Genomic DNA, 115,343 nt, shown 5'->3' on the forward strand with positions numbered 1-115,343 from the left:
CAACGAATGTACGCCCGTAGGAGTATGTTTCGTCATAGTCGATCAGACTGAGGCCAATCCCGAAGCCAGCCGGTTGATCAAGGAACGCGAAACCGGTCGCGATACCGCGTGATTCCAGGTTGTGTAAGGTATTACTGATAATGGTGTAGAAAAAAAGGACCAGCACGGACACAGCAAGAATCTGAAACACGACCGAGCGGAAAGTGGGATTGTAGAGTAAGCTTGTGCTCTTAGCCGCAGCAGGGGCCGCTGACTTCGGCACAGAAGTATTCGTAGGTTTCATACAGCGATAACCTCATATCCATTTTTGACTGAGGGCGGCGCTTTACACCGCCCATAGGTTGTCAATGTCTATTTACGGACACTCTGTATTAACGGATAGGTGGCGCGTACATAAAGCCGCCAGCATTCCACAGTGCGTTGACACCACGGGAGATCTGCAGAGGCGAACCTTTACCTACTGTGCGCTCAAAGCTTTCACCGTAGTTACCGACTTGTTTAACGATCTGGTAGCCCCAGTCGTCACGAATACCCAGGCCTGAACCTTTTGGACCATCTACACCCAGAATACGTTTGATTTCAGGGTTATCTGATTTCAGCATTGCATCAGCGTTTTGCGAAGTGATGCCGTATTCTTCTGCGTTAACCATAGCAAACAGTGTCCACTTGGCTACGTTGAACCATTTGTCATCGTCCTGACGCACAACCGGACCCAGAGGTTCTTTAGAGATGATCTCTGGCAGTACCATGGCTGCATCTGGAGATTGCAGGTTCAGACGTAGTGCGTACAGACCGGATTGGTCGGTGGTCAGCACGTCACAGCGACCGGCATCGAAACCTTTCGATGTTTGCGCTGCAGTATCAAATACCACTGGCTTGTAGCTCATACCCTGGTTACGGAAGTAGTCAGCCAGGTTTCAGCTCAGTAGTCGTGCCTGACTGAACACAAACTGATGCACCGTCGAGTTCCTTAGCACTGCTGATGCCCAGCTCTTTCTTAACCATAAAACCTTGGCCGTCGTAGTAGTTGACGCCAACAAAGTTAAGACCCAAGGCGCTGTCGCGATGCAGAGTCCAGGTCGTATTGCGGGACAGCACGTCGATTTCGCCTGACTGCAGAGCAGTGAAGCGTTCTTTTGCGGTCAGAGGTACGTATTTAACTTTAGTTTTGTCACCTAGCACAGCAGCGGCCAAAGCCTGACAATATTCAACATCGATCCCTTCCCATTCACCTTTGGAGTTAGGGTTTGAGAAGCCCGGTAGACCAGTACTTACACCACAAGTCAGGACGCCTTGCTCTAAGACCTTATCCAGGGTGCTTTCAGCAGCTGATGCGGTGTTCGCCATCATGGCAGTAGATGCCGCTACGACGGAAGCGAGAAGTGTTAGTTTATTTGCCATTTGTATCCTTCCTGTATGATCCATATTTGACCAAGTGAGCCCGCAAGTTGGGTTCACAAAATGTAGTGTTTTTTATTAGATTTCGGTTGTATTCTGGCGATGATCGCCTGTTTAAAAATCAACCGTTTATAAGCGTAGGTAAGGAATTGAATTTTCTCAAATGTATAATTTAGAAAAGAATTTGGTTTGAGAGTGCTTACCGAGCTGTAGTTAGAATGGCTAAATGTTGCACGGTTGTAAATAGTGCAACCGAGCACACTGATAGTGCATCAGGATGGTTATATGTTATTGACTGTTAACTTAATATTAACACACATAAATGGTAGGTTAATTTGGAGTTAAACACTGGTTTTGTTAGAAAATTTGGTTATAAATTTTTTCATCTCCTGATGGTAGTGATTTTTTTGCACCGTTTTTGGTAGCATAAAACGAATAGTTATTTAGATTGTGGTCAAAATAAAATGCGATATTTTCCTCTTTTTCTGGACTTAGCAAATAAACCGGTACTTGTGGTGGGCGGAGGGGAAGTTGCGTGCCGCAAGATTGATGCCCTGGTACGTGCCGGAGCCAAAGTGACCATTGTATCCCCGCAAATTGCCCCGACTCTGCAGTCCTTAGTCGATGAGGGGAAATGCCAATGGATTCAAAACTTCTATACCTCGAAAATACTCACTCAAGAGTACATTCAGGTATGGGCAACGACCGATAATCCTGACCTTAACCATCAAGTGCATAAAGATGCCAAATCGATCGGTGTTTTAGTCAACGTTGTTGACGATCAGCCATATTGCGATTTCATCACGCCATCGATGATTGAGAGAGGGCGAATTCAACTGGCCATTTCCAGTGGTGGTGCCTCGCCGGTGCTGATTCGCAACGTGCGTGAAACATTGGAAGCCGTACTGCCGCAAAATCTGAGCCTGCTGGCAGACTTCGGTGCCTCTAAACGCAACTCGATCAAAAGTGCGTTACCGACGGTTGATGAACGACGCAAGTTCTGGGAGCAATTTTTTGCGCTGCCAGAGGTAAAAAATGCCAAGAGTCGTGAAGCTCTGGAAAGTGCCTATACCCAACTGATCAGACAGCCAATGCCACAGCAAGGCGAAGTGACCTGGATTGAATGCGGGTCTGATGTAGAACTATTGCCGCTGAAAGCTTTACGTTATATGCAACAAGCTGAATTGGTACTGCATACGCCAAGCTGTGCTTTTGAGTTCATCGATTTGTGTCGTCGTGATGCGGAGAGGGAAGCATTTGCCAGTGCGGCGCAACTCGGAGAGCGTCTGCAACAAGCACATCAGCAACAGCTACGGGTCTGTGTACTGATTCCTAAGGGGACGCAGCAATACTCTTTACTGCAAGGGCAGCAGCGCGTCCTTGGTGAAGGTAGCGAGAAAAGTTAACAGCACAGGCTGAAGGCCGAATAAAAAGGCGGGGAATCACCCCGCCTTAATTTTTCTGGTTTTGAGACAGCCGTTGATAGCCTTATGCTTCGCAGACTTCTTTGTTAAGCGCAAACTTCTCAATCGCTGCTGCAACACCATCTTCATCGTTGCTCAGAGTGATATAGTCGGCGATTTTTTTGGTCTCTTCCATTGCGTTAGCCATCGCGATTCCCAGGCCGGCATATTTAAGCATATGGTGATCATTTTCTGCATCACCCATACAAATCACCTGTTCTGCAGGGATGCCAATATGGTCGGCAATCGCTTTCACGCCCACGCCTTTGTTGCTGGCGGTGTTGAGGAAACTCCAGGAAGTAGGCTGCGCTCTGCACGACAGTATACTGCTCGCGCATTTGCGGCGGCAGATTCGCAATGGTTTTGTTGAGCAGCTCAGGCTCAGCGACGATCATGGTTTTGATGATCGGGTGATCATCTTCCAGTAGTTCGAAATCCATCTCAGTGATAGTGACACCATTAATTTCGGCTTCCACTTCAGTGAATTTGCTGTTCTTCGGCGTAATAAGGCCATGTACCTTACTGAATGCATGCGTGTTTACGCCCATTTCTTTAGCCAGGCGAGCAACCGCTTTAGCGTCTTTTCCAGTCAGGATTTGCTGATAAATAACCTCACCAGTCGCCACGTTTTCAACGATCGAGCCGTTATAATGCAGGACATAGTCGTCCTCGGAACGGATGTCCAGCTCTTCAAGTTTGCTACGGATACCATCAATTGGACGGCCTGACGCCAGCACAACACGAATGCCTTGCTCACGAGCCTGAGTGATCACCTGTTTGGTACGTGGGGAAATTTGCTTCTGGCTGTTAAGAAGGGTGCCATCCATATCGAGCGCAATCAGTTTATACATGTCTTACCTAAATTCTTTACCTGTCCAAACGCCAGATTATACCTAAAATATGACATAATGCGCGTTTTGAATGAAAATGAACCGCGAAACTCAGTCTGTTTTTTGAACCCTTGATATGGATTGCTGAGCATAAACCACTCCAGTTAATCCCATGATTTTTGTGATCGCAGCAGTGTTTTGAATTGACCTTCATCGACGCATACTTTAAGGTCAGCGACCTGCAATTTTTAGTTAGCAAGTTTAGGCAAAATTACCTTGTATAAAGTGAATGAAATGTTTGAGACGATCCAGGGCGAAGGTGTATTCACCGGCGTTCCTGCAGTATTTGTTCGTCTGCAAGAATGTCCTGTGGGTTGTGCTTGGTGTGATACCAAACAGACTTGGGATGCAACGCCTGTCGAAGAGCGTTCCTTTGATGAAATTTTGGTAAAAACCGAAGACAATCCTACCTGGTGCAGCGCATCAGCTCAGCAGATCATCGAGCGTTATCGTTCACAGGGGTACTCGGCTAAACATATCGTTATCACCGGCGGCGAGCCTTGCATTTACGATCTGGTGCCTTTAACACAGGCGTTTGAGCAGATTGGTTGTCGTTGCCAGATTGAAACCAGCGGTACGTTTGAAGTCCAAGCTAGTGCTGATACCTGGGTGACAGTGTCACCTAAAGTAGCGATGAAAGGTAAACTTCCGGTCGTGGATTCGGCGCTGCTGCGTGCCAATGAAATTAAGCATCCGGTGGCGACTGAAAAAGACATCACCAATCTCGAAGAGCTGCTTGCACGTGCTGACGTTTCCGTCATCAACAGTGATTGCACTGCAGCCGATCAGCCAGAAACCACGCGCAACCCAACTGTGTATCGACGCCTGTATTGCGCGGAACTGGCGGTTATCTGTTCAAACTCACAAATATCTCAGCATTGCATAAGGTGAATTTCATGAAAAAAGCAGTTGTCGTCTTTAGTGGTGGTCAGGATTCAACGACTTGTCTGGTCCAGGCACTTAAGGAATTCGATGAAGTCCATGCGATTACCTTTGATTATGGTCAGCGCCATAAGCTGGAGATTGAAGTTGCTCAGGCACTGGCAAAGAAACTGGGTGTCGCCGCACATAAAGTCATGGATGTGGGTTTGCTCAATGAACTGGCGATCAGCTCCCTGACCCGCGATGATATTCCGGTGTCCCATGAATTGCAGGAAAATGGTCTGCCAAACTCGTTTGTGCCAGGTCGCAACATCCTGTTTCTCACTTTAGCGGGCATCTATGCTTATCAAATCGGCGCACAAACCGTGATCACCGGCGTGTGTGAGACTGATTTTTCTGGTTACCCTGATTGCCGTAACGATTTCGTTAAAGCGATGAACAGCGCATTAGTGCAGGGCATGGATCGTGAGCTGGAGATCCGCACGCCTCTGATGTGGCTAAATAAGGCGGAAACCTGGGCGATGGCCGACCAGAATGACGCGCTGGAACTGGTACGCAATGAAACACTGACGTGCTACAACGGTATTATCGGTGACGGCTGTGGTGATTGCCCGTCTTGTCATCTGCGTAAAGCGGGACTGAATGATTACCTTGAAAATCGTAACGCGGTCATGGCGGCTCTGGTCAGTAAACAGAAGACTAAGTAAACAGGATCAGTAAGCAGAAGCAGCAGGTAAACTGCGTCGGCAAGTCGCAAGACAATTTAAACACAGTAACGGGCTGATATCTTTGCAGGCAAGGTATCGGCCCGTTGTTTTTGGTTTGAATTTTTTGCATGGTTTGTTGATAGAAGATGTGACTTTGTTTCCAATATGAGAATGTGAAAGAGTTGGCAAAATTAGCATCATTCAGCACAGCATTCGTATGAGTTTTACAGGTTTCTACACTACTATAGATAAAAGTAACAATAAGTGGCTAAGTAGGAACCTTGCTGTGAAAGGAACAATAACGCTGCTGTTCACTTGGACGGGAGATTTGCTGAGTTTTTCTCCCAACGAATTTGGCTCATGCGGGCCTTTGTCCCAACTCAATCTCACTGCCACTGGTAGTGAAGAGCCGTTGGCTATTGAAGAGATACAGGCTTATTTTCCTTCTGTTGAACCCTTGCAGGTGACATCAGTGATTGATGGCATTTTCTATACCGGGATCATTTCAACTCTTAAAAGCACAGAGTTTCAAAGTCATCCTCAATTTCTGCTTCAGTTTCGAAGATACGGCACACCCCTCTGTTTTGCGTATCCAGCGCATGAAACACGTGCTGGATTGTGCCCAGATAGCCAGTTGGGAGTGGAATGTACAAACCGGTGAGACCCGGTTTAATGACCGCTGGGCGGAAATTGTTGGTTATCACCTTCCTGAGCTTGAACCGACAGATATCGATACCTGGACCAAACTGGCTCACTCTGATGACCTTAAATTGTCTCAACAGGCACTTGAGGCGCATTTTAACGGCGAGATTCCTTTTTATGAATGCGAAGTCCGCATGCGTCACAAAGACGGTCACTGGGTCTGGGTACGCGATTACGGGCGAATCGTTTCTTTCACGACGCAAGGTGAACCTGAATGGATACTTGGCGCACACATAGATATCACCGGTTATAAATTGATTCAGACTCAGAATGAACTGCTCAGTCATGATCTCAACATGATCATGGACTTGTGTCCGGCAGTTATTTACAAGATGTCTGCAGATGATGATGAACAGGTTCAGTTCATCACCCAGGGCGTCGAGGGGTTACTGAACTACCGCCATGAGGAGATTATGAACCGGGCGTATTGGTGGCGTAATCATATTCACCCTGAAGATGTTTCTGACTATAATCAAAGAGTTGCAGAATGGCGTTCCCGGGGTGATGATTCGATTCTGGAATGTGAGTATCGTTTCCGTTGTGCTGATGGTCGCTACATCTGGCTTGCCGATCGCGCGCGAATCATGAACTCTCATTATAGTCGCGGTCCGTCCGTATTGGGGTCAATCATTGATATCACGGACTTTGTATCATTAAACAACCATCTTCAGTCGTTAGCGAAAGTATCACCTGCTGTCTTATACCAATTTGAATACTTGCCGGATGGAAACCAGTCGTTTTCCATATGCCAGCCAGAAATTGAAGGATATGTTTGGCGTTACTCCAGAGGAAGCTGCGGTTGATTCTACCGCTGTTTTTGATGCTATTTATCCGGAAGATGTAGAGAGGGTGCGTGCCAGTGCTTTGCAATCTAAAGAGACTCTGGAAGATTGGAAATGCGAATTCAGGGTAGAGATTGACGGTAAATTGCATTGGTTGTATGGCCATTCTATTCCGACACCCTCCAGTGAAGGTAAAGTGATTTGGTCTGGCCAAATTATCGATATTTCTGAGAAAAAGGAGCTCGAGCTACAGCTTAAAAAAGAATCGACGACTGATGCATTGACCGGGGCGTACAATCGGCGTTATTTCATTCAAGAATTACATGATGAACTGCAACGTAGTGTGCGCGAGAAGCAACCTGTTTCGATTTTGGCTGTCGACTTTGATTTCTTTAAACAGGTTAATGATAAATATGGTCATGATGCCGGGGATGCTGTGTTGCAACAGGTCACTGGGCACCTGAGACAGCACATTCGCCCTTATGACACTCTGGCCAGAATGGGTGGGGAAGAGTTCAATATTATGTTGCCTAACACTGATTATGCGTCTGCGCTGTCGATAGCCAACAAGTTAAGGAAGCTGGTGCAAGGCTTTACGGTACGTTATCACGGGCAAGAAATTAAAATTACCATCACACTGGGTGTCGCGACCAGTAGCAGCGGCGTTCAGGATTCGTTTGAGTTGTTGAAAGAGGCGGATCGTGCGCTGTATCGTGGCAAAGCCAGCGGTCGTAATTGTGTTCATTAGGCAATTATGTTTATTAGGTAATTATGTCCACTAGATAAATGTGCACAGTAGGTTATGGTGTGAGTAGATAGTTAGTCGAGTCTGTGCTGTCTTCAATTTTTGCGAAAATTTACAGTTTTTGTCTTTTGTATTGAAAACCTTACAGCTGCATCACTGTTTAAATGAACAGTGCTTCTTGACTTCCCATACTGCTTTACTAGTCTGTATGTATACACAGTGGTAAAGGAGGTGTTTATGTTTTGGGATACACTCGAACGCGTCAACCGCCTGCGCCAAAAGGCGATGTCCGATCCTGAATTTATTGAGTCAGCAAAAGAGCATGAACAAACGCTCAAACAGGTTGAACAGGAGTTTGAGCCGCAACGACGTCGTAAACATGTCTCATCAAGCTCGAAAACGTTCGCAGATATTTATCAACAGGTTGAATTTGGTAATCACTCAAATGACGTACAGCATTAATGATTGATACCTGTATGATGAAGTATTTTGTTAATTTGATAAATAAATCATCTATTTAAGATGATGAAAATTAAAGATATATAGAGCGCCATACTATAAGTGGCGCTTTTTTTTATCTATTTTTCAATAACCTGAATAAACATTATTGACGTTATATTAATGCGACAAAAAACTGCAAATGTTTGTGAAGATTATTGCTCACAGTTCACAAATAACCAGCTACACTGCTACTTAGGGCCAACATAACTAAAAACAAAATTTGTCAGAGGCAGGGTTGGATGAGTAGTAAATTTTCAGGCTTAAAGTCGCTTATTTTAGTCTGCACATGCGCGTCGTTTATCATCGTTGGGTTTGCCTATTTCTTTTGGCGTGATGGCAAAGTCTCGTCATCTGCTCAGATGCCGACTATAACCATTGCGGTTTCTCAAACACCTCTGTCTGCACCATTTTTTATCGCCGACCAGTTGAACTTATTTGAGCAACAGGGGCTGAATGTTGTGCTGGTACCCTGCAGTGGCGGCGTGCAATGTGCTGAGGCACTGTTTTCCGGAGCAGTCGATTATGCGACAGCATCAGAATCGGTTGCTATGTTCAAAAGCTTTGAACGCAGTGACTTTGTTTTGCTGGCCAGTTTCGTCAGCTCCGATAACGATTTAAAGTTGCTGACGGTTCCCAACCGTGGAGTGTCCAAGCTCAGTGATTTAGCCGGTAAAAGGGTTGGTTTGGTAAAGGCCAGCGCGAGCGAGTTTTATTTTGACTCCATCCTGATTGCTAATAATCTTAAAGAAATGCCGCTGGAAAAAGTGTATTTGAGCCCCGATCAACTGAATCAGGCTCTGTTTGGTTTTAATGTCGATGCCATCTCGGTTTGGGAAACCGTGGGGTTATCGCACAGAAATGACCTCTGCTTCTGACTTAATAAATTTAGGTGTTGTAGGAATTTATAACCTTTCTTTTAACCTGATGGCGATGAAGGAGAGTGCTCAACACTCAGCGGCGCATTCAGTCGCTTTGCTGCAAGCGCTTAAACAAGCGATAGCCTGGATACATGACAATCCAGCCGAATCAAGGCAGTGGGTGGCTAAAGATTTGAATGTGCCCATTCACCAGCTTGAATGGTCATGGCAGGATTATGCGTTCCGACTTTCTTTAGGGAACGCGCTATTGTCTAATATTCAGCTTCAGGCTCGATGGGCGATTGAAAATAAGCTGGTCAAAGGGACCCTTCCCGATTACCGGAAATATTTTTCATCTGAACCACTTGAGCGGGTGTTGCAGACAGAGGTGTCTTTTAAATGATTAATTCTGTCTCGCGTAAACTGACTTTATTATTTTGTGCCACGGCCATGCTGGTGGTTTTAATTGCAGTTTCACTCGACAATCTGCATCAGGAGCAAGATAACACCCATGAAGAACTGAAACAGATAATGCGGATCCAACGCAGCGTAGACATGCTTCGCAGCCAGTTATGGATATTTCTGCAGTACGATGACGCAAACAGTCTGGAGCAAGTTTACATTGCTCAGCAAAATCTGGCGCAAAAATTAGCCAGTCAGTCCGGGCTCTCCACTAACATCAATAATCTGACGCGCATGAATGACAGCCTGGCGGCGTTACTGGAGAAAGAACGCGCTCTGGGCCTGGGTCTTAGTGAACAGCACAGGAGTAGTGCATCTTTTATTGGTTCCAGTGAGCTTCTTCATTCCAGGTACAACATGTTGGTGCAGGATATGACGGAAGAGCTGCTTTACTTGCAAAAGGTCGTGCTTACTCAAAGTGCCGATAATCAACATTCATCATTAATGCTCAGTGCGATTCATTTATTGGTGTTTGGCATCGTGGTCTGTGTCGTTGCATTTTTAATTCTCAAACGGGTGAAAGCGGGTTTTGCAGCGTTTAAAGAGGGCATTACTGAGCTGGCGCAAGGGGATTTGTCCAGTCAACTGGTGTTAAAACAGCAAGATTCTGAGTTTGTTGCCCTGGCGCATTTCTTTAACAGAATGAAAGAATCTTTGCGAAATTCGATTGTCACGCGTGAGGAGTTGCAGCAAGAGGTCGCCAGACAGACAGCTAAGCTTGAACAACAAAAAGAGCAGCTGCGATTCCTTTCGGAAAAAGATCCGCTGACCGGTATGTTGAACCGCAGAGCGTTCAAGGAGCATCTGCACGAGGCCATCGTGCATGCCCAGCGTACACAAGTTAAACTGGCGGTGCTGTTTATCGATCTGGATAAATTTAAAGAGATTAATGACAGCAAAGGGCATGATGTCGGTGACGAAGTACTGACGCAAATCGCGACCAGGTTGGAAGCGAATATTCGTGAGTCTGATTTTAGTGGCAGACTGGGCGGTGATGAATTCGTGGTTTGTCTGAATTTAATCAAAGACTTTGAGGGTGTTGCGGAAAAAACACAACGGCTGATTAAGCAGTTGAGTGCGCCTATGGATATCGGCGGAGAAAGCCTATCGGTTGGTGTGAGTATCGGTATCAGCCTCTATCCTGACCAAAGCCAGGATATCGCTGACCTGTTACGTTTAGCCGATGAAGCTATGTATCAGGCGAAATTAACCAGCGGAAGCCATTTTTTTTGTCCGCAACTGAAGTGCGACCGTAATTTCGATGGCTCTCAACTCGGATGATCAAAAATCTGCTTTAACAACATAATAAGGATTAGAGAATTTTTTCTCCGGTCCGAGCTCAGATATCACCAACCGATTCCACAAGTTACGGTCAAATTCTCCCTTCGGCAAAGAGGGGTAGAGTGTTTCCACTTCCTCGCGTGCAAATTGGAGAAATTCTTTCTTTTTAATCTGGTTGTATTTTTTCAAAACACGATTGTATTTGTGCATCCATTCCAGCTTAAATGCACGCAGTGCAGGTTCAGCTTGTTCAAGTGGCATACGTGATAAATAGACTCGCTTATAGGCCACTTTTCGATCCAGCATAGTCAATATGGTGGTTTGAATATAACTACCGTGATGGGTAATTGAAATGTCGTCTTCAGAAAACGGAGACAAACACCATCCCCGGGGCAGAAAGCCCGGTTTTTGATACTGCTTATTACGCTCAATCAGCGCATGATGCAGAAACGATGTCTGATGTTCCTCTAAACGTCGCTTGCCACTTGGCAATCCGGATTTGCAACGATCCGGGCAGACGATAGATATGAGTAAATTTATCTTGATTCATTGACTGTACAATAATCTAACGAGTGAAGAGATAACTGTGGCATATCTGCCGCGGTTGTGACGTCAGATAACATCACACCGTATTTCTGATAGGCCATAATTTAAATTAAAACGTTTTCAGCTCGGGTAACTTGAGCCAGGACAAAGCCTTGATTATTTTTCCTGCCAAGACGAAATAACTGTTATACCGCTTCATATACTGTATGTAAATCGTCGACTTTTTGTACTGTGTGATGAAGCGAGGGCGCATATTCTACAACGCTTTGTACCAGGATTGCGAGGCTTAATTGCACAAAAAACAGACTTGTTGAATAAAATATTACTATCAATACATATTAAATGGGTTAATATTAGCGGGCAATCTTAACGTCGGTACTTTGTTACCAAAGTCAGCTTTTGTGCGGTTCCAACGATTAAAACAACGCTAAAACTGATGACTGCGAGCCTGGTCTCGTAAAAAATGGAAGTGAATAACTTTGCTCGATATTGACGTGCTAAAACTGGCGAGCATTTTAAATAATACCATTTGCAGTGTTATTGCTTGTCTGTTTCTTTTGTTATCAAGACGAAAGCTCAATAATCATAAAGTGTCGACGGCAGGGTGGTTTGCCGCCTATTTTTTATGTTTTTCAATTGCTTTCGGTACCACCATAATGCGAGGCTGGGTCTCGATTGAACTGGTTGTATTAAGCAACAACTTTCTTTACCAGGCCGTCACTTATATGCTGCTGTTTGGTGTAATGAGTTGGTTTAAGTACCCGGCTAACCGCAAATGGTTTGTATTTGCCGCGTTGCATACTTTCGTGTACACCGCATTTCAGTTCTGGCTGCTGAAGAATTTCCCGCAACATTTTGAGTGGCGGGTCAATCTTGCAGCTGCCAGTTATTCTGTGGTCCATCTCTACAGTGCCTGGTTTGCATTTCGCCATATGAACAAAAAGAGTGGTGGTGAAAAGCTGCTGACTTTTTGTTTGGTTCTTTCCAGTTTATTTGTCTTTTTGCCGGCGACACTGTATCAACTGTTTGATTCGACAATTCATTTTCTAAGTGGTGTTCTGGTCGGCCAAAATTTGCTGACCATTGTCAGCCTCGGTTCTATTTTATCTCTTTTCTTTTATGACGAAATTGAGTGGCACCATTATCGCGCAGTGCATGATGAGCTTACCGGTTTGTATAACCGGCGCTATTTCATGGAGCAGGCGACCAGTGAGCTGGATAATTGTACAAGTAACCTGGACTATCGCCCTGGTTGATGTCGATCACTTTAAACAAGTTAATGACAGCTATGGTCATGATGCCGGTGACCTGGCCCTGAGCCACATTGCCGACATTCTGTCGCGCGAGTTTAAAGGTGATTTAGTCGCACGCTATGGCGGCGAGGAATTCATTATTATGTTGTCGGGTCGTCAGGCAACCAATCAGTTTCGGCTGGAGCATTTCCACCGAGAAGTGAGCTGGAATCATCTGATTGCGGGTGATCTGGATATCGCGATGACGGTCAGTATCGGGATTGCGGAAGTCAGCCGTTCGAGTGAGTTACAACGTGCATTGAAGATGGCGGATATTGCGCTGTATGATGCTAAAGAAACCGGACGTAACCGATTGGTTTCTTTGGTTTAGTGCTTAAAACTCGCATTGCCCGGATGAGATAGATAACTCCTGGGGATCAATAAAGCCGGAACGGGTTATACCGCTCCGGCTTTATTGTATTTGCACCGGTGTTTAACCGTTGCAGATTCTACCTGTTGCTGGTCAGTGCGGCAGCAGGGTCAGACCGCTTGGCAGCGCATCGCCAAAGACCCGTTTGGATTCATTTTCATCCAACTCGGTCACTTCCTCTACCAGATGTATCCAGGAGTCTGGCACTTTGCTTTGCTTGAGTTTATCCAGTACCTGATGACGTAAATCATCGGCAATATCCAGTGTCCGGTCTCCGGTCTTGCGGCACATCATCACCGCGGCAAACGCTATCATCGGTTCTTTCAGCCAGTTTTCAGCCAGAAGTTTTGGCAACCATTGCTGGGCCTGCTCACGGGAAACAACGTTATGCGCACTGCCGTACAACAAAGTACGCGCAGCAAGACGACCCACGGCCCACCAGTGGGCAGAGACAAACTGGGTCTGATTCAGCGCTTTGTTGATAAACCAGGTACACAACAGCACCTTGTCCTCAACATCCAGATGTTCCAGTGACGCAGCCAGACGCACCATGGCTTCATAGCCTTTATCCTGTGCTTCTTTTGCGGATTTCGGATTGCGGGCTGCACCAGGATGGAGGTATTTGGCGATATCCGCCAATATTGTTTCCTGTTGTTCTTGATTGAGCCCGCCGGCGATACGGCGCCAGAATACCCACCAGTCGGTCCAACCCTGGTGGTTGGCGAACTGAATACCTTGTTGGTACAGGTTCCAGATTTGATCAACGCGCCAGCTGTCGGTCACGTCACCAAATCCCGGGCGCAGCGTATATCCGGCCAGGCGCAGCCAGTTTTTCTCATGTTGCTCTGAACGGCGGCGACGTTTACGGCCCTGTGCCAGGGTATCAAACACACTGCGCAGTGTGTAAAAATCCCACTCATCACGTTTGCCGAGCAACTTATCGAGATCTTTGCTCAGGGTTTTAATCGCGTTGCCATCGGCACTGCTCTTATTACCGCTGTAGGTCTTTGTGATCAACTGCTGTGCCTGCTCGAGGCGTGGGTTAGTTTTCGGTGTATTATCGTCGCCGTCATGGTTACTGTGGCGAACTTCAAACTCCATCAGCCAGCGCTGCTGTTCGTCTTCGACCGAAACACATTCTATTTTCAGTGTCCCGACCTCTGTCAGCTGACAGGCTAACTGAACTTCCACCCGCTGTTTCTGGTTCGCGTGCAATTGAATGCTTTCGTCACCCTGTAACGTAGTAATGTACGGGGGCAGTGGCTGGAATTTATCCGGATTCACTGCCACCAAAACCCCGTTCTGTACCGCCACGCTGTCCGTCAGCGCATCATGGGTTGAGGTCAGCAGATTAAAACGCACCGGTTTCTCCCAGTGTGAGGGAAAAACGGCGGCTGGTCAGGCGGATTTCCTGACCTTCTTCCGTCCCTTTGGCAAGCAGACAAAGTGCTTTACCCATGTTGTTCTTTTCTTGCAAGTGCAGGAAATAGGAGCGGGCAGAACCGCCGCCGATCTTAAGCTGGGCTCCGCGTCGCGCCTTACCGAAGGCAACGGCTCCCAGCGCGACAGACCAGTCGGGGTGCGGGTTATCCAGTTGAGTTACGACTTCACCACGCCAGTGCTCCAACAGCTGCAACATACGCCCGGTAATCAGCTCGCTGTTAAACACACCACCGTTAAGCAGCACGCCAACCGGGATTGCGGGTGAATGGGTATCGGCCTCACCCAGAGCAGCATAAGAGACGGCCTGATGCTGAGTCAGGAATTCCGCGACATGTTTGCTTATCGCCGGATCGGAAACGTAAGGTAGTCCGAACTCGACTACCGCGCTGCGGCGCTTATCCGGCAACTCGGCAAAATCGGAAATCGGAAAAAATCCGTCCAGAGCAATCTGATGCACTTCTTGCTTGCTTAACGCAATGCTTTTCGTGCCGCCGAGCAGTTTAGAGCCACTGCCCAGCATTGTGATTTTAACTGTTTCCGGTGCGCGGGAGGACAGCAGGTTTTCTTTGGCCTGGCGGGTCTGCTGAATCAATTTAGTCAGTGCAGAAGCCGTCAGTTTTTTGCCCTGATTAAAGCGTGATTCTGCCAGATGGGCCAAAGCCAGATCGAGGTTGTCACCACCAAGCATCAGGTGCTCACCAACACCGATACGATTGAGTGCTAGCTCGCCCTCGACAAATTTGGCTTCAATCAGGCTGAGATCGGTGGTCCCCCCACCGACATCGCATACCAGGATCAGCGGCAGATTGGCCAGCTGCTGTGCGGCAGTTGCTTTGTGGCGCGCGTACCAGTCGTAACAGACCGCCTGAGGCTCCTCAAGCAGGACGATATTATGCAGGCCGGCGAGTTTTGCTGCTTGCAGAGTCAGGTTACGCGCGGTTTCATCAAACGAGGCCGGTACGGTCACGACGACGTCCTGATGCTCGAGGCGGTTACTGGGGTGACGATAATTCCAGGCTTGGCGAATATGATTAAGATAGCTGGCACTGGCAACGACAGGCGATACCTTATCGACATCGCTGGCACCAGCCCATGGCAGGATCTCCTGCTCACGGTCGACAGCCTGATGTGACAGCCAGCTTTTGGCACTGGAAACCTGACGGCCTTCGACTTTAGCACCCAGATCGCGTGCCCATTCGCCGACAATCACGTTGTTGAAATCACCGGCGACCGGTTCGTGTTCCCATGGCAGAGTTTGATCGCTGCCGGCTACCTGGCCCGGTGCCGGATGATAGCGGAAAGAGGGTAACAGCGGTTTACGAACGACTTCACCCGGGCCGATCAGCTGATCAATCGGAAACAGTTCGACTGGCGCATTTTCGAGATCGTCGCTAAGTTCACAAAAAGCCACGACCGTATTGGTGGTGCCTAAATCGATCCCGACAAGAAAACTTGGAGTTGTCATGATTAACCTCGTGTAGACCCGGCACGGTGAAGGCGGACACTCAAGGCAGCCGGCGGGAATACGCTTAACGGCTGACCACTTTCAAGGGCGGGTATGAGATAGATGAACGGCACCCGCAAAGGTGCCGTTTGTCATTATTGCTGCTGAGCGTCGCTACTCTGCGCGTTGCTCTCTTGCGCGTCGTTTCCTTCACGCACATCAAATTCAACGTGCCATTTCTGACCATTGTCAGAGGCGATGGCTTCCAGATACAAGGTACCCAGTTCGGTGACGCGTGATGCCAGAGTTACCGGCACAACTTCGCCTTCGCGGCGTCCTTCGGAAACTGGCAGAGTGACCTGAATTTCAGGCAGCTCTTCAAGCTCTTCCGGTGCCCAGTAATCGAGGTGAGTCCCGGCCACATCTTCGCGACGAGTGGTGGAACCAAAGAACTGGAAGTGGACCGGCTGACCGATCACCAGTCCAAATTCCTGACCTGGTACAGCGGCGCCGGACCCTTCTTCCATCCCGAACGGTGCCACACACAGTGCTTCCATCGGAGGCGCCATGCCCGGAATCGCCGGCATCGCGCTTTCAATACCTACGTAATAAGCCGAGGCAATACCGCCGCGGATACGTACGCCCTGGCCACGACGCACTGCGCCGTAGTACGCCGCGCCACTGGCAACCGCCAAATCAAGGTCCAGACCGGTCAGGCGTTTAGCGTCTGCAGTGCCCGCATCGGCCAGCCATTGGTTGATGGTGCCGAGCAGACGTTGTGCCAGCAGGTCAGATTTCAATACCCCGCCGTTGAACAGAATGGCAGTCGGTTTGATAAACTCGACACTGGCACTGGCTGCCGGCATACCCGGAATACCTGCCATGTTAAACGGTGCGGCTTCTGAATTTGCCTGACCTTGCGCATTGGCTTGTTTGGCCAGGAAACGCGGCGATGTGACGGGTAATACCGGCATCTTGCGCGTACGGCAGACCCATCTGGGTCAGAGCGCCGCGAGAGCGTTGTACCGGATGGTCGGCAACGCTGACCTGAGGGAAGAAGCCGTCAACCAGAGTCTGCTGCACTTCTTGTTTAGTCAGTTCCGTTTTCAGGGTCGACCCCATCAGTTTTGAGCCACGGCTAGGTACCACAATCGGTACAGCCTGCAATTCAGCATCGTTGAGCAGAGCTTCTTTGGCATCACGACACGCGTGTGTCATTGCCTGCACCTGCCACGGTTGCAGCTCTTTGCCTTCCTGAGCCAGTTTCATCTTCAGACGATAGGCCAGCGCCAGATCCATGTTGTCACCGCCAAGCAGGATGTGCTCACCGACCGCGATACGGTTCAGGGTCAGGTTGCCTTCGTCTTCTGTGACTTCGACCAGCGAAAGGTCAGTGGTACCGCCGCCGATATCGACCACCAGTACGACGTCGCCGACATTGACTTGATCACGCCATTTGTCCTGGCTGTTATCAATCCAACTGTACAGCGCCGCTTGCGGCTCTTCCAGCAGGGTCAGATGGGCGAGGCCGATATTGCGTGCTGCCTCAGCAGTTAAATCTCGCGCCGCCGGGTCAAAAGAGGCCGGTACGGTGATGGTGACGTCCTGGTCAGACAGGTCATGTTGCGGATGCAGGTGATTCCACGCATCTTTCAGATGGGCAAGATACAGCTCTGTTGCGCGTAGCGGCGAAACCTTGGCCACATCTTCCGGGCTCCCCTGTGGCAGGAATGCGTCACGGCGGTTTACTCCGCCATGGCACAACCAGGATTTTGCGCTGGAAACCAGGCGAATCGGTGTTTTGGCACCCAGGTTGCGGGCAATCGCACCGACCAGAGCTTTTGGCTCTTCTGTCCACGGCAGACGGCGGGCATTAGGCGCCATTTCATGCTCATGCGGCTGGTACAAAAATGAACCGAGCTGCATGCGGTTTTCTACTGTGCCTGGTGCGGTCATTTGCGGAATCGCCATCACTTCAACGCGGGCGTCTTCGTTTTGGGTATCGACATAAGACAACACGCAGTGCGTGGTCCCCAGGTCAATACCAACACTGTATTTTGGTGCTTGTGAGGCTTGATTATGTTCCATTACAGCTCCACCTCTGCCGGTGCAATGATTGAAGCATCGTAGTTTTGCGCCAGTTTTGGCAGGCTCATCGCGTCGGCTTTCCAGCCTTTGTGAACCAGAGTACCGGTAAATGGTGCATTGCCGGTAACATTGCCGGTCAGACGAACTTCTTGTGGGTTGAAGCCTTCAGCGATAGTTATGCGTGACTCTTCTTCTTCACTACGAACAGGTGACAAGGTCACGTATTCTTTCAGTACTTTTTGGCCGCCAGAGTGGATCACGCGAGCTGCAGCGCCCACTTCTTCATCAGAGAAGCTGGTAACGTCTTCTTGAAGGAAATCGATCAGGCGAGCTTCCTGCTGGAACAGAGAGAGCAGCTGCATGGCCGAATCGGTAGACGCAGTAGCCAGTTTGGACTCGACCTCAACCACTTTCTCAACCACTTTTTCAACTTCAACCACTTTCTCTACTTCGACAATCTTTTCGACTGGTTTCTCGACTTCAACGATCTTCTCAACCGGTTTTTCAACCACTTTTTCAATCACTTTAGACTTGCGTGCTACCGCCACAATTAACAGCAAAACGCTTGTGGCAGTTAAACCAGCATGAAGCATATCGAAGGTCGTTGGAATCATATTTAAATCGAAGTTCATGATGAAATCTCTGTAGATGTGTATAGGCAATGAACGATTGCAATATTCATTGCACAGAATAGTCAGAATTTAGTAAAAAATAAGGGCGGATATTACCATATTCAAGGGATAAGGCTTGCACAAAAGCCGGAATCTCCGTTTCCTCCCGGTTTGATGGCTTAAATTTTAACCAAAACTTATGCTCAAAGCGATGCTAATTGCGACACGCTAAGGCTTGGATGTTCCTCCATAGCTTTAACGCAACGTTGTGATGACCCATTTTAGGTCACTGTGCGGGAGCGTATCGACCGGAAAGATGATCTATTGGCCACCAAGTTGGTATAAAAACTCGCCATGAGCGGCTGCCGGGCTCTCAATTGCAGATTAAATTGCCGATTGAGCGTCGAGTTTTACCTCAGACTTGGGTAACATAGCGCGCTTTGAATTTTCGACTGGGGACTAGATGTGGCAATGAACTATAACCGTGTAGTGTGCTTCGATTTGGAAATGTGCTGTTGGAATGAAAACGGAGTCGGTACAACGGGTGAGATCATTGAAGTCGGTTTGGCTGAAATCGATTTGACTGCCGGTGAAATTGTGAAACGCGCGCAGTATTACGTCAAACCTGAGCACGACGAAGTGTCGTTATTTTGTGTCGAACTGACCGGAATTACCCCGCGTAAAATTGAAAAGCAGGGACGTCCTCTGGCGGCTGTAATCCAGTCGATGGTGAAAAATTTCGGCGGCACCAACAAGATCTATGCTTCCTGGGGCCGGGATGATCAGATTTTGATCAACGAGTGCCGTGCAAAAGGCATTGAAGTTCCGTTTAAGGAATTTGTCAATCTGGCAACCTTGTACCGGATGCAGAATCGTCTTAAAGACAAACGCATTGGTCACCGCGCTGCGCAGGAAGCGAAAGGCATTGAATGGGAAGGGCGCCAGCACTCCGGTTACGTTGATGCTTATAATCTGGCCAAGCTGGCCTTAGTCATGCTGTAACCCGTTTCTTGGCCATGCTTGTTCCTGTGTAACCAGGCTTTCATGCATTTGTCATTGCATTGTCATAGCTGGCCGCTAAGGTGATTACAGTTAGTTCAGGCTGACAACGTTATTTGGTTTGATGGGCATCAACCGATACACAAAATAGAAAGCTCAAAAGCGCAGTGCTTCGGCACTGCGCTTTTTTATCAGGGCTGAGTCATCCGCTTACTCGCCGGTTACTATCAGCTTGGCTCGAATAAACTGGCTGTGATCAACGTACAGCAGTTCAGCCGCTTTGCGAATGACCGCATCTTCTAACGGGTCGATTTCTCCATCGGCATGCGCCACTTCCCACATCGCTTTGATCAATTCAAAACGCGTATCCTGAGTCAGTTCACGTAATTGAGAGGTAAAGTCATACAGCGATGCCGAGTGGCTAATCTGCTCGTCCGCACGGGTCAAAAGTTGCTGTGCTTCTTCCTGATCTAAATCGAGTAAACGTTTTAACAACGTCAGTTTGGCTTGCTGCTCTTGTTCGTCAATTTGATGATCGGCACCGGCCACTTCACTCAGCAGGCAGGCAATCGCCAGATTCGGGCTGGTTTTCTGCTGGCTGAGATCCTGCCCTTCGAGCAGTTGTTTGAACATGGATGTGATCGCATTAAACATAGTGAAGCCTTTTATCTTGCTGTGATTTGATGATGGTGGTTCGAGTCTGACTATCTGAGTCTTGATGATTTGACCATAAAACACCTGATTTTCTTTCTCAACCTTCAACATTGAGTACGTACTTCAACATTGGGTTCGTACATTTTTTGTCCGTAAACCTTTCTCCATAAACTTTTGTACGTAAACCGTCGTGCCTGGAGATGGGTTGATGAGCACATAAGTTATTTTTGACGGCCTTTGGTCGGTACAAACTCAATTGATTCGCCGCTGCTGGTCAGGATAGAGACCAAACTCGGTTTGCCACTTTCATCTAGTTTGAGTTCCCCGAGGGCTGCTGAGTTCACTAATCGTTTGATTTTTTCTGTACTTGGCGCTCGCTTCCTGATTTTGAGACGTTTACGTTTGGTGAGCCAGTTCAGCGGTGAGCGCGGACTGTACAGTACGCGGTCCATCGTGTCACAAAACGACAGTAAGGGTTCCGGGAATTGGTTTTTAATACCGCTGCAGGTGATTTGGAAAATATTCGGGCTCGATTTGCGTGAGCGCAGCTGGATATCATACGCAAACGAATAGTGCACATCACCGGACAAAATGACGTAATTGGATGGTGTTTTGGTGTGGGTAAAAATACTCACCAGTGTATTGGCACTGCCCGGGTGCGCCATCCAGTTTTCGGCGTCAATCACCAATGGTTTACCCAGCCAGGTCATCAGCCTTTGCAGCGCCTCGATGAATTTCACCCCGAACATGGGGGCGGCGGAGACAATAATCACTTTTTCTTCATCGAGCAGCGCCTGCTGAAATTCCATCATGGCTTCCCAGTCCATTAGGCCGGAAGGCTTGTTCATGCGCGACTCCGAGCGCCAGCGACGGGTGCGGGTATCCAGCACCACCATTTTGGGTGTGGTGTCGGTGGTGTAGTGCCATTTTTCGAACGGATAGAGATGATCAATCCACTCATCCTGATGCCGGCTGTCCGGCTGGGCACAATACTTCTGTGCCAGTTGACGGAATTCGTCATTAAAATTATCCGGTTCGTTGCCCCAGCCCTGGAACAGCCAGTAACTGATCAGCGCGTTACCGATAATGCGTTTGGAAAACGCATTGCTGTAGGCCGCTTGCTCCCAGCCGACGGTCAGATTCCAGTCATCCGTGACATCATGATCATCAAAGATCATGTAGGTTGGAATGTGTGCCAGCAATCGCCTGGTATGTGTCAGTCCAGCATAGAAAACCCGGATATTTTTCAGTTCGTATTGCCATTCCTGTTGTTTGTCGGCCGGAATCTGATGCTCCGTCTCGGCCAGTTGCAGCCGTGAGCCCTCATCAAAATCGATGTCCTGCCATAACACCGGTGACCAGGTCAGCAGATACATGGCAAAGAACTCGGCCAGGCTAATCAGGTGATTATCGTTATCGGTAGAGCTGAAAATTGGGGTGGGCTTACGTGGCAGCACCCGGTCAAAAAAGCGCTGTTCGCCGATCGAATGGGGCAGCAGCTTATCGCGCTGGTAGAAACAGTGTGGATGCTGATAAAGCTCATGACTGTCTTTAACGGGTGCGTTACCATCTTTAACCGATGACGGCTCAAAGCTCTCGTGATAAAGACCCAGCCGCTCAATGACGCTGTGCACCGCGAAAAGGGTCGGTCCGGCGACGTGATCGGCGTAGATTTGATCGCCGCTCATCATCAGTAAATGAGGACGCTCCTCAGGTAACTGCGCGGCAACTTTTTCATCGGCGACAATCAGGGCGTCTTTGGCGAAGTGATGCGGGTTGCGGCATGAGCCGTGCAGCACATAATCAGCCTGACCACTCAGCCACAAAGTAAAGCGGGTTTCATCGTCATAAAGCAGCTCGGCACACAGTTTCGCTGAGCTGACCGTCCGGCGTGGTGATGTCGTACTGGTATTTGGCCGGTACGTTAAAATCGTGTCGGATGTGGAGAAGAGTGACCCATGCATGAGCGCCGATTTGATAACTGTCGCCGGAAGTCAGCGAGTGGGAGAGTACAGAGCTCGCGCGCTCATCGTAAAGTTGCAGTTCGCCCTCGGGCGCCTGACTGGTGGCAAGCCAGATAACCAGCTCTTTTGCAGTCGCTTTTCTGACGATGGGGCCTGCCAGGACAAAGGGTAAGCGGCGATGATGGTATCGGGTCAAATCCGGCTCCTAAAGCTCTTTTTGCAACTGTTCCTCTTGCAATGTCCCCAGCATTTCGATGAATTCCGAGCTAGTACGTTCATGCGCGACCAGAAGCAAGCCTAACATTGCCTCTATTCTATCGTGCTGTGAACTATCTTCCTGTAAAAGCTGTGTAATTTGTTCGCGGATCAAGTCGATTTCATGCTCGACAAATCCGCGTCCTTCCTCGTCACCCTGACCTTCTTCCGGCGCATTATCAAACTCCAGAAACAGCAGCTTTTGATCCAGCTGTGCCGCCACTAATTGTTCAGGCAGCCAAACTTCTCCCATCACGATATCGGGGTCGCAGTCTGCGGGTAAGGCGTCTAACAGGGCTTTGAATTCAGATACTTTCACAGTGTTGTCAGTTGAAAAATGTGTTTAGGTACTATTTTAGCGGCCAATTTGCTTGAAAACTAAGAGTTATTTTCATCAGTTGTACAATAACTGAGTGATTGAGCGTAAATAGTGAGAAAAAGCAGAGTGAATCGGCAGCATTAACCCGGTTTGTCCGGAGGCAGAATTCGAAAGCTGGAAACGGAGAAATAAAAAGGCAGCGTATGACTACGCTGCCTTTTAGTCGGTCAAGTGAATAGTTTCTTGGGCTTCACTTTTCCTTATGCGCCTGAATGCGAGGTATTCTACCTGAAGTATTCAGGCGCCGGTGCTCGGCCAAATGGCCGGGCAAAAATTACAGAGCCTTAAAATTACAGGTCCTAAAATTACAGAGCAATGGCGTCCAGTTGAGATTTCGCTGATTCGATGCCTTTTGCTGCCGGCTCTTCACCCATGTTCAGCGCTTCTGCGTACACGAATTCAACTTCGCTGATACCAACAAAACCCAGAACTGTTTTCAGGTAAGGTGTTACTACGTCAGTCGCTGAATCTTTATGGATGCCGCCACGAGTGGTGATAACCACTGCTTTTTTGTTTTCGAACAGACCAACGACACCTGATTCAGTGTATTTGAATGTTACGCCGGCACGAGCAATCAGGTCGATCCAGTTCTTCAGCTGAGTCGGGATAGTGAAGTTATACATTGGCGCGGCAATAACCAGAGTGTCCGCTGCGTTCACTTCTGCGATTAACGCATTAGAAAGAGCAACGATAGCTTGTTGATCGTCAGACAGATCTTCTGTAGAGCGCAGAGCGGTTGCTACTGAGAAGTCCAGTACAGGCAGAGGTTCAGCAGCCAGGTCACGGACAGTCAGTTCGTTTTGGTCAAACTTGGTCAGGTAAGCATCAAGCAGTTTGCTTGATTGAGAATATTCGCCAAGGATGCTGGATTTGAGTGCAAGTACACGAGACATAAGAAGTTCCTTAATTGGAGGTAACACATCAGAGACGCCATAGTAATGAGAAGCCCGCCACATCTTAAGTAGGTGGTTTTGCTGAAGTCATTCGAAAAATTTGAACGAGTGCAAATGCCTGCGTCGGCAAAACTCTGTGATACAATCCGCGCAGTTTTAAGTGAAAAATGAATAGGACCTGCTTTGACTCAGTCACAGCCCAATACAGAAAAGAACGCGGTTGCGAAGTCTAATAATGCGCAATCGCTGAAAAAGGCATTGAATCAGTGCCTTATTAAAGACCGTTTTCGCTTCAATAAACGTATTTCCGGTGCCAGTAAGATTAAAAATGAACAGGCACGAGATGCGGTCTTTGACGAAATTGCCCTGGATATTGCCCAGTCGATGATGGTGGTGCAGCAGCGCAGCGCATATAAAGTAAAAATCGACTATCCCGAAATTCTGCCGGTCAGCCAGAAACGTGAAGATATCGCCAAAGCGATTGAACAGCACCAGGTGGTGATTGTCGCCGGTGAAACCGGTTCAGGTAAAACCACTCAGCTGCCGAAAATTTGTGCTGAGCTGGGGCGCGGTAAATTTGGCCTGATCGGCCACACCCAGCCACGACGTCTGGCTGCTCGCTCGGTGGCGAATCGTATCGCCGAAGAGATGGAAACCGAGCTGGGTGGCTTTGTCGGTTATAAGGTGCGATTTAACGACCAGATCTCTGATGATACGCAAATCAAACTGATGACGGACGGTATTCTGCTGGCGGAAATCCAGCACGACCGTTTTCTCAATCAGTATGACACCATCATTATCGATGAGGCGCACGAAACGCAGCCTCAATATCGATTTTATTTTGGGTTACCTCAAAGAGCTTCTGCCGCGTCGCCCTGATCTGAAAGTTATTATTACCTCGGCGACCATCGATCCTGAGCGTTTTTCTAACCACTTCAGTGGTGCGCCTATCATCGAAGTCTCCGGCCGGACCTATCCGGTGGAAACCCGTTACCGCCCGCTGGCCGGCGAAGATGAAAGCGATCGTGACCAGCTGCAAGGCATTTTCGAGGCGGTGGATGAACTGTGCGATGAAGGCCTGGGCGATATCCTGATCTTCATGAACGGTGAACGAGAAATTCGCGATACTGCTGATGCACTGAGCAAACGTAAGCTGCGCGACACCGAAATTGTCCCGCTGTATGCCCGTTTATCCGCGGGTGAACAGAACAAGATTTTCCAGCCCCACGCCGGACGTCGTATTGTGCTGGCGACCAACGTGGCGGAAACGTCACTGACGGTACCGGGCATCAAATACGTGATTGACCCGGGGACGGCAAGAATCAGCCGCTACAGTTACCGCACTAAGGTACAGCGCTTGCCGATCGAGCCGATCTCCCAAGCCAGCGCCAACCAGCGTAAAGGTCGTTGTGGCCGTGTCGAAGAGGGGATCTGTATTCGCCTCTATTCGGAGGACGATTTCCTGTCCCGTCCGGAGTTTACCGATCCGGAAATTCTGCGCACCAACCTGGCGTCCGTCATTCTGCAGATGACCGCATTGGGTCTGGGTGACATTGAAGCGTTCCCGTTTGTGGAAGCGCCGGATAAACGTAACATCCAGGATGGTGTACGTCTGCTTGAAGAGCTGGGCGCGATTAATGATAAAGCCCAGGATCCGAAAAAACGTCTGACTGAGATCGGTCGTAAACTGGCTCGTCTGCCGATTGACCCGCGCCTGGCCCGTATGGTGATTGAAGCGCCGCGTTTTGGCTGTCTGAAAGAAGTGATGGTGATTGCATCCGGTTTGTCGATTCAGGATCCGCGTGAGCGTCCTAGTGACAAACAGCAATCGGCCGATGACAAGCATCGCCGTTTCTTCCACGAAGAATCGGATTTTCTGACTCTGGTTAATCTGTGGGAACACATTAAGAAAGAGCAGAAAGCACACAGCAGCAATCAGTTCCGTCGTCAGTGTAAGCAGGATTACCTCAATTATCTGCGTATTCGTGAATGGCAGGATGTTTATTTCCAGCTTCATCAGTCGATGCGCGAGATGGACTTCAAACTGAATGATGAACCGGCCAGCTATCAGGGCGTACACAGTGCGATTCTGGTGGGCTTGCTGTCTCACATCGGTATGAAAGATCAGGAGAAAAACGAATATCAGGGCGCGCGTAACGCTCGCTTTAATATTTTCCCGGCCTCCGGTCTGTTTAAGAAGCAGCCGAAGTGGGTTATGTCGGCCGAACTGGTGGAAACGTCCAAGCTGTGGGCACGCATGGTGGCCAAGATCCAACCAGAATGGATTGAGCCGCTGGCTAAGCACCTGATTAAACGCAGCTACAGCGAGCCGCACTGGTCGAAGAAGCGCGCAGCGGTGATGGCGTACGAAAAAGTGATGTTGTACGGAATTCCGATCGTGCCTAAGCGTCTGGTGAACTACGGTAACATTGATGCGCCGCTGAGCCGCGAGATCTTTATTCGCAGTGCGCTGGTGGAGGGGGAATGGGAAACCAAACATGCCTTCTTTAAGCAAAACCGCGCCTTGTTACAGGAAGTGGAAGAGCTGGAGCATAAATCACGTCGTCGCGATATTCTGGTTGATGATGAAGAGCTGTTTCAGTTCTACGACCAACGGGTCGATACCGAAGTTGTGTCAGGACGTCATTTTGACACCTGGTGGAAACAGGCAGGCAAAGCAAAACCGGATCTGCTCAACTTTGAAAAAGAGATGCTGTTTAAAGGCGATGCCAGCCACATTACTGAGCTGGATTATCCTAATTTCTGGCATCAGAAACGGCATCAAGCTCAAGCTGAGTTATCAGTTTGAGCCGGGCGAAAATAGTGACGGTGTCACGGTACATATTCCGTTGCCGATCCTGAATCAGATTGAACCGGAAGGGTTCGACTGGCAGATCCCGGGGCTGCGTCATGAACTGGTCATGAGCCTTATTAAGTCATTGCCGAAATCACTGCGCAAAAACTTTGTGCCGGCGCCTAACTATGCCGACGCCTTTTTGGCGCGGGCTAAAGCGATGGAAGGGCCGTTATTGGGCGCTCTGGAACGCGAACTGCGTCGTATGACTGGTGTGGAAGTACTGCGTGAAGACTGGAACTGGGAGCAAGTGCCGCAACACCTGCGCATGACGTTCCGTGCTGTTGACCATCGCAACCGTAAACTGAAAGAGCACCAGGATCTGCATGAGCTGAAAGAGAGCCTGAAAGAGAAGGTGCAGGAAACGCTGTCGCAAGTGGCCGACGACGATATTGAGCAGAAAGATCTGCACACTTGGTCGTTCGGTGAACTGCCACGCGTCTATCAGCAAAAACGTGGCGGCTTTGAAGTGAAAGCTTACCCGGCGCTGGTCGACAACAAAGACAGTGTCGAGATCAAGCTGTTTGAAACGGAGCAGGAGCAGCACAATGCGATGCGTGAAGGTCAGCGCCGCCTGATCCTTCTCAACGTGCCGTCACCGATTAAGTATCTGCATGCGAACTTACCGAACAAGTCCAAGCTTGGCTTGTACTTTAACCCGTACGGTAAGGTGATGGACCTGATCGATGACTGTATTGCCTGTGGTATTGATAAGCTGATTGAGCAGCGTGGTGGTATGGCGTGGCAGCCGGAAGAGTTTGAAGCGCTGAAAGAGTTTCGTCCGTGCCGAGCTGGGCGATACCGTTGTCGATATTGCGCAGCAGGTCGAGACCATCCTTACCACGGCGTACAACATCAATAAGCGTCTGAAAGGCAAAATTGACTTTACCATGGCGTTTGCGCTGTCTGACATCAAAGCGCAAATTGAAGGGCTTATCTTTAAAGGGTTCGCCACTGAATGTGGCTGGCAACGTCTGCCGGATATTCTGCGTTACATGAAAGCCATTGAACGCCGGATGGAGAAACTGCCGATTGATCCGAATAAAGACCGCCTGCATATGCTGAAGATTGAATCGGTGACTCAGGATTACAAAGAGCTGCTCAATAAGATTCCAAAAGGTGTGGCGATTCCGGATAACGTGAAGGAAATTCGCTGGATGCTGGAAGAGCTGCGGGTCAGTTTCTTTGCTCAACAATTAGGCACGCCGTATCCGGTTTCTGATAAACGGGTCAAAAATGCCATTGATGCTTGCTAAAAGTTGTTGAAAGCCGGGCATATTATTTGCATAGATTATCAGTATCACTATAATTTGGCGCAACGTGGCAATGAATCACCGCAGGGAGCATTGCCTAATAACAATGAGAAGGTTAATCATGAAAAAGACTTTACTGGCACTTGCTTTACTGGGTGCATCTTCAACAGCGCTGGCTGACTCTTGGATCTACGGCGGTGCTTCTGTGGGTCAGGCCGAATATAAAGGCGATGAAAGTACGTCTTACAACATCCACGTTGGTACCGGCATCCTGCCAATCGTTGGTCTGGAAGCGGGTTACACCGATTTTGGCGACTTCGATGTTGACGGCAACAGCTTTGATGCCTCAACGGTGTATGTTGCTCTGAAACCAAGCATCGATTTCGGCCCTCTGCACGTTTATGCGCGTGGCGGTCTGCATCGTTGGGAAACAGAAGTGAATGGCAACAAAGATGACGATATCGATATCATGTACGGTGTTGGCGCTGAATATTTCCTTATGGGGCCAGTTTCAGTCGGTGCCAGCTACCACAAATATGATGTGGATAACGGCAGCATCGACACGTTCAGCCTGAACGCCACCTTCCACTTCCTGTAAGAAGTACTGCTTTGAAAAACCAGCCTGTGATGGCTGGTTTTTTTATAGCTGAATATTGGGCGATATGAGGTGAAACGGTACTTTGAGTAAAACTGGTAATTTTACCCCGAGTTCTGAATCGCTTAAAATGCGGCCTTTGTATAAAAGGCTCGCTTTCAGTCTGCGCTGCTATTTGTCACGCGGCGTTGTGAAGCGAGAAGGACAAGCCAAATCTTTATGAAAAAAACCGATAAGAAGCTAGACAACGCACTGCGTATTGCCCTGACTGATGCTTGTGAAAGCCTCAAACAAAGCCATCAAGGCTTTGAGTGGTTGACTCACTTAGTCAACTACGCTGATTTTCCGCGTTCACTGACAATTATCTGCGTATTCGATACCAATCAGCACTTAAATGACGCTGACAAAGCCAGTCTGTTGCAGGTGCTGAAAAGTGAGTTAGCCGCCATCAAGGTTCAAGTCAAAGATATTGCCAAACAAGTACGGTTCGACAGCGAAGAGAATTGCCGCCTTCAACACGGCGGTAAGTGGAATAAGCGGTTGGGGTGATTCAGCCGACGTATGCTCTGACGAAAAATACATGACTCGGGTAACCGATATCGAGTTACCCGAGTCGCTTGGCTTTAGCCCAGATAACGCTGGGTCAGGTGAGTGCGGAAATGCTCGGCATTCAGGGTCTCACCGGTTGCTTGCTTCACCAGTTCATCGGTAGTCAGTGTGCTGCCCTTGCTCCAGATATTATCAGACAGCCAGGAAAAGACTGGAGTCAGATCGCCGCTATGAATCGTAGCATCAACGTCCACGGCTTGTTTCATTGCGGCCATAAACTGCGCCGCGTACATCGCGCCCAGGGTATAACTCGGGAAGTAACCAAATGCGCCGTCTGTCCAGTGGATGTCCTGCATACAGCCGTTTTTGTAGTTGCCCTTGGTACTCAGGCCAAGCGAGGCACGCATCTTTTCATCCCATAGCTCCGGCACATCGGTGTGTTGGATATTGCCGTTCATCAGATCACGCTCTATTTCGTAGCGTAAAATGACATGCGCCGGGTAGGTGAGTTCATCGGCGTCAACGCGGATAAAGTCTTTCTTCACCCGGGTATACAGTTTTTGAATATTCGCAACCTGGAATACGCGGTCATTGTGAGCTGCAAAATGCTCGGCAGACAAGTTGGCCAGATGATCAATAAAGGCTGGCGTACGGCCCAGCTGCATTTCAAAAAACAGCGACTGGGATTCATGGATCCCCATTGAGCGTGCTTCACCGGCTGGCGTTCCCGCTAAGTGACGCGGTAACCCTTGTTCATAACGTGCGTGGCCGGTTTCATGGACGATCCCCATCAGTGACTGAATGAATTCATCCTGACTGTAACGGGTAGTAATGCGTACATCCGAAGGGACGCCGCCACAAAACGGATGGACACTTTCATCGAGGCGGCCATGGTTAAAATCAAACTGAAGTAGTTTCATCACATCCAGCCCCAGCGCTTTCTGACGCTCAGTCGGGTAGAACCCGTTTGGTTCCAGAACCAGATCGCCGCGCTGCTTTTCAATCGCATCATCGATCATGCCCGGTAACCAGGTTTTTACGTCAGCAAATACGCGATCCAGCGACTCACTGGTGGTTTCCCGGCTCATAAATATCCAACATGGCATCATAAGGTGTTGTACCAGTGGATTCGGCACGAATCTGCGCTTCCTCCTGCGAGAGTTTGACCACTTCGGCCCAGTTTTTCTCAAAACCTTGCCAGTCATTTTCTTTACGTTGTGTACGCCAGGCGTGCTCACATTTAGAACCGGCAAGTGATTTAGCTTCGACTAATGCTTCTGGCAACACATTGGCTTGTTGCCACTGGCGTTTCATCTCACGCAGCGTGGCATGTTGTTCCTGATTAAGCGACTCGGTTTCAGCTTCAGCAAACCAATCTTCCAGTTGAGGTTGAGTCATCAGACCGTGAATGTGTACAGACAGTTCAGCCATTGCTTCAGAACGGGCTTTTGCACCCCCGGTCGGCATTACCGCAGCTTGATCCCAGCCGCAAATCGCGGACAGATGATTAAAATGAGAAACCTTTTTGGAATGCTTTACTAACTTATTGAATGCGCTCATAGAAATGGCCTTGTGAGACGAAAATGTGAAGGAAGTGTATCAACGTGCAACAGATTAACAAGTGATTCAGGTCGGTGTTTGACACAGACAAAATTTACCCGCTGAGCAAGAAGTTGCTTAGTTAGGGGCAGTTTATTGCTCTATTGTTATTGGGTTCATTATAACATGCTGATTTTTAAAGGACTCAATTCTGGCATCGACCTTGCTCTTTATTCCTTGAATCGGCACCGCGAGCAGCAATGTGCGGCAGCGAAACCATATTCATGTTCCTGAAAAGATAAGACATGTCTATGAAACTATTATGCTTGTTTATGAATAAGTACTGGCTTTGCACCATCACTTGCTCATGAGCAATAGCTTTTAAACATACCGTAAGCTTTTAAACATATCGTAAGAAAGGAATGAGCAATGCCAACTCCATGTTATATCTCAATTGAAGGTCAAACCCAGGGTCTTATTACTGCAGGCGCATGTACTGCAGATTCAATCGGCGATTCGTTCGTTGAAGGTCATGAAGATGAAATGCTGGTTCAGTACTTCGACCATAACGTAACAGTACCAACTGATCCACAATCTGGCCAACCTTCAGGCCAGCGTGTCCACAAACCATTTACTTTCACCGTGTCGCTCAATAAAGCCGTTCCTCTGCTTTACAACGCACTGGCATCAGGTGAGAAGATGACGACGGTTGAGCTGAAATGGTACCGCACTTCCATCGAAGGTAAGCAAGAGAAATTCTTCACGACGAAACTGGAGAAACGCTTCTATCGTCGATATCCATTGTGAAATGCCTCACTGTCAGGATGCGGCAAAATCAGATTTCACTCAGAATCTGACTGTAGCAATGTCTTACCGCAAGATTACCTGGGATCACGTCAATGCAGGTACTTCTGGTTCTGATGACTGGCGTAAGCCAATCGAAGCGTAAGCTGCGCTCGAATTAAGTGATGACTGAAGAAAGTTGCCCTCACTTGCGGGCAACTTTTGAGCCTTAAGCACAAAGCACACACCCCGAACTGCGCTGTAAATATAGCCGTCGGGTGTTTTGCGTTTAGGGTTTGTAGAATTTTCTCGATGGTTTTTACCCGGTATCAAGGAATGGCAGAATGGCAACATTAAAGTATCAGATTCATATAGAGGGGCTGGAAGAAGACACACTGGTTGTGCGTGCTTTTGACGGACAGGAAACCTTATCGAGTGAGCTGATTAATGGTGAGAGTTGCCATGGTTTTCGTTTTAATCTCGAACTGGCCAGCCGACAATCGAATCTGACCGCGGAGATGATTGTTGACCAGAATGCCGAGCTGCGAATGTATCGGGACGGAGAGTTGGTGCAGCGGGTCAATGGTATTGTGCGTGATTTCACCCAGGGCGATACCGGACATCATCATAGTTTTTATGGATTGACCCTGGTTCCGGCACTGGAACGGCTTTCTTTACGCCATAACAGTCGTATTTTCCAGCTGCAGACCGTGCCTGAGATCTTGTCAGTATTATTACAGGAAATGGGCATCAATGATTATGCCTTCGCTTTGACCCGCGAATGCAGCCAGCGCGAGTTCTGTGTTCAGTATCGAGAATCAGACCTCGACTTTTTACTGCGCCTCGCTGCTGAAGAGGGGCTGGTTTACAGCTTCATTCATGAAGAGGGCAAACACACGTTGTTGTTTAGTGACGCAACGGAGAGTCTGGCCAAACTCAATGAGGCGGTTCCGTACAATACTCTGGCTGGTGGCGTGATGGACAGCCCGTATATTTCCGGCTTGAATCAGCACACGCAAAGTGAAGTCAGCCAAGTGATGATGCAGGATTACAGCTTTAAAAAGCCGGCTTATTCGTTTGCGCAAAATGCCAGTGGTACGGAGATGGAATATCAGCAGGCGGGGTATGAGCATTTTGATGCGCCTGGACGCTTCAAAGACGACTCCAACGGTAAAGCATTCAGTCAAATTCGTCTCGAGTACCTGCGCCGCGATGCTCGTGTGGTCAGTGGCAATAGCAATCAACCATTGCTGCGTGCCGGATACCGGTTTGAGCTCGAGGACCATCCGGATGATGCAATGAACCGGGATTGGCTGGTGGTCAGTGTGTGTCATCAGGGAACTCAGCCTCAGGCGCTGGAAGAAGCCTCGGGCTCCGGCGCGACCACGTACACCAACCAGTTTACTCTGATCCCGGGTCATATTACCTGGCGCGCGCGACCAGAGCCTAAACCTCAGGTGGACGGTCCGATGATGGCGATGGTCGTGGGGCCGGAAGGGGAAGAGATCTTCTGTGATGAACACGGCCGGGTAAAATTACATTTCCCGTGGGATCGCTACTCGAATGGCGATGAACACAGTTCATGTTGGGTTCGCGTATCTCAAGGATGGGCAGGCAGCCAATACGGTATGGTGGCGATACCGCGTATCGGCCACGAAGTTATTGTCTCGTTTCTCAATGGTGACCCGGATCAGCCGATTGTGACCGGGCGGACTTACCATGCGACTAATACCGCCCCTTACTTGTTACCGGATCATAAGACTAAAACTATCCTGCGTAGTGAAACGCACCAGGGTGAAGGCTATAACGAACTCAGTTTCGAAGACCAGGCGGGCAGTGAGCAGATTTATCTGCATGCCCAGAAAGATTTTGACGCGATAGTGGAAAACGACAGTACCACTGTGGTGAAGCACGATCAGCATCTGACGGTGGAAAACGATAGCTTCAGCCAGGTCAAAAATAATCAACACTTGACCGTTGGCAATGAACAGCGCGAAGCAGTAACCGGCAACCGAACTTTGATCATCGATGGTTCTTTACACATTAAGGCTGGCAGTGTCTGGGTTAATGATTCAGGCAGTGAAGTTCATATTAAAGCTGGTCAAAAAGTGGTGATTGAAGCGGGCAGTGAAATCACAGTTAAAGCGGGCGGCAGTTTTGTCAAAGTCGATCCGGCAGGTGTTCATCTCTCCGGCGCAGGCGTTAACCTCAACTCAGGCGGCAGCGCTGGCAGTGGCAGCGGATTTAGCGGCGAGGCGGCCACTCTGCCGGTAACGTTAGCTGATGTTGCTGACGGTTAAATCTCTTTGGAGCAAACCCCAGGGAGATAGTGTTTCGTCAGATTTATCAAAAGTGTATTGACGCCCGGTCTTGCAGCCGGGTGTTTTCTTACTGAGCGGTAATCTGTTGCAGACATACATCACGCTTTCCGGTATAAGGTTCTTTCTTGTGACTTTTCAGGGATTGATATGTACATCCAGAACATTGAAGCGTTTCTTATCGCAATAACTATTCTTACTTTAACTCCGGGCCTGGATACGGCATTGGTGATTCGTAATACCTCTCGCGCCGGTATGGTCGACGGATGTGTCACCAGCCTGGGGATTTGTGCCGGCTTGTTCGTGCATGCGACGTTTTCCGCGATCGGAATTTCCGCGATTCTGGCTCAGTCCGCTGAACTGTTTCACATTATGAAAATGATTGGTGCCGCTTATTTAATCTGGCTGGGTATTTCCAGCCTGCGATCACTGATCAAAACCGGGCAGGGCATGAACGTTGCGACGTTGTCACACACCGAACTGAGTGTAAAACGCTCGCTGCGTGAGGGCTTTCTGTCAAATGTACTGAATCCGAAAACTGCGGTGTTCTATCTTGCGTTTCTGCCGCAGTTTATCAATCCGGAACATTCGCCTTTACTGCAGTCTCTGTTGATGGCGGCAATTCACTTTGTGATTGCGATGGTGTGGCAATGCGGTTTGGCGGGCGCGTTAAGTTCAGCCAAGAACCTGCTTAAAAATGCCTCTTTTATGCGCTGGATGGAAGGCACGACCGGTTTGGTTTTGGTAGCACTTGGCGTGAAATTACTGCTGGAAAAAGATGCAGCATAATTTAGCTCTGAGTCAGATATGAAAAAGCGCCCGAACGGGCGCTTTTTTGATCGTTTGCAATCGCATCTTTTACGATGCCGCAGCAGGATTATGATTGCTGTGAGGCGAGTGAAGTTTGCTCTGCGCGGGCATGTCGGGCAAAGAATACCTTGGTTTCTTCAACCACGACGTGACGCAGTGCAATCAGACCGATCAGGTTTGGAATCGCCATCAGCCCGTTTACGATATCGGCAATTACCCAGATCATATCCAGTTTCAGGAACGCGCCTGATGCGACCAGAGCGATAAACACCACTTTGTATGGCAGTACCGCTTTGGTGCCAAAGAGGAAGACGACACAACGCTCACCATAGTAGTTCCAGCCAAGAATGGTCGTGAAAGCAAAAAACATCAGACCAACCGAAACCAGCATCGGGCCGATGGCTTCTGAGTTGAGGCCGACGGCAAACGCATGAGTGGTCATGGCTGCACCGGAGAACTCGCTTTGCCACGCTCCGGTCAGGATCAGAGCCAGGCCGGTCATGGTACAGATAATGATGGTATCGAAGAAGGTACCGGTCATCGAGATCAGCCCCTGTTTTACACAAGAGTCGGTTTTGGCTGCTGCTGCGGCCATTGGGGCACTGCCAAGGCCAGATTCGTTGGAGAAGACTCCACGCGCAATACCGGACTGAATGGCCAGCATGATGCTTGCGCCCAGGAAGCCGCCAGTTGCTGCAGATGAACTGAATGCTGACGTCAGTACCAGTTGCAGAGCGTTTAACAGCTGGTCGGCGTTGGTGACAATCACACTCAGACAGGCGATGACATAAAACACTGCCATAGCTGGTACGACTTTGCCGGCAACGCGGGAAATCGATTTAATACCGCCAATGGTCACAAATGCGACCAGCAGGGTCAGAAACGATAGCGGAGGCCTCGCGGGAGGCGCCAAATGAAATCTCAGTGGCATCGAGAATCGCGTTAACCTGCGGGAAAGTACCGATACCAAAGCACGCCACACCGAGGGCAAACACAGCAAACAGCACCGCCAGTACTTTTGAGCCTACACCGTATTGCAGATAGTACATCGGGCCACCGATCATCTGACCGTTGGCATCGGTTTTGCGGTATTTTACCGCCAGAAGGCATTCTGCGTATTTGGTTGCCATACCGAACAAAGCAGCCAGCCACATCCAGAATAGTGCGCCCGGGCCACCGAGTTTGATTGCCGTTGCGACACCAACGATATTACCGGTGCCGATAGTCGCTGATAAAGCGGTACACAATGCTGCGAAGCTGGACACGTCGCCCTGTGCGGACTGGTTTTTATCACGGCTGAACACCATTTTCAGTGCAGTCGGAAGGTGGCGGAATTGCAACAGGCCCAAACGAAAAGTGAAATAAACGCCGGTACCAACCAGCAGAATAAGTAGAGGCGGGCCCCATACGAAGCTATCAATAGTTTGTAATAATGAAAGAAGGTTGGTCATGTTTTCCCCTTAATAAACAACATCTAAGGAGAAGAGAGAAAGGGCGGATCCCATCGATCAAAATGCAAATAGCCAGTAACAGTACAACTGTCCCGGATAACCTTTCACTCCTCTGTCCTTTTGCCTGAGAGTTTCACTCTGCTTAGTGGATAAGCAGAACTTGCTCCTTCGGCGACCGATTAAACGGTTCTCTCCAGAGGTTCCTCCAACTACAGTCCTCGCTATTCTTCTTTGGGGAAGAATAAAGCACCTGAAAGATTTACTTCTTCGGCGGGTATGTCTGACCTATTTGTTATAAATAGGTTAACAACCTCTCTCCTGCAGTCTTCATTGGAACAATTATCTATATGATTAGATAATTTGCCCGAGAATATTAGCCAAAACAAAGTGTGATGTCATCTACAAATTCAATCGAATGCGTCATTCTTGGTCAAGATGTGCCGGAATAAACTTTTCTCTGACCTTTGATACGCTATAAGTGGTATAAAGAGAAGTGGATAAGGGGGTGAGTTATGATCAGACTGATCACTATCGGAGTATTGATTGCCTTGGCTTTTTTTCTGATTCGCTACGGCACCAGCGAAAAAGCACAGAAAGGAATTGTCGTGACACTGGTCGCTGCTTTGGTAATTTATACGATCTCGGTTGTGGTGACTGAACTCATTCGCTGATGGGGATTTAGGAGTAAAACTTGAACCAAAAACATTCAGACGATAACGACGATGTGGTCGTGATTGAAGAGCGCGACAAACGCAGTTATCTCTATATCGGCATTGCCGCAGTACTGGGCTTGGCTCTGGGCGGATTGGTCGGCTCGTCGCTGACGGCTTCAAAATGGGAAGCCACGTATCAGGCGCTGGAAGCTCAGTACAAACAGGCACAGCAGGACGGCGCAGATCAGAAAGTCCAGGTCGAAGACAACACAGAAAAACTCAACCAGGACTGGCAGGAGAAGTTGCAGGCCGCGCTGGACGAGCAGAGTGAACAAAACAAAGCAGAGCTGAGCAAGTTGCAGAAAGAAGTGACTGAGCTGGAAAAAGTCAATGCTTCGTTGGAAGCGGAGTTGTCTAACCGCAAGCAGGCTCTGGTTAAAGCGGACGAAAAGAACGACAAGTTAAATCGCCAGGCAGATATGCAGGCCACGATGTTTGAACGTTCGCGCGAATTGTTCCAGAAAGAGTTGAAAATTAAACAGGAACTGGAATCTCTGCAAAAAGAGCGTGATGATTTAGTGCCGAAAATCAAAACGCTTAAGAATGATTGTGATGCCTATCTTGAGGGAGCGTCCTGGGATGCGAAATCTGATTCGTGTGATAAGCAGGATGAAGCGAATTCTCGCGTGAGCGAGATTGATCAAATGATTCGTGTACGCCGTATGGATCTGGAACAGATTAAAGCGCTGTCGGAAGAGATTGGCCTCTGATTAATGGCTTCCCTTAACTCAGGGAAGCTGCTTACCAAGTGAAGGGGGATTCAATGCTGAATTGGAAAGATGTAGTGGAGTTAGCCCAGCAGGGGAACCTTGCTCCTTCGCACCGGGTTGAGAAAACGCCACAGCAGTGGCGCGATGAACTGACGGAAGAGCAGTACTATGTAACCAGAGAACATGGTACCGAACGGCCGTTTTCTTCAGACATGTGTGTGCAGTTTGAGCCGGGTATCTATCATTGTGTTTGTTGTCAGACGCTATTGTTTGATTCGGAGACGAAATTTGATTCTCACACCGGCTGGCCATCATTTTCACAGCCAGCGGTAAAGAATGCGATTTCGTATCATATCGACACTCAGCTTGCGACGCCAAGGGTAGAAGTGCGCTGCAACAGTTGTGATGCTCATCTAGGCCATGTATTTCCTGATGGTCCGCCGCCAAGTGGCCTGCGCTATTGCGTCAATGCCGTGGCGATAGAGAAGCAGTCTGATTAGATGCGCAGTGAATTGATGCAGGGTTGATGTTTCATGCAGAGTCATGTGCCATGCTTAGTTAGTGTAAAGCAACGCCAGCCAATAAAAAATCCAGCTCTGAGGCTGGATTTTTTATTGGGCAGCGAGTTAGTCGCGGAAGTTGTTGAACTGGAAAGGATGGTCCAGATCACTACCACGCAGCAGCGCCATTACAGCTTGCAAATCATCACGCTTTTTCCCGGTGACACGAACTTTATCACCTTGAATTGAAGCTTGAACTTTCAGCTTGGCGTCTTTGATCAATTTGACTACTTTTTTCGCCAGGTCAGTCTCGATGCCTTGCTTGAACAGGACATCTTTATACCAGTTTCTTACCAGAATGGACTGACTCTTTCACTTCCATTGAACGTGGATCCACACCGCGTTTAGCCAGGTTACTACGCAGAATATCCATGAGCTGTTGCAGCTGGAAATCACCTTCAGCGGCCAGTTTTACTGTTTCATCTTTCATTTCAAAGCTGGCGTCAACGTTGCGAAAGTCAAAGCGGGTTGCAAGTTCACGATTTGAGTTATCGACCGCGTTACGCAGTTCAACAGTATCGATTTCCGAAACAATATCGAAAGAAGGCATGTTAGTTTTTCCTTAATAAATTAACCGATGCGGCGGATTAGCCGGCACGGCGCACTTTAATAGATTGAGCCAGCATATCAAGCATGTTTGTGGTGTCTTCCCAGCTCAGGCACGGATCGGTAATCGATTGACCATAGGTCAGGTTGTCAAGATCGTCCATTGGCTGGTTGCCTTCCACAATGAAGCTTTCCGCCATCACACCAGCGACCTTATGGCTGCCGGATTCAATTTGCTGACAGATATCTTTGGCTACATCAAGCTGCTTACGATGCTGTTTTTGACAGTTTGCGTGGCTGAAATCAACCACCAGGCGTTGTGGCAGGTCAAATTTAGCCAGTGCTTCACACGCTTCGTCGACTGAATCCGCGTCATAGTTTGTGCCATTATCGCCACCGCGCAGAATCACGTGTCCGTATGGGTTACCGCTGGTGCGGTAGACGGTCATACGACCATTTTTATCCGGCGAGTAGAAGTAATGTGAAGCCTGAGCTGCGCGAATCGCATCAATCGCAATTTTAACGTTACCATTAGTCCCGTTTTTAAAGCCAACCGGGCACGACAGTGCAGAGGCCATTTCACGGTGGATCTGGGATTCTGTGGTGCGGGCACCGATAGCGCCCCAGGTGATAAGATCAGCAATGTACTGGCCGGTAATCATATCCAGAAACTCAGTGGCGGTTGCCAGACCCAGTTTATTGATGTTCAGCAGCAGTTGACGTGCTTTATTTAAGCCGGTTTCCAGTGCGTAGGAGCCGTCCAGGTTTGGATCGGTAATCAGGCCTTTCCAGCCGACAACCGTACGAGGTTTCTCGAAATAGGTGCGCATAACGATAAACAGTTCGTCAGCGTATTGATCCTGAATGGCACTCAGACGTCGCGCATAATCCATCGCCGCTTCGGTGTCGTGTACAGAGCAAGGTCCGACAATCACCATCAGGCGATCATCTTCACCGGAAAGAATGCGTTCAATTTGGCCACGGGAGTTGGCGATACGCTCTGCAACCTCATCCGTAATCGGGTGGGCTTGGCTAAGTTCTGCCGGAGTTGGCATTGGGCCCAGTGCTTGGGTTCTTAATTCATCAGTTTGTAATGGCATAGGATAGCCTGTCCTGTTAGTGCGAGGTAGTAAAGATAACGAATTTAGGGGCCATAATAAACTGTTAAGCGAGATGTGGCGCGGTATTTCCTGTAAAGTGAAAATTTATGCAAAAATAATCAATAAATATTGAGTTTCGGACTTGTTTTTCTGTGGCTCTCTAGGTATTTTCGACATGTACAACATAATGATAAACGGAGCAGTAATGAGTTTAGAACACAACGTAACCATCCATGAGCAGTTGGCTCTGGGAAACACATTGCCAAAGGCAACCGAAACAGGCACCAAGCTCTTATCTGTTTGTCTCTTTATCTGAGCTCATTGCCGAGAGCGTTTTTTATCATCCGGCTCTGGTCACGGGCACTGATAGTTTGTCTGAACTGGAAAAAAGTTCACTCGAAGCCATGCTGGGCGGTAAAAGTATTGCTGAACATTTTGTCGATACTCTGGTGGAAAAAATCAGCGCGGCTATCCAGCCTCATCATCAGTCGCTGCGTGTGTGTCTGAGTTCAGCAGATAGTCATGGCTATCAGGCGCTGCTGGGCGGCAGCCTGGAAACCGACGAAGTGAATCCGGCAATGGGTGTGCGCGGTGTTTCCCGTTACGCATCTCAAGCGTATGCACCGGCGTTTGCACTGGAATGCCAGGTGATCAAGCAGCTGCGCAGCCAGGGGCTGGATATTGAAATTGTCGTGCCTTTTGTGCGCACGCTGAGCGATGCAGCGACTATTATTGACCGTCTGGCGGAGCAGGGCCTGCCGCGCGGCCTGAATGGTCTGAAAGTGCTTTACAGCTGCAGTGTGCCATCCAGTGTGATGGTGGCTGAACGTCTGCTGCAATATTTCGATGGTGTGGTGATTGACTGGGAATCGCTGACTCAGTTTACTCTGGGCCTGGATAAGGACAATGCGGCACTGGCGTACCTGTACAATCCGGACAGCGAATCGGTAACCCTGCTGGCTGATATTGTGTTTAAAGCGGCTCTGCAGGCTAAAAAACCGGTACTGATTGTCACGACAGCACTGGAAACTCACCTCAAGCTACAAAATTACCTGGTTGAAAATAGCCAGGCGGAAGCGATTTTTAACTTCTGATACGCGACCTGAGAAGGTTGCTTAACAAGGGCGGTAAGTAAAGACAGCCGCAATTCAATCAGATGTTCAGTTCGCGCTTGAATGAAGCCAGCCAAATACGGCTGGCTTCTTGTTTTTTAACCGTACAGATTGACAATATTGCGACGCTAAAGTGAACTGGTCTGACAACTAAAGTTATAACGACAAATATAACCACAACGATAAGGTCAGTCCTATGCTTTCTGCTCTCACCAAAGCGAATCTTTATCTTAACTATTTCGGCTTTATGAAAGTGCCGCTCATCTGGTATTGCCGGCCGAAACTGCTCACGCTTGACGATCACTCAGTCATAGTCCGCATCCCGCTTAAACGGCGTAATCGCAATCATCTCAACAGCATGTATTTTGGCGTGCTGGCGGTAGGTGCAGATGTGGCGGGGGGCTTTCTTGCTATGTACAAAGCGCAGCAACGTAAAGTGACAGTGTCACTGGCTTTTAAGGAGGTTGAGGCGAAATTTCTCAAAAGGCCCGAAGCCGATGTCTGCTTTCGCTGCGACGATGGTCCGTTGATTGATGCTATGCTGGACGAAACGCTGGCCAATGGCCAGCGAGTGAATCAGGCGGTAAAAATTACCGCCACTTGTCCATCGCTGCATGGTGATGAAGCGATGGCGGAGTTTCTGGCTGACGTTATCCCTTAAAGCCGTGAAGAGCGGATAACTTTGCTGGCCTCAGGCGAGTAACTATGCTTGTCTCTCTTGCCCGTTAAACCGCGTGCACTGAGCGGGTATGCTGGTGATGCTAACTGAGCTCGATGGTTTCAATATCGACGATTTTGCTTCGGTTTAACACGATTTTCCAGCGATAATAGCGCGGCTTATCTTTGTAGTTACGCTCTTTGACGATCAGATTGATGAGATGACGTTTTTCAACCGACTCACGGCTCACCTGACCGTTGTTTAGCTGATAGATACGGTTGGAGCCTTTATCCATCAAGCGGGTCAAGGTACGCAAGTCGATTAGGATGCTTTCACGTGTGGCTTCATAACCGCTCATAAAATGGGAGGTCGACATCTCGGTCTGCGAGCGGTAGTGGAGGATCTGCTCTTCGCGTTGCACGACCCGCTTTTTGCGAATGTTCTGTATGCTGTCCGGCAATTGTGCCAAGCTTTTGTAGTCGAGCCATTCGTCTTTCTGGCCCACTTCTTTACCTGTGGTCGGGTCGAAATAGCGACGGCGCCATTTAGGTTTTCCTTTACGAATAACGCGCCATAAGATGTCACGTAAATCGTCTTTAAAAATTTCACGTAAAGCATAAATAAACGACATGGCGATGATGAATGAGGCCGTGATTTCACCCCAGTAATCTCGTGCCGTGATTGCCGTAATGGTCACCACAACCATAACCAAACCCGTGGCGATGCCTTTCACCGCACGTTTCATGTTTTTACCCAGCGAGCTGACTTTTTCACGCAGAATAATCGGGTGCTCAATCAGGCGTCGCAGCAGACGCATTTTGTTGCTGAGGCGGGTAATGTCGGTGTCGGCTTTTTCCGAGTTGTAGTGATTAAGTGCCCGGTGAGCCTGTTCTTTTTCCACCAGAGTGATCAGGCGATCTTTAATCGTCTTGTATTCAGAATTGCGACTGAGTTTGGCCACCATAGAGAGAAACTTCTGCTCGGTATACCAGGACAGATAGTTATCAATGTTGGCGTAATAGCGTTTGATGGTTTCTTCGTAAGGAATATTACGGCGTAAACGTTTGAGAATATCGAGCGATAATTCAATTACCGTATCCACTTCATCAGAAGTGACATTGTCACTTGATTCATTGAGCTGGTTGACCGCTTTATCCAGTGCAATCACATACTGATAGGCGAACAAGCTCAGACTGACCCGGTACTGGGTAGAAGAGAGACGGCCGCGTTGTGCCAGACGGCTGTGCACCAGCGGCAACAGAATTTTATTACTGTAGTAGGACCGTTTTTGATGGATGGAACTGTAGAAAAACTCTCCCTCGGACATCACCTCCGGCGTTAAACCTAATTCGCCGGGAATAAACAGATACATATCCAGATCGAGCTTCTTGCTGTCCGACATCTCAGAGGAGATTTTAAGGGTAACGGCATCTTGTTTATCGACAGTGATCAATGAAAACTCCTGAAAAAATTGCTTAATTTTCTCTGTTCAATGGGGGAAAGCATATCAGAGATCACGTATAATCTCTGCAAATTTGATGTGAGACAGTTTTAAATGATTAACGTTGGTCAGACTAATAGTCTAGAAGTTGTAAAAATTGCCGATTTTGGTGTCTTTCTTGATGCTGGTGAATTTGGTACGACTTTATTGCCAAACCGCTTTGCTCCGGAAGGTGTAGAGGTGGGTCACTTTGTTGATGTGTTCCTTTACTTCGATTCCGAGAAACCAGCTGGCTGCGACGACAGAAACACCAATTGCCCAGGTGGGTGAATGGGGCCTGATGAAAATTGAAGGTGTGAACAGCACCGGTGCGTTTGCGGACTGGGGAATTAAAGACAAAGGTCTGCTGATTCCATTCAGTGAGCAGCGCAAACGCTTTACTGCCGGGCAAAACGTTCTGGTGTATGTCTACACAGATAAAGCCTCTGGCCGCATTGTTGGTACGACCAAATTTAACAAGTGGCTGGATAAAACACCGGTGAACTATCAGCGCAACGAGCAGGTTGATCTGATCATCGCTGAGCGTTCAGAACTGGGTTACAAAGCGATTGTCAACGGCGCACATTGGGGTATGGTTTTCCCGTCAGATGTGTTCGGAAAGCTGTTTATCGGTAAGCGCCTGAAAGGTTACATCAAGAATATCCGTGAAGATGGCAAGATTGATCTGGCACTGCAGAAAGTCGGTGTCGCTAAAATGGATGACCTGAGCAGCAAAATTCTTGAAACGCTGGAAAAGAAAGGCGGCTTCCTGCCACTGAGTGATAAATCGACTCCGGAAGCGATTTTCGCGACCTTCCGCACCAGTAAAGGCACTTTCAAGAAAACCATCGGCGGCCTGTTCAAGCAGGGCAAGATCGTGATTGAGAAAGACGGAATTCGTCTGGCTGACTAGACTAATAGTTCCGGCCAAAGTGAATGGCCTGGGATGTCAAAACGCATTAACGGCTGCCTGTATGGCGGCCGTTTTTTATTGCATCACTGGTTTGTTTTGATGAGCCGGCTCGCATAATTTGTTGGGCAGTTTAATCAGCTGCCTGGTTTAAATCAGTTGGCCAGTACACGCAGCCGATCAACTCAATCAGAAAAAAAGAGGCCCGAAACGTAAGGCGTTTGGGCCCAGGGGAATGGCTCCGCAGAGCCTGCGCTAGTTATCGAGTCTGAAACTGCTGAACAAACGTCAGGACTACTTTACGTTAAGTGTAGTACAGACTCAGTTTTTCGCGCTAATACCGCAGAATATTGTGCTGATGTTTACCGGTCAGAATAAGTTTTTATCTCTGACCAGCTCCCGTGGCAGACCATTTTTGACCCGGTTACCGACCCATTTTCCTAAGCCAATCACATCGTTACCGTAACAGACAATGACTTCACCCTGACCACTTTGATTCTCAGGGCGAACATCACGGCCCATATACCATTCACGGGCCTCTGCAGTGGTCAGTTGGACAGACTGGGTTTCATTGCCTGTCGCCAGCGTGGTGGCAACCTGATGCTGCCAGCGATAGCCCTTTTTATGGGCTTCGGCGATTTTAATGCCCATACGGGAAAATCTCAGTTCGCCCAGCATCGGCTCCAGTGCATCCGGGAATAACCACACATCGTTATCGCGCAGCCAGACACTGTTTGCTGTCGGCAGGGTGATACCCAGTGCATCTTGTAGTTGACGGGTGATGTCGGCGCTGACTTTGTTACTTGCTTTCTCAAACGGGAATTTACCCAGGCGTTTTTTAACCGCCGGTGCTTCAACCGCGGCCAGTTTTCTGATCCGAGCCACAAAGAAGCCTTCACAGTCATACACCTGCGGGAAGATATGCAAGAAACCTTCAGCAGTGATGGCTTTGTCGGCGTCGCTGAACAGTTTATCAAGACGCTCAAACTGAACGGCATCACCATAAGTGTTTTTGAGATGCCAGCATACCTGTTGGTTCTCTTCTGTGCTCAGGGTACAGGTGGAATAAACTAGCACACCGCCCGGTTTCAGGGCCTGAAACGCACTCTCTATCAGATCTTTTTGTGTCTCTGCGATCGACAACACCGAGGCTTTGCTCCAGTTTTTCATCGCATCGGCATCTTTACGTATGGTGCCTTCACCTGAACACGGGGCATCAATTAATACGGCACCAAACTGCTCCGGCAGCCAACCCCCAAATACGCGGCCGTCGAAGTTACTTAACGCGGCGTTGCGAATACCACAGCGCTCGATATTAGCGTGCAGTACCTTAACCCGGCTGGCGGAAAATTCATTGGCAACCAATATGCCCTGATTATTCATCAGTGCGGCAATCTGTGTTGTTTTGGAACCTGGTGCTGCAGCCATATCCAGCACTGCATTAAACTCGTCCTGTGCGTCGGTGAACAGCGCTGAAACCGGCATCATAGAGCTGGCTTCCTGAATATAGAACAAGCCGGCCATGTGCTCTGCCGTATTACCGAGCGGAACCACGCTTTCATCGGCTTCAATCCAGAACCCGGTATCACACCAGGGAAACCGGCTCCAGTGACCAGCCTTTTTCCTGTGCACGTTGCACAAAGGAATCCACACTGATTTTCAGCGTGTTCACCCGGATACTTTTGCGCAGCGGGCGTTGACAGGCCGCAACGAAATCCTCCATGTTCAGGGACGGTGGCAGGATCTCGGCGATAGTGGAGAGAAATTCTTCAGGTAATGCGATATTCGAGTGCAAAACAGGGTCTCAGTCTGGAATTTGGAGCCGAATTATATACCTAAGGTGATGCCTGATGCGAGCGTCTGTGAAGATTGCGCTACGCATAAGGACCAGGCGAAGAAAAAGGCAGCGTAATGCTGCCTTTTCGGATTACAAAATGACTTAGCGAATTTTGTCGCAAAATGGTTGAACGAATCGAACCCTAAGGTTTCGGAATGGCGGGGCGCCAGCTGGTCCACTCTTTTTGTGCCTGCGGATAGAGATAGAATGTCTGTCCTTTGCCCGCGGCAGGAGCCAGTTGTTTCTGCTCCGGCGTGGAGAAGGTAATACCACCACGTAACAGGCTGTCCACGGTGCCTGCTTTAATGTCGGCACCCGTCAGACCGATGGAGACATCCAGGCCGGAGGTGTTCCAGAATACGCTGTTTTCCCGTACCAGATAGGCATACTGGGCATCAATTTCAATGGTTGAGATAACCCGATCGGCAAGGTTGCCTAATTTAACTTCGGTTACCCGGCCAACTTCCATTTCCCGGTACAACACCGGCGTACCGACATCAACTGAACCGCGGCTTTCACTCTGCAGCGTAAAGATACGGCCCGGTGGCTGGTAAGGAATTGCGGCCAGCGCAAAGCGTTTGCTTGCCGCTCCCTGACCAGGCTTAACCTCGATCGATTTAGTCAGCAGGTTTTGCAGATTAGATACACCTTTGAGGCCGACTTTGGCCTGTGCAACCCAGAATACTGAGCCGCTGCGGGCAATGTAAGGCGCATAGTCTGGCTGAATACGCGCTTTAAGCACAATATCATCTGAGGCAAAATCCGGAATCACCTGGGTGATTTCACCCACTTGGACGCCGTTGTATTTCAGTGCTGTGCCAACGGAAATACCTGTGTCTCCGCTCGCGGTCAGTTCAATCTTTTCGCCATATTTTTGTGCCTGCTGGTAATCAGGATAGAGCTTCCACAATTTGCCTACTTTATTCTCTATGCCCTTAATATTATCGAAGGCAATGCCGCCTTTTAGCAGGGTCTGCAGAGGCGCGGCTTTAACTTTAATACCGGACAGAGAGGCGTCCATCTCAACACCGGAGCGGTTCCAGAAGACAGTTTGGGAAGTCAGCAGGTGTTTGTACTGATTTTCTATCGTTGCTTCGATCTGCACTCCGTCCCGGGTCAGTTTAAAGTCAGAGACCGCACCGACCTTCATATTGCGGTACAGCAGCGGGCTGCCGGCGCTGACGGGCGGTAGTTCCTGCGCAAACAGCGTCAGTTTTTGCGAACCGGACTGGTTATATTTGGCGATTTCAGCCAGAGAAACGACTTTGATACAGACGATAGCTGTCCTCAATTTTCTCACTGCCTTCGCTGACGAAGCTGATTGAGCCGGTCAGCAGTTGTTTGGCAGGTGGAATTGAGACACTCAGACCGGATTCGGTCAGCTCGGCATTGGCCGAACCGGTGACGTAAAAGCGGCTGCGCGAGCGAATCAGATGTGCATACTGTTCGTCGATCAGCAGAGTGAATTGCACTTTATCTTCGGTTAGCTCAACATCCGTAACCGTTCCCACAGGTACGCCGCGATAGAGTATCTGGGTATTGGTATCAAGGCCAAATGAGCTGTCGGCATACAGGGAAACAGAAATTGATTTTGACTGCTGCTGGTCAAATTCCACCTGATGGATAGCGGTAAACTTACGTGCTCTGGTGCCTTCACCCGGTACCAGAGTCAGGTAGTTGCCTTTGACCAGGTTGGCGAGGTTTTTGACACCGGACAGCGATACTTTTGCCTCTTCCAGGATAAAGTGACTGCCGCTGGTCAGCAGATCGCTGAAGGCTGGCTGAATCGCGGCGGATGCGACAATGTGCTCATCTTTAAGCTGCAGGTTGGTGATCTGGCCAATTTCAATTCCGCGGTACATGATTGGTGAACCGGACGGGTTGATGTTGTTGTTGTCAGGCAGATTGATGGTCACCGGGATCCCGCGGCCGGCCGTCTGCAGATCTTTATAGAGTCTGAACTGGGTATTTTGCTCAACGGGCTCACCGCCGTCCGGTGAATCAACCGCGATAGAGCCGCCAATTAAGGCACTCAGGCTTTCCAGATGGACATCAACGCCATTGAAACCAATTTTGGCTCCGACACCACTGACGTTCCAGAATCGGCTTTCAGAGGTGATGATGTGACGATATTGTTCCTGGATAGACGCCTGGATAATGACGGACTTCGACTGGTCGTCCAACTGGTAGCTGTACACTTCACCAATCGGGATCTTTTTGTAGACGATCTGCGAGCCTACCGAAATGCCGCCTAAATCTGCTGCCCGGAGTGAAACGGTCAGGCCGCTATCGGCGAGTAAATCGGACGGGGCAGAGTCCAGCGCGCGGTACTCATTCGGATGGTCGCCATCGCCCTCGACGTCATTGCCGGGTTGAATGGCGATATAGTTACCGGAAACCAGCGCATCGAGCCCGGAGACACCGGATAAACTCGCGGTTGGTTTCACCAGCCAGAAACGGGTTTCAGAAGAGAGCAGGCGGGTTGCTTCCGGATAAATATCGGCTTCGACGTAGATGTTGGATAAATCTGCCGAAAGCTTGATGTCACGCACCATACCGACTTCCAGACCCTGATAACGAATCGTGGTTCGTCCGGATACCAGCCCCTGGGCATCGGCGAAGTAAATCTGTATTTGGTCTCCGGCATCATGAATGGCTTTCACCACCAGCCAGCCTGCCAAAATCATGGTCAGTATGGGCAGAATCCATAACGGTGATATTCCTTTATTACGACGAATATCTGGTGAGTATGAGGGTTGGGTCGACTGTTCTTTACTCATCTTTAGACTCATTGTTTGAAACTGCGTTTGGGTTATTATCCCAAATTAAGCGCGGATCCAGGCTCTCTGCGGCCAGCATGGTCAGTACCACAACCATACCAAACGCCACAGCGCCGTAACCGGGGGTAAAATTCAACAGCTGTCCGCGATCCACCAGGGTCAGCATAATTGAAATCACAAACAGGTCCATCACGGACCATTTACCTATCCATTTGATAGCGTAGTAGATGGTCATACGCTGGCGGTGAAACACCTGGCGCTTAAAACGGATGGCCAGCAGCAGATAAATCAATCCGACAATTTTTGCCACCGGTACCACGATACTGGCAACGAAAATGATCACCGCAATGCCGATCATGCCGCTGTTAATCAGCGAAGCGACGCCGGAAAATATCGTGTCTTCCAGGCGCTGACCATTGGTCAGCAATATCGAAATCGGAATGATATTGGCCGGAATAATCGCGACCGCTGCCGCAATAACATACGCCCAGGTACGCTCAATGGAACGCGGGCGACGATGGTGCAGGGCATGGTGACAGCGTACACAGTGACTCGATTCACACTGGGACAGATGGCAGTTATGGCAGTGTATCTGTTTATTATGCAGCGGGTATTCAATTTCCGGCTGCCAGGCTTCCCAATAACGACGCACACTGATGCGGCTGATCAGCAATACTGTAAACAGTTGCAGTAATACCAGGCTATATAAAGCCGGGCCGACGAAGATGTCAGAAAAGTCTTTCAGCTTGAAGCAGGAGACTGCGATGCTAATCAGGAAAACATCAATCATAGACCATGATTTCAGATGGTGAATCATCGCCAGCGAATAGCGCAGCAGTTGAAACCAGCGCTTGCGCAGGGCGAGATGAGCCGTGACCACAGAAACCACAAACCAGTAGCGGCGCCAGAGTGCTGCAAAACAGTACCAGCACAGCTAATACACCATAACCTTCTTCAAACATGGCGACGATGCCCGCCGGCAATGAAGCCGGAATCATTACGCCGACCAGGCGGATGCTGATAAAGTCAAACAACTGGGACGGAATAAACAGCAGTAAACAGGTGATGGCAATCGCCAGATTGCCTGATAAAGACGGACTGCCGCCACGATAAAGTTGAGTACCACAGCGCGGACAATAGGCACTGCGGCCATGTTGGATATCCACCACGTCAACTGGTAACTCACAGCCCTGACACAGCCGGATGGTCCGGCTGTCGGTATTATGCTGGGTCAGTGACTTGATTTTCATCGGTCGGTTCCCGACCGTGTGCATCGCTCTGAGTGAACGATGGTGACGGCGTAACATGTTGTAATGCCTTGCAAGTCAGTCTGTTGCTGACCTGCAAGAACGCCGTTTTGACTAAGCTTGTGATTGAATAGAACCATATAGCGTCTGATACAAACCTTCTTGTTCAACCAGTTCTCCATGGGTGCCGGACTGAGTGACATGCCCGTCCTCCAGAACGTAGATAAGATCCGCTTGCTTAACCGCTGACAGGCGATGAGCGACAATCAGGGTTGTCCGGCCTTTCAAAAACTCGGTTAAAGCTTTATGCAGAGCCGCTTCGGTTGCGGTGTCCAGGGCAGAGGTGGCTTCATCAAGAATGACGAATTTCGGATTACTCAGAACCATACGCGCTATTGCGAGACGCTGACGCTGGCCGCCAGAGAGTCGAATACCGTTACGGCCAATCTGAGTATCGAGACCGTGATTGAGTTTGCTGATCACGTCCTGCATCTGGGCGATATCCAGTGCGCGCCACAGCGATAACTCATCATAATCGCTGCCCAGGGTCAGATTATGCCTCAAAGTATCATTAAAAAGTACAGGTTGTTGAATCACGACCGCAATTTGTTCCCGAATAACATCAAAGCTGATGTCATCACAGGTTTCGCCGTTATAACGAATTTCGCCCGAATTTTGCCGGTAGACGCCGATCAGCAGCTGAATCAGAGTCGATTTACCACCGCCGCTGGCACCCACCAGGGCGACTTTTTTACCGGCAGGGATGGTCAGGGTTAAATCGTCGAGCACTTTGTGCTCACCATCATAGGTAAAGTCGACGTGCGAGACAGTCACGTCAACTTCACGCTCTTCGTTGAACGGGTTGACCTTGCTTGGCGGGCGATGTTCTTCTTCGAGTTCAAGCAAATCGTTGATGCGTTTTAAGGCTGCTTTCGCGCTGTACCAGGAAAACTGCACGCCGAGCAGTTCCTGAACCGGGCCGAGCATAAACCACAGATAGCCAAACACCGCAAATATCTGGCCTATTGTCAGGTCGCTGAATACGACCATCAGCATCGCGACCGCACGGAACAGTTCAAAGCCAAGGAGAAACAGCAGGAAGGAGAGGCGACCGGCCGCTTCTGACTGCCAGGCATATTTGTCGGCATGGCGGCGAACGTCATCGGCCTGTTTGGTGAGTTGGGCGAGAAATTCCCGCTCTTTATTGGCCGCTCGAAGCTGGTAAATACCATCCAGGGTTTCAACTAAACGGTTTTGAAAGCGCTCAAACGCCTGGTTCTCGCGTCGTTTAAGGTGTTTTACCTTATTGCCCAGCATACGGGAGAAGTAAATGACGATCGGGTTAACCAGCAGAATAAACAGGCCCAGACGCCATTCGAGCCATAAAAGCACAATAGCAGTACCCAGCACTGTGAGCAGGCTGATCAGGAATTTACTCAGCGTAGTGCCGATAAATTGGTCGATCGTTTCAATATCGGTGATTAAATGTGCGTTTATACCGCCGCTGCCCTTGGTTTCATATTGTTTTATGCTAATCCGCCCCAATTTATCGATCATCTTGCTGCGCATGTGGAACGTGATGGTCTTGGAAACCAGAGTAAACTGGCGGTTTTGCAGTATATTGAGCAGTTGACTGGCCGCGCGCATCAGCACCACCAGCAGCAGGGTAAACATGATGTATCCGGTGGCGGTCTGCCAACCGTCTGGTAAGAATTGGTTCATCAGCTCAATACCGGTCGATGGCTGGTTAAGCAGAACTTCATCCACCATTAAGGGCATAAGCAAAGGAATGGGTACGCTGATTAAAGTTGCGACAATCGCAATCGCATTTGCGTACAACAACTTAGACTTATGTCTTTTCACTTGAGTTATGAGCCAAGAACGGCTAATAGTGTCACTGGTATACGTCATTGTAGTGAGAATGCATCCTATTTATCTGTGGTGTGATTCTACGTAGAACCTTAAATGAAGTCTTTATTTTTCCACCGGAAGTTATTATGAAAATAGAACATTACCACCGCTTAACCAAGCAAGCTGTTGCGTTACTGGAGTCAGAACCAGACCTTATCGCCAACTTGTCGAATTTAAGCGCTTTGCTAAACATGGAACTGGAAGACCTTAACTGGGTAGGCTTCTATATCATGCGTGGCGACGAACTGGTACTTGGTCCGTTCCAGGGCAAGCCAGCTTGTGTTCGTATTCCTGTTGGCCGTGGTGTGTGCGGAACTGCCGTTGAAACTAACACTGTACAACGTGTTTACGATGTTCACGCCTTTGAAGGTCACATTGCTTGTGACGCGGCGAGCAACTCAGAGATTGTAATTCCATTCTCTATTGATGGTAAAGTCGCCGGCGTGCTTGATATTGATAGCCCAAGTATTGGTCGTTTTTCTGAAACTGATGAAGAAGGACTCACGTTTTTGATGACTGAAGTAGAAAAGCTGCTTAATTCACACGCGAACAAGGCATAATTTAGTTTTTGCCTGTGGTTTTTCGTATTCAGGTCACTATAATACCGAAATATTTGAATTTAATGCTTCGCGGACCAGCCGCAATAACCAGGAATCCTCATGGAAAACACTGAAAAGTTAAAAAACAGCAAAGAAGTAATTGCGTACATTGCTGAATGTTTCCCTAAATGCTTTACTTTAGAAGGTGAGGCACAGCCTCTTAAAATTGGTATTTTTCAAGATCTTGCTGATCGTCTCAGCGATGACCCTAAAGTAAGCAAAACTCAACTTCGTGCAGCGTTAAGACAGTACACGTCATCTTGGCGTTACCTGCACGGCGTTAAAGCTGGTGCGGTTCGTGTCGATCTCGATGGTAATGCATGTGGTGAACTAGAAGAGCAACATGTAGAACACGCGAAAGCCGCGTTAGCAGAGAGCAAGGCTCGTGTAGAAGCTCGTCGTAAAGAGCAGGCTAAACAGGCTCGTGATGATGCGAAAGCAAAACCTAAGGCGAAGAAGCCTCAGGCACGTCGCCCTCAGTCTAAAGCACCAAAAGCGGACAAAAAACCAGTAGAGACACGTGCTCTGAATGCTGATGAACTGAATGTCGGTAAAGAAGTGAACGTGAACATGGGTAAAGGCAACATGGCTGCGACCATTGTTGAAATCAATAAGGAAGATGTGCGTGTTCAACTCGGCAACGGCCTGCAAATGGTTGTGAAAGCGGAGCACCTGCGCGCATAAAGGAGAATCTCCTACGCATGAAATGCCGTTCAAAATTAACTCTGATCGCTGCTGGCCTCTGGCTGGCAGCTTCTTCAGCTCAGGCTCTCGAAGCCAAACTCCATAAAGAAGACCTTCCTCTTCTTGCTCCAGAAGTTCAGCATGAAACGGCGAGCAAACGAGTCACATCCAGATTTACTCGTTCTCACTACAAGCATTTCACTCTTGACGATCAGTTTCTCTAAAGCAATTTTTGAACGCTATCTTGAGATGTTGGACTACAACCGCAACTTGTTTACTCAAGCGGATATTGATTCGTTCAAAGACTGGTCAGTCGAACTTGATGACCAGCTGAAAGCGGGCGATAACCAGATCGCGTTTGACTTGTATAACTTATCGATGGAGAAACGCTTTGCGCGTTTTCAGTACGCACTGTCTCTGCTCGATAACGAAATCAAGTTTGATGGCGATGAGTCCATTGAGCTAGATCGCTCGAAAGAGGCGTGGCCGAAAGATCAGGCAGAAATCGACGATTTGTGGCGTAAGCGTGTCAAATACGATGCACTCAATCTGAAACTGGCAGGTAAGACCTGGCCTGAGATCAAAGAGACGCTGGAAAAACGTTATAACAACGCGATTAAACGTCTGACTCAGACCCACAGTGAAGACGTGTTTCAGTTGTACATGAATGCGTTTGCCCGTCAGGTTGATCCGCACACCAGTTATCTTTCACCACGCAATGCAGAGCAGTTCCAGTCAGAGATGAATCTTTCTCTGGAAGGCATAGGCGCTGTGCTGCAAATGACCGATGACTACACAGTGATTCGTTCGCTGGTGGCTGGTGGCCCGGCTTCCAACAGTAAACAGTTGGGTGAAGGTGACCGCATTATCGGTGTCGGTCAGGACGGCGAAGAGATGGTTGACGTCATCGGTTGGCGTCTGGACGATGTGGTGGAGCTTATCAAAGGGCCGAAAGGCACTAAGGTGAAGCTGCAGATTTTGCCGGAAGGTAAAGAAGCAAAAAGTCACGTTGTCACAATTGTTCGAGATAAAATTCGTCTGGAAGACCGTGCGGTGAAATCGAAGATCATCGACAAAGACGGTGAGAAAATCGGGGTGCTTGAAGTTCCGAGTTTCTACGTTGGTCTGTCTCAGGATACGGACAAGTTGATCGCTGAGCTGAAAGAGAAAAATGTGGACGGCATCATCGTCGATTTACGTAATAACGGCGGCGGCGCATTGACCGAAGCAACCGCATTGTCCGGGCTGTTTATCACCAGCGGGCCGGTTGTGCAGGTTCGTGATAGTTACGGCCGGGTCAACGTAAACAGCGATACCGACGGTAAAATCAGCTATAGCGGCCCGATGACGGTTCTGATTAACCGTTACAGCGCGTCCGCTTCTGAGATTTTTGCCGCGGCGATGCAGGATTACGGTCGTGCGATTATCCTGGGTGAAAACTCTTATGGTAAAGGCACGGTGCAACAGCATCGTTCGCTCAATCATATCTATGATTTGTTCGATAAAGAGTTGGGCTACGTTCAGTACACTATTCAGAAGTTCTACCGTATTGATGGCGGTAGTACCCAGAACAAAGGTGTGATTCCGGACATTGCGTTCCCGACCGCTATCGACGCTGCAGATACCGGTGAGAGTGTGGAAGATAACGCGCTGCCATGGGATAGCATTGATCAGGCAAAATACAGCCCGTTACATGATTTCCATAAGCAGATTGAAGCGCTTAATGCACAGCACCAGAAGCGTATCGCGACCGATCGCGAGTTTGGTTTTATCCAACAAGATATCGCTAAGTACAAAGCTGAAAAAGACGATAACAGTTTGTCTTTGAATGAAAAAGTACGTAAGCAGGAGAGTGAACAAGCGGATCAGGAACGCCTTGACCGCATCAACATTCGCCAGAAAGCGATGGGTAAAGCGGAATACAAGAAACTCGAAGATGTGCCAAAGGACTATGAAGCGCCGGATGCATATCTGGACGAATCTGTCTCCATCATGGTAGACATGATTAAAAAGTCTTAATCGACGGTGACAAGAAAATGAAAAGCGGGCTTTCGAGTCCGCTTTTTCTTTGTTGGATCTGCCTGGTTGAACCTGTCTGGCTGAATCGGCCGCATTTGTCTGAGGCAGGCGCTTCTGTATATGCTGCAATCCGCTTTATCTTTTGGCCGTCATAACCTACACAGCCTAATCGTTAAATATTTAGCATTTGCTTTGCCAGCTCCACACCGCTGCCACGCGCTTTATCTATGTTCTGATAGAAAGTGCTGGGTGCGCCAAGCAGTTTGGCATCCGGATGAAGTGCGAGAAAACTCATTTTTTGGTCTTCGCTGCTGAAACCATCCCACTGCTGGTTGATTGCCCGGGCCAAATGAATCACGCCAGCGAGTTTTGGCGAGATCTCCGCATCTCTGGGTTGATCAAAGTTTTCGATTGCATCGACCATCTCTGGCGGAAACTTCCAGCTTTTTGCCAGCCTGGCGCCGAGAGTCGGAGAGCTGACATCGAGTAGTTCTTCCTGCACGCTGTAGATATCTTCGCCGGCAGCGACTCTCTGGTTAATCTGAGCAGCCAACTCCGGAACCAGAGTATGAATCATCAGTTCGCCGATGTTGTGTAAAATACCGGTTGTAAAGGCGAGATTTGGGTCAACACCGACCTTAGAACTCAGTTTGTTGGCGATGACGGCAACTTCAAAAGTATCAAACCAGTACTCTTCAATATTTAATGTGGTGATATGAGGAAATGCACTGGAAAGAAACGGAAGCGATCACCAGTGTTTTGACCGGTTCGGATCCGACTCTGATCACAGCATCATTGACGTTGGAAATGGTTTTATTACCACCAAAATAAGCAGAATTAGCCATGCGCAGCAAACGGGCACTGAGTACCTGATCCATCGACATCTTGCGCGATAGTGTACTGAAATCGATATCGCTTTGATTCACCATATCGAGCAATTCATGCAACAAACTGTTAATGCGTGGTAATTCATTCAGTCTGGAAATTAACGCAACTTGATTCATGGGCAACCGCTCCTTATACATAGGATTTCATGACTATAGTTGACGAATTGCCACAAAGACAAAATCATACGGGTTACCTAATGAATAAAACGGTCGGTAAAGTATTGAATCTGGCTGTTATTGTGATTGATATCAAATAATTTCGCGTTATTACTGTAGCGATCCTAAGCTTAAAGAAAAGTAAATTTTTAAGTGAGGGGAAGCGTGATGAAATGGTTAGCGATAATGATCGCTTGTCTGAGCTTGTTGTTTTCTGGCTCAGCCTTTAGCGTGCGCGATTCAGACACCCGGGATTTAACTCAGTTTGACCAACCGTTTTTGCTCGGTGACTGGTACCTGATTAATCCTAATCCACAGGAATCAAAAGAGAACTACCTGGCCATTCGGCTCAATTTTGAATCTGACTACACTTTTTCGATTGATATCCAGAAGAAAGACTACAGTGTCGACCACTGGGAAGGTCTGTATTCGGCCAGTAACGATACCATTATTCTCGGTCTTAACTCTGACGAACCGCAAGTTTACCAGTATAAAAGCAGTCATAATCTGCTTCATCTGAATGGGGTGCTGTTTACTAAAGCCTTGTCCAACTCTCTGGCCGGGATTTGGTCGAGTACTTCGTTATCCGGTAATGATTTGTCGGCCGGGGACCTGCAAAGTATTGATTTAATTCTCCAGCCAGATTTCGTATTTTTGTTTCGGGCCAGCGGCAGCAACGGGGGTGAAGCTCTCCATCAGGGCGTGTTTTATACGGAAGGTGATCATCTTGTGCTGATGTTTGAAGATGGTGAACACGATACCCAGTTTACCCTGAATCATGATCAACTGACGCTGGAAGTGGAAAATGGCTCTGTCTACGCTGTGCTGGACAGGGTCAGATAAGGTAGCTCTGGAGATACTTTGCTTCGTAATGATGCGGTTAAGCGGACTATACAGGGTTGACTGAACAGGGTTGACTAAGCATAAAGCGAGTGACTAAAAATAAAGCATCCGGACAGCGATTGGCCTGAATAGAACGAGGTATTTGGTGAAAATACCTCGTTTTTGCATTGAGGGGGTTGTTATTGGCGCTGACAAGCCTAAGATCGATATCGTTACGGGCAGTTACACTTGTTTTCAGGGTTGATAGTGCATTGCTTAACCCGCGTTTCTTGCCCCTCAATTAGTCACATCTTATTACGTCAAAAGGATTCCGACCATGGCTCAAAATCCACAGGCCAAATATCGTACCGATTATAAAGAGCCTTCTCATACCATTACTGATATCGCATTGACGTTTGATCTGCATGATACCGCAACGACAGTGACCGCGGTGTCTCAAGTCAAACAAATGGGTCAGACAACGACACTGACACTGGATGGAGAAGGACTGGAATTAAAAGCGCTACAAGTGAATGGCGCTGACTGGCAGGATTACACCTTGCTGGAAGCTGGTTTAGAAATTCGCTCGCTACCGGCGGAATGCGAACTGACGATTGTTACGCTAATCAATCCTGAAGCGAACAGTGCACTGGAGGGTTTGTACAAATCCGGAGGTGCTTTCTGTACTCAGTGTGAAGCCGAAGGTTTCCGCCGTATTACGTATTATCTCGACCGTCCGGACGTGCTGGCTAAATACACCACCACAGTGATAGCAGACCAGGCGCAGTATCCGTTCCTGCTCAGCAATGGTAATAAAATTGCTGAGGGCAGCAGTGACAACGGTCGTCATTGGGTTAAGTGGCAAGATCCGCATCCAAAACCCGCTTACCTGTTTGCGCTTGTGGCCGGTGATTTTGACGTGCTGCGTGACCAGTACACCACCCAGTCCGGTCGCAACGTAGCGCTGGAAATCTTTGTCGACAAAGGTAACCTGGATCGTGCTAATCACGCGATGGTGTCACTCATCAACGCGATGAAATGGGATGAAGAGCGTTTCTGCCTTGAGTACGATCTGGATATCTACATGGTGGTCGCGGTTGACTTCTTTAACATGGGCGCGATGGAGAACAAAGGCCTGAACGTGTTTAACTCTAAATACGTACTGGCTAATGAGCAGACCGCAACCGATACCGATTATCTGGGTATTGAAGCGGTTATCGGCCATGAATATTTCCATAACTGGACTGGTAACCGCGTCACCTGTCGTGACTGGTTCCAGCTCAGCCTGAAAGAAGGTCTGACGGTGTTCCGCGATCAGGAGTTCTCGTCTGATCTTGGCTCACGGGCAGTAAACCGCATTAACAACGTACGTATTATTCGTGGCCCGCAGTTTGCGGAAGACGCCAGCCCGATGTCACATCCGATTCGTCCGGATCAAGTGATTGAAATGAACAACTTCTACACCCTGACTGTTTACGAAAAGGGCAGCGAAGTGATTCGCATGATGCACACCTTGCTGGGTGAGGAAGGCTTCCAGAAAGGGATGAAACTGTACTTTGAACGTCATGACGGTACCGCAGCCACCTGTGAAGATTTCGTCTCGGCGATGGAAGATGCGTCTGGCGTGGACCTCAAGCAATTCCGTTTGTGGTATAGCCAGTCCGGTACACCGGAACTGACGGTCAGCAGTGAGTATGATGCCGCTGCGCAGACTTACACCCTGACGGTAGATCAGGTCACTGAGCCCACTCAGGATCAAAAAGAGAAGCAGCCGCTGCATATTCCATTCGATGTTGAATTGTATGCACAAGATGGCCGTGTTATCCCGTTACAATGTAACGGAAAGCCGGTTGGTCATGTCCTGGATGTGAAACAGGCCAAACAGACCTTTGTGTTTGAAAATGTGCAAGAGCAGCCAATTCCGTCTTTGCTGCGTGAGTTTTCCGCCCCGGTTAAACTGAACTACCAATACAGTGATGACGAGCTGACCTTCCTGATGGTTCACGCCAGCAATGAGTTTGCCCGCTGGGATGCCGGCCAGATGCTGCTGGCGAAATACATTCGCGCTAACGTCGAGCGTGTCCAAAATGGTGACAACGTCACTCTGCCAGAGTCAGTTGTGGATGCGTTCCGTGGTGTTCTGCTCAGTGATGAGCTAGAGCCGGCGTTTGTGGCCGAAATGCTGTCTCTGCCTGGCCATAATGAAGTGTCGGGTTGGTACAAGCGCGTTGATGTTGATGCGATTGCGAACGTACTGAAAGCACTGAAAGTGATTCTGGCAACAGAAATGCAGGATGAGTTCAGCGCGACCTATCATGTACTCAAACAAACAGAGTACTCGATTGAGCATGCCGCGATTGGTCGCCGTGCACTGCGCAATACGTGTCTGGCGTATCTGGCCTTTACTGAGCAGGGTAATACGCTGGCTGAAGCGCAATATCAGCAAGCCAACAACATGACCGATACCATGGCTGCGATGGCCGCCGCCAACAGCGCCGGCCTGGCGTGTCGTGAAACCCTGATGGCGGATTACAGCGCCAAATGGAAACACGATGGTCTGGTGATGGATAAATGGTTTGCGCTGCAAGGTTGTAACCCGGCAGACAACGCGCTTGAAGTGATCAAAGCCACCATGAGCCATGAAGCGTTCAGCATGAAGAACCCGAACCGGATCCGCAGCCTGATTGGCTCGTTCCTTAACATGAACCCGGTGCGTTTCCATGCTAAGAGCGGCGAAGGCTACCGCTTTGCCGGTGAGATTCTGCGTGAAATGAACAGCAGCAATCCGCAGGTCGCTTCACGTCTTATCGACCCGTTACTAAAATTCCGTCGTTATGATGAACAGCGTCAGGCATTAATCAAAGCTGAGCTGGAAGGGTTGAAAGCGATGGATAACCTGGCGCGTGATCTGTACGAGAAGGTCACTAAAGCACTGGAACAGTAAGTAAAGCGCTGGATCAGTCACTAACGCACTGGCTCAGTCATTAACGCACTGAACAGTCAGTGCTATCGCTCAGTCTGGATTAGAAACCAGGCTGTAATGATCTGTGCTGGTTCAGACATGTGAGCTGTGAAAGAGTGGCGCTTCGGTGCCACTCGTTTTTCTAACTTTGTATGTCGTTTTTCTAACTATTTCGTTTTACATACTATTTAGTTTTACTAACTGTGTATGGCATTAAACTGGTTTAGGGTAAACAGTTCCGCGCTAAGTTGTTTGCCGCCAGACTTTGTGGCTATTTATTTGTAATAACTTATTTATTTTTAATAACTTATTTATTGTTAATCACTTGTCTATTGGCAATAACTTATCATTTATCCATTGGTATTCATCGGGCTCTTAACGTGACACACTATTTTTTCTCGCTCAATATTTCCTATCAGGCATTTCTTTCCCACTATTCCGGTGCGGCCAGTCAGGTATTGGTGGTCACCGAACAGGGGCTGCGTCTGCAATTGCCTGCCAGTCGCTTCCGACCATTTCTGAGTCAGATTGGAGTAAAAGGTCGATTTCGTCTGACAACTGACCACAATAACAAGTTCGTAAAGCTAGAAGTTCTGCCATAAAGGATTTTTGTAGTTATTTAAACAGGTACATCAGTCACATTCTCAAACATTTCACCGCGCTCCGGCCCCAAAACCATTAACGTTTTATCAATAAAACTTTTACAATGGTCCATGCATTACCAAGTGTAAGCACTATGCTTACTGCATACCCTACAAGCATATAATTCTAATATCTGGAGTCGCCTATGACCGCGCGTGAAAGTTTAATGCCGGTTCTGCTTGAAAAAGTGTATCAACTGATTCAAGACAAACTTGAGCTTGCTCATCAACCCCTCGTCACCCAACTCGCCCAACATCTCTTCAGTAACGTCGCTCAGGATGACCTTATTGAACGTAACGAATCTGACCTGTATGGTGCTGTTGTCAGCCTGTGGCATCACATCAGTGAACAATCGCCTTCGCAGCGCTCGGTTCGGGTGTTTAACCCGACAGTCAGCAAGCAAGGCTGGCAGTCCACGCATACCATCGTTGAGATTGTGGTACCGGACAGCCCGTTTCTGGTGGATTCGATTAAGATGGCGTTAAGCCGGTTGGAACTGACGGCACACTTGATGCTCAATGGCCCGACTCAAATTGCCCGCAAAGCAGATGGTTCGATTGATAACATCAATCAGGGCGAAGGGCCACTGCAGTCGTTGTTCCACATTGAAGTGGACCGGCTGAGCAGCAAGGAAGAAATGAATGCACTCAAGGATGAGATTCTGACCATTCTGAATGACACCGCTTTGGTGGTTCAGGACTGGAAACCCATGGCGACAAAACTGGAACAGGTGATCCATTCTCTCGAGCAGCAGAAAGATCGTATTCCGGTTGATGCTGACCGTTATGAAGAAACGCTCAAGTTTTTGCGCTGGTTGGGTAACCACAACTTTACCTTTATGGGATACAAAGAGTATGACCTGGTCAATGTAGAAGGTGATACCGAGCTGCGTCCGACTGAAGAAGCGGGCCTGGGCCTGTTTTCTCTGGCCAGTCGGGTGCGCTGCGTGAAGTTGTCCAATTTCCCGGACTCTGCACGTCTGGAAGCGAAAAAGCCGTTTCTTCTGATTCTGACCAAAGGCAACAAACAGTCACGTATTCACCGTCCGGCTTATACCGACTATATCGGCATTAAAAAGTTTGATGACAAAGGCAAGGTGATTGGCGAACACCGCTTTACCGGCCTTTACACCTCAGCCGTGTATAACCAGGCAGTGGAGAGTATTCCTCTGATCCGTGAAAAGGTCGAACGGATACTGGCAGCCAGTGGTTATCGGGTGGGTTTCCTACGCTTACAAAGCACTGCATAATATTCTGGAAAATTACCCGCGTGATGAACTGCTGCAGGCGCGTGAAGAAGAACTGCTTGAAGTGGGGATGGGCGTGGTACAGATGCAGGATCGTGACCTGATCCGTCTGTTTGTGCGTAAAGACCCGTTTGGCCGTTTCTTCAGTTGTATGGTGTATGTGACCAAAGAGCGTTACAACACCGAACTGCGTCGTCAAACGCAGCGTATTCTCAAACATTATTTCGGTTGTCAGCAAGAAGTGGAGTTCACCACTTATTTCTCGGAAAGCCCGCTGGCCCGAACTCATTACATTGTTCGTGTTGATAACAACAACATGAATGTCGATGTGAAGAAAATAGAGCAAAACTTAATGGAAGCATCTACGAGCTGGGATGATCGTCTGTCAGAAGCGATCGTGGCGAACCTGGGTGAAAGCAAAGGTCTGCCTCTGTCGAAACAATACCTGCACGCTTTCCCGCGTTCGTACAAAGAAGACATGATGCCAGGCTCGGCGGTTGCGGATATTGAGACGCTGGAATCTCTGGATGAAGACAACAAGCTTGGCATGTTGTTCTACCGCCCTCAGGAAGAGAGTAAGGATTCTAAAGCGGTCCGCATGAAGCTGTACCATCGTGATGAGCCTATCCACTTATCGGATGTAATGCCGATGCTGGAGAAACCTGGGCCTGCGCGTGATCGGTGAATCGCCGTATGAGATCGTTAAATCGAACGGTCAGACCTACTGGATCCTTGATTTCTCCATGCTGCATAAGAGCGACAAGCAGGTTGATCTGCGTGAAGCGCGTGATCGTTTCCAACAGGCGTTTGCGGCGATCTGGAATGGTAACCTGGAAAATGACGGCTTTAACCGTCTGGTTCTCGGCGCGTCACTGACCGGTCGTGAAGTATCGATTCTGCGCGCCTACGCACGCTATATGCGTCAGGTCGGATTTCCGTTCAGTCAGCAGTACATTGAAGAGACACTCAACCATTATCCGGAGCTGGCCAAAGGGCTGGTGGATCTGTTCCTGCGTCGTTTTGATCCGAAGTTCAAAGGTGCAGCTAAAGGTCAGGCCGACTTAATGACCAAGCTGACCAAACAGCTGGATAACGTCGAAAGCCTGGATGATGACCGTATTCTGCGTCGTTACATGGAAATGATCAGTGCCACGCTGCGCACCAACTATTTCCAGACCGACGAACACAAACAGCCGAAACCGTGGCTGGCGTTGAAAATGAAACCAAGCGAGATCCCGGACATTCCCGCGCCGGTACCTGCGTTTGAAATCTTTGTTTATGCTCCGGACATTGAAGGTGTTCACCTGCGTGGCGGTAAAGTGGCGCGTGGTGGTCTGCGTTGGTCTGATCGTCAGGAAGACTTCCGTACTGAAATTCTTGGTCTGGTGAAAGCGCAGCAGGTTAAGAATACCGTGATTGTTCCGGTGGGAGCAAAAGGCGGTTTCGTCTGTAAGAAACAGTACCTGATGACGACCCGCGATGAGATCTTCGCGGAAGGTCAGCGCTGTTATCAACGCTTTATCCGCGCCTTGCTGGATGTCACCGACAACATTATCGAAGGCGAGTTGATCGCACCGAAGAATGTGGTTCGCCACGATGAAGACGACCCATACTTGGTTGTCGCAGCGGACAAAGGTACAGCGACTTTCTCTGATTTAGCCAACTCGGTATCGGAAGAGTATAACTTCTGGCTCGGTGATGCATTTGCTTCGGGTGGCTCAAACGGTTATGACCACAAAGCGATGGGGATCACTGCGAAAGGTGGCTGGGAGTCCGTTAAGCGTCATTTCCGTGAACTGGGCATCGATTGCCAGACCACGGACTTTACCGCGGTAGGTATTGGTGACATGGCCGGCGACGTGTTTGGTAATGGCATGCTGCTGTCACAACATATTCGTCTGCAGGCTGCGTTTAACCACCTGCATATCTTTATCGATCCGGAACCGGATTCAGCGTCAGGCTGGCAGGAGCGTCAGCGTCTGTTTAATCTTCCGCGTTCGAGCTGGGAAGACTACAACGCCGAGCTGATTTCTAAAGGCGGCGGTATCTTCTCGCGTAAAGCGAAGTCGATTAGCCTGACGCCGGAAATCCAGAAAATGCTGGGGACCAAAAAAGCCAGCGCCGCGCCCAATGAACTGATCAAGATGATCCTGAAAATGGAAGTCGATCTGCTCTGGAATGGTGGTATTGGCACATATGTGAAATCATCACGGGAAACCAATACCGATGTCGGCGATCGTGCCAATGATGCGCTGCGCATTGATGGCGGCGAACTGCGAGCCAGAATTGTTGGTGAAGGCGGTAACCTGGGTATGACCCAGCTGGGCCGGGTGGAATATGCGCTGAACGGCGGCCGGGTTAACACTGACTTTGTTGATAACGTCGGTGGCGTGGACTGTTCGGATAATGAGGTTAATATCAAGATCTTCCTTAACGGTTTAGTTGCGAACGGTGATCTGACCATTAAGCAGCGTAACCAGATCCTGGAATCTATGGAACAGGAAGTGGGTGAGATTGTTATTGAAGACGCGTACACCCAGTCTGAGTCGATTTCTGTGACAGAGCAGCAAGGTGTTGCTGCAGTCAAAGAGCAGATTCGCTTTATCCATCATATGGAAAAAGCCGGTCATCTCGATCGTGGTCTGGAATATATTCCGGATGATGAAACTCTGCTTGAGCGTGAAAAGCAGGGACAGGGCCTGACTCGTCCGGAGCTAGCTGTGCTGGTTGCGTACGGTAAGATGGTTCTGAAAGACGAACTGGCGTGTGATGAAATCGCCAATGATGCATTTCATGCCACTCAGCTGGTTCGTTACTTCCCATCTGCGTTACGCCGTGACTTTTCTCAGCAGATGAATAATCATCCGCTGCGTAAGGAGATCATTGCGACCGCTCTTGCCAATCAGATGGTTAATGAAATGGGCTGTAACTTCATTACCCGTTTGCAGGAAGAGACCGGGGCTAACGTCGTTGATATTGCTAATGCGTATGCAGCCGCCCGCGAAATTTACCAACTCGATTCTGTGTTGGACAAAGCGCGCAAACTGGATAACAAAGCGAGCAGTGAAGCGCAATATGATGTGATGTTCCATGTACGCCGCACCCTGCGTCGCTTGTCGCGCTGGTTCCTGCGTAACCGGACAGCGAAACCTTCGGTGCAGATGTTGATTGACAGTTATCAGGCTGATGTAAAAGCCATCGCCAAACAACTTGATCAACTGCTGGTGGCTGATGAAGTGGCTGAACACAGTGCAATGGCTGAAGCTTGGGTGAAACAGGGCGTAGAGTCAGAACTGGCCCATTATGTTGCCCGTCTGTCGAGTCTTTACTCAGTACTGGATATATCCACAGTATCCCGTGAAAGTGGCAAAAGTGTTGAACAAACGGCCAAACTGTACTTCAACCTTGGCGATCGACTCTCACTGCATTGGTTCCTGAAACAGATCAATGGTCAGGCGGTTGATAACAACTGGCAGGCTCTGGCCCGTGCGGCGTTCCGTGAAGATCTCGACTGGCAGCAACGTCAGCTCACCGCTCAGGTACTGAATTGCAACTGTGATACTGAGTGTAATGATGTGATGACACTGCTGGATGGCTGGATCGAAGCGAACGAGATGTCGTTGCACCGTTGGGAAAACATACTTAATGAATTCAAAGTCGGTACTGTGCATGAGTTTGCTAAGTTCTCTGTGGCGATGCGGGAATTGATGCTGCTCAACTTAAACTGTCAGGCAACCGAATAACAATTGAATTGTCAGACAAATACGTCAATAATAACGCCCCGTTTAATCGGGGCTTTTTTCTTTCGGAGGCACAATGCTTTACCGCTTAGCCAGAGCTGGCTTTTTTCAACTGGATGCTGAAAAGGCGCATGAACTCGCCATTCAAAATTTCAAACGTTTCACTGGTACACCTCTCGATCTCTTCTATCGTCAACACCTTCCTGACCGTCCTGTCGAATGCATGGGACTGACTTTCAAAAACCCGGTAGGCCTAGCGGCTGGTCTGGATAAAAACGGTGAATGTATCGATGCGTTTGGCGCAATGGGTTTTGGCTTTGTTGAAGTAGGCACGGTCACTCCGCGCGCTCAACCTGGTAATGACAAACCTCGTCTGTTCCGTTTGATCCCGGCAGAGGGCATCATCAACCGTATGGGTTTCAACAACGAAGGTGTGGATCACCTGGTTGAAAATGTTAAGAAATCCAACTTTGACGGTATCATCGGTATTAACATCGGTAAGAACAAAGACACGCCGATCGAGAAAGGGGTCGACGACTACCTGATCTGCATGGATAAGGTCTATCCGCACGCAGGCTACATCGCGGTTAACATTTCATCTCCGAACACACCGGGACTGCGCACACTGCAATATGGTGAAGCACTGGATGAACTGCTGGCTGCATTGAAAGTACGTCAGGCACAACTGGCGACTCAACACAGCAAATATGTTCCGCTGGCACTGAAGATCGCACCGGATTCAACCGATGAAGAGCTTAAGCAGATTTGTCAGTCACTGTTGAAGAACAAGATTGATGGTGTGATTGCAACCAACACCACATTAGATCGTTCAGTGGTGGAAGGGATGAAGAATGCCAATGAAGCAGGGGGCCTGAGTGGTCGTCCGCTGCAATCGCGCAGTACGGAAGTGATCAAATGTCTGTATCAAGAAACTGGGTGATGAGATTCCGATCATTGGTGTCGGTGGTATTGATTCTTTTGTTGCCGCCAAAGAGAAACTGATGGCCGGGGCAAAACTGGTTCAGGTCTACAGTGGTTTCATTTATCACGGTCCGAAACTGGTCAGCAACATCGTTAAGAATCTGTGATCAAGTCAAGCTGGTACAAGCAATCTTAGCAAGATACTGACATGCAAGATCATTTTGTCAGAAGTGACAAGGTGACGAGAGAGGGAATGAGATAATCATTTCCTCTTTTTTTTTACTGTTCCGTTCTTAGAATTAGAGTAATTCGTTGGCAAAGGTAATTAAGCGTTTTACCTAATCGTTTGAAAATTAATAAATTGAGAATCGGAACAATGCTTAAACCAAGTGACAAATGGAGTTGGTACTATTCAGATAGCGAAGGCTATCTGATGCTGGACCTGGGCGAGGAGATGGTATTCCGTACCAATCTTAGTCGCAACCTGCTGGTGGACTGCGGGTTCACCGATAATCACTTTAGTGTTGATGACGCATCAGACTATCAAACATACAAGGAACGCATCAGCGGCCTTGATTTAAGCGAACCACGTAAAGCTGAACTTGCCCTGTATTGTGTGGCGGCCAAGCGTTTTCATAAACCGGTTCAGCCTAAGAGTTGGTTCTTTGATTACCAGGGCGATGAGTCTGTACCTGAAGAAGGGGACATTGTCAGCCTGGTCAACGGTTATAATCAGGGCTATTTCATTGTTCTGGAAGTCGGAGAGAGTGCCAGCTTGTGCGCTTTAGCCGATTTAGATGCCTTCGTGCTGAACGGCAGTAAACAGCTGGAGTTTGGCCAGGTGATTAAAGTCATGCATGACCGCATGACAAACGCGAACCATATTTTTGTTGCGGAGCCGACCATGGCTCTGGTTGGTTAACCAGCAGCCCTTAGCTCCGCATCACAAACGTTTCCCTACTTTATTTCGTTTCTTTTTATATTTCCCATCGGCTTTAGGCCGATTTTTTTTGCCTGAAATTCCTGCTTGACCCCGTCTTAACTCACTTATCTTGAATTGGGGCTGCCAGAAATTTGGGGTCCAGTTCAAACTTTTCACTAATTAATTTCCCGTCTGCAAGGCTGAAGTGACGTCTTTTCTGCTTTATGCCGAGTGTAAAATCACCAGTTTATTCCGGTTTTCCCTGCTTTTGTAACTAAATTACACCCTAGTTTATCGTTTGGTGTATACCAGATTTGAAGTGAATAAATACTCACTATCGCTCTAAGGCTGATAATCAGGTGAAATATTGTTCAACTGGCAGGCAGAGTGGTTGTTGGATAACGAAAGGAGTAATTGCTGCTCTATTCGCCAACCAGGCAGGTTTTTCAAGAAATGATTCGTTTAGATTTAGGCATGACCTTTAATGTCAGTTATAATCTGAAACCATTTTTACCAGTTAAAGAGCACTATGAATCAGTATCTAGCGGTGACTTCGAACGGTCTTGAAAACCTGTTAGTCGAAGAATTAACAAATTTAGGCATATCCGACGCCAAGCCAGTCCAGGCAGGGGTGAAATTTAAGGCGACAAAGGAGCAAATTTACCGTTGTTGCTTATGGAGCCGCCTCGCTTCTCGATTCGTACGTGTGGTTGCAGAGTTCACTTGTCAGGACGATATGGATCTCTACCTATCGGCGACTGCAATCAACTGGGTTAACCATTTCCACAGCTCGAAGAAATTCGTGGTTGATTTCAATGGTACCAACCGCGAAATCCGCAATAGCCAATACGGCGCGATGAAAGTGAAAGATGCGGTCGTTGACTGTTTCGAGAAGAAAAACCTGCCTCGTCCGTCGATCAGTAAAGATCAACCAGATCTTCGTCTGCACGTTCGCCTGCATAAAGATAAAGCGCTGCTGGGCATTGATATGGTCGGTAGTGGTCTGCACGTTCGTGGCTATCGCCCGGAGTCGGGTAAAGCACCACTACGTGAGACTTTGGCTGCGGCAATTATTTTGCGCAGTGGTTGGGATGAAACGAAGTCAATGCTCGATCCTATGTGCGGTTCAGGTACTTTGCTGATTGAAGCTGCCATGATGGCCGCAAATATTGCACCCGGTGTAAAGCGTGAAAAATGGGGCTTTGAAGCACTGGAAGATTTTGATGCTGAGCTGTGGGCGACGATTAAATCCGAAGCCAATGTACAGGCTCGCAAAGGCGTCAAGAAAGTTGACGCTAAGTTTTTTGGCTTTGATAACGACCCGCGTGTTATTCAGGTGGCCAAAGACAACGCGCGCCGTGCCGGTGTCAGTGAGCTGATTGAATTTGCTGAAGGCGATGCAGCGACAGTTAAACGTCCGGCTGGTTTCGAGCAAGGCGTGATTGTGTGTAACCCGCCATATGGTGAGCGTCTTGGCACTCATCCGGGTCTGATTGCGCTTTACACCGCATTTGGTGCTCAACTCAAAGCGGAGTTTGGTGGTTGTCAGGCATCGATTTTCTCCAGTTCAGATGAACTGCTGAGTTGCCTGCGTATGCGTGCCGAGAAACAGTTCAAGATGAATAACGGCGCACTGCCATGTCATCAGAAGAACTACAGTATTTCTGCACGTGAAGCGTCTGAACAACAGGGTGAGCAACAACAGAGTCTGATTGCGCCGGATTTTGCCAACCGTCTGAAAAAGAACATTGGTAAAATTGGCAAGTGGGCTAAACGCGAAGGGCTGGATTGCTACCGTATTTACGATGCGGACCTGCCGGAATACAACGTGGCGATAGATGTCTACCTTGATCACCTGGTGATTCAGGAATACGCGGCGCCGAAGAATATTCCGGAAGAAAAAGCCAAACGTCGTCTGACCGATATTATTCGTGCAGCGATTCAGGTGACCGGCGTTGACGCCAATAGCGTGGTGCTGAAAGTACGTGAGAAGAAGAAAGGCACGAATCAGTATCAGAAGCTGGGTCAGCAGGCCGAGAAGATGCATGCGCACGAATACGGCGTACAGCTGATTGTTAACCTGTACGATTATCTCGATACGGGTCTGTTTCCTGGATCACAAACTGACTCGCCGTCGTTTGGGGCAAATGGCCAAAGGCCAGGATTTCCTTAACTTGTTCGCTTATACCGGTTCTGCCACTGTGCATGCCGCGGTGGGTGGTGCGAAATCGACTACGACGGTCGATATGTCGAAAACCTACCTGGACTGGGCAAAAGAGAACATGGCGTTAAACGGCCAGGTAGGGCGTCAGCATCAGTATGTTCAGGCCGACTGTCTGCAATGGCTGGAAAAAGCGACCGGTCAGTATGATTTGATCTTTATTGACCCGCCGACATTCTCTAACTCCAAGCGTATGGAGCAGAGTTTTGATGTGCAGCGTGATCATATCCAGCTGATGATGCACCTGAAGCGTATTCTGCGTCCGAACGGCACGATTGTTTTCTCAAATAACAAACGCCACTTCAAAATGGACCTGGAGCAACTGGCCACACTTGGCCTGGAAGCGAAGAACATTTCTTCTCAAACGCTGCCACTGGACTTTGAACGCAACAAACACATTCACAACTGCTGGCTGGTTACTCATCAGCAATAACAGCGCAAAAGGTCGGTGCAATGGATAGAATCACACTGTACAGCACGGAAGGCTGCCACCTTTGTGAAATGGCATATCAATTACTCACGCAGGCTAATGCAGCTCATCAGGTAGAGGTCGTCGACATTGCGTTCGACGACGCTCTATTCTCTCGTTACGGGGTCACAATCCCTGTGCTCGCTTATCAAGATTCAGAACTGAATTGGCCTTTTGATCTCAACGAATTAACTCAATGGTTAGAAACTAATGGCATTAATTACCATTCATAACGGTTTGCTCGCATTTGGCGATCACCCTCTGCTTGACCATGCGGACTTTGCGCTGCAGGAAAATGAGCGCGTCTGTCTTGTTGGCCGTAACGGCGCCGGTAAATCAACTCTGATGAAAGTACTGGCCGGCGAAACAGTGATGGATGACGGCAAAATGCAGGTCACTCAGGATGTGGTGGTTTCCCGTCTTGAGCAGGATCCGCCGCGCGACCAGCAGGGCAATGTGTATGATTACGTGGCTGGTGGCCTGGCAGAAGTGGGTCAGCAACTTAAGATCTATCAGGATCTACTGGATCTGGTGGCTGTCGAGCCGACCGAGTCCAACATTAATCGCTTAGCCCGTATTCAGGAGCAGTTAGAGCATTCCGGTGCCTGGCGTTTTGAAGACCGCATCAACAACGTCCTCAGTGCGCTTAATCTGGATGGCCATACTAAATTGACTGAATTGTCCGGCGGCTGGCAGCGTAAAGCCGCGCTGGCCCGCGCTCTGGTGTGTGACCCGGACGTTCTGCTGCTTGATGAGCCAACCAACCACCTGGATGTCACGACAATCGAGTGGCTGGAAGGATTCCTGAAAGATTTCCGGGGTTCGATCATCTTCATTTCTCACGACCGTGCGTTTATTAAGTCCATGGCGACCCGAATTGTTGACCTGGATCGCGGCCAGCTGAACTCCTTCCCGGGCAACTATGAAAAGTACCTGGTTGATAAAGAAGAGCAACTGCGCATCGAAGAGATGCAGAAACGCTGAATTTGATAAAAAACTGGCTCAGGAAGAAGTGTGGATTCGTCAGGGCATCAAAGCACGTCGTACCCGTAATGAGGGCCGTGTGCGTGCACTGAAGAAGCTTCGTGAGGAGCGCGGTGAGCGCCGTGAAGTGCAGGGTAAAGTTAACCTGCAAATTGATGACGCAGCGCGTTCAGGCAAAATTGTGTTTGAAGCAGAGCATCTGCAATACGCCATCGATGGTAAAACCATCGTGAATGACTTCAGTTTCAACATCATGCGTGGTGACCGTATTGCGCTGGTGGGCCCGAATGGCTGTGGTAAGAGTACCTTGCTGAAACTGCTGCTGGGTGAGCTGCAACCGGACAGTGGCCGTCTGCATTGTGGTACCAAGCTGGAAGTGGCTTATTTCGACCAGTACCGTGAAATGCTTGATCCGGAAAAATCTGTGATTGATAACCTGGCTGACGGTAAGCAGGAAGTGATGGTTGGTGGTCGTCAGCGCCATGCTCTGAGCTACCTGCAGGATTTCTTGTTTGCACCTAAACGTGCCCGTACTCCGGTCAAGGCGCTGTCTGGCGGCGAGAAAAACCGCCTGTTACTGGCGCGCATTTTCCTCAGATCAAACAACTTGTTGGTGCTAGATGAACCAACCAACGATTTAGATATCGAAACTCTGGAACTTTTAGAAGAATTGCTTGCCAATTACCAAGGTACGTTATTGTTGGTCAGTCACGACCGTGAATTTGTTGACAATACCGTGACCTCTAGTTGGATTTTCGAAGGCGACGGCGTGATAGAAGAGTTTGTTGGCGGCTACCATGACGCTCAGCAACAACGTCAGCAAGTACGCCAGACGCGCAGTGTTGAAAAAACCGTCAAGACGGAAAAAGTGATTGAGGAAACTCCCAAAACGGCGGCTGCAAAGCCGAAGTCGAAGAAGTTATCCTATAAACTGCAGCGCGAACTGGAAGCCTTGCCTGTCAAACTCGAAGAATTAGAAGCGGAGATTGAAGCTCTGCAACAGCAGGTCAATAACCCGGAGTTTTTCGGTCAGCCTGCCGAAGAGACACAACCCATTTTAGACAAGTTAGCTGCGACCGAGCAGGAGCTTGAAGTTGCTTTTGAGCGTTGGGAAGAGCTCGAAGCAATGCAACAGGAAAGTTAATGAACCTATGATAAATAACAAGTTTAAACTGACACTGATTACCGCTGCCATTCTGTCTTCCGGCACAGCCTCTGCTGCGCTGTATCAGGTGGTAGAAGTGACACCAAGCACCACATTTGACTACCAGAGTAGCTTTGGTGTAGCGATTCAACCGGGTACAGCATCCGGTGGCACTGACGAAAATTTAGGGTGTTTTGATTCTGCAGCTTCAAATTGCAGCGAAAGTGATTTTACTCTGGCTGGTGAAACTCGTACTGAACTTGTCAGTGCGGGGCAGGCTGTCGACGGTGTAAGCTATCGCGAAGAAGTGCCTTTTGGTATGGACAGTGCTTTTATCTATATCCAGAGTAAAGATGATTTTGAGAGCTACTGTGATAACCAATTGTTGTATGCAACTTGTGAATCTTGGGCTCAGGTGCATTGGCGCCCATGGAGTAGTGAGATTAGTGGTGAGACAACGCCAAACTCAATTGCATTTCTGGGGGACTCCACGGTGGGGACTCAGATTGACGAAACCAGCAACGTTGTCGTCAACAGCCTGACCTCTGATGCTGAACCGGTAGGTATTAGCGCCACTCTGGGTGATGTAACATCTTACCGCCGTAACAGTGTAACTGGATTCGTAGGAACATCTGATGTTTATGACTCCGGAATCCAGACTCGGGTTTGGAAAACGGATGGTACTTACACGTCAGGTAGTATTTCAACCAGTGCAACCAGTGATGAAGGTACTTTCTATTCATCTAAAGCGGCATTATGGAGTTCATCCGGCGATTCAGTACAGCTTGCCTGGGGGACTAGCGATGTCGATCAGATCCGTAATAATCGTTTCGCCCAGGGCAGCATGCGTGATTTTGTTGACAACGGTGATCATATTTATGGTGTTGGATATAACACCTATGAAACTGGTTCTTCCAACTACATGAACGCGGTTGTGTTTTCGGTTGATATCAGTAGTTCAATCGATAATGCCTGGACAGCAAGTAACTGGTCGTCGAAAGCGATCAGTGACGCGACGGTTCGCGAAGACGGCGTAGATAGCGGCGATTACATTTACAGTAATACCTTGCTCACCTCTTTAAACAGTAATTTAGTTGCTATTGGTGAGTCAAAGCGTTCAGGAAGCGTTATTTATAACGGTGCAGCATCCACTCGTATTTTTATTATCGATGATGTTTCAGCCTCGTCTTTATCAGCTAAATATCTCAGTGGCGGTATCTTCTTTGACGGCGCTGGAGGTAAAGCCGGTGGCATCAACAACTATAACGAAATTGTAGGACAGGTGGACGCAGAATCGACTCGTGAATCTAGTGGTAAGCCACGTCGCAAGCGTGCGTTTATTTATCCATATGACGGTACAGGTACTGATGAAACGCGCCGAGCGGTGTTTAATGATCAAGGATGGTGGTTGGATAACCTTACCAATGGCGGTACTTATTCGAGTAACAATAACCAGTATCGTATTATCGATGCTCGCGATATCAACGATGCCGGTGTGATTGCTGCTACAGCGATCAAGTGTGATGGTGGCTACTCTACGACTGCGTATAACGCAAGCTGTGATGGTACCGAGACCACGGTCGCAGTTAAACTGATGCCAATCCCTGGTGCAACCAGTTCAGACATCAGTGCGCGTGGCACAGACGAGATGACCACAGAACGCAGTGGCGGTAGTTTCGGGTTGTGGATGCTGGCAGTTCTGGGCCTGATTGGGTTCCGTAGAAAATAGCAAAAATTTGTCAAACGAGGCACAAGTTCACAGATCTGGACTTGTGCTTTTTTTTGTCTTGAGAAAGTGCGTTTTTTGAGCAATTCTTAATGGTGTGGTAATGCAAATGCCACACTATTTTAATAGTTGTAAGTTAGACACAAGTTACTGTATGAGGACTGCACTATGAAGAGACAGAAGCGTGATCGCCTGGAAAGAGCTCAATCTCAGGGTTATAAAGCCGGTCTTAATGGCCGCTCACAAGAAGAATGCCCTTATCAACAGATGGATGCCCGATCTTATTGGCTAGGTGGTTGGCGAGATGCTAGAGAAGATAAAACTTTAGGTCTCTATAAATAAATTTCCACATACATCAAGGATGTTAAGCCCCGAAAGGGGCTTTTTATTTGCCTGCAGAAACAAGGGGAGTTGACGTCAATACGGTTACTCTAATGCACTATAACTAAATATTGTGGGTATAAAAAAACCGCTCGTTTGAACGGTTTTGATAAAATCAGGTACTTAAAACGCTGAAGTGTCTGTAAACAAGCCGACTTTCAGGTCTTTAGCCACATAAATCTCTTTGCCATCAACCAGAACACGACCATCAGCCAGGCCCATAACCAGTTTACGGTTAACAACGCGCTTCATGTGGATCTCATAAGTCACTTTCTTCGCTGTAGGCAGGATTTGACCAGTGAATTTCACTTCGCCAACACCCAGAGCACGACCTTTGCCTTTGCCGCCAACCCAGCCAAGGAAGAAACCAACAAGTTGCCACATTGCATCAAGACCAAGACAGCCAGGCATTACCGGGTCGCCAGGGAAGTGGCAGTCAAAGAACCAAAGATCAGGAGTGATGTCCAGCTCAGCTAAGATAAGGCCTTTACCAAAATCGCCTTCTGTTTCAGACATCTTAGTCACGCGATCCATCATCAGCATGTTAGGCGCTGGAAGCTGAGGGTATCCAGGACCGAACAGCTCGCCACGGCTAGAGGCTAGAAGATCTTCACGGTTATAAGAGTCACGTTTGTTCTGCATTATCAATTACTCCAATTTTTGATAGGGTGCATGTTAGTGAACACGTGTACGCCAAACAACTCCGATCAGTTTGAAACAAACCAGTTTTTGACGCGTTCCACAAATCCTTGTGGCTGAACGTGTTTTTCAAAGTTATCAATTCGTTCCGCGATTCGGCTGATAACACTTTCTTCATCATCGCCACGGAACGGCTTCTTCATCAGTACAGGTATCGCTTCATCCACATTGGATACCGGCCAGATGTTGAACTCACCATTCTTAATACTTTCGACGACAGATTGATGAAGTGCAAGATGTTTTAGATTACTTTTTGGCAAAATCACGCCTTGCTTGCCAGTAAAGCCGTTATGCTGACATACGCGGTAGAAGCCTTCAATTTTTTCGTTAAGGCCGCCTACGGCCTGCACGCGGCCAAATTGGTCGACTGCGCCGGTTACCGCAATCTGTTGGTCAATCGGGTATTCTGAAAGGGCACTGACCAGTGAACACAGTTCTGCCAGAGATGCACTGTCGCCATCCACTTCACTATAAGACTGCTCGAATACTACCGAAGCGGAAAATGGCAACGGCATATCCAGATCCAGAGCACTGCTGACGAAACGCCTGCATAATCATCATGCCTTTAGCGTGCAGGTTGCCGCCAAGTTCCACTTTACGTTCTACGTCAGATATATCGCCATCACCAAAGTGGATAACACAGGAGATACGCGCTGGTTCACCGTACGAAACGGGGTGGCCAGCCACTTCAATAACGGTCAGGCCGTTAACCTGGCCAATCTGTTCGCCCTGAGTTTCGATAATAACCTGGCCATCGAGAATATCATCCAGCGCACGTTGCGGCAGATAGGATTCACGGTAGTAGCGTTGGTCGAGCGCTTGTTCAATGTGAGATTTGTTAATCAATTGTCCCTGGCTCAGCAGCGCAGTTTCTTCTAGCAGTGAGCGATGCCACATCACGCACAGCGGTGCATAGTGCTGATCTTCCGTGTAACGTGCACCAGCCGTCATCAGCGCGGTAATGGCTCCGCTGTCCAGCTCGGGCAGTGTGTAACGCTTGGTAATCCAACTTAGATAGCCAAGGTAATTTCGAATTGAATCAGTATCGATTTTGATGTCCATCTCTAGTTCACTGAACAGACACAGTCCGGAGTGAATATCGGCATCAAGATAATCGATGTCACCCAATTGGGTGCGATCGCCAAGTACAATGAGTTTGATGTTGTAATTTTTGCTGATCGTGGTGTGCAACGGTGACTTGGGATCACAGTTGATCGGAGAGATCGGGTCGCCGAGAACGGCAGACTTAAGCATTGGCCACGCCAACGCATTGGCCAATAATAAATTTGCCGAAACAATCAGATAGCCATGATTGGCTTTATCAAGTAAGCCCGGGGTTTCACTGATTATTTCACCATTCAGCGCTTTAACCTGACCGAAGATGGCCGTGATATCCAGCGTTTCGGTGGTGATGACCGGCTGAGCCGGATTAGCATGCTCCAGCTGCTCTTTGATTAATGTCCGGTAAATCGAGTTGTCAGGCCCGTTCACCAGCAGAATGCGACTAAAACCCTTGATATGTATGAATCGTTCAAGTGCGAGAGAAAGTCTGCTCTGGGTTTCAAACAGAGAAACAGGCGGCAGGCTGGGGTATTGAGAAAAGTCAGCGCTGAACTGGTCATACTGAGGCGTCGCCAGACGCCAGATATCTTGTGTCATTGAATCGTCGAAATGATGAAAAAGAGCCAAATTATATAGAAAAACCGGATGCACGAATAGCTAAGATGAACACAGAGTGGATATTTTCGATTTGTCTCAATAGCGAGCGAACTCACGCTATACTCTTCACCATACAGCACTGTTTTAATCTGAGTTAACTGACTGAAAGTTTAATGATCCCAGTCGTGTTTTTTGCGGATTGAATTGAAAGTTAAGTCACTTCTGGGTTACGCTGTCACCCTAACGTTAACCGGAATTGCCTGGCATGAAATATCAACAACTTGAAAACCTTGAATGTGGTTGGAAGTGGCAGTATCTCATTAAAAAGTGGAAAGATGGCGAAGCAATCACATGCCATATCGATCGCAGTGAAGCGGATGCCGCCGTTCAGAAACTTAAAGTCAATTGAACATGAGCCAACCCTGGTGCTCGAGTGGATTGAACAGCATATGGCTCCCGAGCTTGAGAATAAGCTCAAGCAGGCCATTCGTGCCAAGCGTAAACGTCATTTCAACGCTGAGCAGCTACACACGCGCAAAAAGTCGATCGATCTGGACTACCGTGTGTGGGAAAAATTGTCGGTTCGCGCTAATGATTTGGGCTGTACTTTATCTGACGCGATTGAATACCTTCTAAGCGAAGCATCGCGCAGTGAAAAGGCCAGCCGCACTGTATCTAACTTGAAAGAAGACCTGAGTAAGTTGCTGTCTGATTAGGAGTAAGCAATATGCTGTATGTGATTTTAGTAGCTGCGATTGTTATTTTCTGGCTGGTTGCGGTTGACCGCCCTGTACTGAAAGTAAAATTTAAAGATGGTGCCATTCAAAATGTGAAAGGCCATTTCCCGCCGGCATTTAAACACAATGTTAGTGAAATTGGTGAAGTGACACCTTTTGATGGTGAGTTGAAAGTTTACCAACAACGCACCGGCATTAAACTGGTCTTCTCGAATCAGGTTCCGAAAAAAATTCAGCAGCGCATTCGCAACGTCTTTCCGCACCAAGGCTTTAAGAGCAGCAACGGCAATACCAAGAAAGGGCGCTGATTAAGTTACCAGGTCACATATTTATGCTAAACGGCTGAGCACTTGTGTTCAGCCGTTTTTCTTTGTGTGACGAAAGCTTAGCTTACCGTCGTTTCAACGCTTCAAAAGCATCGACGAAACCATCCACCTTAGCACGCAGCGATTCGAGTTCACTGCGCAACTTTTGATTCTCTTCTTGTTGCTGTTGGTAAAGTTGGTGATACTGCAAAGCCAGGTAGCCTCCCTGAATCAGGCTTTTTGACATGGTAGGGAGCTCAGTCAGCTCTTTGAGTTGCGATAACATCAGTTGGTGGTTATCTATATCGCGGATGGTTATTGCCATGGTATTTCCATTAAATCGACTTAGCGCATTATGATAGCAAACCCCTTTGTTTATCAAAAGGATAATCAATTATGATTGCAAGTGTCCGAGGCGAGATACATTTGATTTATCCAATATGATAGCAAATAGATTGAACGCTCTATGGAAAGTTTAGCTGGCAAAGCATCACAATGACTTAAATTGCCATATCTGATGCACTATAACTAAACCAATCACACCGACTAAACCGGAAACACACCTAAACCAAATACACTTCACACAGTTACCAAATGCTAAGCACCATAAATGCAAGTTACATATTTAGAAGATGTTCCATCACTGAACCTATCCGGGTTTAATGTGTGCACGACACACTCCTGAAATGACTGACTTTGCCAAAACCAAGCAAATAAAGTAGGGAAGTTACCAGTTCAAAGCCGGGATCACGGAGATGCATTATCTATGAACCATGACGTTGTAACGTTTAATATTTTTCTTTTATTTCGGTGCGTTAGGTTGCTAAGACCGTTGTTTTTCCGCTGTCAGCTCAAACTGATACGCTAGCAAGTATTGTAGACTTGGAGCTGGGAAAGATGACTCGTAATACCTCGGCCATTCTCAAGCAAATGTGATATTCACAGAAGTCTTCACAAGCTCACACCATGATCTGTCCAGAAATATGAAGCTGAGGTTTATAAGCAGCGATACCGACAGAAAAAATCAGCCAACCAAACAGTTTCGGGCTTCATGCAGAACAATGCGAAGGCCAACAGATGCAATGGACTTCAATTTATCCTGATGATCCCGCTGTTGGTTATAAGAGCAATTGGCAACAGGCAGTCACTGTAGACCGAAATTTTGAAGATGGTATGTGGAGAAACAAAATAAGAATTTAAGAACTGAATGGACGATTAGCGGTAAGCCGTAAACTTGGCGCTAATCGTTAATGCTAGATAGGCAGATTAGAAGATTCAACATCGAGGACTCGATGAATGAACAAAGACAAACGGTCACAGACTTCATCAGGCAAAAGTCTTGGTCGGCCGACAACGAACCAAGAGTTCTATGGTTATAGATTTGAATCAAGAGTCACGAGTTAAAAAGATAGAACGTACAGCGCACGTCGTATCATCATAGAGTAATGAATACAGATTTAATCCTGGCTTTGAATCATGAGCGTTAATTGATTAAGCATTATCAGGTGCGTAGATTACTGCAAACTACCGCAATTTAAGCCAAGGTTTAGCGAAGATTAAGTAAGAACTAGCTACTTTGCTCTTACAACTCAAGTACGTATTATGTATATTATGTTAAATAAAATATATATGGATATAGGTACGGCTCTGATGTAGCTTCCCTTTCCTCTTATCTGTATGATTTCTATTGAACATAACCAATTTACCATAAAGTATATAATTACCATATTGCTAAAAGTTAGAGACTTTTATCAATATGGTAATTAATAAAATCTGTGTTGGATTCATTATCGTATCGATCATTAGATTCCTTTTAACGTTCGTTAATCATCGACTGCTGACAATGCTTGTTATGACCAACCCGGCAGCTAAATCAGAATAAGTTTGAGTTAAGCTGGGTTGATGACTTTACATGACTGCAGATAACGATCTGTTATTCGCTGTAGTTCTTTGCTGCGAATTGGCTTGAGAATGATGTCGTTCATGCCGGCACCAAGACAAACTTCGTGGTCACTATGCATCGAATGTGCGGTTAAAGCGATGATTGGTGCTGATATCTGTTTAGCACGTAACATCCGTGTCGCCTCAATTCCATCCATCACTGGCATAGAAATATCCATGAAGATAAGATCAAACGCCGGTTTCTTCGCGACGATGTCTATCGCTTGCTGGCCATTCTCCGCAATCGTGACGTTGTAACCCATGCGATTTAGCAACAGTTTGATGACCATCTGGTTGGTTTTGGTATCTTCCACGACCAAGATATGTCGTCCGACGTTTGCTATGACAGATTTATTTGAGGGTTCGCTGTCTGACGCTGGTACTGCTGCAACGTGGTCACTTGAGCGTGATTTTAATGGCAGGATGATAGAAAACTTAGAACCTTTGCCAAGCTCGCTCTCGACTTGGATTTTACCTTGCATCAACTCAACCAGATGTTTGGTAATCGCTAATCCGAGCCCGGTACCACCGAAGTTACGTGTAATAGAATCGTCGGCCTGAATAAATGGCGAGAACAGATTATCAATACGCTGACTGTCGATGCCGATACCGGTATCCTCAATATTTATCTCGAGCCCATCCCGAGTCGTTACCAAACGTACATCGACACTGCCGTGTTGGGTAAACTTGATCGCGTTACCCACAACGTTAAACAATATTTGTGTTAAACGTACTTCATCAACCCAGTATTCGTAGCCATCGTGGATGGTTGCCTGAAGGTTGAACTCAATGCCTTTTGCGGTCGCGACCTGATGGTGATGTTCCAGAGCTTGGTGCAGTTTCTTACGTAGGTTAATCCAGTGACAGTGTAACGAGAAATGACCCGACTCAATGCGGCTGAAATCGAGAATATCGTTAATGATCACCAGCAAAAGCTCAGCCGAGTTTTCCATCTGCTCTAGCATTTCCAATTGGTAGGTCTCCGAATTTTCGCGTAAAATGTCGATAAGGCCTAACACAGCGTTAAGTGGTGTTCGCAGTTCATGGCTCATCATCGCCAGGAATTTGGATTTGGACTGGTTAGCTTGTTCCGCTTGTTGTTGAGCTATTTGCAGTTTCTTGAGTTCTTAAATCAACCAGCTTTTGCAGCTCTTCTTTATGCTCAATATCATTGATGGCGCGTTCGAGAAGCGGCCGGAAACGCAGTAAAGTAGAGCGAGTTTCAAGGCTGAACTGCCCTTTCCTATTCCCCAGCAGCAGCAAAACAGAGTCACTGGTTTGTGCCCGGATACCGGCGATCAGTGCCGACTGAATCTGGTCCTTAAGGAAGGCATTCAGATTTTGGAATTCATCAAGTTTGCCCGGCTCAAACAAAATGATGCTTTCACCATCAAGGACGCGCTGGAACTTGTTGCCGTTGAGCCATTCTTTGCCCTGGAAGGCAAGATTAGACGCAAGAAACGTCACGTATACCTGACGATGTTTTGGTTTCGAAATCACAATGAAATCATCGAACTCTATATAACGACTGAGTACCTTTTTCAATTCCTCGAATATCTGATACTTGTTGTCGGCATGACTGAACGCTGACAGTGCCGCGAGAATAACCCGGTTTTCTTCCGCTAAGCGTTGTTCTCGTTCTTTACTTCGTTCCAGTTCCAGTAATGCTTCGTTAAACTGTTCGATGATCTCTTGTTCCATGTTCGATTACTCGGACTCGTAAAAAATGACGGATGAAATCATCAGATTACCATGAGCGGTTTCGCCACCGGTAAAGCGACCTTGTTCTCCGTAAGTAAACGGACAGATGAAGGGTTGTCCGTTCATCTGAGCTTTGATCTTTTCCTGTACACCTACAATGTCGTCTCCTAACCGCAACATAGAGCCAGCACAGTAAATAATAATTGAACCCAGTAATTGAGACGATTGGTAGTTTTGTGTGTTCGCCTGATCAACGACACGTGATGCGCGCTGAATTAACTGTTCTCTGGAACCGGTCATCAGTGTCACCTGCTCTCCCTGTGAGATGGTCGCGAACATCTCCATTGCACCATCCGGCGTCATACGTACCGGATGGGATAATTTATAGTACGGGCGATTATGTACGTAACCCGCTATTCGTCCAAGGGGAAAACGTGTGACATGTTTAAACAGGTAGTGCTCGGATATTTGCACGCTTGAATGATCACTGACCCATTCTTTATAAATCTGTTTCGCTGGTTCTCCGTCTATTTCGTGAATATAGCGTCCGGAAGCGCGAGTGACGGTACCGGTAAATTCCGTCGGTGAATAGCCGGCACTGAATCCGGTGGTATTGGGTTTAGAAGGAAACATCAGTTGAAGCGACAGGCCATTTTTTACGGTGCCGCGTTCTGTTATCGCTGACCACTGCTGCTGAATATAACTGTCTGCCGGGCTGCCACCGATGATTGGAACGGGTGTGCCAAAGGTTTCATCAATTGCCTGTATGCAACGTTTCTTCGTTGCCGGGAGTGGCATGTAAAATAACCAAACTGGGTATTTCACCTATCCGATCTGCCGACTTCAGCGCCTGATTAATGGCCTCTGCCGTGGCTGTTTTGTAATCGGTTAACGCATTGTCCAGCGACAATAGCGCACTTCCGTATGCGCTGTTGGGACCGTCGTAAATGGCCATCAAAGCGATCACCGGTCCAGCATGGAAACCGTGCTCTGTCATCACTCCCTTACAAGATGAGCAACCAACAAGAGGAACATCAGCAAATGCTTTGCCACACTCTGCCGTCAGGATGTCAGCCGGATATTCGTCAGTATAATAACAGACTAAACTTGAAAGTTCAGGGCTGAATAATGCCTCTTTCAGGTACTGAACTGCTACGGCAGGGTTAGAAATATGAGTAAATGCTGTTTTTAATCGCATGAACGAACACGTTATAGGGTTATTTAATCTTTATACATCAACTTGCGATAATATTAAATTAAATACCCTAAAGGAAAGAAATATCTTTTCTATCCTATAACTAATTAATCGCTGATTTCTAGCGTTACAGAATCATTAATATTAATTACACCTGTTGTGTTGGAATTGTTGCCATTAATTTTTAACTCAATATTTTCGCCCTGACGGGTGATTTTTTGATCCGATGTCACATTCCAGTTGGACGGAATTGATTGAATAATATACACGCCCTGCTCAGTTTCACTTTTTGTAACAGTTATTTGTCTTCCGTCAACAAAAAGCGAACATTGTGGCGCCGCAACGCATTTTTGGGTAGATACATCCTGAAATGTGATCGTTCGCCAAAAAAAAGCCACGGTCAAAATAGCTAATGTGATAACGATTTGAGTCAGTCTGAGTTTAGTAAGCTTTTCAGCTGCCATATTCGTGAGTTCCTCGTGCAACAAACTTCAAAGTTTTGAAATAAAAGGCCAAATCCAGACGGATAGTAAGGTTACTTCTCTGTCATTGAATTGTTAATTGCAGTATAGTTATTGCTTGAAAATGCACCTTTTTTAAAGCCAACAATAGTGATTAAAGTCATGAAAATGCTTTGATTTTTATTGTTAACTTGGGGCGCATTACGACATATGTCGTGTTGGAAGTAAAGTGTAGTTAATTAGACATTGGAAGCATGCAAAATGAGCCAAGAACAGCAGCTTGAGCAAAACTACAACTATACAGTCGTCCGTCAGTTTACCCTGGTTACCATTCTTTGGGGCATTGTCGGCATGGGTGTGGGTGTTTTGATCGCCGCTCAATTAGTATGGCCACAGCTAAACTTTGATACGCCGTGGTTGACGTACAGTCGCTTACGTCCTCTGCATACTAATGCGGTTATTTTCGCGTTTGGTACCAGTGCACTGTTCGCAACATCTTATTATGTTGTTCAGCGCACCTGTCAAACTCGTCTTTTTGGTGGCGCGCTTGTCCCGTTTACGTTTTGGGGATGGCAAGCAATCATTGTTTCTGCCGCAATTACTCTGCCTTTGGGTTATACCTCAGGTAAAGAATATGCGGAACTTGAATGGCCTATCGATATCGCGATTGCTCTGGTATGGGTTTCTTACGCCGTTGTGTTCTTTGGCACACTGGTCAAGCGTAAGACGTCTCATATTTACGTAGCAAACTGGTTCTTTGGTGCGTTTATTATTACTGTTGCCGTTCTGCATATCGTCAATAGTATGGCTATCCCGGTTTCCATAGGTAAATCGTACTCGATTTATTCTGGTGCTGTAGATGCAATGGTTCAGTGGTGGTACGGCCACAATGCGGTAGGTTTCCTTCTTACAGCGGGTTTTCTTGGAATGATGTATTACTTCGTTCCGAAACAAGCTGAGCGTCCTGTTTACTCTTACCGTTTGTCAATCGTTCACTTCTGGGCTCTGATCTCACTTTATATCTGGGCAGGTCCTCACCACCTTCACTACACAGCACTCCCTGACTGGACTCAGTCGCTGGGTATGGTGATGTCGCTGGTTCTGTTCGCACCTTCATGGGGTGGCATGATCAACGGTATCATGACGCTGTCCGGAGCATGGCATAAGTTACGTTATGACCCTATTCTGCGATTCCTGATCGTATCGTTGTCTTTCTACGGCATGTCGACCTTCGAAGGCCCGATGATGTCAATCAAGACGGTCAACGCGCTGTCTCACTACACCGACTGGACGATTGGTCACGTTCACTCCGGCGCTCTGGGCTGGGTTGCGATGGTTTCGATCGGTTCGGTTTATCACCTTATCCCTCGCCTGTTCGGCCAGGAACGCATGTACTCAATGAGTCTGGTCAATGCCCACTTCTGGCTGGCAACGATCGGTACCGTGCTGTACATCGTCGCGATGTGGATCTCTGGTGTGATGCAAGGTCTGATGTGGCGTGCTGTGAACTCAGACGGCACCCTGACTTACAGCTTTGTTGAATCGGTCCAGGCTTCTTACCCGTTCTATACCGTACGTTTTATTGGTGGATTTATCTTCCTGTCAGGCATGTTCCTGATGGCGTACAACGCGTATAAGACGATTTCTGCACCCAAGCATAGCTTAAAAGCTATCCAGCAACCGGCTTAAGGAGATTGAAGAATGAGTTCTAATTCTAATAATCGCCATGAAATTATTGAGCGTAATGTTGGTCTGCTGGCTATCTTCATTGTATTTGCCATCAGCTGGGGCGCCTTGGTTGAGATCACTCCGTTGATTTTCCAGAAGCAAACCACAGAACCGGTTGAAAACCTGAAACCATACACGGCGCTGCAACTGGAAGGTCGCGATATCTATATTCGCGAAGGCTGTAACGTCTGCCACAGCCAGATGATTCGTCCTTTCCGCTCTGAAACAGAACGTTATGGTCACTACTCGGTGGCGGGTGAAAGTGTATGGGAACATCCTTTCTTGTGGGGCTCTAAACGTACTGGTCCGGATTTAGCGCGTGTCGGCGGCCGTTACTCAGACGAGTGGCACCGCGTGCACCTGATGGATCCACGTGAACTGGTACCGGAATCTAACATGCCGGGTTTCCCTTGGCTGGCCAAGAATGAGTTGGACGGACAGTACACCCAGAAGAAAATGGAAGTATTCCGTAATCAGTTTGGTGTGCCATACACAGATGAACAAATCGCGAATGCGGCAAAAGATGTCGAAGGTAAAACCGAGATGGATGCCATCATCGCTTATCTTCAGTCTATTGGTCACGCAATGAAATAAGGGGTAATTATGGATATCGGTACTATTCACAGTATTTGGACCATAGTGCTATTTGTCTGCTTTATCGGCGTTGTTTGGTGGGCTTACGGAAAAAACCGTAAGGCTCGCTTTGATGAAGCAGCCAATTTGATTTTTGCTGACGAACAGCAGCCCCCTGCAAAAAAACAAGGAGTGACTAAGTAATGACTACATTCTGGAGTCTTTGGATTACTGTCATCACACTCGGAACCCTGTTTGGCTGCGCTTTCCTGCTCTTTTGGTGTCTTAAAGACAAAATGGGAGTGGAAGAAGGCGTTGATATGGGGCACGAGTACGATGGTATTCGCGAAATCAACAACCCACTACCAAAATGGTGGACCTATCTGTTTATCAGCACATTCATATTTGCGGCAATTTACCTGACGCTTTATCCGGGTTTAGGTAGCTTCAAAGGTGTTTTGGGCTGGCAGAGTTCAGATCAGCGCGTTTCGCTCGCTTGAAGAGTCTAAAGCGTCGATTGCGGCGGCCCAGGAAAGCAAAACTCTGGTGCAGTACGCAAAAGAGCTCGACGATGCCGATGCATACTTTGGCGAAGCATTTAAACGTCTGGCTTATCAGGAAGGCGGCTCCGATTTACGTCCGATCCCTGAGATTGCCGCTGATCCCGATGCGCTCAAGGTTGGCCAACGTCTGTTCCTGCAAAACTGTTCTCAGTGTCATGGTTCTGATGCACGCGGACAAACCGGCTTCCCTAACCTGACAGACAATGCCTGGTTGTATGGCGGTGAACCTGCTGCGATCGTGACGACGATTCGTCATGGTCGTATCGGTCAGATGCCAGCATGGAAAGATGCACTGGGCGAGCAAGGCGTGCAGGAAGTGGTGAGCTATGCGCTGAGCCTTTCTGGTCGTTCTGTGAATGCTCGTGAAGCTGAAGCCGGTAAAGCGCGCTTCGTGGTCTGTGCGGCCTGCCATGGTACAGATGGTAAAGGCAACCCGGCTGTCGGCGCTCCGGATCTGACTGACCAGGACTGGTTATTTGGAGACTCGCGCGCAGCAGTGACCGAAACGGTCATGAATGGTCGTTCTGGTGTTATGCCAGCATGGCTGGATATCTTAGGCGAAGATAAGGTGCAATTAGTTGCGGCTTATGTCTGGAGCCTGAGTAATTCCGACCAATAAGTAACAACACATAACAGCCCCTTTTCAAGGGGCTGTCTTTCTCTTAAGTTATTCGTTTCCCTTACGTTGTAGAGAACTTTTTTATGGTAAAGCCTTGGTATAAACAATTCTGGCCGTGGTTTCTGATTATCCTTCCTCTTACGGTTGTTATCTGGACTGTCATTACTGTTATCATTTTTTCCAATAACTCCGTATCCCTGGTCACTGAGGACTACTATAAAAAAGGCAAAGGCATTAATGTCGATCTCAGCAAGATTCAGGTTGCCAGACAACTGGGTCTTAATGCGTCGGTATACTCCGATGGTAACGATATTGTCATCGAGCTGAATAAAGGTCAGTTGGAACATTTTCCGGCACTGCAAGCGATGTTTGCCCACCGAACCCTGCCAGACCGCGATTTTTCAATGCTGCTGACTTCTGATGCGAAGGGTCGCTATCGCATTAAACGTGACAGTGAACTGCAGGGGCCGTGGTTTATTGAATTAACACCGCATAACAGCGAGTGGCTGGTCCAGGGACGAGTGACGTTTCCCATCCGCATCGCCTACCCAGTTAATGAATTAATGCTATGAGTCATTCGTGTTATCACTGCGGTGAAGATGTCCCGGCGGGCACGGACTTTAAAGTCGAGATTCTTGGTGAGCAACGTGACATGTGTTGCCCAGGATGTCAGACCGTGGCCGAAACGATTGTTGCCAGCGGCCTGGTTTCGTATTACCAATTCCGCACCGCGCCCGCCGAAAAAGTGGATTTGGTACCGGAGCAATTGCAGGCACTGATCCATTACGACAACAGCGATGTTCAGGCAGAGTTCGTACGTGATGAAGGCGACCACAAAGAAGTGACATTGTCACTTGATTGTGTCTCTTGTGCTGCCTGTGCCTGGTTGATCGAAAAGCAGCTTAACAGTGAAGCCGGAGTGACGACGATACGGGTTAATACCACCACCAATCGGGCTCTGCTGTGCTGGGATGACTCAAAAACTAAGCTCAGCCATATTCTGAACCGGATTCATCAGCTGGGTTATAAAGCTGCACCGTTTGAGGCCGATCAGCAGGAAGCGTTTTATCATGCCACGATGAAACAGTATCTTTATCGTCTTGGTATCGCCGGTCTCGCAACCATGCAGGTTATGATGCTGGCGGTTGCGCTTTATCTTGAAGCGTTTGGCGATCTCGACCCGGAATTTAAAAACTACTTTCGTTGGGTTAGTCTGATTTTTGCCACCCCGGTATTGCTTTACTCCGCCTTACCATTTTATCTCAATGCCTGGCGCAGCCTTCGCGGTCGTACTCTGGGCATGGATGTTCCCGTCTCTATCGCATTGATATTTGCTTATGTGGCCAGTCTCATCGCGACCATCACCCGGCAAGGAGAAGTCTTCTTCGAATCCATCTCCATGTTTACCTTCTTTCTGTTGGTTGGCCGCTTTCTGGAGATGCGCGCGCGACGCAAAGCGGCGGCCGCGAGCGGCAATCTGCTGAAACTGGTACCGGCCATCGCAAACCGGCTTGATGGTGAACAGGTTCCGGTAAAAACGCTGCAACCGGGTGACCAAATTCGGGTTTTACCCGGCGAACATATCCCGGCTGACGGAAAAATCCTCACCAGCCGTATCCATGTTGATGAGTCCATGTTGACCGGAGAGTCACTTCCAGTGGTGAAGCAAACCGGTGATGCGGTATTTGCCGGTACGCTCAATGGTGAAGAAGCCTTTGAACTGGAAGTTACCGCGACAAAAAATGACTCCGTGATCTCCAATATTGTGCGCCTGCAGGACGCCGCGCAGTCATCGAAACCCAGAATCGCGGAGATCGCGGACATCGTCGCGCGCTACTTTGTTGCGATTATTTTATTGATTGCAGCGGCAACCTGGTTTTTCTGGCATCAGACTCATCCCGAGGATGCGTTCTGGATCATGTTATCGGTTCTGGTGGCGACCTGTCCGTGTGCCCTGTCTCTGGCGACGCCTACAGCGCTGACCTGCGCGACTTCCCGCATGAGTGGCTTTGGTCTTTTGCTGCGTAAAAGCCATGTGTTCGAAACCCTGTGTAAGGTCAATCATCTGGTGGTCGATAAAACCGGTACCCTGACTCAGGGGAAAATTGAACTGCGCGATACCCGCGTGTATTCGAACTGGTCCCAACAGCAGTGCCTGGCGATTGCGGCTGCGCTTGAGCAACATGCTAATCATCCGCTGGCCAAAGCATTCCATCCTTACCTTTATGAGGACATTATTGTCTCTGATGTTGGTAACGTGATTGGCTCCGGTCTGCAAGGTCTGTTTGATGGCAAGCCAGTCGCGATTGGTAACGCCCGTTTTGTCCTCGGTACTGACGATGATCAGGAAGTGAATGCGGTTTATCTGACGATTAACGATGAACATGCCGCTACCTTCTATTACCAGGATCCGATTCGTAAAGAAGCCGGACCGTTTATCGAGCAACTCCATCAGGCAGGCATCAAAATCACCCTGTTAACCGGTGATTCTCAAGCCAATGCAGCACTTGTTGCGGATCAATTGGGGATTGATCAGGTGATATCCGGGGCGAAACCTGAAGATAAACTGGCCCGTCTTAATCAGATAAACCAGCATGATATTACCATGATGGTCGGAGACGGCATCAACGATGCGCCGACTCTGGCCGGCGCACACATTTCTGTTGCGATGGGCGGAGGGACTGATGTCGCCAAAGCATCAGCGGACATGGTGTTATTGGGTGATAAACTGGATAAATTACTTGAAGCGCGCAAACTGGCCATACAGACCCGGCGTATCATTCGCGAAAACCTGGCCTGGTCTTTAGGTTACAATCTGTTAATTCTGCCTTTAGCGGTTGCGGGGCTGGTCGCACCTTATATCGCGGTTGTGGGTATGTCTGCCAGTTCGATTATAGTAGTATCCAATTCGCTGCGCTTATTAAAAGAATCAGGTAAGTAAATGGAAAGTTTGTATATATTAATTCCTATCGCCATTGTGTTGGTTTGTGTGGCAGTGGCAATATTTCTTTGGGCGGTGAAAAGTGAACAATTTGAAGATTTAGAACGCCAAGGACACAATATTCTATTTGAAGACGAGCAAGAAACACATTCTTCTACAATTAATACCTCTTCACCACTTTCTCACCAGAAATCGAAATCTGACGGCGTAAAACAGGCACAAGATGAGGATCAAAAATGACGCCGGACTTTGTCGGTGCATTTGTGATTGGTTTGCTCGGTGCCGGTCACTGTATGGGGATGTGTGGCGGGATTGCCTCCCTGCTGACGCTCAATCAGTCTGGCAGACAGACCTCTCCTTTACTGCTGTATAATGCCGGCCGAATCCTGAGTTATATGCTGTTTGGTGCCATCATCGGCGGTCTCGTCGCATCCTTATCCAGCCTGGCAGCCCTGAATCATATTCTGATATGGCTTCGCCTGCTTGCGGCACTGCTTATGGTCGGTCTTGGTCTGTATGTCGGGCGTTGGTGGTTTGGAATTCTGAAACTGGAACGGTTTGGACAATCGGTATGGAAACACATTTCTCCGGCCGGCACAGCCCTGTTACCACTCAAAAAAAGCTGGTACGCTCTACCCTTCGGTTTTATCTGGGGGTGGCTGCCGTGTGGTTTAGTCTATTCCATTTTGACCTGGGCCGCGGTTTCGGGTGGATTTTTGCAAGGCGCATTAATCATGGGGGCCTTTGGATTAGGTACTTTGCCCGCGATGTTATTGGTTGGTTTTGGTGCAACAAAAATAAAACAGTTGCAACAATCTAAAATATTTCGTCATATAGCGGCAGTATTTATTATCACTTATGGTTTATATACCGGCTACGGTGCCATAAATATGCTGATTACCTTAATTTAGGTGATTGATTTAGCTATACGTTTATTTTATCTATCCTTTGCGATTCAGGGATGCTAAAATATTGATGTATATCAAATAGTGAAGGTTGTTATGATTTCTGAAAAGCATGCTGCGAAACGCGTTCAATCCGGTGGTTGTGCCATTCACTGTCAAGACTGCAGTATTAGCCAGCTTTGCATCCCATTTACTCTGAATGAAGCAGAGTTGGATCAGCTTGACCAGATCATCGAGCGTAAGAAGCCAATTCAAAAAGGTCAGGAAACTGTTTAAAGCCGGTGACGATTTGCGTTCTTTGTACGCGATTCGTTCAGGCACCATCAAAAGCTACACCATTACAGAGCAAGGTGATGAGCAGATCACTGCATTCCACCTGGCTGGTGATTTGGTCGGTTTTGACGCGATTACTGAAGATTCTCACCCTAGCTTCGCTCAGGCACTGGAAACATCCATGGTTTGTGAGATCCCTTACGAGATTCTTGATGACCTGTCAGGCAAAATGCCGAAACTGCGTCAGCAAATCATGCGTCTGATGAGTAATGAAATCAAAGGTGACCAGGAGATGATCCTGCTGCTATCGAAGAAAAACGCTGAAGAGCGTCTGGCAGCCTTCCTGTACAACCTGTCGACTCGTTTTTCGCAACGTGGCTTCAGCCCGCGTGAGTTTCGTCTGACGATGACACGTGGTGATATTGGTAACTACCTTGGTCTGACGGTCGAAACGATCAGTCGCCTGCTGGGTCGCTTCCAGAAATCAGAAATCCTGAGTGTGAAAGGTAAATACATCACCATTCTCAATCATGACGCCCTGAAAGAACTAGCTGGCGTATCATCAGATTCCAAGTAATAAAATCAATGATGTAGCTCTTTAATGAGCTACATCATACTTCTCCAACTTTCCTGTCTAAATTTCTTCAACCTCTCTCTTCAACTGCGCTAAAGTAAATCTAAGAAGTCTCCTCACTCTATAAGGAGTTTTGTTATGAGTATCTATAACAAGATCTTAGTTGTCGCTGACATCAATCACGATGAACAGCCTGCTCTTGCCCGCGCTATGCAGCTCGCCGCAAAAAGTAAGTCGCAAAGCCGTGTTACCTTCTTCCTGTCTATCTATGATTTTTCCTATGACATGACGTCAATGCTTTCTATAGATGAACGGGATGCAATGCGCAGAGGTGTGATTCATCAGCGCGAACAGTGGATGCACAAAGTCGCTCAACCTTATGTTAATGATTCGGTGATCTTTGAAGTCAAAGTGGTGTGGCATAACCGCCCTTACGAAGCCATTATTGGTGAGATTTTTGCCGGCGAACACGATATTCTGATCAAAGGTACCCGTAAACACGATGCGCTGGAATCGGTTATCTTCACGCCTACCGACTGGCATCTGCTGCGTAAGTGCCCGACCCCGGTGCTGTTGGTGAAAAATGCTGAATGGCCTCAGGACGCCAATATCATTGCATCGGTGCATGTCGGCTCAGAAGTCGAAGCGCATCTTGATTTGAACGATATCATGGTTGATCAGTTGCTAAACCTGACCTCACGGCTTGGCGCCACGCCTTATCTGGTGAATGCGTATCCGCTTACGCCGGCAAACATCACCATTGAACTGCCGGAGTTTGACCCGACGACATATACCGATGCGGTACGCGGTCATCATCTCACGTCGATGAAAGCTCTGCGCCAGAAACATGGTATTGATGAAGCGCACACAATTGTCGAACAAGGATTACCGGAAGATGTGATTCCTAAGGCGGCAGAAGATCTGCAGGCCGCGATGGTGATTCTGGGTACGACCGGCCGTACCGGTTTATCGGCGGTCTTTATCGGCAATACGGCGGAGCAAGTGATCGACAAAATTAACTGTGACGTTCTGGCCTTGAAACCGCGAGGTTATATCAGTCCGCTGGATCCTACCCACGCTAGTTAATCTACATCCCGCTGCATAATCCCAAATCCTCAGGTCTCCCTGAGGATTTTTGCTTTCAGGCTCCGATAGCACTGGCATCTGACAAATTTATCCGTATCATACGCACTTCATTTTGTTTTGAAGATTAAGACCGCAAGCTGATGACAGAGCAAACCCAAGAGTTGACCAAAGCTCAACAATACAATTTCAACAAATTGCAAAAGCGCATTCGTCGCAATACAGGTCAGGCGATTGCTGACTTCAACATGATTGAAGATGGTGACCGCATCATGGTGTGTTTATCCGGAGGTAAAGACAGCTTTACCATGCTGGATATTCTGATGAGCTTACAAAAAAGTGCGCCGGTCTCTTTCGAGCTGATTGCTGTTAACCTCGACCAGAAACAACCAGGCTTCCCTGAGCATATTCTGCCGGAATATCTGCAGGAAACTGGGTGTTGAGTACAAGATTGTTGAAGAAGACACCTACTCGATTGTTCAAGACAAAGTACCTGAAGGGAAAACGACTTGCGCCCTGTGTTCACGTCTGCGTCGTGGTATTCTGTACCGCACTGCAAAAGAGCTGGGTGCAACCAAAATCGCTTTGGGTCACCACCGCGATGATATCCTTGAAACCCTGTTCCTGAACATGTTCTACGGTGGCAAGATGAAAGGCATGCCACCAAAACTGGTTTCTGATAACGGCGAGCACGTTGTGATTCGTCCACTGGCCTATTGCCGTGAAAAAGACATCATTAAATATTCTGAACTGCGTGGCTACCCTATTATTCCATGTAACCTGTGCGGCTCTCAGCCAAACATGCAGCGTCAGAACATTAAGCAAATGCTAAACGGCTGGGATAAACAGTTCCCGGGTCGTATTGAAACCATGTTCCGCGCAATGCAAAACGTGGTACCTAGCCACCTTGCGGACTTCGAGCTGTTTGACTTCAAATCGATCAACAGTGAATCGGGCGTTATCAATGGCGGAGATATCGGCTTTGATAAAGAAGACATGCCGGTACAACAGGTTGAAGATGAAGATTTAGTGATGGAATTCGATCCAAGCCTGAAGCTGGATGTCACAAATATCTGATTCCGAAAACAGAACATCTGATTTAGTATACGGATGAATGGAAAAAGGCTGCGAATGCAGCCTTTTTTGACGAAAAATCTTATAAATCAACCTGATGATAAGCAAAGTTGAGCTTACTTGCCCAGTAATCATTCAGGCTGAACTCAACAGTAATCACTTTTTGATTTCACTTTTTAGCTTTAGGTAAGTACGGTAATACCCGCTGTGTGATTTGCGGTAATTCCATCCACCCTTCTTCACCAATCTGCTCAAGCCCGACCTGCGCTTTACCGTTAACTATCGGTACCACACTGCCATCACTAAGTTGGATTTCACCGTTTAGGTGATTGGCAAACTCGAGCGTTAATCCGCTGACCTTCGGTGTAAACCAACTGGCGAACATGCCACCTAAGTCTTTCAACATGCTCTGCATTTGCGGAAGTAAAGACTCGATTTCACTGTAACTGACACGACCCTGGAGCGGCTGTTTGGTCATGACAACCATAGAAAAATCACAACGTTGGTCATTGGGAGTGTCAACAAACACCAAAGGATTCGCCTGACGTAAGTTGTTATCCAATGGAACAATCAGCTCATTAATCGCCGAAGGCTGAAGCTCTTCATAATGCGCTTCTTTCTCCATCCACGCCTTGTCGATGTGACACAGTGTTTTGTCATCCGCATTGACGAAGAAAAATCCCACTTTGACATCTTTGTGATCATCTTCGACGTTATTTTTCATTTGTGAAAAGAGCTTGGAGTAAGTGAACATATATTCCTGAGCCCAGCTCGTACCCGGGATACTGCTGCAGATCCCGGCCAGAAGAACAATAGATATGGATTTTTTGATCATTCGCTTTGCCAGTAAGTCTCATTGTGGCGAATCATGGTCTGCAAATCGGTCACATAATCCGCTCCGCGTTCAGAGTACTTCAGCAAGCCTTGGGTTAAAGCCTCAGCGGTATCTGTGCTGAGCAAATCCTGCTCTTGCTGACGCAACTGCTGACGAATTTTACGCAGCTCATAATATGCTGCGTTGCGGTTTACGTTCATAAAGTAGCGGTGAATCGATTCCTGCACCGATCTGAACTTAGCAACTTCGTGGGTCATGCCTTCCTGACGAGCCAAAGGCACTAATCCGCAGCCTTTAGAGTAACACCACTGACCAAAATAGTTGTTACCTTCCACTGCAAAGCGTGACGTCCCCCAAGCAGATTCATTAGCAGCCTGGGTCAGCACCAACGCAGGTGGCAACACATCCACCCGGCGTTGCATGACACTCAGCCACTTTGCCGTGACTTTGTTGTCATTCATGTCCACTTTATACAGTGACGCCAAGTGCTTCGCATCCTGCTTGTCTTTGGTGGTGACATTATTCTGATCGAAGTGGGTCTGGATACGCTTCAGAATTTTACGTTCTTTCACTATCCGGGCATTTTCCAGTTCGATGCCCGGTTTAAGATAAGAGAAAAACGACTGTTTTTTTTCTGTCACATCACTGATTGCACTAAAATCCGGCGCATCACTGACGGCCTGTCCCGGATTTACCGACATTTCGACGGTCTCGCTCTCATGTTGCTTGACGTAATAAACACTGCAACTGGCGATGAGAACAACGGTCGATAAAGCAAGAATCTTACGCATCAAACACCTGTGGATTCTGGTTCTGGCTATTGTCATCGTCGCTGTGGTTAGAGGCCACAATCTTTAAACGGATCCCAAACATGTTTCGGTAAATAATACCTTTAACATGGAAGAAAAATGGTAACACAAACACAAGGCCAATGCCGTAGAACAACACGGCAGCGATAAACATCACCATCATCAGCGCGTAGATCACCGCCAGTTGTAACAGCTTTTTGTTTACCGCACGCAGTGATAACCACAGCGATTGCAGCGGAGATACATGCTTCTCACAAATCAGCAGCACTGAGTTACTGAAAGCAAGAGAAATATACATAGACAAGAGAGGAAACAGCGCACTGGCAATGCCCTGCAGCAACAGTCCGCACAGCGTGGCGATAATAACAGGTACAGTAAACTGCAGCCCTTTACTGATATGACGTGTTTTCGTCGCCAAACCAGCGGCATGACTCATTGCCATCAGTGACACACCCGCATAAATCGGCGCGCTGACGACTTCGTAACTGAAATTGGCGATAAAAATAGCCTGCCCCAGTCCATCCGGGAACTCGGCTTGCCCGGTGAAAACATCGGTAATAATCGAAAGATCACCAATTTGCAGCTTCAGTGCGATGAAAAATATGGCAAGTTGAGCCACAATCAGCATGACAATCGCAGGTGAAAACGAAAGAAAATGCTTGATGGTGTGGCTCCAGGCTTCCTTGAGCACATCACCGATTTTCAGTTGATACTGGCCCGACAGAGCTTGCTCAACCGTTCCCCCTAAATTGAAATCTCTTTCGATATCATTGTTCATAATTGGCCCTAGAGTGGCTTGCTAAAACACGATTCAACATAAATCAGCAAGTCAGATACATTTTTCGGTCATTATACTGAAATGCTACAGAGTCTAAACTCTGAGTAACAAATGTGTGTTGCTTTCTGTTTATTATGGTTGATAATTAACCGTTTGAAAGCATTCAAAGTTAACGCAAAGCCTATGGTAATTAATCTTTACTTTTAGGTGCAAAATTTTTTCTGTTTCAGAATAAGAAAACACTTTGATTTCGTAGTTTTGATGATTATGATTCGGCGATTATGAGTGTATGCATATATAGCATTTCTCAATGAGCAATCCTTGGTTTTAATAGGGAGAAAAACAGACGTTGAACGAACGACATTCAGTAGATAAACCAGTTATCCGTCTATCTGGTATAAGCAAGAGTTTTGATGGCAAAGAGATCATCAGCGAGTTCAATCTTGATGTGAATCACGGTGAATTCCTGACAATTCTGGGGCCGTCAGGATGTGGTAAAACAACCGTACTTCGGATAATCGCAGGTTTTGAAACAGCAGATGCTGGGCAAATTCTACTGGATAATCAAGATGTCACGTCGGTTCCTGCGGAGCAAAGACACGTAAACACCGTGTTCCAGAGTTACGCCCTGTTCCCGCATATGACGGTATTTGAAAACGTCGCCTTTGGCCTGCGCATGCAAAAAGTGCCGTCTGCAGATATTGAACCACGCGTGATGGAAGCGCTGAAGATGGTTCGTCTGGCAGAAATGGCGCAGCGTAAACCTCATCAGCTTTCTGGTGGTCAGCAGCAACGTATCGCAATTGCCCGTGCTGTGGTTAACAAGCCTAAAGTTCTGCTGCTTGATGAATCACTGTCGGCACTTGATTATAAACTTCGTAAACAGATGCAAACTGAGCTGAAGCAACTGCAACGTCAGTTGGGCATCACCTTCATTTTCGTCACCCACGACCAGGAAGAAGCCCTGTCGATGTCTGATCGTATTATCGTGATGCGTGATGGTGTCATCGAGCAAGATGGTTCGCCACGTGAAATTTATGAAGAACCGAAGAACCTGTTTGTCGCTCGCTTTATCGGCGAAATTAACGTGTTTAACACTGTGATGCAGGAACGCCTGGATGACAAACGTGTACGCGTTGAGATTGAAGGCGTCGACTCTGTGGTTTATTTCGATCAACCGGTCAATAACGGTACTAAGCTGCAGGTTCTGCTGCGTCCGGAAGATTTGCGTATCGAAGAAATCAAAGAATCGGAGTCAACCGGCATTGTTGGTCATATCACCGATCGTACCTACAAAGGTATGACGCTGGAATCCATGGTCGAACTCGAATCCGGCATGCGAGTGCTGGTAAGCGAATTCTTTAACGAAGACGATCCGGACGTGGACCACTCCATCGGTCAGAAAGTCGCGATCACTTGGGTTGAAAGCTGGGAGGTGGTACTCAATGATGAGCAAAAAATTTAATCTTCAGAACGCGATTATCACCTTAATCGTCGGTTGGTTAGTGCTGTTTGTACTTATCCCTAACCTGATGATTATCGGTACCAGTTTTCTGACTCGTGATGAAGCCAATCTGATCGATATGACTTTCACGTTAGATAACTATGCCCGCTTACTGGATCCGCTGTACGGCAAAGTGATGCTGCATTCGTTTTACATGGCGATTGTGGCAACGATTCTTTGTCTGATCATCGGTTACCCGTTTGCGTACATTGTCGCGAAGATGCCGCCGAACTGGCGCCCTATTATGCTGTTTCTGGTCATCGTGCCATTCTGGACCAACTCGTTAATTCGTACTTATGGTCTTAAAATTGTGCTAGGAACCCAGGGCATTTTAAACAAGGCGCTGATTGGCATTGGTTTGATCGACGCTCCGTTACGTCTTATGTATACAGAGACCGCAGTAATGATTGGTCTGGTGTACATTTTGCTGCCGTTTATGATTTTGCCGCTCTACTCCGCCATCGAGAAACTTGACGGCACATACATTGAAGCGGCGCGAGATCTGGGTGCGAACAAACTGCAGACCCTGACCAAGGTCATTCTGCCGCTAACCATGCCTGGCATCATCGGTGGTTGTCTGCTGGTTTCTGCTGCCTGCGCTGGGTATGTTCTACATCGCCGACCTGCTGGGTGGTGCGAAGAACCTGCTGATTGGTAACGTGATTAAGAGCCAGGTGCTCAATGCCCGTGACTGGCCATTTGGTGCGGCGACCAGTATCGCCCTGACACTCGCCATGGCGGTCATGCTGTACGCTTACTACCGTGCCGGTAAATTGTTGAATAAGAAAGTGGAGCTAGACTAATGGGTAAGACAGTTAGATTTAGCTTTATGAGTTTGGTGTACTTATTCCTGTACTTGCCAATTATCGTATTGATTGCTAACTCTTTTAATGACAATAAATTCGGTATTAAATGGGGTGGCTTTACGACCAAGTGGTACCATGCATTAGTAGCTAACGACAGTTTGATGCAAGCCGCCTGGCACTCGCTGAATGTGGCCGTGTTTTCTGCCACCGCAGCAACCCTGATTGGCAGCTTGACGGCAGTTGCTCTGTTCCGTTACCAGTTCAAGGGTAAAGGGCTGGTCAACGGCATGTTGTTTGTCGTTATGATGTCTCCGGATATCGTGATGGCAATTGCGCTGTTAGCGCTGTTTCTGGTACTGGGTGCGAATCTGGGTTTCTTTACCCTGCTGATTGCACACATTACGTTCTGTTTACCGTTTGTTGTGGTGACTGTTTACAGTCGCCTCAACGGGTTTGATGTCAAAATGCTGGAAGCGGCCAAGGATCTGGGCGCCAGCGAATGGGTAATTCTGAAAAAGATTATCCTGCCTTTGGCCAAACCTGCAGTTGCGGCTGGCTGGCTGCTGAGCTTCACGCTGTCACTGGATGACGTGATTATCAGTTCATTTGTCACCGGCCCAACTTATGAGATCCTGCCACTTAAGATCTACTCAATGGTCAAAGTCGGTATCTCACCAGAAGTCAACGCACTTGCTACGGTCATGCTGATTGTCTCTCTTGCGTTGGTGATTCTTTCTCAGGTTCTGACCCGGGAAAAAGTCAAGTAAAAGCACCGAAGCAGGAAGAGCACTTACCTCCTGCTTCATCTTCATCTAACGCCTTAATTGGGCAACGTCTGGTTTGGAGCTAACGTCAATGAAAAAATGGACTACTCTTTTGGCAGGTAGTATGTGTGCGCTGTCGCTGATCTCAACAAATGTCGCGGCAGAAGACAATGAACTGGTATTTATGAACTGGGGGCCGTACATCAACAGCGGTATTCTGGAACAATTTACTAAAGAAACCGGCATCAAAGTGATCTACTCAACTTATGAGTCAAATGAAACTTTGTACGCCAAGCTGAAAACACACAATGAAGGTTACGACCTGGTTGTTCCATCAACCTATTTCGTATCTAAAATGCGTGACGAAGGCATGCTGCAGAAAATCGACAAATCCAAACTGTCGAATCTGGGTAACCTGGATCCAAACTATCTGAATAAACCTTATGATCCAAACAACGATTACTCGATTCCGCACGTAGTGGCAATCACCGGCCTTGCTGTCAACACGGACATGTACGATCCGAATGACTTCCAAAGTTGGGGCGACCTGTGGAAGCCTGAACTGGCTGGTCAGCTGATGCTGATGGATGACACCCGTGAGGTGTTCCACATCGCGCTGCGTAAACTGGGTTACTCTGGTAACACCACTGACGACAAGCAGATTGATGAAGCGTACGCTGAGCTGCAGAAGCTGATGCCAAACGTTTTGGTATTCAACTCAGATAACCCGGCTGCACCTTACCTGTCTGGTGAAGTAGGTCTGGGTATGCTGTGGAACGGCTCTGCAGCAGCGGCGCAAAAAGAAGGTCTGCCTCTTAAGCTGGTATTCCCTAAAGAAGGCGGTATTGGTTGGGTAGATAACTTTGCTATCGCATCAGGCGCGAAAAACGTCGACGCAGCGCATAAGATGATCGACTTCCTGCTACGCCCGGAAATCGCAGAACAGATTTCTCGCGACACAGGTTACCTGACCGGTGTGAAAGCATCAAACGACAAGTTTAAAGACATCGCACCACTGTTCCCTTCTCAGGAAGATCTGGACCGTGTTGAATGGCAAGCGGCTGTTGGCGACAAAACTGTACGTTACGAAGATTACTTCATGAAGCTTAAAGCGGGTCAATAATCCCAATAAAATGAATGAAATAGGCAGCTTAAGCTGCCTATTTTTTTTTGAGCTGTTATAATCGGCGCTTATGCATAAACATGCTCTTGCCTGGCTAGGCTCTTACAGCAAACATGGAAATCTCATGAAAAGTAAACTGTATGCTGGCGCTTTGTGTGCTGCGACTCTATTCACAAGTAACGTGATGGCTGAAGACCAAGAACTGTATTTCTACAACTGGTCTGAATATATTCCTAATGAAGTCCTCGAAGACTTCACTAAGGAAACCGGTATTAAAGTAATCTACTCGACCTACGAGTCCAACGAAAGCATGTACGCCAAGTTGAAAACTCAGGGCGAGGGTTACGACCTGGTAGTACCTTCGACCTATTTTGTTTCAAAGATGCGTAAAGAAGGGATGCTGCAGGAGATCGATCACTCTAAACTGAGTCATTTTGCAGACCTGGATCCTAACTATCTGAACAAATCTTTCGATCCGGATAACCACTACTCTATTCCTTATATCTGGGGCGCGACCGGTATCGGTATCAACACAGATATGCTCGATAAATCTTCTGTTAAAAACTGGGGCGATCTTTGGGATAGCAAGTGGGAAGGCCAGTTGATGATGATGGACGATTCGCGTGAAGTGTTCCACATCGCATTGAGTAAGTTAGGCTATTCACCGAACACCACCAATCCAAAAGAGATTGAAGCGGCGTTCCACGAATTGCAGAAGCTGATGCCGAATGTATTGGTATTCAACTCAGATTTCCCGGCTAACCCTTATCTGGCTGGCGAAGTATCGCTGGGTATGCTGTGGAATGGTTCTGCGTACATGGCTCGCGAAGAAGGCGCACCGATTGAAATTATCTGGCCGGAAAAAGGTGCGATTTTCTGGATGGACAGCCTGGCTATCCCATCCGGTGCTAAAAACGTTGAGGCCGCTCATAAGATGATCGACTTCCTGCTTCGCCCGGATAATGCAGCGAAAATTGCAATGGAAATTGGTTATCCGACGCCGGTAAAAGCGGCTTACCCGCTGCTGCCAAAAGAGTTTGCTAACGACCCGAACATCTTCCCGCCACAATCGGTAATGGAAAGTGGTGAATGGCAGGACGAAGTTGGTGAAGCGGCTGCGCTGTACGAAGAGTACTTCCAGAAGCTGAAAGTAAATAACTAATCCTTTGCGATGTGTCTGACCACGTCAGACAATCCAGTGATTATCAAACAATCACCACCGCCCAAGGCGGTGGTTTAGGGATGACAAGCAAAAGCGGCTCGATTGAGCCGCTTTTTTATATCGGTCACCCAATGATTTTATCATGCGTGCTTGCAATCGGGTGCCTGCATGGCAAGCAGTTCATCCACCAACCGTGGTACTTCCACACTGGCTTTACCGTAACGTTTCTCAGCAAATTCCGTTTCAACTGCACTCGGTTCCAGGTTAATTTCAATCGTATGTGCACCGTGCATTTTCGCATCATGTACGAAACCGGCCGCAGGATAGACGACGCCCGATGTGCCAATCGAAATAAACAAATCGGCTTGTTCTAACGCCTCATAGATTTCACCCATACGCAGCGGCATCTCCCCAAACCAGACAATATGAGGACGTAACTGAGACGGGATTTGGCAGCAGTGACATAAATCGCCACTGACCAGATCGTCTTTCTGCTCGATCACCTGATTGGTCACAGCGCAGCGCGCTTTGAGCAGCTCACCGTGCATGTGGATCACGTGTTCGCTGCCGCCCCGTTCATGCAGGTTGTCGATATTCTGAGTGATGACGGTGACTTTACCGTCCAGTTCTTTTTCCAGCCGGCCAAGGGCGATATGGGCCGCATTAGGCTCGATGGTTGCGGATTGCAGCTTCCGGCGGCGTTGGTTATAGAAATCCTGAACCAGATCCGGGTTTCGCTCAAAGCCTTCGGGCGTGGCGACATCCTCGATGCGGTGGTCTTCCCACAATCCATCCTGAGCACGAAAAGTTTGAATACCCGACTCTGCCGAGATACCAGCGCCAGTCAGAATGACAACGTTGCGATACGGAAAATTCATACAACATCCTTTTATTTTACTTTTCTGCTAGCTTAGCACCGATATACCGACAACCCCAGTGCTGCGGATTAGACCATAGTCGGAATTTACAGCGCTCCTCGCCTGTTCTGTGACTGCAAACGCGCCTTAAACAATCCCCACCGTCCAAGGCGGTGGTTTAAGAATGACAACAACGAAAAAGAGCAGGCTCTCGCCTGCTCTCTCTGATCTAATGATGACAGCATTGTGTCACTGACGCTTGAATCTTTTCCGGTTTACTCTTCGTTAACCGATGAGATCTTGTGAATCGCTAGGTCCGCGCCATTGAATTCATCTTCTTCAGAAAGACGTAACCCCATCACAGCATTCAGCGTACCGTACACCACAAACGCACCAATCAGCGCAACCGCAATGCCCATCAGCGTACCCATCACCTGAACGGAAAGACTCACGCCGCCCAAGCCACCCAGCGCTTTCTGGCCAAAAATACCCGCAGCAATACCACCCCAGGCACCGCACACACCATGCAGCGGCCACACGCCAAGTACGTCGTCGATCTTGGTTTTATTCTGAACGTAAGTAAATAGCCATACAAACAGCACACCCGCAACGAGGCCTGTGATCAGAGCGCCCAGCGGATGCATCAGGTCAGAAACCGGCACACACTGCAACCAAACCGGCTAACGGACCGTTGTGGATAAAGCCCGGGTCGTTTTTGCCTGCGATCAGAGCTGCCAGAATACCGCCGACCATCGCCATCAGCGAGTTCATCGCAACCAGTCCACTGATGCCATTGAGTGTTTGTGCTGACATCACGTTAAAGCCAAACCAGCCAACACACAAAATCCAGGCACCCAATGCCAGGAAAGGAATATTCGACGGTGCAAAGTTAGTGTGTTTACCCGCGCGGATACGCCCTTTGCGCATTCCCAGGAAGATCACCGCAACCAATGCAATCCAGCCGCCAACGCCGTGGACCACAACTGAGCCGGCAAAATCATGGAAGCCTGCACCCATACTGGTTTCAAACCAGTCCTGGATACCGTAGTTGCCATTCCAGATAATTCCTTCGAAAAACGGGTAAACCAGACCAACGGTGAAAAAGGTTGCCAGCAAGATCGGATAAAAACGAGCTCTTTCGGCAATACCGCCAGATACGATAGCCGGAATGGCCGCCGCAAAAGTCAGCAGGAAGAAGAACTTCACCAGCTCGTAGCCATTACCCTGAGCCAGTGTTTCTGCGTCAGCAAAGAAGTTAGCGCCATAAGCGATCCAGTAACCGATGAAGAAGTAGGCCACGGTCGATATACCAAAATCGGCCAGAATCTTGACCAGTGCGTTGACCTGGTTCTTTTTACGTACGGTCCCTACTTCCAGAAATGCAAAACCTGCATGCATCAAAAACACCATAATGGCGCCAAGCAGTAAAAATAAGGTATCTGAACTTTGGGTCAGGGTTTGTACGGCACCATGTACCTGACTTACTGTTTCATTCATTCTCGTAATACTCCATAGCAAAAATAAACGCGCACAAAACAAGTGCTACTCAATTTTTATCTCACCATTTTGGTGAGTGAATTATAATTTTCGTTAGATAGAGCAAAATATGTTCCAACTATCTACAACTCAGTTAATAATCATGATTTTATAATTAATGCTATGATTTATAACGGTTTAATTGCGTGCGCCAGTAGCACGAACATGGCACCATCACTTCATTGCAATAACTTAAACGCACCAATTTGGATCGTTAGCACCAATTATGAGCGCACAAAGATGTAGCAATAAAGTTAACAACTTGGCTTGCTTACGAAAAGGCCGCCACTTCTGAGCGGTGTCATTTGAGTAACAGAGCAGATAATGAGGCCGGATAAAAAAACACCCGGACAATGCCGGGTGTTTGACTGCGATGGTAAAGCATACCTTAAAGGTTTGGCCCTTTTGACGGCTTATGAGGAATGTCACTTTTGAGCTGCTGCATGCCTTGGAACATGCGTACCACCCAAATCGTAATCGCAAATAAGGCGATTAAAGCACCTAAATATGGGATTAATGATCCGACTGTCGTCAGCCAGCTGTGGGCGTACCAATATCGGTTTACTCCCATAATTAATCCATTGGTGGTCGCCACCGAGACAATCAGCACGACAAAGAAAGTCAGGAACAAAAAGAAAGTGCGAATCAGGCCATAGTAATGTGAATTCGCCACGTCACCATCTTCATTCTTGTCCAGGCGATAGCCCGCGTAAATAATCCCGATAACACCTGAAAGCAGGCAGGTAAACGGTGTCAGCAGGCTGGCAATGTAAACAAACCACACCGAATTATTCTGGCTAGCGGGTTTCATGCTTTGGCTCCTTATTGACCGTCGTTGTGCTGGCAGACGTTTCCGCAGGTTCAATCTGTCCCTGCTCTTTCATCTCTTCATACCACAGGTCATGATGCTCTTTGGCCCAGGTTTCATCGACTTTACCGGTCACCATCCCTTCCAGCGCCCCTTCCATACCAAACAAACCGATATAGATATGGAAAATAAATCCGCAAATCAGCACCAGTGCAGAAATCATATGCACCAGATTGGAAAGCTCCATATCACGTCGGGTCTGGCCAAAAATTGGGAAATCAAGGATCAGACCACTGGCTGCGACAAACGCGCCGACGAAAATCAGCATCCAGTAAACGATTTTTTCACCACCATTAGAGAAACCGGCGGACGGATGCGTGCCCTTGTGCTTGCCAAACATACCGCCAAACTTCATAAACCACTGTAAGTCCACTTTATCAAACAGGGATTTCTTCCACCATTTGAACAACATACATAACAGCAGCAGGAAGAATAGCGGCCCCATATAGTTGTGGTACTGCTTCGCGGTATAAACAAGAAAGCCCCACACTTCAGACGGCACATAAGGTTTTAAAAAATGTTTACCGTAGACTAACGTCAGCCCGCTGAATGCCAGGGTCAGAAAAGTAAACGCCATGCTCCAGTGCATCGCGCGATCCAGCCGCGACCAGCGTTTAATTTTACGCCCGGTACGAGGCTTACTCAGCATGATTGGCCCCATCAGCACGTAGGCCAGGATGACCATCGCGATACTGCCAAAAATTGCAATCGCACCTGCCGGTGACATCCACTTCTCTTTCAGTATGTACCAGGCTTCTCCGGGCGCACTGATCAATACGCCGTGTTCCGAACCTTGCGAAGTGGTATAGCCCGCTTCACCATTACGGATCTGACGCCAGTAATCTGCGCCGGCCAGTTGCGTGAACTCTCTTTGCGCCACATCGGGTTTGCTTTGCTGCTCAGCAAACGAAGGCTGTACAGCAAAGAGCATCAGTGCTGCCAGTAATGGCAGCACAAAATGCATGGCGCGCGTCATCAAATGTCGCATCACCATTAACTCCTTGTTGCGTCGTAAGACAGATCTTCACCGTCGCTCCAACCTGCTCCTTTTGCGCCACGCTCAACCACACGTTGACGGAAGATATCAGAGACCGTCTCCGCATCACCGGCCATCAGTGCCTTGGTTGAACACAGAGAAGCACACATCGGTAGCTTACCTTCGGCAATGCGGTTCGCACCGTATTTCTTACGCTCTTCCTCAGAGCCTGGTTCTGTCTCCGGACCACCGGCACAGAAGGTACATTTGTCCATTTTGCCGCGTTCGCCAAATGCTGAGGTTTTCGGGAACTGCGGCGCGCCGAAACGGACAGGCAAACAGGCAGTAACCACAACCAATACACAGATCTTTGTTGTGCAGCACAATGCCATCTTCGGTATGAACAAAGCAGTCGGCCGGACACACCGCCATACACGGTGCGTCTGTACAGTGCATACAAGCAACCGAGATCGAGTTCTCGCCCGGCTCACCGTCATTGAGTGTGACAACTCGGCGGCGCTGAATGCCCCACTCTAACGCGTCGTCGTTTTCGTTTTTACATGCCGTGACACAGCCGTTACATTCGATACAGCGTTTGGTGTCACACATAAATTTCATTCTTGCCATGATTGGGCTCCTTACGCCTTACGGATGTTACACAGAGTGACTTTGGTTTCCTGCATTTGGGTAGTTGGATCGTAACCGTAAGTGGTTGCGATGTTTGCAGAATCACCAACAACGTAAGGCTGAGTACCTTCCGGATATTTATTGCGTAAATCTTCACCCGAGAAGATGCCGCCAAAGTGGAACGGAATGAATGCCATGCCTGGTTTCACGCGGCGTGTCACCATAGCTTTAACATGAATTCGGCCTTTCTCAGCGCCTTCTACCCATACGTATTCACCGTCTTTAAAGCCAAGATCGTTGGCGTCTTTCGGGTGTACCTCAACGAACATCTCCTGCTGCAGTTCAGCCAGCCAAGGGTTGGAACGGGTCTCTTCACCACCGCCTTCGTATTCAACCAGACGACCGGAAGTCAGAATAATCGGATACTCCTGCGAGACATCTTTATCCTGAATCGATTTGTACAGGGTTGGCAGACGGTAGATAGATTCTGCGTCATCCCAGGTCGGATAATCAGCAATCAGATCACGACGCGGTGTATACAGTGGTTCACGGTGCAGCGGCACGCGATCCGGGAAGGTCCAGACGATGGCACGTGCTTTCGCATTACCAAACGGGATACAGCCATGCTTGATCGCAACACGCTGAATGCCACCGGACATATCGGTCTTCCAGTTTTTACCTTCGGCCGCCACTTTTTCTTCCGGGGTCAAATCGTCCCACCAACCCAGATGTTTCAGTAACTTGTCACTGAATTCCGGATAGCCGTCTTCGATTTCACTGCCTTTCGAGAAGCTGTCTTCTGCCAGCAGATTTTTACCTTCAAACTCAACGCCGTAACGGGCACGGAACGTACCTCCGCCTTGCGCGACTGTCTTCGAGGTGTCATACAGAATGTGTGTGCCCGGGTGTTTCATTTCCGGTGTACCCCAGCACGGCCAAGGCAGACCATAGGTTTCCCCGTTGACCGGACCGCCTTCTGCTTCCAGACTGGTTTTGTGGAAGGTATGCCAGTTTTGCTGGTGAGCCTTGAGGCGCTCAGGGCTTTGGCCGGTGTAGCCAATGGTCCACATACCACGGTTAAACTCGCGGGTAATGTCTTCAATAACCGGTTGGTTGTTCTCAACCCGGATGTGCTTACATAACTGCTCATCGATACCGAGTTTTTTCGCCATCAGATACATGATTTCATGGTCTGGTTTGGAGTCGAACAACGGCTCAATCACCTGATCACGCCACTGCAGCGAGCGGTTGGAAGCCGTCACACTGCCGTAAGTTTCAAACTGAGTCGTGGCCGGCAGCAGATACACGCCATCGGTACGTTCGCTCATGACGGCGGCAACGGTCGGATACGGGTCAACAATCACCATCATATCCAGCTTTTGCATCGCTTTTTTCATTTCGACGCCGCGGGTTTGCGAGTTCACCGCATGACCCCAATAGAACATGGCACGGATGTTATCGCGCTGCTCAATGTTCTTTTTGTCTTCCAGAACACCATCGATCCAGCGTGAGACAGGAATGCCCATGTTATTGATGGGTTTCTGGCCACGGTATTCGTTCTGATCAAAGCGGTTCTGTACCCACTCAAATTCCACATCCCAAACGCCACACCAGTGTTTCCATGAGCCATCGGCCAGACCGTAGTAGCCCGGTAATGTGTGAGACAGTACGCCCAGATCGGTTGCGCCCTGTACGTTGTCGTGACCACGGAAAATGTTGGCACCACCACCGGATTTACCCAGATTGCCTAACGCCAGTTCCAGTACACAATAAGCACGGGTGTTGTTGTTACCTGTGGTGTGCTGAGTACCGCCCATACACCAGACCACACAACCAGGACGGTTTTCTGACAAGATCTTGGCCGTTTTGTACACTTCCGCTTCGCTCAGACCAGTAACACGTTCGACTTCCTGCGGGTTCCATTTCGCAACTTCGGTGCGAATTTCATCCATACCGAACACACGCTGACGAATGAACTCTTTATCTTCCCAGTTGTTTTTGAACACATGCCACAAGATACCCCAGATAAAGGCAACGTCAGTGCCCGGGCGTAGTGAAATGTAATAGTCCGCTTTGGCCGCTGTACGGGTGCGACGCGGGTCTGCGACAACAATTTTACAGCTGTTCTTCTCTTTGGCGATCAGGATGTGCTGCATCGCAACCGGGTGCGCTTCGGCCGGGTTGGAACCAATAAACAGGATCGACTTACAATTGTGCATGTCGTTAAAGGAGTTGGTCATGGCTCCGTAACCCCAGGTATTCGCTACCCCTGCTACGGTTGTTGAGTGACAGATACGTGCCTGGTGGTCAACGTTGTTGGTTCCCCACAGTGAGGCCAGTTTGCGGAACAGATAGGCCTGTTCGTTGCTGTGTTTGGCACTGCCCAGCCAATAGACAGAGTCCGGACCTGATTCCTGACGAATACGCAGAGCTTCGTCACCAATTTCGTTGATCGCCTGATCCCAGGAGATCTTTTTCCACTGACCGCCTTCCAGTTTCATCGGGTATTTCAGACGGCGCTCACCGTGACCATGTTCACGCAGTGCGGCACCTTTAGCACAGTGGCCACCAGCGTTGAACGGGTGATCAAATGCAGGCTCCTGACCGGTCCATACACCATTTTGTACTTCGGCATAAATACCGCAACCGACCGAGCAGTGAGAACAGATGGTGCGCTTCACTTCTGTTTTCGCATTGTGATCAACTTCGGCAGCCTGGGCTTTTTTAAGCATTCCCGGTGCAAACAGTGAAGCACCGACGGCGGCACCACCAGCAGCCAGCGAAGTATTTTTCATAAACGCACGGCGGCTAATCCCAAGCGGGTTGCTGTTTTTGCTCGTGCTGTCTGAACGTTTGGTTAATCTCATCGCTGCGCTCCTATAGCGTGTCGTAGTAATCACGAATGTGCTGGGTTTCGTGATACCCTTTTTTCAGTTCATTCTTATTTGCCTGGACCGGTGTTTCACTGGCGACGGCTTGCTGGGAAACACCCGCAACGACCGCACCTGCGACCGCTGCAGTTTCCCAACCCTTTCAGCAGATCACGTCTGCTTTGGTTGATGTCTTTTTGTTCTTTTTTCATCATTGCTTCCTTTATCCGTTCTTGCGGTTACCCGCATGACTGGAGCCTGTGTTGATCTTTTAAGATTGCTGTTCAGCTTTATCGGTGAGGTTTTTCACCTCAATTTTGTGTGTATTCTTGCGACTGGATGGCGCCTGGGTCAGGCTGACATGTTCCAGCGTTAAAAATGCGCCCAGTAACTCGGCCACAGCACGATAAAACTGTGCGTGCTCCGCCTGATTCATCTGATCCACCAGCTTGTTGTACCAGGTGGCAATGTGACGGTTGAAAAAGGCTTTTTGCACCGTATCCCGGGTTTCGATCAGATACGCCATGGTCTCGCATAAGGCGGAAATATGATCTTCCGGCTCTTTCACCGTTTCTTCACGTTCCAGGCCGATTTGACTGAGGTGAAAACGAATTTCGGCCAGCGGTTTCTCCATCAGAGAACCGGTTAAATGCCAGGAGGCAAAAGGCACGACTTCACCGCGCCCGATGCCGATAAACAGTTGTTGGTATTCCTGTTCCAGATCCGGACGTTCTACTGCGCGAGCAGCTGCGGACAGTGACTGCCAAGCCTTCGCCATCGGAGTCTCATTCGCTTCGCTTTGCAGATCAGCCAGAAACTCAATTAATGGCGCAGAAGGCACATCACGCAACAGCGTCGCCAGCAAAAGATAAATGTCGCAACGCATTGCATCGTCACCCTGTTCGGTTTGCTCAAGGTGTTGTGAAGGATCAAATTGAATGGCCTGATCACTTTGCATTATGTTTTCCTTCCCTAGTAATTGAGCTGTTTTTCCGGATCGTTAGCCATGGACTCAAACACATCGACGACACGACAGTCTTCACACATCGCGATACGATTCAACGAAGCCTGGTCCGAGAAATGTGAGTGACCGCGTAACTTATCTTGCAGCATGGTGATCATCGATTGTGGCGCGAACGGTTTCTGACAACGCAGGCAATGGGCCGGCTCTTCCTGATGCAGTGTGACGACGGCCTGGCGCTGCTGCTTGTCCCAGTTAATGCGCGAGGATGACGTTAGTGCGCTTTCCGGACAGGCTTTAACACACAAGCCACATTGCACACAGTCTTGCTCGACGAATTTGAGTGATGGCATATCGCCTTCATGATGAAGGGCGCGTGTCGGACAGACCGCAACACAGCTCATACACAAGGTACAATCCTGAGTAGAGCATTCGATTGCGCCGTAGGCAGCAGTCGCAGGCAAAGGTTGAATCGCGGGTTCGATCTGTTTGTGCTCTGCCAGAGCGTCCAGTGCCTGAAACAGTCGTTGACGCTTATTGCCTTCGAGTTCGCCCAGTTGCAGTCCGAGTGGCTCGGTACACAAGGTCGGTGTACCGTCTCGCAGCGATTCGAGATAGAGAATATCAACCGTCTCTTTATCAATACCGAGCTGACTCAGGAAACGTCTGCGCCATCGTGACTTCCTGATTGAGGATGCGCATCACGGTAGGTGGCATATGACGACTGGCTGCAAACAGTACTTGAGTCGCACCATTTACCAAGGCCGCAAACCAGGAGTCCATACCCACCGAAGGCAGCTCTTCCACAGTGACTGGAATTACGTTATCCGGCAGCGCTTGCAACGCCATCAGGTTATATTGCTCATGACGTGAACTGCAGATCAGAATCACAGCCTGATCACCACCGGCTTGAGCATAGTTACGTAGCAGGCGTTCAATGAATTTTTGTGTGTCAGTCGGATTAGGCAGTGCATAGTGAATAGCTTCAGTGGGACAAGATGTCGCACAGGTCCCGATGCCCTGACATAAATACGGGTTGATCTGAATCCGATGACCGGTTTTGTCACTGCCTTCACTGGACAATGCACCAGCCGGGCAAGCATCAACACAACGTTCGCAGCCTTTCACACCTCGTGAAGAGTGAGCACATAAATCGGTATCGAGACGGAAATACTTAGGTTTGTCGAAGGTTCCCATTAATTCAGGAATCTCTTCTAACGCATCAGACAGTTTGGGATGCCCGCGACCGACCGGGAAATAGCCAGGGACAGGCACTTCTTCAGTCATGACACCATTCAGAGACATATCCAGCACGATATCAAAACAGTCCTGCGAGATTGCGGCCTGAGCCAGATTGATTTCCTGACCGCGATTTTCGACCGCGACACTGAATGCACCGAGAAATCCACTGATTTCTACGCTGTCTGCGTAATAGAGTTGATTACTGTCAGAAGGCTCTCCGTCCACAGACAAGAGAGTGACAGACGCCATTTGTGATAATTGCAGCGCCGCCCGTTCGATAAGGCTGGTTGGACCAAGAATAAGCGTGTGCCCGCCACTTTCGTAACTGACCGTAGGCGGAATTAAATTGGTAAGTTCGACGGTGTTTTCAATGGCAGACCACCGTGCACGTCCATTCGGAGATGTCGCTTGTTGTAAATATTGCTTTAACATTGCTCGTTTCCATCATGTGAGCGAATCTTGAGTGCCCGCTCTTTTTGACTACTTTAGCAATTAGCGTTCCAACCTATAAAATCATGTCAAAACAAAGAGTTAATAAATAAACCGTTCAATGTGTCGACACAAATAAAAAAGATGAGACAAATTGTCTCATCTGGTGAAAGGGTATTAGGTACAAAATGTACCTGATAGTTGTAAGGATAAGAGTTTTTGATAAATCAGGAATTAAGTGGTCGATTTTGTCCCATCGTCCGGGTTGTCGACACGATATTCAGGATCTGTTTCAGATTGAGCGGATGCAGCAAGTTTGCCGTCAAGCGCCGTTGCCTCCTTGCCTGACATGCCATTTATATTGACGTCGCGATTAACATTAACAGCTTCAACATCATCCACCAAATCATTACCTGAAGCGGTATCAGCGCTTTCTACGCGACTCACCTCGGACTCATTGTGTACGGTTTGTGCCTCTGAGCCAGGCTCATCTTCCGGTTTATCGTCGGCCTTATTCAGCCAGTCACGTAAACCCTGCGCGACTTCAGTCGACAAGCTTTTTACTTTGGAGTAATCGTGATCATAATCATTCAGCCGATCGACTTCGCTAAACTCGCCGCTCAAAAACAATTTACGCAGTGCTGCTTTTTTTACTTGTTGACTGGCTTCCGATGCCAGCAAGGCAGCGACAGACTGGGGTTGCTCATTCGCACTCTCTTGTGCCTTGCTGTCCTCTGTTGCCACAGCCTTTGCTGCACTATCACCTTCTGCCTCGGTACCAGTTTGTGAATCAACACCATCAGCAAGAATCGAATCCGAGGAATGAAGTTCATTGGTTCGAGTGCCTGAATCGACGTCTGCCGCACCGGTTTCTGAACCAGAGCTGTGTTCCGCCGGCGACGCCGGGTCAACCTCAGCCTCATGTTGTTCTTCAAGTTTGCGCTTTGACCAACGGGAAAGAAACGAATTATTGTCCACTGGCTCTGCCCGCCCCTTTACGTTTTTTACGTTTCACTTCCAGCAGTTCGCCATGTCGGCCAATAAAGGCTTCCATCCAGGCCTGAATCGGCAGCGGCATATCGGTCGAGAGCACCAGATAGTCACCATCCATATATTGGCCTGCTACGCTTTGTGACGCGGTGAGCGTAATGATCTTTGGAGGAGTTCCCTCATCGTCTGGATTTTCCAGCACCAGAAACAATTTAGGTTGTTGAGAGCTCAGGTTGAAACGATAGTCGGTTCGTTCATCGCGATACAGTTCCAGCACGGCGATAAATGCGCTGTTTCTGGCTCGGATGCAGATTAAAGCCGGCTAATTGCCATTGGGTGGTAATCCAGATCCCGGTTGTGATCTCATGCTCAATCAGATCACATGCCAATGGCCATAGGGTCTCGGTCTTTTCTGTATCCATGATTTTGATTTGCGGTTCTGACATGGGAAATTCCGTAATATTCTCGTTAGGCGGTCTGACTTTGTTATCGGCACTATCCTTATCAGCACTAGATGGCGCCTTTTTTCATAGTCTAGAACAAATCTAAACACTTAAAAGTGCAGATGATGTTTTAAAACTGCCGCTCCGGTCTGTGACTGTCAATGGATTTCAGCACACCCGGAGCATTGTCTTTTCAATAGTTGAAATAGCGACTAAGCAATAACTAAGCCATTTGTTAGCTATTTTGTTAGTTATTTTTGAACTTTAATTGGTCACTTGGGAGCTTTAACTCATTACTCCGTCACTTTGACATGGCGACTCTGGTACTTTAGACACAATTTACGCTACTTGGGTTAGACCGCTTAAAACTTTTTAGCTAGGGTTTAGGCGCTAGCTGATATTTCACTTCAGCCGGACCGTATCAAAAAAAAAGACCTTACCCTATAAAAAGGATGCCGCAGTGAGCAAGTTATCCGTTATCAAAACCAGTGAAAACCCGTTACAAACCATGGATGTAGATGTGTATGACGAATATGGGGAGAAATTGGTCAAATCGATCGCGTGTGAGCGTCCTCTGACCGTACTGCTTAACTGGAAGGAAATCGTCACTCTGATGACACTAGGGTCGCGGCCAGACGCTCTGGTTCTGGGCTACCTGAAAAATCAGAGTTTTATTTCCGATCCTGACGCGCTAGACTCGGTCATCATTGACTGGGAGACCAATTCTGCCGCCGTGGTTACCCGGGAAAACATTGATCACCTTGAGTCGGCATTAAAGAAAAAGACCGTCACTTCAGGCTGTGGTCAGGGCACCATGTACGGCAACGTGATCAAACAACTGGAAAACTATCAGGTTCCGCAACGCCCGCTTAAACAGTCTCAGATTTATGCAGCCCTGGAAGCGTTAACCCATCACAATGACACGTATAAAAAAGCAGGTGCCGTGCACGGCTGTGCAATCTGCTTTGAAGATCAGGTGTTATCGTTTGTGGAAGATGTCGGTCGCCACAATGCCGTCGATACTCTGGCCGGAGAAATGTGGCTCAACAATATGAGTGGCGAGGATAAAATCTTTTACACCACAGGTCGTTTAACCTCAGAAATGGTAATCAAAGTTGCCCAGATGGGGATACCTGTCTTGCTCTCCCGCTCCGGTGTGACCCAGATGGGACTCGACCTCGCGCAACAGTTTGGCATCACAACCATTGCCAGAGCAAAAGGACTGCGTTTTCAGGTCTACAGCGGTGCAGATAAAATCGAGTTTGATGTCAAAGGACATCTGGCAGACTAATTTTCAATAACCAACATAGCCAATAACTAATAACCAATAATCAATAATCAATAGCCAAACGGCAGTTCATCGCTGCCGTCTTAACTGAATTCGCAGCACCATCACACATTTTAACCCGTTGTTCGAATAGCCTAAGCTACACTTAATTTGATAATCAATAACTTATTAAGTGAATTCGTCAATGTCGGCTATCTATCATTCTACGTTGTTACGCCCCTGGTCCGTGCTGATACTGATCAGCCTGCTGAGCTTTTCCGCTACAGCAGAGTGGCAATATGACGATGTCAACCTGGTTGCCCAGACGCCACAAAGCATACGAGATCTGGAACAGAACATCAGTGAATTGCCTGAACGGCCAATGATGGATCGCACACAGCAACAACGTGTTCAGCAGTTATTGAAAGCAACTTTACTGCAACAGCAGAACACGGTTGACGAATTTTCGACTCTGCTGGCGCACTACCAGCAGCAAGCAGATGAACTCAATTGGTTTAATCTGCAGCAAAGTTATTTAGCCCTGACCAGCTTGTCCCGCAGCAAACAACGTTTGCTTGAACTGAGTGATGTGTATACCCGCAGCGTGCTGACCGGTTTTAGTTTCTGAAGGTGCTGAACAGGCCCGGCTTGAACTGCATCAGGCTCGTTTAATGCTGCACTATCAATGGCACTGGCAAATAAGGCAGTTAGAGACTCTATGGCACAACATCAGCAGAGCGCCGCTCACTTTCTTTGGCCTGTTGATAAAAGTCGTGGTGATTTTTGGGGTCTTGTTCTGGTGGCTGGGTCACAGCCAGCCGTTGATCAAATTGTTCTGGCGTACTTACCTGCAAAACAAACAAAAACCGGCCATCTGGGCACGACTGGTGTGGTATGTGAGTAAAGCCAACCGAACGATTGCCTGGATGATAGCGCTGACCCTTGTCCTGCAGAGCCTCATTCATCTCGAGAGCCTGCAGTCGCTGCGTTATTTGCAATGGGCCATTTGGTGGCTTTTGGGCGGTCGCATCGCGATAAATCTGCTCAGCGAGTACTTCTACCGCACCCGTCGTACATCAAATCAGGCATTAATCGATTTACGCCACAGCTCGATTCGTCGTCTTATACGCACCTTAGTCATGAGCGGACTGATTGTGCAGCTCTCTTTACCTTTACTGGCCAAAAGCACCCTTTATGACTGGCTGACCGATGCCGTCATCGTGTGGATTATCCTGATGGTCACCTCGGTGTTAATGTGGTGGCGTGAGCGCACCTTCGCGGTTATCGACAAACAAGCAGACAAACCTCTGTGGGTGAAATGGGCTGCGAATAAACAGCAAACCCGGTTGTTGTGTATACCCGCTACCTTGTTGGGAGTGCTTTGGATTGGGTTAAATGCACTGCAGCGCCAACTGATGTCTGTGATGTCGAGCTACAGCTTTTGCAGTCAGGCACTCGCCTATCTGTTTCGTATCGAAGCCGCCAAGCAGAACAACAACCGCTGCAACGAACAGGAATACACTCGCGTTAAAGGTGATGAAACCTTCGACTATGTACTACCGGGCCATATGGACAGCCCCCTGGTTGAGTACGCGCAGGATGAATTTCAGCAGCTG

The 115,343-nt window shown here is 48.3% G+C and carries 58 protein-coding genes, 40 pseudogenes and 1 riboswitch (2 of these 99 running past the window's edge); of the genes and pseudogenes, 57 read left to right on the forward strand and 41 right to left on the reverse strand.

The genetic code is table 11. From position 1 onward, the window contains the following. Window positions 1-283 carry the 5' end (the start) of an amino acid ABC transporter permease gene (locus tag ABDK09_15015; protein ID XAW90658.1) on the reverse strand. The gene continues 926 nt to the left of window position 1, outside the view, so 283 of the gene's 1,209 nt are visible here — the first part of the coding sequence; its start codon is at window positions 281-283; the stop codon falls past the left edge of the window. An 88-nt stretch (window positions 284-371) separates the two neighbouring features. Next, window positions 372-1,401 (reverse strand): annotated as a pseudogene (locus ABDK09_15020) (amino acid ABC transporter substrate-binding protein). A 461-nt stretch (window positions 1,402-1,862) separates the two neighbouring features. Between ABDK09_15020 and ABDK09_15025 the strand changes: the two are divergent. Further along, entirely contained in the window at window positions 1,863-2,804 is a 942-nt protein-coding gene (locus tag ABDK09_15025) for an NAD(P)-dependent oxidoreductase (protein XAW90659.1), read from the forward strand. 82 nt (window positions 2,805-2,886) lie between these two features. On the opposite strand, the pseudogene yidA reads toward ABDK09_15025, so the two are convergent. Next, window positions 2,887-3,712 (reverse strand): annotated as a pseudogene (gene yidA, locus ABDK09_15030) (sugar-phosphatase). Between the two features lie 255 nt (window positions 3,713-3,967). Here yidA and queE point away from each other — a divergent pair. From queE to ABDK09_15065, 7 genes and pseudogenes are all read left to right on the forward strand, one after another. Further along, a pseudogene (gene queE, locus ABDK09_15035) lies at window positions 3,968-4,637 on the forward strand (7-carboxy-7-deazaguanine synthase QueE). 10 nt (window positions 4,638-4,647) lie between these two features. After that, a complete protein-coding gene (gene queC, locus ABDK09_15040) occupies window positions 4,648-5,340 on the forward strand; it encodes a 7-cyano-7-deazaguanine synthase QueC (protein XAW90660.1) in 693 nt (230 codons plus the stop codon). A gap of 479 nt (window positions 5,341-5,819) precedes the next feature. Further along, window positions 5,820-6,845 carry a PAS domain-containing protein gene (locus ABDK09_15045; protein XAW90661.1) on the forward strand — a complete coding sequence of 342 codons (1,026 nt, stop codon included), beginning with the start codon at window positions 5,820-5,822 and terminating at the stop codon, window positions 6,843-6,845. Then, on the forward strand, window positions 6,811-7,572 hold the full coding sequence (locus ABDK09_15050) for a sensor domain-containing diguanylate cyclase (protein XAW90662.1): 762 nt from the start codon (window positions 6,811-6,813) through the stop codon (window positions 7,570-7,572). Before ABDK09_15045 ends, ABDK09_15050 begins: the two co-directional genes overlap by 35 nt. 234 nt (window positions 7,573-7,806) lie before the next feature. Continuing rightward, window positions 7,807-8,031: a hypothetical protein gene (locus ABDK09_15055; protein ID XAW90663.1), complete on the forward strand. Its 225-nt coding sequence runs from the start codon at window positions 7,807-7,809 to the stop codon at window positions 8,029-8,031. 398 nt (window positions 8,032-8,429) lie between these two features. Further along, a pseudogene (locus ABDK09_15060) lies at window positions 8,430-9,330 on the forward strand (ABC transporter substrate-binding protein). Continuing rightward, window positions 9,327-10,670, forward strand: coding sequence for a diguanylate cyclase (locus ABDK09_15065; protein ID XAW90664.1), 1,344 nt, complete (start codon window positions 9,327-9,329; stop codon window positions 10,668-10,670). The pseudogene ABDK09_15060 and the gene ABDK09_15065 overlap by 4 nt, the downstream one beginning before the upstream one ends. Here ABDK09_15065 and ABDK09_15070 read toward each other — a convergent pair. Next, a pseudogene (locus ABDK09_15070) lies at window positions 10,671-11,220 on the reverse strand (hypothetical protein). A gap of 652 nt (window positions 11,221-11,872) precedes the next feature. Here ABDK09_15070 and ABDK09_15075 point away from each other — a divergent pair. Together ABDK09_15075 and ABDK09_15080 are read left to right on the forward strand one after the other, a co-directional pair. Continuing rightward, window positions 11,873-12,472 carry a hypothetical protein gene (locus tag ABDK09_15075; protein XAW90665.1) on the forward strand — a complete coding sequence of 200 codons (600 nt, stop codon included), beginning with the start codon at window positions 11,873-11,875 and terminating at the stop codon, window positions 12,470-12,472. After that, on the forward strand, window positions 12,426-12,839 hold the full coding sequence (locus tag ABDK09_15080) for a GGDEF domain-containing protein (protein ID XAW90666.1): 414 nt from the start codon (window positions 12,426-12,428) through the stop codon (window positions 12,837-12,839). Before ABDK09_15075 ends, ABDK09_15080 begins: the two co-directional genes overlap by 47 nt. A gap of 132 nt (window positions 12,840-12,971) precedes the next feature. On the opposite strand, the pseudogene ABDK09_15085 reads toward ABDK09_15080, so the two are convergent. The 3 genes and pseudogenes from ABDK09_15085 to ABDK09_15095 form a co-directional block, all read right to left on the reverse strand. Continuing rightward, a pseudogene (locus ABDK09_15085) lies at window positions 12,972-15,786 on the reverse strand (Hsp70 family protein). A 134-nt stretch (window positions 15,787-15,920) separates the two neighbouring features. Next, window positions 15,921-17,853, reverse strand: a pseudogene (locus ABDK09_15090) (Hsp70 family protein). Beyond that, window positions 17,853-18,485: a DUF2760 domain-containing protein gene (locus tag ABDK09_15095; GenBank protein XAW90667.1), complete on the reverse strand. Its 633-nt coding sequence runs from the start codon at window positions 18,483-18,485 to the stop codon at window positions 17,853-17,855. Before ABDK09_15095 ends, ABDK09_15090 begins: the two are co-directional and overlap by 1 nt. Before the next feature lie 450 nt (window positions 18,486-18,935). On the opposite strand from ABDK09_15095, the gene ABDK09_15100 reads away from it, so the two are divergent. After that, window positions 18,936-19,466 (forward strand): 3'-5' exonuclease, encoded by a 531-nt coding sequence (locus tag ABDK09_15100; protein ID XAW90668.1) that lies wholly within the window; start codon window positions 18,936-18,938, stop codon window positions 19,464-19,466. A 207-nt stretch (window positions 19,467-19,673) separates the two neighbouring features. On the opposite strand, the gene ABDK09_15105 is transcribed toward ABDK09_15100, so the two are convergent. From ABDK09_15105 to ABDK09_15120, 4 genes and pseudogenes are all read right to left on the reverse strand, one after another. Beyond that, complete coding sequence (locus tag ABDK09_15105) at window positions 19,674-20,117, reverse strand: TerB family tellurite resistance protein (protein ID XAW90669.1); 444 nt, start codon at window positions 20,115-20,117, stop codon at window positions 19,674-19,676. A gap of 221 nt (window positions 20,118-20,338) precedes the next feature. Next, window positions 20,339-22,277, reverse strand: a pseudogene (locus ABDK09_15110) (alkaline phosphatase D family protein). A gap of 9 nt (window positions 22,278-22,286) precedes the next feature. After that, complete coding sequence (locus tag ABDK09_15115; GenBank protein XAW90670.1) at window positions 22,287-22,655, reverse strand: hypothetical protein; 369 nt, start codon at window positions 22,653-22,655, stop codon at window positions 22,287-22,289. A 365-nt stretch (window positions 22,656-23,020) separates the two neighbouring features. Beyond that, a complete protein-coding gene (locus ABDK09_15120; protein XAW90671.1) occupies window positions 23,021-23,608 on the reverse strand; it encodes an FMN-dependent NADH-azoreductase in 588 nt (195 codons plus the stop codon). A 183-nt stretch (window positions 23,609-23,791) separates the two neighbouring features. On the opposite strand from ABDK09_15120, the pseudogene hrpA reads away from it, so the two are divergent. The 3 genes and pseudogenes from hrpA (at window position 23,792) to ABDK09_15135 (ending at window position 28,859) form a co-directional block, all read left to right on the forward strand. Continuing rightward, window positions 23,792-27,718: pseudogene (gene hrpA / locus ABDK09_15125) on the forward strand (ATP-dependent RNA helicase HrpA). 118 nt (window positions 27,719-27,836) lie between these two features. After that, window positions 27,837-28,313 carry a porin gene (locus tag ABDK09_15130; protein ID XAW90672.1) on the forward strand — a complete coding sequence of 159 codons (477 nt, stop codon included), beginning with the start codon at window positions 27,837-27,839 and terminating at the stop codon, window positions 28,311-28,313. Window positions 28,314-28,529: 216 nt separating this feature from the next. Continuing rightward, window positions 28,530-28,859 carry a hypothetical protein gene (locus ABDK09_15135; GenBank protein ID XAW90673.1) on the forward strand — a complete coding sequence of 110 codons (330 nt, stop codon included), beginning with the start codon at window positions 28,530-28,532 and terminating at the stop codon, window positions 28,857-28,859. 74 nt (window positions 28,860-28,933) lie between these two features. On the opposite strand, the pseudogene ABDK09_15140 reads toward ABDK09_15135, so the two are convergent. Beyond that, window positions 28,934-30,419, reverse strand: a pseudogene (locus ABDK09_15140) (carboxypeptidase M32). Between the two features lie 408 nt (window positions 30,420-30,827). On the opposite strand from ABDK09_15140, the pseudogene ABDK09_15145 reads away from it, so the two are divergent. The 3 genes and pseudogenes from ABDK09_15145 (at window position 30,828) to ABDK09_15155 (ending at window position 34,288) form a co-directional block, all read left to right on the forward strand. After that, window positions 30,828-31,347 (forward strand): annotated as a pseudogene (locus ABDK09_15145) (Hcp family type VI secretion system effector). A gap of 178 nt (window positions 31,348-31,525) precedes the next feature. Continuing rightward, window positions 31,526-33,481: a type VI secretion system tip protein VgrG gene (locus tag ABDK09_15150; GenBank protein ID XAW90674.1), complete on the forward strand. Its 1,956-nt coding sequence runs from the start codon at window positions 31,526-31,528 to the stop codon at window positions 33,479-33,481. 168 nt (window positions 33,482-33,649) lie between these two features. Next, window positions 33,650-34,288: a LysE family translocator gene (locus ABDK09_15155; protein XAW90675.1), complete on the forward strand. Its 639-nt coding sequence runs from the start codon at window positions 33,650-33,652 to the stop codon at window positions 34,286-34,288. A gap of 88 nt (window positions 34,289-34,376) precedes the next feature. Here the strand turns inward: ABDK09_15155 and ABDK09_15160 are convergent. Further along, window positions 34,377-35,760, reverse strand: a pseudogene (locus ABDK09_15160) (sodium:alanine symporter family protein). 102 nt (window positions 35,761-35,862) lie between these two features. After that, window positions 35,863-35,967: riboswitch (glycine riboswitch) on the reverse strand. 305 nt (window positions 35,968-36,272) lie between these two features. Here ABDK09_15160 and ABDK09_15165 point away from each other — a divergent pair. From ABDK09_15165 to msrB, 3 genes are read left to right on the forward strand one after another with little or no spacing between them, the layout of a single operon-like run. Then, the gene (locus ABDK09_15165) at window positions 36,273-36,431 is read left to right on the forward strand and encodes a hypothetical protein (protein ID XAW90676.1); all 159 of its coding nucleotides are present in this window, start codon (window positions 36,273-36,275) and stop codon (window positions 36,429-36,431) included. A 20-nt stretch (window positions 36,432-36,451) separates the two neighbouring features. Beyond that, window positions 36,452-37,183, forward strand: coding sequence for a chromosome partitioning protein ParA (locus ABDK09_15170; GenBank protein XAW90677.1), 732 nt, complete (start codon window positions 36,452-36,454; stop codon window positions 37,181-37,183). A 53-nt stretch (window positions 37,184-37,236) separates the two neighbouring features. Beyond that, window positions 37,237-37,683 carry a peptide-methionine (R)-S-oxide reductase MsrB gene (gene msrB, locus ABDK09_15175; GenBank protein XAW90678.1) on the forward strand — a complete coding sequence of 149 codons (447 nt, stop codon included), beginning with the start codon at window positions 37,237-37,239 and terminating at the stop codon, window positions 37,681-37,683. 126 nt (window positions 37,684-37,809) lie between these two features. Here the strand turns inward: msrB and ABDK09_15180 are convergent. Further along, window positions 37,810-38,293 (reverse strand): annotated as a pseudogene (locus tag ABDK09_15180) (YajQ family cyclic di-GMP-binding protein). Window positions 38,294-38,330: 37 nt separating this feature from the next. After that, window positions 38,331-39,389 (reverse strand): 3-deoxy-7-phosphoheptulonate synthase, encoded by a 1,059-nt coding sequence (locus tag ABDK09_15185; protein XAW90679.1) that lies wholly within the window; start codon window positions 39,387-39,389, stop codon window positions 38,331-38,333. 205 nt (window positions 39,390-39,594) lie between these two features. Between ABDK09_15185 and ABDK09_15190 the strand changes: the two are divergent. Together ABDK09_15190 and ABDK09_15195 are read left to right on the forward strand one after the other, a co-directional pair. Further along, window positions 39,595-40,483, forward strand: a pseudogene (locus tag ABDK09_15190) (putative PEP-binding protein). A gap of 214 nt (window positions 40,484-40,697) precedes the next feature. Further along, window positions 40,698-41,181: pseudogene (locus ABDK09_15195) on the forward strand (DUF4442 domain-containing protein). 81 nt (window positions 41,182-41,262) lie between these two features. Here ABDK09_15195 and ABDK09_15200 read toward each other — a convergent pair. Continuing rightward, window positions 41,263-42,612, reverse strand: coding sequence for a hypothetical protein (locus tag ABDK09_15200; GenBank protein ID XAW90680.1), 1,350 nt, complete (start codon window positions 42,610-42,612; stop codon window positions 41,263-41,265). Between the two features lie 102 nt (window positions 42,613-42,714). Here ABDK09_15200 and ABDK09_15205 point away from each other — a divergent pair. Continuing rightward, a pseudogene (locus ABDK09_15205) lies at window positions 42,715-43,552 on the forward strand (S1-like domain-containing RNA-binding protein). A gap of 366 nt (window positions 43,553-43,918) precedes the next feature. On the opposite strand, the pseudogene rsmF reads toward ABDK09_15205, so the two are convergent. The 4 genes and pseudogenes from rsmF to ABDK09_15225 all read right to left on the reverse strand — a co-directional run bounded on the left by rsmF (window position 43,919) and on the right by ABDK09_15225 (window position 51,324). Continuing rightward, a pseudogene (gene rsmF / locus ABDK09_15210) lies at window positions 43,919-45,344 on the reverse strand (16S rRNA (cytosine(1407)-C(5))-methyltransferase RsmF). A 184-nt stretch (window positions 45,345-45,528) separates the two neighbouring features. Further along, window positions 45,529-48,166: pseudogene (locus ABDK09_15215) on the reverse strand (MlaD family protein). Continuing rightward, window positions 48,159-49,416 (reverse strand): annotated as a pseudogene (locus ABDK09_15220) (paraquat-inducible protein A). Before ABDK09_15220 ends, ABDK09_15215 begins: the two co-directional pseudogenes overlap by 8 nt. Window positions 49,417-49,527: 111 nt before the next feature. Next, window positions 49,528-51,324 (reverse strand): ABC transporter ATP-binding protein, encoded by a 1,797-nt coding sequence (locus ABDK09_15225; protein ID XAW90681.1) that lies wholly within the window; start codon window positions 51,322-51,324, stop codon window positions 49,528-49,530. An 86-nt stretch (window positions 51,325-51,410) separates the two neighbouring features. Between ABDK09_15225 and ABDK09_15230 the strand changes: the two genes are divergently transcribed. The 3 genes and pseudogenes from ABDK09_15230 (at window position 51,411) to prc (ending at window position 54,626) form a co-directional block, all read left to right on the forward strand. Continuing rightward, window positions 51,411-51,884 (forward strand): GAF domain-containing protein, encoded by a 474-nt coding sequence (locus tag ABDK09_15230; protein ID XAW90682.1) that lies wholly within the window; start codon window positions 51,411-51,413, stop codon window positions 51,882-51,884. 99 nt (window positions 51,885-51,983) lie between these two features. Beyond that, window positions 51,984-52,607: an RNA chaperone ProQ gene (gene proQ / locus ABDK09_15235; protein XAW90683.1), complete on the forward strand. Its 624-nt coding sequence runs from the start codon at window positions 51,984-51,986 to the stop codon at window positions 52,605-52,607. Window positions 52,608-52,624: 17 nt separating this feature from the next. Continuing rightward, window positions 52,625-54,626, forward strand: a pseudogene (prc, locus tag ABDK09_15240) (carboxy terminal-processing peptidase). 172 nt (window positions 54,627-54,798) lie between these two features. Here the strand turns inward: prc and ABDK09_15245 are convergent. Beyond that, window positions 54,799-55,630 (reverse strand): annotated as a pseudogene (locus ABDK09_15245) (HDOD domain-containing protein). Between the two features lie 207 nt (window positions 55,631-55,837). On the opposite strand from ABDK09_15245, the gene ABDK09_15250 reads away from it, so the two are divergent. From ABDK09_15250 to rmf, 11 genes and pseudogenes are all read left to right on the forward strand, one after another. After that, entirely contained in the window at window positions 55,838-56,512 is a 675-nt protein-coding gene (locus ABDK09_15250) for a hypothetical protein (protein ID XAW90754.1), read from the forward strand. 316 nt (window positions 56,513-56,828) lie between these two features. Then, window positions 56,829-59,435, forward strand: a complete 2,607-nt coding sequence (gene pepN / locus ABDK09_15255; protein ID XAW90684.1) for an aminopeptidase N — start codon at window positions 56,829-56,831, stop codon at window positions 59,433-59,435. A 398-nt stretch (window positions 59,436-59,833) separates the two neighbouring features. After that, complete coding sequence (locus ABDK09_15260; GenBank protein XAW90685.1) at window positions 59,834-60,055, forward strand: DUF2835 domain-containing protein; 222 nt, start codon at window positions 59,834-59,836, stop codon at window positions 60,053-60,055. 185 nt (window positions 60,056-60,240) lie between these two features. Continuing rightward, window positions 60,241-65,084: pseudogene (locus tag ABDK09_15265) on the forward strand (NAD-glutamate dehydrogenase). Window positions 65,085-65,157: 73 nt separating this feature from the next. Continuing rightward, window positions 65,158-66,169: pseudogene (gene pyrD / locus ABDK09_15270) on the forward strand (quinone-dependent dihydroorotate dehydrogenase). 209 nt (window positions 66,170-66,378) lie between these two features. Further along, complete coding sequence (locus ABDK09_15275) at window positions 66,379-66,924, forward strand: cell division protein ZapC (protein ID XAW90686.1); 546 nt, start codon at window positions 66,379-66,381, stop codon at window positions 66,922-66,924. Between the two features lie 529 nt (window positions 66,925-67,453). Further along, window positions 67,454-69,578 (forward strand): annotated as a pseudogene (rlmKL, locus tag ABDK09_15280) (bifunctional 23S rRNA (guanine(2069)-N(7))-methyltransferase RlmK/23S rRNA (guanine(2445)-N(2))-methyltransferase RlmL). A gap of 20 nt (window positions 69,579-69,598) precedes the next feature. Next, window positions 69,599-69,847: a glutaredoxin family protein gene (locus ABDK09_15285; protein ID XAW90687.1), complete on the forward strand. Its 249-nt coding sequence runs from the start codon at window positions 69,599-69,601 to the stop codon at window positions 69,845-69,847. Continuing rightward, window positions 69,825-71,742: pseudogene (locus tag ABDK09_15290) on the forward strand (ABC transporter ATP-binding protein). Before ABDK09_15285 ends, ABDK09_15290 begins: the two are co-directional and overlap by 23 nt. Before the next feature lie 7 nt (window positions 71,743-71,749). Next, on the forward strand, window positions 71,750-73,471 hold the full coding sequence (locus tag ABDK09_15295; GenBank protein ID XAW90688.1) for a DUF3466 family protein: 1,722 nt from the start codon (window positions 71,750-71,752) through the stop codon (window positions 73,469-73,471). Between the two features lie 165 nt (window positions 73,472-73,636). After that, the gene (gene rmf, locus ABDK09_15300; GenBank protein ID XAW90689.1) at window positions 73,637-73,810 is read left to right on the forward strand and encodes a ribosome modulation factor; all 174 of its coding nucleotides are present in this window, start codon (window positions 73,637-73,639) and stop codon (window positions 73,808-73,810) included. Window positions 73,811-73,972: 162 nt separating this feature from the next. On the opposite strand, the gene fabA is transcribed toward rmf, so the two are convergent. Both fabA and ABDK09_15310 read right to left on the reverse strand, forming a co-directional pair. Beyond that, window positions 73,973-74,491 carry a bifunctional 3-hydroxydecanoyl-ACP dehydratase/trans-2-decenoyl-ACP isomerase gene (gene fabA / locus ABDK09_15305; protein XAW90690.1) on the reverse strand — a complete coding sequence of 173 codons (519 nt, stop codon included), beginning with the start codon at window positions 74,489-74,491 and terminating at the stop codon, window positions 73,973-73,975. A 65-nt stretch (window positions 74,492-74,556) separates the two neighbouring features. After that, window positions 74,557-76,207: pseudogene (locus tag ABDK09_15310) on the reverse strand (Lon protease family protein). 265 nt (window positions 76,208-76,472) lie between these two features. Between ABDK09_15310 and matP the strand changes: the two are divergent. Further along, a pseudogene (matP, locus tag ABDK09_15315) lies at window positions 76,473-76,923 on the forward strand (macrodomain Ter protein MatP). A gap of 11 nt (window positions 76,924-76,934) precedes the next feature. Then, entirely contained in the window at window positions 76,935-77,252 is a 318-nt protein-coding gene (locus ABDK09_15320) for a DUF3634 family protein (GenBank protein ID XAW90691.1), read from the forward strand. Between the two features lie 82 nt (window positions 77,253-77,334). Here the strand turns inward: ABDK09_15320 and ABDK09_15325 are convergent, their stop codons facing one another. The 4 genes and pseudogenes from ABDK09_15325 to ABDK09_15340 form a co-directional block, all read right to left on the reverse strand. Then, window positions 77,335-77,574 (reverse strand): hypothetical protein, encoded by a 240-nt coding sequence (locus ABDK09_15325; GenBank protein ID XAW90692.1) that lies wholly within the window; start codon window positions 77,572-77,574, stop codon window positions 77,335-77,337. A 1,564-nt stretch (window positions 77,575-79,138) separates the two neighbouring features. Then, window positions 79,139-80,891: pseudogene (locus tag ABDK09_15330) on the reverse strand (ATP-binding protein). Between the two features lie 6 nt (window positions 80,892-80,897). Beyond that, a pseudogene (locus ABDK09_15335) lies at window positions 80,898-82,089 on the reverse strand (FIST N-terminal domain-containing protein). Window positions 82,090-82,193: 104 nt separating this feature from the next. Then, window positions 82,194-82,550: a hypothetical protein gene (locus tag ABDK09_15340; protein ID XAW90693.1), complete on the reverse strand. Its 357-nt coding sequence runs from the start codon at window positions 82,548-82,550 to the stop codon at window positions 82,194-82,196. Window positions 82,551-82,808: 258 nt separating this feature from the next. Between ABDK09_15340 and ccoN the strand changes: the two genes are divergently transcribed. The 11 genes and pseudogenes from ccoN to ttcA all read left to right on the forward strand — a co-directional run bounded on the left by ccoN (window position 82,809) and on the right by ttcA (window position 92,883). Further along, entirely contained in the window at window positions 82,809-84,236 is a 1,428-nt protein-coding gene (gene ccoN, locus ABDK09_15345; GenBank protein ID XAW90694.1) for a cytochrome-c oxidase, cbb3-type subunit I, read from the forward strand. A 12-nt stretch (window positions 84,237-84,248) separates the two neighbouring features. Continuing rightward, window positions 84,249-84,869, forward strand: coding sequence for a cytochrome-c oxidase, cbb3-type subunit II (gene ccoO, locus ABDK09_15350; protein ID XAW90695.1), 621 nt, complete (start codon window positions 84,249-84,251; stop codon window positions 84,867-84,869). Window positions 84,870-84,878: 9 nt separating this feature from the next. Continuing rightward, a complete protein-coding gene (locus ABDK09_15355) occupies window positions 84,879-85,052 on the forward strand; it encodes a cbb3-type cytochrome oxidase subunit 3 (GenBank protein ID XAW90696.1) in 174 nt (57 codons plus the stop codon). Further along, window positions 85,052-86,030 (forward strand): annotated as a pseudogene (gene ccoP / locus ABDK09_15360) (cytochrome-c oxidase, cbb3-type subunit III). The gene ABDK09_15355 and the pseudogene ccoP overlap by 1 nt, the downstream one beginning before the upstream one ends. 83 nt (window positions 86,031-86,113) lie before the next feature. Beyond that, window positions 86,114-86,594, forward strand: a pseudogene (locus ABDK09_15365) (FixH family protein). 4 nt (window positions 86,595-86,598) lie between these two features. Beyond that, the gene (locus tag ABDK09_15370) at window positions 86,599-88,971 is read left to right on the forward strand and encodes a heavy metal translocating P-type ATPase metal-binding domain-containing protein (protein ID XAW90697.1); all 2,373 of its coding nucleotides are present in this window, start codon (window positions 86,599-86,601) and stop codon (window positions 88,969-88,971) included. After that, window positions 88,972-89,211, forward strand: coding sequence for a cbb3-type cytochrome oxidase assembly protein CcoS (gene ccoS / locus ABDK09_15375; protein ID XAW88504.1), 240 nt, complete (start codon window positions 88,972-88,974; stop codon window positions 89,209-89,211). After that, the gene (locus ABDK09_15380) at window positions 89,208-89,882 is read left to right on the forward strand and encodes a sulfite exporter TauE/SafE family protein (GenBank protein ID XAW88505.1); all 675 of its coding nucleotides are present in this window, start codon (window positions 89,208-89,210) and stop codon (window positions 89,880-89,882) included. The genes ccoS and ABDK09_15380 overlap by 4 nt, the downstream gene beginning before the upstream one ends. 90 nt (window positions 89,883-89,972) lie before the next feature. Beyond that, window positions 89,973-90,726: pseudogene (locus ABDK09_15385) on the forward strand (FNR family transcription factor). Between the two features lie 135 nt (window positions 90,727-90,861). Next, the gene (gene uspE, locus ABDK09_15390; protein ID XAW88506.1) at window positions 90,862-91,809 is read left to right on the forward strand and encodes a universal stress protein UspE; all 948 of its coding nucleotides are present in this window, start codon (window positions 90,862-90,864) and stop codon (window positions 91,807-91,809) included. A 140-nt stretch (window positions 91,810-91,949) separates the two neighbouring features. Next, window positions 91,950-92,883: pseudogene (ttcA, locus tag ABDK09_15395) on the forward strand (tRNA 2-thiocytidine(32) synthetase TtcA). Window positions 92,884-93,049: 166 nt separating this feature from the next. Here ttcA and ABDK09_15400 read toward each other — a convergent pair. Genes ABDK09_15400 through ABDK09_15410 form a run of 3 tightly spaced genes read right to left on the reverse strand, consistent with a single transcriptional unit; the run spans window position 93,050 to window position 95,302 of the window. Further along, window positions 93,050-93,715 (reverse strand): DUF2987 domain-containing protein, encoded by a 666-nt coding sequence (locus ABDK09_15400; GenBank protein XAW88507.1) that lies wholly within the window; start codon window positions 93,713-93,715, stop codon window positions 93,050-93,052. After that, the gene (locus ABDK09_15405; GenBank protein ID XAW88508.1) at window positions 93,712-94,506 is read right to left on the reverse strand and encodes a glucosaminidase domain-containing protein; all 795 of its coding nucleotides are present in this window, start codon (window positions 94,504-94,506) and stop codon (window positions 93,712-93,714) included. The genes ABDK09_15400 and ABDK09_15405 overlap by 4 nt, the downstream gene beginning before the upstream one ends. Next, window positions 94,499-95,302, reverse strand: a complete 804-nt coding sequence (locus tag ABDK09_15410) for a hypothetical protein (protein XAW88509.1) — start codon at window positions 95,300-95,302, stop codon at window positions 94,499-94,501. The genes ABDK09_15405 and ABDK09_15410 overlap by 8 nt, the downstream gene beginning before the upstream one ends. 349 nt (window positions 95,303-95,651) lie before the next feature. On the opposite strand from ABDK09_15410, the gene potA reads away from it, so the two are divergent. The 5 genes and pseudogenes from potA to ABDK09_15435 all read left to right on the forward strand — a co-directional run bounded on the left by potA (window position 95,652) and on the right by ABDK09_15435 (window position 100,661). Then, window positions 95,652-96,767: a spermidine/putrescine ABC transporter ATP-binding protein PotA gene (potA, locus tag ABDK09_15415; GenBank protein ID XAW88510.1), complete on the forward strand. Its 1,116-nt coding sequence runs from the start codon at window positions 95,652-95,654 to the stop codon at window positions 96,765-96,767. Beyond that, window positions 96,751-97,609 (forward strand): annotated as a pseudogene (gene potB, locus ABDK09_15420) (spermidine/putrescine ABC transporter permease PotB). The gene potA and the pseudogene potB overlap by 17 nt, the downstream one beginning before the upstream one ends. Beyond that, a complete protein-coding gene (gene potC, locus ABDK09_15425) occupies window positions 97,609-98,379 on the forward strand; it encodes a spermidine/putrescine ABC transporter permease PotC (GenBank protein ID XAW88511.1) in 771 nt (256 codons plus the stop codon). The pseudogene potB and the gene potC overlap by 1 nt, the downstream one beginning before the upstream one ends. A gap of 88 nt (window positions 98,380-98,467) precedes the next feature. Then, a complete protein-coding gene (locus tag ABDK09_15430) occupies window positions 98,468-99,499 on the forward strand; it encodes an extracellular solute-binding protein (protein XAW88512.1) in 1,032 nt (343 codons plus the stop codon). A gap of 124 nt (window positions 99,500-99,623) precedes the next feature. Beyond that, window positions 99,624-100,661, forward strand: a complete 1,038-nt coding sequence (locus tag ABDK09_15435) for an extracellular solute-binding protein (GenBank protein XAW88513.1) — start codon at window positions 99,624-99,626, stop codon at window positions 100,659-100,661. Between the two features lie 140 nt (window positions 100,662-100,801). On the opposite strand, the gene cobB is transcribed toward ABDK09_15435, so the two are convergent. The 11 genes and pseudogenes from cobB to ABDK09_15490 all read right to left on the reverse strand — a co-directional run bounded on the left by cobB (window position 100,802) and on the right by ABDK09_15490 (window position 112,463). Further along, window positions 100,802-101,539 carry a Sir2 family NAD+-dependent deacetylase gene (cobB, locus tag ABDK09_15440; protein XAW88514.1) on the reverse strand — a complete coding sequence of 246 codons (738 nt, stop codon included), beginning with the start codon at window positions 101,537-101,539 and terminating at the stop codon, window positions 100,802-100,804. Between the two features lie 254 nt (window positions 101,540-101,793). Next, window positions 101,794-103,015 (reverse strand): annotated as a pseudogene (locus tag ABDK09_15445) (ammonium transporter). A 427-nt stretch (window positions 103,016-103,442) separates the two neighbouring features. Continuing rightward, window positions 103,443-103,865 (reverse strand): hypothetical protein, encoded by a 423-nt coding sequence (locus ABDK09_15450; protein XAW88515.1) that lies wholly within the window; start codon window positions 103,863-103,865, stop codon window positions 103,443-103,445. Then, window positions 103,852-104,910 (reverse strand): formate dehydrogenase subunit gamma, encoded by a 1,059-nt coding sequence (locus tag ABDK09_15455; GenBank protein ID XAW88516.1) that lies wholly within the window; start codon window positions 104,908-104,910, stop codon window positions 103,852-103,854. Before ABDK09_15455 ends, ABDK09_15450 begins: the two co-directional genes overlap by 14 nt. Before the next feature lie 5 nt (window positions 104,911-104,915). Continuing rightward, a pseudogene (gene fdh3B, locus ABDK09_15460) lies at window positions 104,916-105,525 on the reverse strand (formate dehydrogenase FDH3 subunit beta). A gap of 11 nt (window positions 105,526-105,536) precedes the next feature. Beyond that, window positions 105,537-108,392: a formate dehydrogenase subunit alpha gene (locus ABDK09_15465; protein XAW88517.1), complete on the reverse strand. Its 2,856-nt coding sequence runs from the start codon at window positions 108,390-108,392 to the stop codon at window positions 105,537-105,539. 10 nt (window positions 108,393-108,402) lie between these two features. Next, a pseudogene (locus tag ABDK09_15470) lies at window positions 108,403-108,607 on the reverse strand (twin-arginine translocation signal domain-containing protein). 59 nt (window positions 108,608-108,666) lie between these two features. Further along, the gene (locus ABDK09_15475) at window positions 108,667-109,281 is read right to left on the reverse strand and encodes a molecular chaperone (protein ID XAW90755.1); all 615 of its coding nucleotides are present in this window, start codon (window positions 109,279-109,281) and stop codon (window positions 108,667-108,669) included. 86 nt (window positions 109,282-109,367) lie between these two features. Further along, window positions 109,368-111,030 (reverse strand): annotated as a pseudogene (locus tag ABDK09_15480) (4Fe-4S binding protein). A gap of 231 nt (window positions 111,031-111,261) precedes the next feature. Then, entirely contained in the window at window positions 111,262-112,005 is a 744-nt protein-coding gene (locus ABDK09_15485; GenBank protein ID XAW88518.1) for a DUF3306 domain-containing protein, read from the reverse strand. Beyond that, a pseudogene (locus ABDK09_15490) lies at window positions 111,995-112,463 on the reverse strand (DUF3305 domain-containing protein). The gene ABDK09_15485 and the pseudogene ABDK09_15490 overlap by 11 nt, the downstream one beginning before the upstream one ends. A 457-nt stretch (window positions 112,464-112,920) precedes the next feature. Here ABDK09_15490 and ABDK09_15495 point away from each other — a divergent pair. Continuing rightward, window positions 112,921-113,751 carry a formate dehydrogenase accessory sulfurtransferase FdhD gene (locus ABDK09_15495; protein ID XAW88519.1) on the forward strand — a complete coding sequence of 277 codons (831 nt, stop codon included), beginning with the start codon at window positions 112,921-112,923 and terminating at the stop codon, window positions 113,749-113,751. A gap of 181 nt (window positions 113,752-113,932) precedes the next feature. Beyond that, window positions 113,933-115,343: pseudogene (locus ABDK09_15500) on the forward strand (ATP-binding protein) (it continues 960 nt past the right edge of the window).

The organism is Vibrio sp. CDRSL-10 TSBA, assembly GCA_039696685.1.
Lineage (GTDB): Bacteria > Pseudomonadota > Gammaproteobacteria > Enterobacterales > Vibrionaceae > Vibrio.

Bases quoted from the DNA above. Each gene is read 5' to 3' on its own strand.
- queC (XAW90660.1), top strand. From the start codon at position 4,648: ATGAAAAAAGCAGTTGTCGTCTTTAGTGGTGGTCAGGATTCAACGACT.
- rmf (XAW90689.1), top strand. From the start codon at position 73,637: ATGAAGAGACAGAAGCGTGATCGCCTGGAAAGAGCTCAATCTCAGGGT.
- ABDK09_15295 (XAW90688.1), top strand. From the start codon at position 71,750: ATGATAAATAACAAGTTTAAACTGACACTGATTACCGCTGCCATTCTG.
- ABDK09_15285 (XAW90687.1), top strand. From the start codon at position 69,599: ATGGATAGAATCACACTGTACAGCACGGAAGGCTGCCACCTTTGTGAA.
- proQ (XAW90683.1), top strand. From the start codon at position 51,984: ATGGAAAACACTGAAAAGTTAAAAAACAGCAAAGAAGTAATTGCGTAC.
- fabA (XAW90690.1), bottom strand. From the start codon at position 74,491: ATGCAGAACAAACGTGACTCTTATAACCGTGAAGATCTTCTAGCCTCT.
- ABDK09_15250 (XAW90754.1), top strand. From the start codon at position 55,838: ATGAAATGGTTAGCGATAATGATCGCTTGTCTGAGCTTGTTGTTTTCT.
- ABDK09_15225 (XAW90681.1), bottom strand. From the start codon at position 51,324: ATGACGTATACCAGTGACACTATTAGCCGTTCTTGGCTCATAACTCAA.
- ABDK09_15055 (XAW90663.1), top strand. From the start codon at position 7,807: ATGTTTTGGGATACACTCGAACGCGTCAACCGCCTGCGCCAAAAGGCG.
- ABDK09_15150 (XAW90674.1), top strand. From the start codon at position 31,526: ATGGCAACATTAAAGTATCAGATTCATATAGAGGGGCTGGAAGAAGAC.
- ccoO (XAW90695.1), top strand. From the start codon at position 84,249: ATGAGTTCTAATTCTAATAATCGCCATGAAATTATTGAGCGTAATGTT.
- ABDK09_15045 (XAW90661.1), top strand. From the start codon at position 5,820: ATGGCATTTTCTATACCGGGATCATTTCAACTCTTAAAAGCACAGAGT.
- pepN (XAW90684.1), top strand. From the start codon at position 56,829: ATGGCTCAAAATCCACAGGCCAAATATCGTACCGATTATAAAGAGCCT.
- ccoS (XAW88504.1), top strand. From the start codon at position 88,972: ATGGAAAGTTTGTATATATTAATTCCTATCGCCATTGTGTTGGTTTGT.
- ABDK09_15155 (XAW90675.1), top strand. From the start codon at position 33,650: ATGTACATCCAGAACATTGAAGCGTTTCTTATCGCAATAACTATTCTT.
- ABDK09_15065 (XAW90664.1), top strand. From the start codon at position 9,327: ATGATTAATTCTGTCTCGCGTAAACTGACTTTATTATTTTGTGCCACG.
- ABDK09_15455 (XAW88516.1), bottom strand. From the start codon at position 104,910: ATGCGACATTTGATGACGCGCGCCATGCATTTTGTGCTGCCATTACTG.
- ABDK09_15405 (XAW88508.1), bottom strand. From the start codon at position 94,506: ATGCGTAAGATTCTTGCTTTATCGACCGTTGTTCTCATCGCCAGTTGC.
- ABDK09_15465 (XAW88517.1), bottom strand. From the start codon at position 108,392: ATGAGATTAACCAAACGTTCAGACAGCACGAGCAAAAACAGCAACCCG.
- ABDK09_15435 (XAW88513.1), top strand. From the start codon at position 99,624: ATGAAAAGTAAACTGTATGCTGGCGCTTTGTGTGCTGCGACTCTATTC.
- ABDK09_15340 (XAW90693.1), bottom strand. From the start codon at position 82,550: ATGGCAGCTGAAAAGCTTACTAAACTCAGACTGACTCAAATCGTTATC.
- ccoN (XAW90694.1), top strand. From the start codon at position 82,809: ATGAGCCAAGAACAGCAGCTTGAGCAAAACTACAACTATACAGTCGTC.
- ABDK09_15025 (XAW90659.1), top strand. From the start codon at position 1,863: ATGCGATATTTTCCTCTTTTTCTGGACTTAGCAAATAAACCGGTACTT.
- ABDK09_15050 (XAW90662.1), top strand. From the start codon at position 6,811: ATGTTTGGCGTTACTCCAGAGGAAGCTGCGGTTGATTCTACCGCTGTT.
- ABDK09_15275 (XAW90686.1), top strand. From the start codon at position 66,379: ATGCTTAAACCAAGTGACAAATGGAGTTGGTACTATTCAGATAGCGAA.
- ABDK09_15135 (XAW90673.1), top strand. From the start codon at position 28,530: ATGAAAAAAACCGATAAGAAGCTAGACAACGCACTGCGTATTGCCCTG.
- ABDK09_15105 (XAW90669.1), bottom strand. From the start codon at position 20,117: ATGTTTAATGCGATCACATCCATGTTCAAACAACTGCTCGAAGGGCAG.
- ABDK09_15410 (XAW88509.1), bottom strand. From the start codon at position 95,302: ATGAACAATGATATCGAAAGAGATTTCAATTTAGGGGGAACGGTTGAG.
- ABDK09_15230 (XAW90682.1), top strand. From the start codon at position 51,411: ATGAAAATAGAACATTACCACCGCTTAACCAAGCAAGCTGTTGCGTTA.
- uspE (XAW88506.1), top strand. From the start codon at position 90,862: ATGAGTATCTATAACAAGATCTTAGTTGTCGCTGACATCAATCACGAT.
- ABDK09_15380 (XAW88505.1), top strand. From the start codon at position 89,208: ATGACGCCGGACTTTGTCGGTGCATTTGTGATTGGTTTGCTCGGTGCC.
- ABDK09_15320 (XAW90691.1), top strand. From the start codon at position 76,935: ATGCTGTATGTGATTTTAGTAGCTGCGATTGTTATTTTCTGGCTGGTT.
- ABDK09_15095 (XAW90667.1), bottom strand. From the start codon at position 18,485: ATGAACTTCGATTTAAATATGATTCCAACGACCTTCGATATGCTTCAT.
- ABDK09_15355 (XAW90696.1), top strand. From the start codon at position 84,879: ATGGATATCGGTACTATTCACAGTATTTGGACCATAGTGCTATTTGTC.
- cobB (XAW88514.1), bottom strand. From the start codon at position 101,539: ATGAATTTTCCGTATCGCAACGTTGTCATTCTGACTGGCGCTGGTATC.
- ABDK09_15165 (XAW90676.1), top strand. From the start codon at position 36,273: ATGATCAGACTGATCACTATCGGAGTATTGATTGCCTTGGCTTTTTTT.
- ABDK09_15430 (XAW88512.1), top strand. From the start codon at position 98,468: ATGAAAAAATGGACTACTCTTTTGGCAGGTAGTATGTGTGCGCTGTCG.
- msrB (XAW90678.1), top strand. From the start codon at position 37,237: ATGCTGAATTGGAAAGATGTAGTGGAGTTAGCCCAGCAGGGGAACCTT.
- ABDK09_15100 (XAW90668.1), top strand. From the start codon at position 18,936: ATGAACTATAACCGTGTAGTGTGCTTCGATTTGGAAATGTGCTGTTGG.
- ABDK09_15120 (XAW90671.1), bottom strand. From the start codon at position 23,608: ATGTCTCGTGTACTTGCACTCAAATCCAGCATCCTTGGCGAATATTCT.
- potC (XAW88511.1), top strand. From the start codon at position 97,609: ATGGGTAAGACAGTTAGATTTAGCTTTATGAGTTTGGTGTACTTATTC.
- ABDK09_15075 (XAW90665.1), top strand. From the start codon at position 11,873: ATGCGAGGCTGGGTCTCGATTGAACTGGTTGTATTAAGCAACAACTTT.
- ABDK09_15325 (XAW90692.1), bottom strand. From the start codon at position 77,574: ATGGCAATAACCATCCGCGATATAGATAACCACCAACTGATGTTATCG.
- ABDK09_15370 (XAW90697.1), top strand. From the start codon at position 86,599: ATGAGTCATTCGTGTTATCACTGCGGTGAAGATGTCCCGGCGGGCACG.
- ABDK09_15130 (XAW90672.1), top strand. From the start codon at position 27,837: ATGAAAAAGACTTTACTGGCACTTGCTTTACTGGGTGCATCTTCAACA.
- ABDK09_15400 (XAW88507.1), bottom strand. From the start codon at position 93,715: ATGATCAAAAAATCCATATCTATTGTTCTTCTGGCCGGGATCTGCAGC.
- ABDK09_15185 (XAW90679.1), bottom strand. From the start codon at position 39,389: ATGCCATTACAAACTGATGAATTAAGAACCCAAGCACTGGGCCCAATG.
- ABDK09_15475 (XAW90755.1), bottom strand. From the start codon at position 109,281: ATGCGTTGCGACATTTATCTTTTGCTGGCGACGCTGTTGCGTGATGTG.
- ABDK09_15450 (XAW88515.1), bottom strand. From the start codon at position 103,865: ATGAAACCCGCTAGCCAGAATAATTCGGTGTGGTTTGTTTACATTGCC.